76 protein-coding genes and 2 pseudogenes are annotated in these 94264 nt (G+C 68.5%); 48 read left to right on the top strand and 30 right to left on the bottom strand.

The features are described 5' to 3' along the window. Together ACFX59_RS14535 and ACFX59_RS14530 are read left to right on the top strand one after the other, a co-directional pair. A pseudogene (locus tag ACFX59_RS14535) lies at positions 1-213 on the top strand (transposase); the annotation flags it as partial. A gap of 190 nt (positions 214-403) precedes the next feature. Further along, entirely contained in the window at positions 404-1591 is a 1188-nt protein-coding gene (locus ACFX59_RS14530) for an alpha/beta hydrolase-fold protein (protein WP_387433076.1), read from the top strand. Between the two features lie 44 nt (positions 1592-1635). On the opposite strand, the gene ACFX59_RS14525 is transcribed toward ACFX59_RS14530, so the two are convergent. Then, a complete protein-coding gene (locus ACFX59_RS14525) occupies positions 1636-2052 on the bottom strand; it encodes a DUF3597 family protein (protein ID WP_387433073.1) in 417 nt (138 codons plus the stop codon). Between the two features lie 154 nt (positions 2053-2206). Between ACFX59_RS14525 and ACFX59_RS14520 the strand changes: the two genes are divergently transcribed. Beyond that, entirely contained in the window at positions 2207-2782 is a 576-nt protein-coding gene (locus ACFX59_RS14520) for a DUF4142 domain-containing protein (RefSeq protein WP_387433070.1), read from the top strand. A gap of 40 nt (positions 2783-2822) precedes the next feature. On the opposite strand, the gene ACFX59_RS14515 is transcribed toward ACFX59_RS14520, so the two are convergent. The 4 genes from ACFX59_RS14515 to ACFX59_RS14500 form a co-directional block, all read right to left on the bottom strand. Then, positions 2823-4976 carry a TonB-dependent siderophore receptor gene (locus ACFX59_RS14515; RefSeq protein ID WP_387433069.1) on the bottom strand — a complete coding sequence of 718 codons (2154 nt, stop codon included), beginning with the start codon at positions 4974-4976 and terminating at the stop codon, positions 2823-2825. Positions 4977-5029: 53 nt separating this feature from the next. Beyond that, on the bottom strand, positions 5030-5998 hold the full coding sequence (locus ACFX59_RS14510; protein WP_387433066.1) for a FecR family protein: 969 nt from the start codon (positions 5996-5998) through the stop codon (positions 5030-5032). Then, positions 5991-6506 carry an RNA polymerase sigma factor gene (locus ACFX59_RS14505; RefSeq protein WP_387433064.1) on the bottom strand — a complete coding sequence of 172 codons (516 nt, stop codon included), beginning with the start codon at positions 6504-6506 and terminating at the stop codon, positions 5991-5993. The genes ACFX59_RS14510 and ACFX59_RS14505 overlap by 8 nt, the downstream gene beginning before the upstream one ends. Before the next feature lie 140 nt (positions 6507-6646). Then, positions 6647-9361 carry a TonB-dependent receptor gene (locus ACFX59_RS14500; RefSeq protein WP_387433062.1) on the bottom strand — a complete coding sequence of 905 codons (2715 nt, stop codon included), beginning with the start codon at positions 9359-9361 and terminating at the stop codon, positions 6647-6649. 271 nt (positions 9362-9632) lie between these two features. Between ACFX59_RS14500 and ACFX59_RS14495 the strand changes: the two genes are divergently transcribed. Then, positions 9633-10349: a phosphatase PAP2 family protein gene (locus ACFX59_RS14495; protein WP_387433059.1), complete on the top strand. Its 717-nt coding sequence runs from the start codon at positions 9633-9635 to the stop codon at positions 10347-10349. Here the strand turns inward: ACFX59_RS14495 and ACFX59_RS14490 are convergent. Continuing rightward, a complete protein-coding gene (locus ACFX59_RS14490) occupies positions 10327-13170 on the bottom strand; it encodes a TonB-dependent receptor (protein WP_387433057.1) in 2844 nt (947 codons plus the stop codon). The two genes, ACFX59_RS14495 and ACFX59_RS14490, sit on opposite strands and share 23 nt — an antisense overlap. A gap of 96 nt (positions 13171-13266) precedes the next feature. Between ACFX59_RS14490 and ACFX59_RS14485 the strand changes: the two genes are divergently transcribed. From ACFX59_RS14485 to ACFX59_RS14465, 5 genes are read left to right on the top strand one after another with little or no spacing between them, the layout of a single operon-like run. After that, positions 13267-14034 (top strand): SDR family oxidoreductase, encoded by a 768-nt coding sequence (locus ACFX59_RS14485; RefSeq protein WP_387433054.1) that lies wholly within the window; start codon positions 13267-13269, stop codon positions 14032-14034. Next, positions 14031-14993: a glycosidase gene (locus tag ACFX59_RS14480; protein WP_387433052.1), complete on the top strand. Its 963-nt coding sequence runs from the start codon at positions 14031-14033 to the stop codon at positions 14991-14993. Before ACFX59_RS14485 ends, ACFX59_RS14480 begins: the two co-directional genes overlap by 4 nt. Before the next feature lie 36 nt (positions 14994-15029). Continuing rightward, on the top strand, positions 15030-19034 hold the full coding sequence (locus ACFX59_RS14475; protein WP_387433049.1) for a Pls/PosA family non-ribosomal peptide synthetase: 4005 nt from the start codon (positions 15030-15032) through the stop codon (positions 19032-19034). Further along, positions 19031-19600: a 4'-phosphopantetheinyl transferase family protein gene (locus ACFX59_RS14470; protein WP_387433047.1), complete on the top strand. Its 570-nt coding sequence runs from the start codon at positions 19031-19033 to the stop codon at positions 19598-19600. The genes ACFX59_RS14475 and ACFX59_RS14470 overlap by 4 nt, the downstream gene beginning before the upstream one ends. Next, positions 19597-20136, top strand: a complete 540-nt coding sequence (locus tag ACFX59_RS14465) for a GNAT family N-acetyltransferase (protein WP_387433045.1) — start codon at positions 19597-19599, stop codon at positions 20134-20136. Before ACFX59_RS14470 ends, ACFX59_RS14465 begins: the two co-directional genes overlap by 4 nt. A 495-nt stretch (positions 20137-20631) precedes the next feature. Here ACFX59_RS14465 and ACFX59_RS14460 read toward each other — a convergent pair whose 3' ends face one another. Continuing rightward, positions 20632-24129, bottom strand: a complete 3498-nt coding sequence (locus tag ACFX59_RS14460; protein ID WP_387433042.1) for a DUF3857 domain-containing protein — start codon at positions 24127-24129, stop codon at positions 20632-20634. A 158-nt stretch (positions 24130-24287) separates the two neighbouring features. Here ACFX59_RS14460 and ACFX59_RS14455 point away from each other — a divergent pair, with 158 nt between their 5' ends. From ACFX59_RS14455 to ACFX59_RS14445, 3 genes are all read left to right on the top strand, one after another. Then, positions 24288-25382 (top strand): Gfo/Idh/MocA family protein, encoded by a 1095-nt coding sequence (locus ACFX59_RS14455; RefSeq protein ID WP_387433040.1) that lies wholly within the window; start codon positions 24288-24290, stop codon positions 25380-25382. Positions 25383-25481: 99 nt separating this feature from the next. Continuing rightward, a complete protein-coding gene (locus ACFX59_RS14450) occupies positions 25482-26336 on the top strand; it encodes an MBL fold metallo-hydrolase (RefSeq protein WP_387433037.1) in 855 nt (284 codons plus the stop codon). A 72-nt stretch (positions 26337-26408) separates the two neighbouring features. Next, the gene (locus ACFX59_RS14445) at positions 26409-26759 is read left to right on the top strand and encodes a VOC family protein (RefSeq protein ID WP_387433035.1); all 351 of its coding nucleotides are present in this window, start codon (positions 26409-26411) and stop codon (positions 26757-26759) included. 15 nt (positions 26760-26774) lie between these two features. Here the strand turns inward: ACFX59_RS14445 and ACFX59_RS14440 are convergent, their stop codons facing one another. Then, positions 26775-26954 (bottom strand): hypothetical protein, encoded by a 180-nt coding sequence (locus ACFX59_RS14440; RefSeq protein ID WP_007403839.1) that lies wholly within the window; start codon positions 26952-26954, stop codon positions 26775-26777. Positions 26955-27111: 157 nt separating this feature from the next. Between ACFX59_RS14440 and ACFX59_RS14435 the strand changes: the two genes are divergently transcribed. After that, positions 27112-29244, top strand: coding sequence for a TonB-dependent receptor (locus ACFX59_RS14435; RefSeq protein ID WP_387433032.1), 2133 nt, complete (start codon positions 27112-27114; stop codon positions 29242-29244). A 40-nt stretch (positions 29245-29284) separates the two neighbouring features. On the opposite strand, the gene ACFX59_RS14430 is transcribed toward ACFX59_RS14435, so the two are convergent. Further along, positions 29285-31042 (bottom strand): aspartyl protease family protein, encoded by a 1758-nt coding sequence (locus ACFX59_RS14430; RefSeq protein ID WP_387433030.1) that lies wholly within the window; start codon positions 31040-31042, stop codon positions 29285-29287. Between the two features lie 337 nt (positions 31043-31379). Here ACFX59_RS14430 and ACFX59_RS14425 point away from each other — a divergent pair, with 337 nt between their 5' ends. Genes ACFX59_RS14425 through ACFX59_RS14415 form a run of 3 tightly spaced genes read left to right on the top strand, consistent with a single transcriptional unit; the run spans position 31380 to position 35028 of the window. Further along, entirely contained in the window at positions 31380-32663 is a 1284-nt protein-coding gene (locus ACFX59_RS14425) for an MFS transporter (protein ID WP_387433027.1), read from the top strand. After that, positions 32660-33781 carry a metallophosphoesterase gene (locus ACFX59_RS14420; protein ID WP_387433025.1) on the top strand — a complete coding sequence of 374 codons (1122 nt, stop codon included), beginning with the start codon at positions 32660-32662 and terminating at the stop codon, positions 33779-33781. Before ACFX59_RS14425 ends, ACFX59_RS14420 begins: the two co-directional genes overlap by 4 nt. Next, complete coding sequence (locus tag ACFX59_RS14415) at positions 33778-35028, top strand: arsenic transporter (protein WP_387433081.1); 1251 nt, start codon at positions 33778-33780, stop codon at positions 35026-35028. Before ACFX59_RS14420 ends, ACFX59_RS14415 begins: the two co-directional genes overlap by 4 nt. 109 nt (positions 35029-35137) lie before the next feature. Here the strand turns inward: ACFX59_RS14415 and ACFX59_RS14410 are convergent, their stop codons facing one another. The 3 genes and pseudogenes from ACFX59_RS14410 to ACFX59_RS14400 form a co-directional block, all read right to left on the bottom strand. Beyond that, positions 35138-36361 (bottom strand): threonine synthase, encoded by a 1224-nt coding sequence (locus ACFX59_RS14410; RefSeq protein ID WP_387433022.1) that lies wholly within the window; start codon positions 36359-36361, stop codon positions 35138-35140. 40 nt (positions 36362-36401) lie between these two features. Then, a pseudogene (locus ACFX59_RS14405) lies at positions 36402-36845 on the bottom strand (SDR family oxidoreductase); the annotation flags it as partial. Positions 36846-37209: 364 nt separating this feature from the next. Next, positions 37210-37839 (bottom strand): DUF2238 domain-containing protein, encoded by a 630-nt coding sequence (locus ACFX59_RS14400; RefSeq protein ID WP_387433020.1) that lies wholly within the window; start codon positions 37837-37839, stop codon positions 37210-37212. A gap of 103 nt (positions 37840-37942) precedes the next feature. Here ACFX59_RS14400 and ACFX59_RS14395 point away from each other — a divergent pair, with 103 nt between their 5' ends. The 4 genes from ACFX59_RS14395 (at position 37943) to ACFX59_RS14380 (ending at position 41216) form a co-directional block, all read left to right on the top strand. Next, positions 37943-38686 (top strand): dienelactone hydrolase family protein, encoded by a 744-nt coding sequence (locus ACFX59_RS14395; protein WP_387433018.1) that lies wholly within the window; start codon positions 37943-37945, stop codon positions 38684-38686. Between the two features lie 90 nt (positions 38687-38776). After that, entirely contained in the window at positions 38777-39352 is a 576-nt protein-coding gene (locus ACFX59_RS14390) for a TadE/TadG family type IV pilus assembly protein (protein ID WP_387433015.1), read from the top strand. Continuing rightward, positions 39349-39894, top strand: coding sequence for a TadE/TadG family type IV pilus assembly protein (locus ACFX59_RS14385; protein WP_387433012.1), 546 nt, complete (start codon positions 39349-39351; stop codon positions 39892-39894). Before ACFX59_RS14390 ends, ACFX59_RS14385 begins: the two co-directional genes overlap by 4 nt. Further along, entirely contained in the window at positions 39891-41216 is a 1326-nt protein-coding gene (locus ACFX59_RS14380) for a TadE/TadG family type IV pilus assembly protein (RefSeq protein WP_387433010.1), read from the top strand. Before ACFX59_RS14385 ends, ACFX59_RS14380 begins: the two co-directional genes overlap by 4 nt. Before the next feature lie 21 nt (positions 41217-41237). On the opposite strand, the gene ACFX59_RS14375 is transcribed toward ACFX59_RS14380, so the two are convergent. Next, positions 41238-43022, bottom strand: a complete 1785-nt coding sequence (locus ACFX59_RS14375; RefSeq protein WP_307102525.1) for an ABC-F family ATP-binding cassette domain-containing protein — start codon at positions 43020-43022, stop codon at positions 41238-41240. A 113-nt stretch (positions 43023-43135) separates the two neighbouring features. Here ACFX59_RS14375 and ACFX59_RS14370 point away from each other — a divergent pair, with 113 nt between their 5' ends. From ACFX59_RS14370 to ACFX59_RS14360, 3 genes are read left to right on the top strand one after another with little or no spacing between them, the layout of a single operon-like run. Continuing rightward, positions 43136-43441, top strand: coding sequence for a hypothetical protein (locus ACFX59_RS14370; RefSeq protein ID WP_307102527.1), 306 nt, complete (start codon positions 43136-43138; stop codon positions 43439-43441). A 43-nt stretch (positions 43442-43484) separates the two neighbouring features. Next, entirely contained in the window at positions 43485-44171 is a 687-nt protein-coding gene (locus ACFX59_RS14365; RefSeq protein ID WP_307102529.1) for a response regulator transcription factor, read from the top strand. 25 nt (positions 44172-44196) lie between these two features. Beyond that, a complete protein-coding gene (locus ACFX59_RS14360; RefSeq protein ID WP_309692236.1) occupies positions 44197-45561 on the top strand; it encodes an ATP-binding protein in 1365 nt (454 codons plus the stop codon). A 214-nt stretch (positions 45562-45775) separates the two neighbouring features. Here ACFX59_RS14360 and ACFX59_RS14355 read toward each other — a convergent pair whose 3' ends face one another. Continuing rightward, entirely contained in the window at positions 45776-46777 is a 1002-nt protein-coding gene (locus ACFX59_RS14355; protein WP_387433007.1) for an LLM class flavin-dependent oxidoreductase, read from the bottom strand. Between the two features lie 49 nt (positions 46778-46826). Next, on the bottom strand, positions 46827-49109 hold the full coding sequence (locus ACFX59_RS14350) for a S8 family serine peptidase (RefSeq protein WP_387433005.1): 2283 nt from the start codon (positions 49107-49109) through the stop codon (positions 46827-46829). A 105-nt stretch (positions 49110-49214) separates the two neighbouring features. Between ACFX59_RS14350 and ACFX59_RS14345 the strand changes: the two genes are divergently transcribed. Both ACFX59_RS14345 and dapD read left to right on the top strand, forming a co-directional pair. Beyond that, complete coding sequence (locus ACFX59_RS14345) at positions 49215-49877, top strand: pyrimidine 5'-nucleotidase (RefSeq protein ID WP_307102540.1); 663 nt, start codon at positions 49215-49217, stop codon at positions 49875-49877. A 2-nt stretch (positions 49878-49879) separates the two neighbouring features. Then, entirely contained in the window at positions 49880-50707 is an 828-nt protein-coding gene (gene dapD, locus ACFX59_RS14340) for a 2,3,4,5-tetrahydropyridine-2,6-dicarboxylate N-succinyltransferase (protein WP_307102542.1), read from the top strand. A gap of 340 nt (positions 50708-51047) precedes the next feature. On the opposite strand, the gene ACFX59_RS14335 is transcribed toward dapD, so the two are convergent. Together ACFX59_RS14335 and ACFX59_RS14330 are read right to left on the bottom strand one after the other, a co-directional pair. Next, a complete protein-coding gene (locus ACFX59_RS14335; protein ID WP_387433002.1) occupies positions 51048-52589 on the bottom strand; it encodes a glycine betaine ABC transporter substrate-binding protein in 1542 nt (513 codons plus the stop codon). Further along, entirely contained in the window at positions 52586-53356 is a 771-nt protein-coding gene (locus ACFX59_RS14330; protein ID WP_387433000.1) for an ATP-binding cassette domain-containing protein, read from the bottom strand. The genes ACFX59_RS14335 and ACFX59_RS14330 overlap by 4 nt, the downstream gene beginning before the upstream one ends. Positions 53357-53478: 122 nt before the next feature. Here ACFX59_RS14330 and glpX point away from each other — a divergent pair, with 122 nt between their 5' ends. Together glpX and ACFX59_RS14320 are read left to right on the top strand one after the other, a co-directional pair. Beyond that, complete coding sequence (gene glpX, locus ACFX59_RS14325; protein ID WP_387432997.1) at positions 53479-54450, top strand: class II fructose-bisphosphatase; 972 nt, start codon at positions 53479-53481, stop codon at positions 54448-54450. A 186-nt stretch (positions 54451-54636) separates the two neighbouring features. Then, complete coding sequence (locus ACFX59_RS14320; protein WP_387432995.1) at positions 54637-55362, top strand: CPBP family intramembrane glutamic endopeptidase; 726 nt, start codon at positions 54637-54639, stop codon at positions 55360-55362. A 136-nt stretch (positions 55363-55498) separates the two neighbouring features. Here ACFX59_RS14320 and ACFX59_RS14315 read toward each other — a convergent pair whose 3' ends face one another. Genes ACFX59_RS14315 through ACFX59_RS14300 form a run of 4 tightly spaced genes read right to left on the bottom strand, consistent with a single transcriptional unit; the run spans position 55499 to position 59289 of the window. Beyond that, a complete protein-coding gene (locus ACFX59_RS14315) occupies positions 55499-56260 on the bottom strand; it encodes an ABC transporter permease (RefSeq protein WP_307102552.1) in 762 nt (253 codons plus the stop codon). Next, a complete protein-coding gene (locus ACFX59_RS14310) occupies positions 56257-57189 on the bottom strand; it encodes an ABC transporter ATP-binding protein (protein ID WP_387432991.1) in 933 nt (310 codons plus the stop codon). The genes ACFX59_RS14315 and ACFX59_RS14310 overlap by 4 nt, the downstream gene beginning before the upstream one ends. A 46-nt stretch (positions 57190-57235) precedes the next feature. Then, entirely contained in the window at positions 57236-57943 is a 708-nt protein-coding gene (locus ACFX59_RS14305) for a DsbA family protein (RefSeq protein WP_387432988.1), read from the bottom strand. Next, complete coding sequence (locus ACFX59_RS14300) at positions 57940-59289, bottom strand: M48 family metalloprotease (RefSeq protein ID WP_309699462.1); 1350 nt, start codon at positions 59287-59289, stop codon at positions 57940-57942. Before ACFX59_RS14300 ends, ACFX59_RS14305 begins: the two co-directional genes overlap by 4 nt. A 116-nt stretch (positions 59290-59405) precedes the next feature. On the opposite strand from ACFX59_RS14300, the gene ACFX59_RS14295 reads away from it, so the two are divergent. Beyond that, a complete protein-coding gene (locus tag ACFX59_RS14295) occupies positions 59406-59816 on the top strand; it encodes a hypothetical protein (protein ID WP_387432985.1) in 411 nt (136 codons plus the stop codon). 215 nt (positions 59817-60031) lie between these two features. Here ACFX59_RS14295 and ACFX59_RS14290 read toward each other — a convergent pair whose 3' ends face one another. After that, positions 60032-62692 carry a ribonuclease E/G gene (locus ACFX59_RS14290; protein WP_387432983.1) on the bottom strand — a complete coding sequence of 887 codons (2661 nt, stop codon included), beginning with the start codon at positions 62690-62692 and terminating at the stop codon, positions 60032-60034. A 486-nt stretch (positions 62693-63178) separates the two neighbouring features. Between ACFX59_RS14290 and ACFX59_RS14285 the strand changes: the two genes are divergently transcribed. The 9 genes from ACFX59_RS14285 (at position 63179) to ACFX59_RS14245 (ending at position 72181) form a co-directional block, all read left to right on the top strand. After that, a complete protein-coding gene (locus tag ACFX59_RS14285) occupies positions 63179-64414 on the top strand; it encodes an N-acetylmuramoyl-L-alanine amidase (RefSeq protein WP_309692274.1) in 1236 nt (411 codons plus the stop codon). A gap of 70 nt (positions 64415-64484) precedes the next feature. After that, positions 64485-64913 (top strand): hypothetical protein, encoded by a 429-nt coding sequence (locus tag ACFX59_RS14280; RefSeq protein ID WP_387432981.1) that lies wholly within the window; start codon positions 64485-64487, stop codon positions 64911-64913. Positions 64914-64925: 12 nt separating this feature from the next. Next, positions 64926-65315 carry a hypothetical protein gene (locus ACFX59_RS14275; RefSeq protein ID WP_307102568.1) on the top strand — a complete coding sequence of 130 codons (390 nt, stop codon included), beginning with the start codon at positions 64926-64928 and terminating at the stop codon, positions 65313-65315. Between the two features lie 55 nt (positions 65316-65370). Beyond that, positions 65371-66345, top strand: coding sequence for a rhodanese-related sulfurtransferase (locus ACFX59_RS14270; protein WP_387432978.1), 975 nt, complete (start codon positions 65371-65373; stop codon positions 66343-66345). 65 nt (positions 66346-66410) lie between these two features. Next, positions 66411-68906 carry a penicillin-binding protein 1A gene (locus tag ACFX59_RS14265; RefSeq protein WP_387432976.1) on the top strand — a complete coding sequence of 832 codons (2496 nt, stop codon included), beginning with the start codon at positions 66411-66413 and terminating at the stop codon, positions 68904-68906. A 66-nt stretch (positions 68907-68972) separates the two neighbouring features. After that, complete coding sequence (gene prfB, locus ACFX59_RS14260; protein ID WP_307102574.1) at positions 68973-70100, top strand: peptide chain release factor 2; 1128 nt, start codon at positions 68973-68975, stop codon at positions 70098-70100. Position 70101: 1 nt separating this feature from the next. After that, entirely contained in the window at positions 70102-70848 is a 747-nt protein-coding gene (locus ACFX59_RS14255; RefSeq protein WP_307102576.1) for a class I SAM-dependent methyltransferase, read from the top strand. 137 nt (positions 70849-70985) lie between these two features. Continuing rightward, positions 70986-71432 carry a hypothetical protein gene (locus ACFX59_RS14250; protein WP_307102577.1) on the top strand — a complete coding sequence of 149 codons (447 nt, stop codon included), beginning with the start codon at positions 70986-70988 and terminating at the stop codon, positions 71430-71432. A gap of 2 nt (positions 71433-71434) precedes the next feature. Next, positions 71435-72181 (top strand): TorF family putative porin, encoded by a 747-nt coding sequence (locus ACFX59_RS14245; protein ID WP_387432973.1) that lies wholly within the window; start codon positions 71435-71437, stop codon positions 72179-72181. Positions 72182-72205: 24 nt separating this feature from the next. On the opposite strand, the gene ACFX59_RS14240 is transcribed toward ACFX59_RS14245, so the two are convergent. Then, entirely contained in the window at positions 72206-72598 is a 393-nt protein-coding gene (locus ACFX59_RS14240) for a JAB domain-containing protein (protein WP_309692294.1), read from the bottom strand. 96 nt (positions 72599-72694) lie between these two features. Between ACFX59_RS14240 and ACFX59_RS14235 the strand changes: the two genes are divergently transcribed. From ACFX59_RS14235 to ACFX59_RS14205, 7 genes are all read left to right on the top strand, one after another. Next, entirely contained in the window at positions 72695-73489 is a 795-nt protein-coding gene (locus tag ACFX59_RS14235; RefSeq protein ID WP_307102582.1) for a thymidylate synthase, read from the top strand. Then, positions 73486-73953 (top strand): dihydrofolate reductase, encoded by a 468-nt coding sequence (locus tag ACFX59_RS14230; RefSeq protein WP_387432970.1) that lies wholly within the window; start codon positions 73486-73488, stop codon positions 73951-73953. Before ACFX59_RS14235 ends, ACFX59_RS14230 begins: the two co-directional genes overlap by 4 nt. A 100-nt stretch (positions 73954-74053) precedes the next feature. Next, complete coding sequence (locus ACFX59_RS14225) at positions 74054-75079, top strand: GGDEF domain-containing protein (protein ID WP_387432968.1); 1026 nt, start codon at positions 74054-74056, stop codon at positions 75077-75079. A 33-nt stretch (positions 75080-75112) separates the two neighbouring features. After that, positions 75113-76042 carry a bifunctional riboflavin kinase/FAD synthetase gene (locus ACFX59_RS14220; protein WP_387432965.1) on the top strand — a complete coding sequence of 310 codons (930 nt, stop codon included), beginning with the start codon at positions 75113-75115 and terminating at the stop codon, positions 76040-76042. A 45-nt stretch (positions 76043-76087) separates the two neighbouring features. Continuing rightward, positions 76088-78919 carry an isoleucine--tRNA ligase gene (gene ileS / locus ACFX59_RS14215; protein WP_387432963.1) on the top strand — a complete coding sequence of 944 codons (2832 nt, stop codon included), beginning with the start codon at positions 76088-76090 and terminating at the stop codon, positions 78917-78919. After that, positions 78912-79418, top strand: coding sequence for a signal peptidase II (lspA, locus tag ACFX59_RS14210; RefSeq protein ID WP_307102592.1), 507 nt, complete (start codon positions 78912-78914; stop codon positions 79416-79418). Before ileS ends, lspA begins: the two co-directional genes overlap by 8 nt. Next, complete coding sequence (locus ACFX59_RS14205; protein ID WP_307102594.1) at positions 79411-79824, top strand: DUF3035 domain-containing protein; 414 nt, start codon at positions 79411-79413, stop codon at positions 79822-79824. The genes lspA and ACFX59_RS14205 overlap by 8 nt, the downstream gene beginning before the upstream one ends. A 71-nt stretch (positions 79825-79895) precedes the next feature. Here the strand turns inward: ACFX59_RS14205 and ACFX59_RS14200 are convergent, their stop codons facing one another. The 6 genes from ACFX59_RS14200 to ACFX59_RS14175 all read right to left on the bottom strand — a co-directional run bounded on the left by ACFX59_RS14200 (position 79896) and on the right by ACFX59_RS14175 (position 87343). Next, the gene (locus ACFX59_RS14200) at positions 79896-81047 is read right to left on the bottom strand and encodes an energy transducer TonB (RefSeq protein WP_387432960.1); all 1152 of its coding nucleotides are present in this window, start codon (positions 81045-81047) and stop codon (positions 79896-79898) included. Positions 81048-81192: 145 nt separating this feature from the next. Beyond that, positions 81193-82029, bottom strand: coding sequence for a TorF family putative porin (locus ACFX59_RS14195; protein WP_309692316.1), 837 nt, complete (start codon positions 82027-82029; stop codon positions 81193-81195). Positions 82030-82226: 197 nt separating this feature from the next. Continuing rightward, a complete protein-coding gene (locus ACFX59_RS14190) occupies positions 82227-83519 on the bottom strand; it encodes a mechanosensitive ion channel family protein (RefSeq protein WP_387432958.1) in 1293 nt (430 codons plus the stop codon). Further along, entirely contained in the window at positions 83516-84712 is a 1197-nt protein-coding gene (gene metC / locus ACFX59_RS14185; RefSeq protein WP_387433078.1) for a cystathionine beta-lyase, read from the bottom strand. Before metC ends, ACFX59_RS14190 begins: the two co-directional genes overlap by 4 nt. A 5-nt stretch (positions 84713-84717) precedes the next feature. Beyond that, entirely contained in the window at positions 84718-85563 is an 846-nt protein-coding gene (locus ACFX59_RS14180) for a sulfurtransferase (RefSeq protein ID WP_387432956.1), read from the bottom strand. A 211-nt stretch (positions 85564-85774) separates the two neighbouring features. Next, on the bottom strand, positions 85775-87343 hold the full coding sequence (locus ACFX59_RS14175; RefSeq protein ID WP_387432953.1) for a cryptochrome/photolyase family protein: 1569 nt from the start codon (positions 87341-87343) through the stop codon (positions 85775-85777). Between the two features lie 21 nt (positions 87344-87364). On the opposite strand from ACFX59_RS14175, the gene queF reads away from it, so the two are divergent. From queF to ACFX59_RS14155, 4 genes are all read left to right on the top strand, one after another. Then, positions 87365-87805 (top strand): preQ(1) synthase, encoded by a 441-nt coding sequence (gene queF / locus ACFX59_RS14170; protein ID WP_007403692.1) that lies wholly within the window; start codon positions 87365-87367, stop codon positions 87803-87805. 78 nt (positions 87806-87883) lie between these two features. After that, positions 87884-88144 carry a DUF333 domain-containing protein gene (locus ACFX59_RS14165; RefSeq protein ID WP_309692333.1) on the top strand — a complete coding sequence of 87 codons (261 nt, stop codon included), beginning with the start codon at positions 87884-87886 and terminating at the stop codon, positions 88142-88144. A gap of 203 nt (positions 88145-88347) precedes the next feature. Continuing rightward, a complete protein-coding gene (locus tag ACFX59_RS14160; protein WP_387432949.1) occupies positions 88348-90618 on the top strand; it encodes a glycosyltransferase in 2271 nt (756 codons plus the stop codon). Positions 90619-90677: 59 nt separating this feature from the next. Beyond that, positions 90678-91961: a glycoside hydrolase family 130 protein gene (locus tag ACFX59_RS14155; RefSeq protein WP_387432946.1), complete on the top strand. Its 1284-nt coding sequence runs from the start codon at positions 90678-90680 to the stop codon at positions 91959-91961. On the opposite strand, the gene ACFX59_RS14150 is transcribed toward ACFX59_RS14155, so the two are convergent. After that, positions 91936-93912 (bottom strand): OPT family oligopeptide transporter, encoded by a 1977-nt coding sequence (locus ACFX59_RS14150; protein WP_387432944.1) that lies wholly within the window; start codon positions 93910-93912, stop codon positions 91936-91938. The two genes, ACFX59_RS14155 and ACFX59_RS14150, sit on opposite strands and share 26 nt — an antisense overlap. Positions 93913-94264 lie beyond the last annotated feature (352 nt).

Below are 94264 nucleotides of genomic sequence, written 5' to 3'. Positions count from 1 at the left end.
GATGCAGCAGACAAGCATGGCATCGCGCTCGAAGTCGTCAAACTGCCGCAGGCCAAGCGCGGGTTTGTTCTCCTGCCGCGCCGCTGGGTCGTCGAGCGGTCATTCGCCTGGGCAACCCGCTTCCGCCGTCTCGTCAAGGACTATGAACGCTATGCCCAGACACTCGCCGGACTTCACGTCGTCGCTTTCGCCTGCATCATGATGAAGCAGGCTGCCGCGATCGCCGATCATGTTCGAAACGCCGTAAGGCCGAACCCTTCTTCGCCGCCCTGTCGAGCGGCTGGGACAGCATCTGATCCGTTTCCGGACCTGTGCCGATCGGCGCTTGTGTTGTCCTGTCCTTGCGATCACCCTCGCGGAAACGAACCGGCTTTCGGGACCGGGAGACGAGGGAGGATGAGCTATGAGGATCGCACTCGCGGCGCTGACGATGGGTATGGCGGGCGTGGCGGCGGCCGGGTCGGCCCAGACCCCGTCCGCGCCGACGCCCGCGCCGGTGAAGGAGGATTTCAGACCCTCCTCGCTCAACCAGCCGGGCCAGCTCTATCCGCAGGTCAATTCGCAAGGTTATGCCCGTTTCCGCATCCTCGCCCCCGATGCCAGGGCGGTGAAGGTCAGCCTGGGGCTGGGTGGGCGCGGCGGGACCGTGCTGACAAAAGAGCCCGACGGGTCATGGATGGGCACGTCCGAAGGGCCATTGGACGAGGGATTTCATTATTACCACCTGACCGTCGACGGCGGCACGTTCAACGATCCGGGCACGCTCAACTTCTACGGCTCGACGCGCTGGGAAAGCGGGATCGAGATTCCGGCGCATGACGCGGACTTCTATGCGCTGAAGGACGTGCCCCATGGCCGGGTCGAGCAGATCCTGTTCGCCTCGCCCAGCACGGGCACGCAGCGGCGCGCCTTCGTCTACACCCCGCCCGGCTATGATCGGAGCGCGGGCGAACGCTATCCGGTCCTCTATCTCCAGCATGGCTGGGGCGAGGACGAGACCGCCTGGTCCAACCAGGGCCATGCCAACCTCATCATGGACAATCTGATCGCCGCCGGAAAGACGCGGCCGTTCCTCATCGTCATGACCTATGGCATGACCAACGACCTGCGCCCCGGCGGTCCAGGCGGGCTGGCCGCGTTCGATATCCGGCCGTTCCAGACGGTGCTGCTGAACGAGCTGATTCCCTATGTCGACGGGCATTTCCGCACCCTGTCCGACCCGCGTCACCGCGCGATGGCGGGGCTGTCCATGGGCGGGTTCGAGACCAAGCTGATCGCCCCCAAACATCTCGACACCTTCGGCGCGATCGGGTTGCTGAGCGGCGGGACCGTGTCGATGGAGGATGTGAAGGCGACGCCGGGCTATCGCGACAAGGTGCGACTGACCTTTGTCAGCTTCGGCAGTCGCGAGCTGGAGGGCGGTCGCACCGGCCCGCCGGGCGGCCCGCGCCGCGATCCGCGCGCCAATGCCGAAGCGTTGAAGAAGGCCGGGCTCAACAGCGCCTTCTTCGTCTCGCCGGATACGGGGCACGAATTCCAGACATGGCGGCGCAGCCTGCATGCCATGGCGCCGCTGCTGTTCCGCGACTGAGGGGACGGGGTCGGCGGCGGTGATGCGCCGCCGACCTTGCGCGATCAGTTGCGCAGGCTGTCGGGCACGACGCCGCCATTTTCGGCGAGCTTGGCCATCACCGCCTTGTGCAGCGCGATATTCTGTTCGGCCGACCCGTCCTCGGCGGCGTGGACGCCCAGTTCGTCGGCCAGTTCCTTGCGCGCCGACAGGCTAGAATCCAGGTCGAGCAGCTTGAGCAGATCGACGATCGAGCTTTGGTAGTTACCCCCGCCGCCCTTCATCGACGCCATTTCGGACAGGACCGCACCGACATCGACCGCCTGGGGCGATGCGGGTTCGGGAGCAGGGGTAGGTGCGGCGGCCGGGGCGGGCTGGGTCGGTTCCGCCTGGATCGTGGCGGGCGCCGGGGTGGGAGCGGGGGCAGGCGTCTTGCTGCCATGGTGGAATATCTTGTTCAGGATATTGCCGAAAATGCTCATGACCAAGTTCCTTCGCTGATACGGATGACGGCGATGCCCGCCTCAACGACGAAAAGTGGCGTCCGGGTCCGTCACGGGCCGGTTCCCTGTTGGGAACGTCATCGCCCGACAGACGCTTACACCCCATCTCCCGACGCTTTTTCAGGGGTTTGCCATGACCATTCGTACGACGCTCATCGCCACGACCGCCCTTCTCGCGCTGGCGGGGTGCGGCAAGAAACAGGATGCGACGCCCGCCGACACGACGAACAGCGTCGCCGCCGCCAACCAGCTCGACGCCGCGACGCCGACCCCCGCCGCCGTCAGCGCGTCGCAGAGCTTCGTCAACACCGCCGCCGCCAGCGACGCGTTCGAGATCGAAAGCTCGAAGCTGGCGCTGACCAATGGTTCGTCCGCCTCGGTCAAGTCCTATGCCCGCAAGATGATCGACGCGCACACCGCCTCGACCGCCAAGCTGAAGGCGACCACTGCCACGCTGAGCCCCGCGCTCACCCCCGACCCGGCGCTCAATGCCGAGCAGCAGCAGACGATCGACCAGTTGAAGTCGCTCAACGGCGCGGCGTTCGACCAGGCCTATATCGCCGCGCAGGCGGCCGGGCACCAGCAGACGCTCGATGCGCTGAAGGCCTATGCCGCGACCGGCGACGTGCCCCAGTTGAAGACCTTCGCCAACGGGCTGATCCCGACCGTCGCCGCGCATCTGAACATGGCGAAGGGCCTGAAGGCCTGAGCTGAGGGACAGGGGCGGCGGGTATGCGCGCCGCCCCTTCTCAAAAAGCGAAGCTGACCGTGCCGATCGCGCGACGCGGGTCTCCGATCGCGACGCCATATTGGTTGACCGCCGAGGTGTAATAGGTGCGGTCGAAGATGTTCTTCAGGTTGAACTGGAACGTCACCCGCCGCCCCGCCAGTTGCGTGTCATAGGTCATGAAGGCGTCGGCCACGACATAGGATGCCAGCCAGAAGCTGTTGGCATCGTCCCCCGGCCGCCGCGCGACATAGCGTCCGCCCGCGCCCAGCCTCAACCGATCCTCGCCCGCGATCGCCCCGACATCATAGGCCGCTGACAGCGACGCGGTATGCGGCGCGACATTGGCGAGCTGGTTGCCCGAAAATGCGGGGTCCTCGACGGTGCGCGCATGGGTATAGGCATAGCTGCCGATCAGGCTGAGCGTGCGCGTCACCTGGCCCGCCACGTCCAGCTCCACCCCGCGCGAGATCGCACGGCCGGCGGTGCGGTAATCGGTCAGCGCGGTGGCCGGATTGAACTGCGACACCAGCACGTTGCGCTTGTCGATGTCGTACAGCGCCAGCGTCGCGGTGACGCGGTCGGGCACGTCCAGCTTGGCCCCGACCTCGAACGAGCGTCCCCGCTCCGGCGCGAAGGCCGAGGTGAGGGTGACGCCGCTGGCCAGCGGCGCGATGGTCGAGGTCGGCTTCAGCGAGCGGGTATAGCCGCCATAGAGCGACAGCGTGTCGGTCGCGCGCCAGACCAGCCCGGCCTGGGGCACGAACTCCCAGCGGTCCAGATCGGTGTTGGCGGTGAAGGGCCGTCCGCGCCCCGCCCGCTGGTCGAACCCGACTAGCCGCCCGCCCGCCGTGACGATCCAGCGCTCGCCCAGATGGATCGCGTCCTGGCCGAACAGCGAATAGTTGTAGAGCCGGTCGGTCTGGTCGCTGTCGGAGGGCGACACGGTGGTCGGAAAGGGCTCGCGCCCATAGACGGGACGCAGATAGCTGAAGGTCGTGGACGTCGCCTGGCGGATCAGGTCGCGGCGGTAATAGCGGCGATACTCGCCCTCCACGCCCAGGATGATCTGGTGCCGCATCCCCAGCGCCTCGACCTGGCCGTCGAGATAGGCCTGGACATAGGCATCGGTGCTGAGCGAGCCGACCGTGGCGTCGTTGCGGCGGGTCAGCGTGCCGCGCGTGGTGTTCACCGCCGTCACCCGCAACTGTCCGGCATCGTAACGCTCGCTGTTGAAGCTGGCCGCCAGATGCGCCGCCCAGGTGCCGCCGAGCCGGTGGTCGAGCGCCAGCTGGACCAGGTGGCTGTCGCCGACCATCCGGTTGTTGCGATCGTCCAGCCGCTCGCGACGCGGCACCGCCAGCGGGGTCATGGTGCGGGGATCGAGCACCGTCCCCCGGTCGAAGGGCGTGTCGAACCGGCGATATTCATACCACAGCACCGCCTGCGTATCGCCGCCATACCAGCCTAGCGAGGGCGCGATCAGCGTGTCGCGGCGCTCGCCGAAATTGCGCCAATAATCCTCGTCCTGATGGTCGAGCACCAGCCGCCCGGCCAGATTGCCCGCGATCGGGCCGGTCAGGTCGGCCATCGCCTCCAGCCCGGTGCGCGATGCGGCATAGGCCGATCCGGTCAGCGCGACCGCCAGATGCGGGTCGAGCAGCGGCTTCTTCGCGACGGTGTTGATGACCCCGCCGGGGTCCATGATGCCATAGAGCAGCGAGGCGGGGCCCTTCAGCACCTCGACGCTCTGGGTCGCGGCGTTGAAGGCGCGACCCTGCACCAGCGGCATGCCGTTGCGCATCACCGACCCGTCGCGATTGCCGCCGAAGCCGCGCTTGAGCACCGTGTCCTGCGTCGCGGCCAGCGTATTGCCCTGGGTGATGCCGCTGATATTGGCGAGTGCATCGTCCAGGAAGCGCGGGCGCTGGTCGCGGATCACCTGCGCGGGCACGATATTGACCGCCTGCGGCGTCTCCAGCGGTCCGGCCGAGGAGCGCAGGGTCGAGGCGTCGGGGGTCGGCTTGTAGCGGTCGTCGGCCGCCTTGGGCGCGGGCGAGGCGCGGCCGGTGACGACGATCTCCTGCCCGGTGGTGCCGTCGTCGTCGAGCGTGGCCGCCTGCGCGGAAGCGGCGGTCAGGCCCAGGACCAGCAACCCGCCGGTGATCGTTCGCATAGGATGTCCCCTTTGCGAGCGCCTCATATACTTTTGATAGGGACTCGCAATAGCTACCTGCGCGCGAGGGTGATCGCGTCCGGCCGCTCGCGCACCGACAGGTCGAACAGCGCGCCGATCAGCGTCAGGCTCTCGACCGGGCGGTCCAGCCGGAAGCGGCCGTTGAACGTCTCGTTCGCCAGCGCCGGATCGGCGAGCCGGATGGGGCGCGGGCTGTAGCGCCCGATCCGCGCCACCGCATCGCCCAGCCGGATGCGGTCGCCGGTCAACCAGCGATCCTGCCACCCCTGATAGCTGCCCGTGTCGAAGCGGTGGAGCGCGATCCGGTCGCGCCCGGCCTCGGCCCAATGGCCAGCGGTGACGACCACCGGCACCTGTCCCGGCACGGTCAGCCGCACCCGGCCGCGATAGACGCGCAACTCGCTACGCCCCGCGCCGCGATCGACGCTGAAATTGGTGCCCAGCGCGACCATCTGCCCCTCGGGTGTCGAGACGGCGAAGGGGCGGCTTGCATCGTGGCGCACCTCGAACCGTGCCGCGCCGCCTTGCAACGTCAGGTCGCGTGCGCCGTTCGAAAAGGCGATGACAACGCGCGAGGCGGCGTCGAGCGTCATGTCCGATCCGTCGGGCAGCGTGACCCGGCGCTGCTGCCCGACCGCGCTGGCATAGTCTGCGCGCACCGTTCCGCCGGGGGGCAGGGCGTGCCACAGCACCGGCGCGACCGCGACGGCGGTCAGCCCGGCGGCGATGCCGATGGTGAAGCGCCGGTTCGCGGGGCGCGCCAGCGCCTGCCAGCGGCGGGGACGGGGGCGGGGCGCCGGAACGGACGGGCTCGCCCGCTCCGCCTGCTCGACGACATGGAACAGCGCCGGGTCGCCCAGCAGCCGCACCATCCGCCCCAAGGCGTCGCGATGTGCGGGCGAGCGGTTCAGCCATGCGCCCAGTTCGGCGCGATCGTCCGGCGACAGCGCATCCAGCCGGTCGGCCCAGTCCGCCGCCTCTTCGATCAGCCCGTCAGTCATGCGCCCGGCTCCGGGGAAGGGGGCGGATGGGGCCGTCGTCCACGCATCCGGCGAGGTCGACCATGGCGCGGACCAGATGCTTCTTCACCGCCTCGACGCTGATGTTCATCTCCTCGGCGATCTGCTGGCGCGACTTGCCCTCCAGATGGCGTTCGACAAAGACCGCGCGGCGCTGCGGCGGCAGGGTGTCCAGCACGGCGCGGAACCGGTCGAAACGCTGGCGATAGTCCAGCACCTCGTCCGCCAGCGGCAGCGCGCAGGCCAGTTCGGTGTCGACCGGGCCATGGTTGGCGACGATGCGCCGGGCGCGGTTATGGATGACCGAGTCCGCGACGCGAAAGGCATAGGCGAGCGGCTGTTCGATCACCTGTCTGCGCTCCTGCTCGATGACGCGCATGATCGCCTCCTGCACGATGTCCTCGGCCTGTTCGGGCTCACGGATCCGCCTGCGGACATAGGTCAGCAGCCGGTCGCGCCCGTCCGCCACCCAGGCGAGCGGCCCGCTCACTCGGTCCCGTCCATGAAGAGCCGGTCGCACCGCATCCGGGGACATTCCCTCGCGAAAAACAGGATGCGTCGGCCTCGGGGAGAGGCCGACGCACCATGATCCGATATCCTGCGCGGGCAGGACATCAAGCGCCGTCAGGGTCAGAAGGTGACCCGCACACCGCCCAGCAGCGTCGTGCCCGAACGCGTCACGACATATAGCCGCTTGGTGCTGTTCGAATATTGCTTCTCGCGCTGGTTGGTCAGGTTGATGCCGTTCAGCGTCAGCTGGACGTTCTTGGTGACCGCATAATGTGCCGACATGTCGACATAGACGGTGCCCTCGAACCCGGTCACGTCCTGATCGGGACCGAGCGACGTCAGCACCGGCGAGGCGCTGAAGATATAGCCGCTGCGATAATTGGCCGAGACGCGCGCGTCGAACGCCTTGTCCTGGTAATAAAGCGTGGCGTTGGCGTTGTACTTGCTCAGCCCCTCCAGAGTCGTCGGGATGCTGCCCGCGTAGATTTTGGAATAGTCCAGCCGCGAGTCGACATAGGTGAAGTTCATCGCGGTCCCCAGCCGGTCGAACGGCGCGGGCAGGAACTTGAAGTCGGTCTGGCCCGACAGCTCGACCCCGAACAGGTTCGTCGCCAGCAGGTTCACGGGGCGCGAGAAGCTGTCGATGATCGTCTTGCCGGTGACGCCCGGATAGAGATTGTCGGGCAGCCCGGTCTGCGAATAGGGCACGTCGCTGACCGTCTGGGTCGAGATATAGCCGTCGAGATGCTTGTAGAACAGGGCGGCGGCGACATAGCCGACCGAGCCGAAATACTGCTCGGCCGAGATGTCGAAGTCGTTCGACTTGTAGGGGCGCAGGTTCGGGTTGCCGATCGACACGGTGATGTCGCCATTGTTGTTGCTGACCGACCCGTTGACCGCCAGCGCGCCCAGCGCCGGACGGTTGATGTTCTGCGACGCGGCGAAGCGCAGCATCAGCCCCGGATTCAGCTCGAAGATCAGGTTCGCGGCGGGCAGCACGCCCTGATATTCGCCGCGCACCGTGACCGGGCCGACGCTGGCCAGCCCGTCCGAGGTGACGGTGGTGCGATAGTAGCGCGCGCCGATATTGCCGCGGAAGGGCACGCCGCCCAGCACATGATTCCAGTCATATTGGACAAAGGCCGCGCCGGTGCGCTCCTCGACCGCGAAGACGCCCAGCTTGCTGGTCAGATATTGCGCGCGGTCGATGCCCAGCGTCTGGAGCATCCTGGGGAAGTCGACGATGGTCCAGTCCTGGCCGGTATAGCCGCCGTAAACCTGCGCATAGCCCGCGACATTGGCGCTGACCTTGCCCGACTGGAACTGGCTGGTCAGGATATTGTCCTGCTCGCCATAATAGCCGGTATTGGCAAAGCGCCGCCACTCCCCGCCTATGCTGATCGTGTCGTCGGGCGAGAATTTATAGTCGAACCGGCCCTTGATGTTGTCGAACGCCGTGTCCTGATAGGTGTTGTTCACGTACAGCCGCTTGGCATGCCAGAAATTGGCGTCGGCCGGGTTGAACTTGTAGGTGTTGACCAGCGAATAGGTGCCGCCGCGATAGTCGGAGGTGACGTCGCCGAACCCCTCGACGGTGAACTTGTCGTTGACCGGCATCGAATAGGCCGACCGCTCGACCCCGCCCAGCCAGGTGAAGGTCAGCCCCTCGGCCAACTCGGCGTCACCGCTCAGCACCAGCTGCTTGAAGATGTTCTTGGTGTTCTGGATGCGCGTTTCGGTCGATGCCTTGCCGCCCGACACGTCGAGATAGACGACCTCGTTACGGTCGTTCCACTGGAGCGCGTTGACCCGCGAATTGGGATAGACCACGCCCGCGAACGTCTCGCCGCCGCCCAGCCAGGTCGAGCTGCCGCCGCCGCGCGAGGCCAGGTGCGTCTCGAAACGGTCGCCCTTGAACTGGCCGTACAGCCCGTCGAGCGTCACATGCACCTTGTCGGTCGGCGCCCACTGGACCGAGGTGGTCAGCCCGATCCGCTCCTGCTTGCTGTCCCACACCGACAGGCGGTTGCCGCGCGCGAACAACAGGTCGCCCGAGTTGATCTTGGCCTGTTCGGCGGCGGTCAGGCCGCTGATGTTGCTGCCATTCGCCTTGTTGCGGCGCCAGCGATAGGTGTCGAACCCCTCCTCGCGGGTGTTGCGGCGGCTATAGGCGGCCGAGACGAGGATGCCGAAATCGCCCCAGTTCTTGGAGATCAGGCCGGTCAGGCGCGGCTGGAAATCGCGGGTCAGCGTATTGGTGCCGCCCTGCGCCGACATGGCGATCTTGGTGCCCTTGAAGTCGAACGGACGCGCGGTGTAGAGTCCGACCGTGCCCGCCAGGCCGCCCTCGGTCTGCTTGGCCTGGTACGACTTCTCGACATCGACATGGTTGAACAGTTCGGCGGCGAACAGGTTGAAGTCGAAGGCGCGGTCGCGCGTGGTCTGGCCGCGGCTGTCCTGCGGCGAGTCGACATTGCCCAGCACCTCCATCCCGTCGAGCTGGACGCGGGTGAAGTCGGGGCCCAGGCCGCGCAGCGAGATGCGGCGGCCCTCGCCCGCTTCACGATTGATCGCGACGCCGGGCAGGCGCTGGAGCGCTTCGGCCAGGTTCAGGTCGGGAAAGGCGGCGATGTCGCTGGCCGCGATCGAATCCTTGATGATCGACGCCTCGCGCTTGGAATCGCGGGCGGCGGCCAGGCTGGTGCGATAGCCGGTGACGACCACCTCGCCCTGCTGGTCCGCCGCCCCATCCTGCTTCGGCGCGTCCTGCGCGACCGCCGGCTGCACCGCGAACAGCGCGCTCGACGCCAGCAGCAGCGTTCTCTTCGTCCACATCTCGAATAACCCCCCAAGGAATGAAATCACGCGTCCGGCCAAACGGACGGTCGCGGGGAAGACGGGGGTTCGCGCAAAACGGGGACAAGGAAATTTGTAAAAGTTTTAAGACATTTATGGCGTTTTTGTTACGGTTTTTCTACGGATTTGAGAATGGTCTGAACAATCCGAGGGCAATGTCCCCGGTTGCCGGGGAAAAACGTCTTGGGATAGGCGAATGACAACTTCGGCAAGGGACGAGCGGATGCGGACGATGCGAACGGGCTGGGGAATGGCAGCGATCCTGATGCTTGCGCTGGCGATGCCGGGCGGCGCGGTCGCGCGGGAGACGGCGGGCTATCTGGCGGCGGGCGAGGGGCTGGACCTCGCCGCGATCCTTCCCGGCCCGCCCGCACCGGGCAGTCCGCGCGCGCTGGCCGATGCGCGGGTCTTTCGCGACAGCCGGACGCTCGCCGGCACCGCGCGCTGGCAACAGGCGACGGCGGACGTGTCGAGCGATCTGGGCGATCGCTTCGCCGGGGCGCTGGGCTTTCGGCCGGACTGGAGCAAGCTGCCCGTCACCCGCGCGCTGATCGCGCGGTTCGATGCCGACCGTTCGGCGGCGATCGGCGCGGCCAAGCGGCACTGGCAGTCGCCGCGCCCCTTCATCGGCACCGACCTGCCCATTTGCGAGCCGCGCACCCCCTCGCTGATCGCCAATGGCGACTATCCCTCGGGCCATACCGCACATGGCTGGGGCTTTGCGCTGCTGATGGCGGCGCTGATCCCCGACCGGGCGCAGGCGATTCTGGCGCGCGGGCGCGACTATGGCGACAGCCGCTGGATCTGCGGATCGCACAGCCAGAGCGCGGTCGAGGGCGGCTATCTGGCGGCCAGCGCGGTGTTCGCGCGCGAACAGGGCCAGCCCGCATTCCGCCGCGACCTGGCGGCGGCCGCCGAGGAGCTGGCGCGCTACCGCCGGGGCCTTACAGCCGCCAGTCGACGCTGAACGCCACGACGCGCCCCTGCTGCGCGCGGACGGTGATGACGCCGTCGCTGGCCCCGGCGCGGATCTCGCCGCCCAGCGCGTCGCCCTGCATCACCGCGATCCGGTCGAGGATGTTGGTCGCGCGCAGCCGTAGCGTCAGGACGGGTGTCGCCGCCCAGCTCGCGCCCAGATCGACCAGCGCGAAGCCGGGCAGCGCCAGCGTATTGGCATCGTCGGCAAAGCGCCGCCCCATCGCCGAGACATCGCCGTCCAGCGTCCAGCCGGTGCCGGGCAGGGTGGCGCTGGCCGACAGGCTGGCCATCAGACGTGGCACCCGGCGCGGCATCCGGCCGCTCAGGTCGGTGACGACGGGGGTGCCGCCGGTGGCGTCGGCGAAGCGATAATGGCGCAGCCTGGGGTCCTGCCAGGTCAGCGTGCCGCGCAGCGCCAGGCCCGGCCGGGGGCTGGCATGGCCGCTAAGCTCCAGCCCCAGCGTGCGTGCGGTTGCGTCATGCTGCCCCACCTGCACCGCGCCGGTCGCGGGATCGAGCGACAGGTCGGGCAGCGCAATGTCGGGAAAGCGGCTGGCGAACAATGTCGCGTCCAGCCCCGCACCGCCACGCCGCCAGATCAGCCCCAGCTCGGCCTGCTCGACCGACAGGGCGCGGACGGCATCGCCGCTGCCGATGCGGAATGCGCCGGGATCGGGCAGTCGCATCGCACGGGTCGCGCGGGTGAACAGCCCCAGCCGGTCGGACACCCGCCAGTGCAGCGCCAGCGTCGCCGCCGTCCGCGCGATGCGGGCCCGGCGCCGGTCCCATATCCCCGATCCGACCGCGATCCGGTCATCCGCCAGCGTCGACGGATCGCCGCCATTCACCGTCGTCGCGCGCTCGACCCGTGCGGACAGCGCGGCGCGCTCGTGCCGCAGGCCCCAGTCGAGCCGCCAGCCCGGCGCGAACCGCCATTCGTCGGCGGCATAGAGCGCGACCATGCGCTGCCGCCCGTCGACCGCCTCATAGGTCGATCCCCGGCTCGACAATCCGCCCTCGGTCGCGCGGCCCAGCACCCGTCCGGCGGCATCCAGCGCGACGAGATCGAGCAATCGGCCCTGTCCCCGCGCCTCGACCAGCGCGCGCGCGACCGCGCGGCGGAAGCGCCAGCCATAGCCGACGCCGTACAGCCCCAGCGTCAGTTCGTGATGCCCCGCCGCCTCCAGCGCGCGCGAATAGGACAGGTCGGCGATCGCTTCGGACAGGCGGACATCGGCGGCGACGGGGTTGAGCGTCACCACCCGGTCGTTGCCGGGCAGCGCGGCGAAGGGGCTGTCGTCGCCGACATGACGTAGCGCGGCCTGGGCGGTGCCCGGAAAGGCGGCGGCGAGGCGCGGGAGCGCCTCGGCGATGGCGCTCGCCGCCGGAACCGCGCTGCCCGAGGAGGACAGCGCATAGCGCGCGGTGCGCGACCGGCGGCCATGCGCGCGTAACGTCAGCGTGCCGCCGCCCATATCCTGGGTCAGCGCCAGCGAGGGCATGGTGAGCCGGTTGCGATTGTTCCGCCCCAGCGGCCGCTCGCCCAGCGCGGCGAAGCGCAGGGTCGCCAGCTCGGGGCCGAAGAAACTGTCCCGGCGCGGATCGAAACCGGGCAGCGGCTCCAGCCCGCCGCCGACATAGCGCATCGGAAAGGACGAGATATTGAGCGTGTCGTCGGCCAGCCCGCGCCACGCCAGCGTCAGCCGCCCGCCCCGCCAGTCGTGATCGACCCGCGCGCGAATCTGGCCGCCGCCCAGCGTCGCGGCGATGCGCCGCACCGTCGGATCGCGCGCCACCGACCCGCCGACGATCGCGCGCCAGCCGGGGGCGACGGGGCTGGTCGCATAGCCTTCCCAGCGGACCAGCCCGTAATCGGTCAGCGTCGCGCGCATCTCGCCACCGGGCCGCCCGGCGGGGGCGCGGGTACGCATGTTGAGCACGCCGCCCGGCGCATTGCTGGCAAAGATCGCGGAGGGGCCGCCGCGCACATAATCGACCGTCTCGACCAACAGGTCGGGGCGGACGAACTGGTCGATATCGGTCCAGGGCAGCGTGTCGTGCTGCACCGGCAGGCCGTCCTCCTGCACCGCGATCGCCTGATAGCCGTCGAGCGGGATGCCGCGCACCCGGACGGTGTTGGCCGCGGTTCCCGCCGAGGTGTCGACCCACAGGCCAGGCAGGCCCGACAGCATCTCGGCCAGGCTTTGCGGCGGCCGCCGCGCCAGTTCGACGGCGTCCAGATGCGAGGCGGAATAGCTGCGATCCAGTTCGCCCTGCACGTCGGTGCCGCGTCGTCCGGACACGATCACCTCCTCGCCGGTCACGGGCGGCGGCGGCGGCGGCGGCGGGGAGGGCGCGCGGCGGGGCGGCGTGACCTTGGGCGGCAGCGGTCGGTCGGCGCGCACCACGATCCCGCCCGGCATCCGGCGACAGGACAGCCCGGCCGGGCGACACCAGCGGTCGAGCGCGCGCGACAGCCGCAGCGTCCCCTTCAGCGCGGGCGCTTGGCGACCGGCCAGGTCGGCGGGCCGCGCGACCAGCGCCTGCCCCGCCTGCCGCGCCAGCCGGTCGAGCCCGGCCGCGACCGTCCCGGCGGGCAGGTCGATGCGCAGCATCGGGTCGTCCTGCCCGGCGGCCAGCACCAGCGCGGCGAGCAGCATCATCGCCGCCCCGCCGCGTCCCGCGCGCCCATCACTGTCCGACCGTCGCCACCCATTCCGCCACCACAGGAGCCGCGCCCTTGCGCGCCGCCGTCCCGGCATCGCCATCGACGGATGCGCGCCGATACCGCGCGAATATGTAGCGCGCATGTCAGTCGCCCCCGACATTCCACGGCTTCGCGAAGATGCCGCTGAACCGATCTGGATCAAGAATCGTTACGCCCGATCATCGATGGAGGACAGGACGTGGCGGGTCAGACAGTGATCGTGACGGGCGCGGAATCGGGCATCGGCGCGGCATGTGCGGAGGCGTTCGGCGCACGGCAGGCGCGGGTGGCGGTGCTCTATTATGCGGATGCCGCCGCCGCCGAAAAGACCGCCGGGGCGGTGCGCGCCGCCGGGGGCGAGGCGATCACCGTCCAGGCGCATGTCGATGACGAGGTCTCGGTCGACCACGCCTTCGCGACCGTCGAACGGCATTGGGGGCCCGCCGATGTGCTGGTCAATTCGGCCGGACTGAACATGTCGGGCGTGACGGTGCGCGACATGACGCTGGCCCAGTGGCGACGGCTGCTCGACACCGACCTGACGGGCGCGTTCCTGACGTCGCGCCGGTTCCTGACCGGGCGGGGCGAGGCGACGGGCGATGCCGCGATCCTGCACATCTCGTCGATCCACGCCTATGCGGTGCGCGCCGGGGGCGCCGATTACTGCGCGGCCAAGGGCGGGCTGTCCAACCTGGTCGAGACGCTGGCGATCGAGGAAGCGCCGCACGGCATCCGTGTGAACGCGATCGAGCCGGGCATGATCCTGACCCCGATGAACGCGCATGCCCAGGCCGATCCGGTCTATCGCCGGACACTCGAGCAGAATATTCCGATGGGGCGCGCGGGGAATGCCTCGGAGGTGGCCGACCTCGCCGTCTTCCTCGCCTCGGACAAGGCGCGCTACATCACCGGCGCGCGGATCGTCATCGATGGCGGCCTGTCGCTGATGCAGGCTCTCGGCGCATGATGGCCCCCGACGCGCAGGGCCCGGTCGCCGATCCGCACCGCAAGGACCGGGTGGTCGACGCCCCGCTGGACCTCGACTTCAACGTCAAGCGGATCGAGGATGTGACGCTGTCGGGGCCACCCGCGCTGATGGCCCGCGACCTGATGAGCCCCTATGTCTGGCGCGAGGCGGACGGGCGATGGGGCATGATGGTCCGCGCGGTGGTCCGTCCGGGTGAGACGCTGACCGATACCGGCGTGATCTGGTCGGGCTGGAGCGAGGACGGGCGGCATTTCACCATGCTCGACACCCCGTCAATCGCGCCGGGACCGGGCGACCATGACGCGGGCGGGGTCGAGGACCCGACCGTCGTGCGCCGCGAGGACGGCTATCTCGTCTATTATTCGGGCGTGCTGGCGGACCATTCGCATGGCGAGCTGTCCTATGCCACCGGCCCCGCGCTCGACCGGCTGGCAAAGAGCGGCGTCGCGCTGGCCTCCTCCAAGTCCGAGGGCAATACGAAGGAAGCGACGGTCGACCGCACCGCCGACGGACGCTGGCGGCTGTTCTACGAATATGCCGCCGACCAGGCATCGCGCATCGGCATGGCGATCGGCGCGGACGTCGCGGGCCCCTGGACCGAACAGCCCACCCCCTTCATGCCGCGCGAGAACAGCTGGGACGACTGGCATCTGTCGACCGGCCCGCTGTTGACCGACGACAAGGCGTGTCCGGTCATGTTCTACAACGGCGCGACGCGGGATGCGCGCTGGCGGATCGGCTGGGTCGCGTTCGACGAACATTATACCCGCGTCGTCGCGCGCGGGATCGAGCCGCTGATCCTGCCGCCGCCCGCCGATGATCGGGGCGCGACCGACATCGCCTTCGCCGCCTCGGTCGTGGTGGCCGAGGATGGCATCTGGCTTTACTATTCGCTGGAGGATCGGCGATTGTCACGGGCGCTCATCCGGCGCAGTTGAGCCGTCTCCGTCCTTGTTCCCCAGGAAAGCGTATCGATGTCCGCAGATACCGAAGCCTCCGTCGCGCCGAGCATCCATGCCTCGATCGCTCCGGCCCCGGCGCTGCGGCCCGACCGCCCCTATGCCCGTGACGAGCTGCTCCACGAGCTGTTCGACGCGACCTGCCGGGACCGGGGCTGGACGACCGCGCTGAAGCTGATCGGCGCGGACGAGGAATTCGGCCGCTCGACCGAATGGACCTATGACATGCTGGCGCAGCGTAGCCTGTCGCTGGCGCACCGGCTCCGCGCGCTGGGGGTGGGCAGGGGCGACCGCGTCGTCCTGTGCCTGCCGCGCGGGCTGGACCAGTATATGGCGATCCTGGGCGTGCTGCGCGCCGGGGCCGCCTATGTGCCCGTCGACTGGGGCTATCCGCAGGACCGCATCGCCTACATCATCGAGGATAGCGGCGCGGCGCTGACCATCACCACGAGCGCGCGGGCGGGGGAGATTCCGGGGCGGACTTTGTGCCTGGACGCCGAACTGGGCGATCTCGCCGCCGAGCCGCCGCTGCCGATGGGGCGCGAGGCCACCGGATCGGACCCGCACGACCTGGCCTATATCATCTATACCTCGGGCACGACGGGACGGCCCAAGGGGGTGATGATCACCCATGCCAATGCCTGCCACCTGGTCCGCTCCGAAAGCGCGATCCTGGCGCTGGAGCCCGGCGACATCGTGTTCGGCGGGTTCAGCCTGGCCTTCGACATGTCGGTCGAGACGATGTGGAGCGCCTTCTTCGTCGGCGCGAAGCTGCTCGTCGCGGCCGAGGCGCTGGCGTCGAGCGGGCCCGATGTCGCGGTCGCGCTGGCGGCGGAGAAGACGACCGTCTGGCACGTCGTCCCCTCGCTGATCGCGTTGGTCGAGCATCCGGTGCCGAGCTTGCGCCTGATCAACATGGGCGGCGAGGCGTGCCCGGCGGACCTGCCGCGTCGCCTGGCGCGACCCGGCCTGCGCCTGCTCAACACCTATGGCCCGACCGAGACCTCGGTGACCGCGACCTGGACCGAGGTGCAGCCGGGCAAGCGCATCACCATCGGCAAGCCGCTGCCCGGCTATACCGCCTGGATCGTCGACGAGGCGCTGCAACCCGTGGAGGCGGGGCAGGAGGGCGAGCTGGTGATCGGCGGCCCCGGCGTCGGCGTCGGCTATGTCAACCGTCCCGACCTGACCGCCGAGAAATTCACGATGACCCCGTTCGACACCGTGTCGGGCGGGCCGGAGCGCATCTATCGCTCGGGCGACCTGGTGCGGCTGGACGCGGCGGGCGACATCGATTTCGTCGGGCGCATCGACACCCAGGTCAAGATCCGCGGCTTCCGCGTCGAACTGGCCGAGATCGAGGCGGTGATCGGCGAGGCGCCGGGCGTGGCGCAGGCGGTCGTCCATCTGTTCACCGATGCCGATGGCGCCGAATTCCTGGCGGCCTTCCTCGTCGCGCGCGGCGGCGAGAGCATCGACATCCCCGCGATCAAGGCACGCGTCACCGAACGCCTGCCCAATTATATGCGCCCCGCCGCCTATCAGCTGCTCGCCGCGCTGCCGACGCTGCCGGCCTCGGGCAAGGTCGACCGCAAGGCGCTGGTCAAGCCCGAGATGACGGTCGACACCGGCCGCGCCGTCGAGGCCCCCGCCACCCCGATGGAGGAACAGCTCCATCGCATCTGGTCGGAAGCCTTCGCGCCGCAGCCGGTGTCGGTGACCGACGATCTGTTCGAGGATCTGGGCGGCCATTCGCTGAAGGCCGCGCGGCTCGTCTCGGCGGCGCGCAAGGTGCCGGGGCTGGCGGGGCTGTCGCTGGAGGATCTCTACGCCGCGCCGACCATCCGCGCGCTGGCGCTGCGCATCGGCGGGACCGCACCCGTGGCGGTGGCGACCGAGGCGAGTTTCCACCGCGTCCCCGAATGGCAGCGGATGCTGTGCGTCGCCGCGCAGACCGTCGCACTGCTGCCCATCTATACCATTGCCGGGCTGCAATGGTTCTTCCCTTATGTCGCCTATACCCATCTGGCGGGACGGATGAGCCGGATCGACGCGCTGATCCTCAGCGCCCTATTCTTCACCATCGTACCGGTCGCCTCGATGCTGTTCTCGATTGCGGCCAAGTGGCTGATCGCCGGGCGGTTCAAGGCAGGCGACTATCCGCTCTGGGGCTGGACCTATTTCCGCTGGTGGCTGGTGCGCCGGATCATCGCGGTGACGGCGACCCCCTATCTGGCGGGCACGCCGATGATCCGGGGATATTATCGGATGCTCGGCGCCCGCATCGGCAAGCGCGCCTATATCGGCACCGGCATCATCGACACCGCCGACCTGTTTGCGTGCGGCGACGATGCCATCGTCAGCGACCAGGCGGTGCTGGCGACCAGCTCGGTCGAGCGCGGGTTGCTGCGGTTGGGTACGGTCCATCTCGGCGCGCGGTCCTTTGTCGGGTCGCAGGCGGTGGTCGGGCGGAATGCGCGGCTGGAGGAGGATGCGATCCTCGACGACATGTCCGCGCTCCCGGCCGAGACGGTGATCCCGGCGCGGCAACGCTGGACCGGATCGCCCGCCGCCTTCGACCAGATGGTCGAACCCGGCACGGTGCGGACCGCGAAGAGCGGCACGGCGTCGCTGGGGCTGCTGATCGGCGCGCTGCTGCTGCCGATCCTCGCCATCCTGCCCATCGCACCGGGCCTGATCGCGCTGATCGAGCTCGACTGGGCGACGACCGGCTATGGCTATATGCTGGTCTCGCCGCTGCTCGCCGCGACCTATATCGTGATGATGTGCGTGCTGACCGTGCTGGCCAAGCGGCTGTTGCTCGGCCGGGTCGCGCCGGGCGTGTACGACCTGAACAGCGGCTTCTATGTCCGCTACTGGATGGTCAAGCAGATCAACGATCTGGCGCTGCGGCTGTTGCACCCGATCTTTGCGACGCTCTACGTCATCCCCTGGTACCGCGCGCTGGGCGTGAAGGTCGGGCGGCGCGCCGAGATTTCGACCGCCAGCGCGATCATCCCCGACCTGGTCGAGATTGGGCCGGAGAGCTTCATCGCCGACTCGGTGATCTTCGGCGCGGCCAAGATCGGGCACGGCACCATCGAACTCGCCCATACCCGGATCGGCCGCCGCAGCTTCATCGGCAATTCCGCGCTGCTGCCGACCGGCGCGCAGATCGGCGACGAGGTGCTGATCGGCGTCCTGTCCAAGCCCCCCGCCGACCCCGCGCTCGCGACCGAGGCGGGGAGCACCTGGTTCGGCTCGCCCGCCTTCAAGCTGCCGGTGCGCCAGGTCGCGACGATGTTCGACGAGGGGGCGCGCTTCAACCCGTCGCGCGGACTGATCGCCACGCGCTTGTCGATAGAGGCGATCCGCACCACCCTGTCGCTGACCGCCTTTCTGGTGTTCTTCAGCATGTTGTTGTCGGCGGTCGGCGATCTCGACGATCTGGAGCGCGGCGGGCTGGTCATCGTCTCGACCTTCCCCTTCCTCTATCTGGGCTTTTGCCTCGCCTGCGGGGCGTTCGTGCTGGCGCTGAAATGGCTGGTCGTCGGGCGGTACAAGGCGACCACCGCGCCACTGTGGAGCACCTTTGTCTGGCGGACCGAGCTGGTGACGGCGACCTACGAGAATCTGGCGGTCAGCAACCTGCTCGAACCGTTGCGCGGCACGCCGTGGATCGGGCTCTATCTGCGGCTGATGGGCGCGAAGGTCGGGCGGCGCTGCTATATCGACACCACCGACCTGACCGAGCATGATCTGGTGACGATCGGCGATGACGTCGCGCTGAACGATTATGCCGGGCTCCAGACGCATCTGTTCGAGGACCGGGTGATGAAGGTCGGCGCGATCACCGTCGGCGACCGCGCGACCATCGGCTCGCTGGCCATCGTGCTCTACGATGCCGAGATCGGGGCAGATGCGCAGCTGGGCGACCTGTCGGTGGTGATGAAGGGCGAGACGCTGCCCGACGGCACCAACTGGGAAGGCAGCCCCGCGCGCATCGTCACCGGGGGATGACGCCGCTCTGGCATGACGGCGCGCTGGACGCGTTGGACGCGGATGGCCCGGTGGTCTGGCGGACCGATGATCCGGGGACGGGGCGGCGAGGGGGGCTGGCCGCGCGGCTGCTCGCCCGGCTCGGTGGCCTCGATCCGCAGGCGGTCATGCTGGCGCGCAGCCCGGCGGGGCAGCCACAGGTCGTGGTCCCGCGCGGCTGGCATCTCGGCCTGTCGGGGCGCGGCGGCCAGTGCCTGATCGGTGCGGCGCGCCGGCCGATCGCCGTCGACCGCGAGCTGATCGAGGAGGCCCCGCCGCTCTGGGACATGCTGACCCCGCTGGAAGCACAGGCGCTGCGCGCCGCGCCGCCGGGGGACCGGTCGCGGCAATGGCTGCGCCGCTGGACGATCAAGGAAGCGCACGCCAAGCTGGTCGGCACGCCCCGGCGGCTGGCGGCGGAGGCGATCGAGACCCGGCTGCTCGATTCGGTCAAGGCGACCGCGACCTGCGAAGGCACGTCCCGCTGCTGGAGCCGCGAGGCGGGGGGCGCCATCGACACCGTGGCACTCTGGGACCGCACGCCATGACCGACATTCTCGTCCGCGCTTACGAACAGGGCGACCGCGCCGCCGTGCTGGCGATCTTCGACGACACCCGCGCGGACTATTTCGGCGCGGGCGACCGCGAATGGCTGGAGGAGACGCTGGACGATCCCGACGGCCCGGCCTTCGTCATCACGCTGGACGGAGGGGTGGTCGCGTTCGGCGGCTATGAACTCTGGGAGCATTACAACAAGGCGCTGCTCTATTGGGGCATGGCGGCGCGGCGTTGCCACGGCATGGGGCTGGGCCGGTTGCTGCTGTTCGAGCGGTTATTGCACGTCGCGACCCATGCCGATCCGCCGACCCGCTATGTCACCGTCGACACCTCGCCACGGGTTGCGCCCTTTTTCCAGCGCTGCGGATTCGAACAGACCGCCATCTGGCCCGAGGGCTATCGATCGGGCATGACGATGCACGAATTGCGCTTCGATCTGGCGGAGGTGTCGGTGGCGACGCTGAGGGCATGGCGCGACGCGGCGCTGGACAGCGCACGCCGCCGTCTGGGTGGCGCGGGAGGGTAGTCCGGTGAAGCCCCTCTCCCGGCAGGGGGAGGGGTTGGGGAGGGGCGATGGCCACGGGTTATGGGCTCGGTGAGACCCCATTCCCTCCCCCGACCCCTCCCGCCTGCGGGAGGGGAGGAGGTTCGGACGGGCGTCGGATCGTTCCACCAGCCCTGCGCCCATTCGTCATATCGGCGGGCCCGGCCCATAAAGCCCCTCTCCCGGCAGGGGGAGGGGTTGGGGAGGGGCGAGGGCCACGGGTTATGGGCTCGGTGAGACCCCATGCCCTCCCCCGACCCCTCCCGCCTGCGGGAGGGGAGAGGTCCGAACGGGCGTCGGATCGTTCTACCAGCCCTGCGCCCATTCGTCATAGCGGAGGGCTCGGCCGATAAAGCCCCTCTCCCGGCAGGGGGAGGGGTTGGGGAGGGGCGAGGGGCACAGGCTTTGGGCTCGGTGAGACCCCATTCCCTCCCCCGACCCCTCCCGCTTGCGGGAGGGGAGAGGTCCGAACCGGCGTCAGAACGTACCCCAACCCTCCGCCGTCCCGGCATAGCGGACCGCGCGGCCATATTTGGCGAGTTCGGCCTGCACCTCGGGCAGCGCGCGGGCCTTGTCCATCGTCTCGACCATTTCGGCCTCCAGCGACGTGCGGTGCGGGGAGGGCGGCTGGATCAGGAACAGGCCGATCGCCTGCTCCCGGCTGTCCTCGGCGCGCAGGCGGGCGATCAGATGCTCGCCGATCGCCTTCACGTCGCCCCGGCATGCCGCGGCGGCGGTCGTCGCGCTCCAGTTCTCGGCGGGCTTGGCGGCCAGCCGGTCCTCGTCGGCTTTCGCCTCCGCCGCATGGCCCAGCCGGTGCTGTGCACAGGCGCGGTTGGACCAGATCCACATCTTGCCATAGAGGCTGATCTTCGCGCCCTGCCCGGCCTCCAGCGCGGTCAGGCTGTCGATGCTCGCCTGATAGCGTCCGGCGGCGGTCAGCATCTCGGCGCGGTTGATCGCCAGCGAGACCAGCTCGGGATATTGCTCGATCCCCAGCGCCAGCATCCGGTCATATTGCGCCACCGCCTCGTCGGTCCGGCCCAGCGCTTGCAGATTCTCAGCATATTCGTTGGCCAGCCAGAAGCCGTCATGGCCGACCATCTCGATCCGCGGGGTGTCGGTGGCGAGCGCCTTGCCCGCCGCGATCGCCTCCTGATAGCGGCCGAGCGTGCGCAGCGTGCGCATCTGTTCGGTGACCGCCTTGTAATCGCGCGGCGCGGCCCGGGCGGCGGCCTCCGCGCTGGCGGCGGCGCTGGTCAGCGACTGGCGGAAGCCATCGGCGACCAGCCGCTCCATGTCGCCCCACAGCGGCTGGTGCCGCCTGTCGGTGGCCAGCGCCAGCAGCGCGGGCGTCGGCGGGGTCCTGGCCAGCCCGGCCCGCACGGCGGCGAGATCGCCCCGGCGGCTCTGCGCCACGATCGCGCAGCCCAGCATGCTGCCGCCGAAGGCGGTGCGCGGCGATTGCTGCCATTCGCTGTCGGACAGGACGATGCACAGATCCTCATGGGCCTTCGTCCGCGCCTCGGTGGGCAAGGCCTGGATCTTCTGGAGTGCGGCGCGAACCCATGCATCTTCGAGTCCGGTGACGATCGCGGGCTGGGCGGCACGGGTGCGCTGCAAGGCCTTCACGACCGAGTCCGGCGTTCCCAGGTCGAGCTCATAGGCGATCCACATGCGGAACACCTCGGGATTGCCGTCGAACTGCGCGGTCGCCGACTGGAATGCGGCGAGCGCCGCCTGCGGACGCCGCAGATCGGACAGCACCGCCGCCTTCAGCCCGTCGACCATCCCCGCCATCGGCGAGGGGTGCGGCAGCTTTTCGGACATCGCGGCGATCAGCGACAGCGCCTCGATCTTCGACGGCTGGTCCGGCTTCTGGATCAGCGCCATCAGCTTTTCCAGGTCGGGCCGGATCGTCGCCGCCAGGGCGGGGGCGAGCCCGGCGGGCATTCCCGAGGGGCGCGGGGACTTTTCCAGATAGAATTCGATGCCCGTCTCGTTCGAGACCTTCTCCGACACGGCATAGACCGCCTCCGCCTCGGCGGCGGGCACCATGTCGCGCGGGCCGGTGTCGAGTCGATAGACGATGTGCAGGCCTTCGGGCAGCTTGGTCGAGCGGCGCGAGAAGGCGACCGGCCCGCCCTTGGCCTCGACATCCTCCAGCGGCTCGAGCAGCCGGTCCTTGACCCGCAGGTCGATCGTCTGCTCGTTCACCACATGGTCGGGCAGCGCCAGCGGCTGGCGGCGCGGATCATCCTGCCGGTCGGGCAGGATATCCTGCGCGGCATAGGCGCGGGTGATCAGCTTGGCGGACAGCTTGGCCTTGTCGAACGCGGCGCGCGACATCGTATAGTCCTCGACCATCGTCACCACATTGGCGTCGCGATCGTCGGTCTGGACCAGCGGCTTGCCCTCGACCAGTTCGGGAAAGCGCTTGCGATAGAAAGCGAGATTGTTGTCCGCGATCTTGCGCGCGGAGGTCGAGGCCCAGCTGCCGCGCACCTGGTCGGCGCGGGCGTCGGTATAGCGGGTCACGACGTGCAGAGTCATCGCGACCTCGGCCTTTTCGTCGACCGCGAATTCCTCGACCACGGTCATGCGCCCGGCCCGCTCGCCATAGCCCGCCATCGGCTCGAGCGCCGCCTGGCCGTCGCGGATCGGCAGCGCATGGCCCAGATTGGAGGGGACGATCGCGGTCCCCCGGCCGCCGCGATGGGTGCCGGTCGGGTCGATCCACAGCACCCGCCCGTCGAGGACCGCACGGACGATGACATGGTCGAACACCAGCGGCGAGGGCAGGCGCTCGGTCAGACGGGGGCCGTCGGTCGTCGACACCAGCGCGGGCACCGCGTCGATGCCCAGCCGCCGCAGCGCCACCGCCAGCAACAGGCTCTTGTCCTTGCAGTCGCCGTAACCGCGCGCCAGCACCACGCCAGGCCGCCGCGGCACGAACGAGCCCTCGCCCAACTCCTCGCCGACATAGCGGATATTGTCCTGGATATAGCGGGTCGCGGCGGTCAGCCGGTCGGCGGGGGCGGGCGACGCCTTGGCGATGGCGTCCAGCCGCGCGGCGAAGTCGGCGGGCAGCGTGTCGTCGCCCCGGTAGAGCCCGGTCGCCCAGGCCGCGACCTCGCCCCAGTCGCGCATCGTCGAGATCTCGCCCAGTCCCCACTGGAACACGCCGCCGGGCACATTGTCCTCGCCCTTCATCGGCGCGGGATCGGTGACGCTCCATTCCCATTCGGTGCCGCGATCGGTCTTGCGCGGCGGAAAGGCGATGTCGCTGTTGATCGCCTTGAAACGCGGCGTCATCCCCTCGGGCCAGACGAACCGCAGGCTGCGCATCGCCAGCGGCTCGGAGAAACGCTGGGAGAAACCGTAAAAGGCGTGGCCCGCCCACAGGCTGGACCGGGCATGGACCGTGGTCGCGTAATCGACGATGTCGCCGACCCGCACGTCGCGCAGATTGGCGATGACCTTCATCGTGCCGCTGACGATCCCGTCCTCCAGATCGTCCTCGCGCTCGACCACGCGGAACTGCGTGTCGCGGGTCAGGTCGATGACCTTGCCGTCGCGGATCAGGTGGACGAAGTGGATGCCCAGCGTCTCGAAGGCCGGATTATAGGCCATGGTGATCTGACCGGCCGACTCCAGCCCGCTGCGGTTGATGACCTTGCTCGTCAGGCGGAACCAGTCGTCATGACCGTCCGGGCGCGAGCGATATTGCGCATCGTTGAGCAGATAGACGACGCCGTCCTGCGCCCGCTCGACGCGCGGCTTCGTCGCCTCGGGGATGGCAAGCGTGCGGACCCAGTCGGGCATCGGCTCGACCGCCGGGGCCTGCGCGGCGGCGGGGCCCGCGGTCTCCACCGCCACGGCGACCGGTCGGGCGGCGTGAAGCGGAAAGGCGGCGACGCCCGCCATCAGAAGCGCCAGCGCCAGCCGGTGCCGCGGCACGAATATGGTACGCACGTCTCTATTCCCCCCAGATCCCCGGCCGGGACGCTATGGCGCGGCGGGAATCCTGGCAAGGGGGGACGGGGGGCGGTGGGAAAGGCGCGTGGTGGTGCGGATCGGCGGATGATGCTAAGCCATTGACAGATATAGCCATAACCGATCGGGAGAGGATCATGCGCGACACCAGCCGTCGAACCGTCATCACAGGGCTGGGCGCCGGACTGGCCATGGCGGCCGGGGGTGCCTGCGCCGCGCCGGGCGGGCGCAGGATCGGCTATGCCATTGTCGGACTGGGCCGCTACGCCGAACTGATCATGTCCAAATTCGCCGAGTGCGACCATGCGCGCCTGACCGCGCTGGTCAGCGGCACGCCCGAGAAGCTGGCCCGCTTCGGCGAGACATATGGCGTGCCCGCCAGCCACCGCTACAGCTATGCGAATTTCGACACGATCCGCGACAATCCCGATGTCGACGTCGTCTATGTGATCCTGCCCAACGCCCTGCACGCCGAATATACGGTGCGCGCGGCGCGGGCGGGCAAGCATGTGATGTGCGAGAAGCCCATGGCGGTGTCGTCCTCGGACTGCCGGACGATGATCGAGGCCTGTCAGGCGGCGGGGCGCAAGCTGATGATCGGCTATCGCTCGCGGTTCGAGCCGTATAACCGGCTGGCGATCGATCTGGCGCGCAAGGGCTTTGTCGGGCCGACGCGGATCGTCACCTCCGACCATGGCTTCGATGCGCAGCCCAACCAGTGGCGGCTCGACCGTGCGCTGTCGGGGGGCGGGTCGCTGATGGACATCGGCATCTACAGCCTGAATGCGGTCCGTTACCTGACCGGCGAGGAACCGGTGGAGGTCAGCGCGGTGGAATCGACCGACCGCAACGACCCGCGCTTCCGCACCGTCGAGGACCGCATCACCTTCCTGCTGCGCTTCCCCTCCGGGATCGAGGCGACCTGCGTGTCGAGCTACAGCTCGGGGCACAATATCTACCGCGTGACGGGCACGAAGGGCTGGATCGGGCTGGAACCCGCCACCGCCTATGAGGGGCAGCGGATGTTCGTCCACCGCGACGGCCGGACCGAGGAGCGGCGCCTGCCGCCGAGCAAGGGGCAGCATGCCGGACAGCTCGACCATTTCGCCGAGTGCATCCTGAACGACTCCCGGCCGCTGGTCCCCGGCGAGGAAGGGTTGGCCGATCTGCGCGTCATCGAGGCGATCTATCGCTCCGCGCGGGAAGGGCGGCGGATCACCCTGACCGCCTGAGCCGTGATGGCGGGCTTCCTGATCCAGGTGATGCGATTTATCCTATTGTAAAATAGGGATAAGATGGAACGATCGCCCGATCGATCGGGTTGGAGCCCGATGCGGATCCATCATCTCAACTGCGGGACCGACTGCCCCCTGGGGGGTGCGTTGTTCGATGGGCGCAGCCATGGGCCGCTGGGGCATCTGGTCTGTCACTGCCTGTTGATCGAGACCGAGGCGAGCGGGCTGGCGCTGGTCGATACCGGCTATGGCCTGCGCGACGTGGCGCATCCGCATCGCCGCCCCGATCCCCGCATCACCCTGCCGTGGCGGGCCATGCTCAACATCCGGCTGCGCGAGTCGGAAACCGCGATCCGCCAGATCGAGGCGCTGGGCCACCGCGCCGGGGATGTCCGGCACATCGTGCTGACCCATCTCGACTTCGACCATGCGGGCGGGCTGGAGGATTTCCCCAACGCGACCGTGCATGTCATGCACCGCGAATATGACGATGCCGCCGGGCCGCATGCGGGGATCGTCGCGCGCAACCGCTGGCGCCCCCGGCAATGGGATCAGGTCGCGCGGTGGCAGTTCCACAGCGCCGGGGGCGAGGGCTGGTTCGGGTTCGATGCGGTCCGCGACCTGCCCGGCCTGCCGCCCGAAATCCTGCTGGTGCCGCTGCCCGGCCACACATGGGGCCATGCGGGCGTGGCGATCCGACAGCCCGGCGGGCGATGGCTGCTCCATGCCGGGGACGCCTATTTCTATCGCGGCGAGATGCGCGAGGCGAGACGCCGCTGCACGCCGGGCCTGCGCGCCTATCAGCGGCTGATGGAGGTCGATGCGCGTGCGCGTCTGGCCAACCAGGCCCGGCTGCGCGACCTGTCGATCGCACGCCGCGACACGGTCACGCTCGTCTGCGCGCATGATCCTGTCGAATGGGAGCGGTGCCGCGACGGCTATCCGCTATAGCGGCAAACGGCTTTCGCGAACGACGCCATGCGATAGGATGCGCCGGTCCCGCCAACGGGACGGAAGAGGGCCATGAATCATCATTGCGTCGCGATCGTGCCGGCTGGCGACATGGCGGCCAGCACCGCCTTCTACCGGCTGCTTGGCTTTACCGTCGCGGCCGATTTCGGCGGCTATCGGATTCTGGAGGACGGGCGCGGCTGGCATCTGCATTTGAACCACATGCCCGGTTGGCCACCCCGCGTGGAGGAGAATCCCTTCGGCCTCTATCTCTATGTCGAGGACGTCGATGCGGTCGCCGACCGGGTGCGCGACCGGATCATCGAGCCCGGCGCGCCGCACCTCAAGCCCTGGGGCACCTATGAGTTCGCGGTCAGCGACCCCAGCGGCGTGCTGGTGCGGATCGGGCGGGTCGCGGGATAGCGCCGCCCGTCCGGCTCAGTGCAGCTTGGCGATCGACAGCCCGTCTTCCTTGGCGCGCGCCTTGACCGACTCCTCGCTGCGGGTCAGCGCCTTGGCGATCGCCTTCAGCGCCATGCCCTTCTTGGCGAGCGTGTGGAGTTTCTGAATCTCGTCGGGCCGCCAAGGCTGGCGGTGTCTCTCAAAACGTTCGGCCATATCCGCATGATAGCGTGATCCGACCCCGCTGGCCATGGCGGGCGGGCGGATGATGACTGTCTTACAAATGCGTCATGGAGCGCGACGACGCTTGCCTTCGCACCGCAGCAAGGCGAAGCAGAATGTCCGGGAGACTATATATCATGCGAGTATCTCTATGCGCTTATACGCCCTGTTGTGTTGCGTAGCCACGGCCGCGATCGCCATGCCGGCGATGGCGCAGACGCGCGGCGTGCCCACGCCTGACGCGGACCAGACGCAGGGCGGCGACAGCAGCGACATCGTCGTGACCGCCAAGCGGCTGGACACGGCGCGCGCGCATATCCAGCCCAGCCTCGGCGCGTCGAATTACGAGATCACCAGCGCGACGATCAAGGCGCTGCCCGGCGGCGAGAACCAGCAGTTCAACCAGATCCTGCTCCAGGCGCCCGGCATCGTGCAGGATGGTTTCGGCCAGTTCCACGTCCGCGACGACCATAACGGCCTGCAATATCGCATCAACGGCACCATCCTGCCCGAAGGCCTGGCGGTGTTCGGCCAGACCCTGTCGCCGCGCCTGGTGGACAAGGTCAACATCCTGACCGGCGCGCTGCCGGCGCAATATGGCCTGCGCACCGCGGGCGTGATCGACATCACGACCAAGAGCGGGCTGTTCGACAATGGCGGCACCGCGTCCATCTATGGCGGCAGCCACAACACCATCCAGCCCAGCCTGACCTATGGCGGCTCTTCGGGAAGCACCAATTACTTCGTGTCGGGCGATTACCGGCACAGTGGCCTGGGCATCGAGAGCGTCGACGGCCGGTCCAACCCGGTGCATGACGATACCGACCAGTATCAGGGCTTCGCCTATGTCGACCATATCCTGGACGACCAGAACCGGGTGTCGTTCGTCGGCGGCTATTCCAACCAGTGGTTCCAGATCCCCAACCCGGTCGGCCAACAGCCGGGCGGCACCTGGAGCGTCGGCGGACAGAAGACGTTTCCCAGCGAGAAGCTGAACGAGACGCAGCTGGAGAAGACCGGCTTCGGCCAGCTGGCCTTCCTCCACGATGCCGAGCCGTTCACCGTGCAGGCGTCGCTGTTCGCGCGCTATTCCTCGCTGCGCTATCGTCCCGACGTGCTGGGCGAGCTGCTCTATAACGGGCAGGCGCAACAGGCGTACAAGCAGGATTTCGCGATCGGCGGGCAGGTCGATGCCGTCTATCATCTGGGCGATGCGCACACGCTGCGCGGCGGCCTGCTGCTGTCGCGCGACCGCTCGACCAGCGCGACCACGACCAGCGTCTTCCCGGTCGACGGCAACGGCGCCCAGGCGGGCGAGCCGATCCAGATCGCCGACAATAGCGGCAAGACCGCGACCAGCGTCAGCGCCTATCTGCAGGACGAATGGAAGCTGCTGCCCAGGCTGACGCTGAACTATGGCGCGCGCTACGACCTCTATAACGGCTATCGCCGCGAGGGGCAGCTGTCGCCGCGCGTCAACCTGGTGTGGCAGCCGGACGATGTCTATACGCTGCACGCGGGCTATTCGCGCTATTTCGTGCCGCCGCCCTTCGAGCTGGTCGGCAATACCAGCATCAACAAGTTCGTCGGCACCAGCGCCTATCCCTCGGTCACCGTCAACGACGTCCCCTATGCCGAGCGGCAGGATTATTTCGACGCCGGGTTTCAGGCGCGGCTCAGCCGCTACTTCACCTATGGCATCGACGCCTATTACCGCATCTCGAAGAACCTGATCGACGAGGGGCAGTTCGGCGCGCCGATCATCCTGACCCCGTTCAACTATCGGCAGGGGCGCATCGGCGGGATCGAGGCGAATATGAGCTATCAGCGCGGGCCGCTGCTCGCCTATGCCAATTTCGCCGCCGCCAAGGCCAAGGGCCGGGGCATCGTCTCCAGCCAGTTCAGCTTCGGCCAGGACGATCTCGACTATATCGCCCGGCACTATATCTATCTGGATCACGACCAGACCTTCACCGGATCGGCGGGTGTGTCCTATGCCTTTGCGGGGGGCACGAAGCTGGGCGGCAGCATGATCTATGGCTCGGGCCTGCGCCGCGACGACGATGTGCGGAGCATTCCCAACGGCGCCAAGATCGCGCCCTATGCGCAGTTCAACCTGACCGCGAGCCACCATCTGGCCGGGCCGAACATCGACATCCGCTTCGACGTCATCAACGCGCTCGACCACAAATACGAGATCCGCGACGGAACCGGCGTGGGTGTCGGCGCGCCGCAATATGGGCCGCGTCGCGGCTTCTTCGTCGGCGTGTCCAAGTCGTTCTGAGGAGGGGGGCGGCGGCGCGAACCGCCGCCCCGCCACCCGGTCAGGCGATGCCGAACGTCCTGATCCGGTCGGGCATGTGCCGGTCGAGCGCGATGGCGGCGGCGCGGTCGCGATCGGCCTCGGCTGTCCTGCCCAGCCGCTGCTCGACGATGGCGCGGCCATAAAGCGCCCAGGCGCGCTTCGGGTCGATGGCGAGCGCGGCGTCGAAATCGGCGAGCGCGGCCTGATCCTCGTGGCGCCGCAGCCGGACGAAGGCGCGGCTGTCGAGATAGCTGGGATTGCCCGGCACCGCATGGATGGCGGCGTTGCAGTCGCTCATCGCCTTGTCCAGCTCGACATTCGCGAGCATCCGGGCCCAGCATCGCCCATTGAGCGCCGCGCCGCGCCGGGCATCGTCGCGATGCGTGTCCAGCCACAGGCCATATTGCGCGATCGCCGGGGCCATCGCGTCCGCATCGGCATAGAGCCGCGCGATCTGCAGGCGCTGCATGTCCTCGCGGGGCAGGGCGGCGCTGATCTGGTCGAGATCGGCGACTGCGCCCGCCGGATTGCCCGCCCGCTGGCGAAGCTCGGCGCGCAGGAAACGGGCGCGGGTGTCGGCGGGGTCGAGCGTCAGCGTGGTGTTGAGGTCGTCGATCGCCAGCACCGGCCGCCGCTGCTCCAGATAGGCGAGCGCGCGCTGGCGGGGAAAGCGCGGGTCCTTGGGCGCGAGCGTCATGGCATGGGTGAAGGCGTCGATCGCGCCGGGCAGGTCGTGCTGGGTCTGCAGCATCGCGCCGCGACGGCTATAGCCCTCGGCATCGGTCGGTGCGGCGGCCTCGGCGACGACCTGCACCGCGCCCGACGCGGCGGGATCGACATGCGCGGCGGCGTCGAACAACCGTCCGCCATTATAGGTGAAATATAGCCGGTGCTGCGCATTTGAGACATAGAGGCGGTGCGACACGAAATAATCCGCGCCCAGCAGCATGTCGGTGTCCAGTCCGCCCAGATCGGCGATATGCAACCGGACATTGTGCAGTTCCTCATTGCCGATCCGCAGCAGCTTGAACCGCGCGACCCAGCCCTTGACGACATGATGCCCGATCCCGGTCGACCAGCCTGCGGGCTCCACCCCCGGATCGCCGGGATGCACCCCCGCCCGCGCGGCGGCGCGCAGGGTCAGCACGGTGCCGTCCGCGCCGGTGTCGAAGGTGGCGCGCAGCTTCGCGCCGTCCAACTCGACCGTGCCGACGGTGTGGTGCTGGCGGCTGTCGCGCGGCTCGATCGGCATTTCGAAGAAGGGCTGCCCTTTGGTCCAATAGGCCATGGCGGCCTTGGCGCAGTTGCTGGGCTTGAACAGCCGCACCATGCCGCCGGGCAGGTCATATTCGACATCGGCCAGCCCCAGCACATTCTGGCCGAGCAGCCCGGTCTCTCCGACATCGCTGCCGCTGACGATGAACTCGACATGGGCCAGGTCGAACCCGGCCAGCGTGAAGCGGCGGACGGTGGTGACGCGCGCCTCCGAACTGCCGCCGACCCCGTTCACGCGATACCCGTCGGGAAGCGGGCTCAGCGACAGCCCGAACTCGCGCGCGACGGGTGGCGCGATGTTGCTGTAAAAGGCCCCGCTATCGAGCAGGAAGGGGGCGGGCCTGCCGTTGATCTGCGTCTCGACCACCGGGCGAAGCCCCTGCATGGTGACGGGGATCGCGGCCATCATCCCCACCTGACACCCCGTGGCCGCCATGGCGGGCGTGGCGCTGCCCGCCAGCAAGCCTGCCACCACGGCATATCGCCCCATCGTCCCGATCATCGCGCCATCATCCCCATGCCGGCTGCCTTGGTGATGCAGCATAGCGGGACACCGAAGCAGCAAAGATGACGCGAGTCTGAAATCCCTGATATGTCACGCCCGAGCATAGCCAGAGTTTTCATGGCCGACGGATTTTGTTCCCGGTCGATCCGATCCTTTTCGTGATCGGGCCATTTCTTCGTGTCATGGGCCGGGGCGTCGGAAAAAGTGTAGGACTTCAGGATGGTTGATTTCGGCGGAGGCGCAGCAAGCGGTCCCCGGCAAACATAAATCAGCCTGACTGCGGATATTTCAAAACATTGCTGAGTTGGGGCCCCGCATCTTGCGGAGACGATCCATGGCGACAGCTGCCCTACCCGACGCCTCCGGCGCCCATGCGCCGGACGCCGACCGCCGCCGCGCGACGCGCTGGTTACAGGCGCTCAATTTCTTCATGGCCGACATGCAGGCGGGGATCGGTCCCTTTCTGGGCGTCTTCCTGCAACAGCGTGGGTGGCAGACCGGGCCGATCGGCACCGTCATGACGCTGGGCGGCGTGGCGGGGATGGTGATGACCGTGCCTGCGGGCGCCTTTATCGACCATACCGACAAGAAACGCTGGGTGGTGGTCATCACCGGCATCTGCACGGTGCTGGCGTCCTTCCTGATCCTCTGGTCGCAGACCGGGCTGGTCGTCGGGATCAGCCAAGTGGCGACCGCGATCGCGGGCGCGGCGATCGGTCCGGCGGTGACCGGCATGACGCTGGGCGTCGTCCGGCAAAAGGGCTTCAACGCGCAGAATGGCCGCAACCAGGCCTGGAACCATGCCGGGAATATGGTCGGCGCGGGGCTGTCGGGCTTTCTCGGCTGGAAGTTCGGGATGCCCGCCATCTTCTTCCTGGCCGCCGCCTTCGGGGTGCTGGCGGTCATCTCGGTCCTGTCGATCCCCGAGCGCGCCATCGACCACCGGGCCGCGCGCGGGCTGGAGGATGACAAGGGCGAGGATCAGGACGGCGGGCAGGCCGAGGGTTTCAAGGCGCTGCTGTCCAACAAGCCGATGCTGATCCTGGCGGCGGCGCTGGCGTGCTTCCATCTGGGCAATGGCGCGATGCTGCCGCTCTATGGCATGGCGGTGGTCGGCGCGGGCAAGGGCGATGCGGCGATGTTCACCGCGACGACGGTGATGGTCGCACAGGCGGTGATGATCGTCGCCAGCCTGGTCGCGATGAAGGTCGCCGCCGGGCGCGGTTACTGGCTGGTCCTGCTGATCTCCTTTGCAGCGCTTCCGCTGCGGGGGTTCCTGGCGGGGACCTTCATCGAGCATTGGGGCGTCTGGCCGGTCCAGGCGCTCGACGGGATCGGCGCGGGGCTTCAGAGCGTCGCGGTGCCGGGGCTCGTGGCCTGCCTGTTGAACGGCACCGGCCGGGTCAATGTCGGGCAGGGCGCGGTGATGACGATCCAGGGCGTCGGGGCCAGCCTGTCGCCCGCGATCGGCGGGTGGCTGGCGCAGGAACTCGGTTACAGCACGGCCTTCTACATATTGGGCGGCTTCGCGGTCGCCAGCCTGGCGCTGTGGATCGGCTTTGCGGGCACGCTGCGCCCGGCCTGCGGGGGCGACGCCGGAAAGGAGGCCACGGCATGAGCGGCGGTATCTGCTGGGTCCATATCGGCGACCTGCATCTGGACGCGGACGACGGTTGGGAAAGCCTGGACCGGCTGCGCGCCATCGTGGCGCAGGTGAATGCGCGGATCGGCGAGGCGGCGGACTTCGTCTTCCTGCCCGGCGACAACGCCAATCACGGCACGCCCGAACAATATGCCCGAATGCTGAACGCGCTGGCGCCGCTGTCGCGACCCTGGCGGATCATCCCCGGCGACCATGATTTCGAGCCGGGCGACCTCACCGCCTATGACGCCGCCATCCCCAGGGCCAACCGGCCCGAGACGGAGGTGATCGCCGGGCATCGCTGCCTGTTCCTCGACATCGTATCGGCTGGCGCGGGCGGGCCGGATTTCCGGCTGACCATGCACGACCGCAACCGGCTGGCCGAGGAACTCGCGCGGGCCAAGGCGGCGGGGCAGGTGCCGCTGGTCTTCATGCACGCCTATCCCGGCGATCTGGCCGCCGATGGCGAGACGATCGCCCGCCAGCTCATCGATGGCGAGGTCGCCTTCGTCGATACCGGCCATACCCATTATAACGAGCTGCTGAACGATGGCCGGGTCATCTATGGCGCGACCCGCTCGACCGGGCAGATCGAGGAGGATGGCGGCGCGGCGGGCTTTACCATCGTCCATGTCCGGGACCGGGTGGTCAGCTGGCGCTTCCGGCGGCTGGACGCGCCCTGGCCGCATGTCCAGATCGTGGCCCCCGGGGATGTCCGCCTGATCACCCGGCCGACCGACCCGCATCAGGTTCCCCGGCCAGGCCCGGTGACGATCACGGCCAGGCTGTTCGGCGCCGATGCCGATGCGGTGCCGATGGTTGCGGCCGATGGCGGCGCGGTGACGGTGATGACGCGCGGGGAGGATGGATCGTGGCACGCCGCGGTGATGCTCGACGCCGGGCTGCACGCGGTCGAGGTGGCGTGCGGCGAAGCGCGCGACCGCATCGACTGTCTGGTGCGGGGCATGGACGCGATCCCCAAGCGGCGCCAGCCCGTCGCGCCGGGCGAGGATTGCCATGCGATCGGCCCCTGGCCTATCGCCGGGATCGACGGGGCCCGGCTGGGGCCGAACAAGAATGGATGCGGATGGTGACTCTGGCGACGGGTGCGACCTGGGCGATTGCGGGTCTGTCGACCGCCGGAGTCATCGCGCGGCCGATGCGCTGGCCCGAATGGATCTGGGCGGTGGCGGGGGCGGCGCTGCTGATCCTGCTCGGCCTGATGCCGCTCGGCCAAGCGGGGCAGGCGGTGGCCAAGGGGGGCGACGTCTATCTGTTCCTGATCGGCATGATGCTGCTCAGCGAGACGGCGCGCGAACATGGCGCGTTCGACTGGATCGCCGCCACGGCGGTCAACGCGGCGAAGGGATCGCGCGCGCGGCTCTTCGCGCTGGTCTATGCGACCGGGGTGGTCGTCACGACCTTCATGTCCAATGACGCGACCGCCGTCGTGCTGACCCCGGCCGTCTTCGTCGCGGCGAAGAAGGCGAAGGCCGACCCGCTGCCGCTGCTGTTCGCCTGCGCGCTGATCGCCAATGCCGCCAGCTTCGTGCTGCCGATCTCCAACCCCGCCAATCTGGTCCTTTATGGCGGGCATATGCCGCCGCTGGGCGCGTGGATGGCGGCCTTCGCGCTGCCCTCGATCGGGTCGATCGTCATGACCTTCCTGGTGTTGCGCACCATCGAGCGGCAGCGGATCGCGGGCGGTTGCGAGCGCGACGTCGCGCGCGATCCGCTGACCAATGGCGGCAAGCTGGCGATTGCGGGCATCGTGCTGACCGCGCTGCTTCTCCTCACCATGTCGGCACTGGACGAGTCGCTGGGGTTGCCGACCGCGATTGCGGGGATCGCGACGGCGGTGATCGTGTCGCTGCTGGCGGGACGCTCGCCGCTGACGCTGGCGCGGTCGGTGAGCTGGGGCGTGCTGCCGCTGGTCGCCGGGCTGTTCGTGCTGGTCGAGGCGCTCGACCGGACGGGGGTGATCGCCTGGGTCGCGAACGGCCTGCGCGGCATGCTGGCCGATCCGACGCACGCGGCGGCGGTGTCGGGCACGGTGCTGGCGTTCGGCAGCAACCTGATGAACAACCTGCCCGCCGGGCTGATCGCGAGCAGCGCGATCGCCCAGGCGCAGCCGCCGCAGATCGTCACCGACGCGCTGCTGATCGGTGTCGATCTGGGGCCCAACCTGTCGGTGACGGGCTCGCTGGCGACGATCCTGTGGCTTCAGGCGATCCGGCGCGAGGGGGAGGATGTCGGCTTCCTCGCCTTCCTCAAGATCGGCGCGGTGGCGATGCCGTTGGCGTTGCTGGCGGCGCTGGGGATGCGGTTGCTGATCGGGTGAAAGTCCGTGGGTGAGGGGGGGCGTGCGCTTCGACTTCGCTCAGCGTGAACGGAGTGGGGGAAGGGATCCCAACCTCCGTTCAGCCTGAGCGAAGTCGAAGGCCAAGGGCCTAGAGCGCCGCCAGATCGATCGCCCCATTCTTGTCCAGCCACTGCCCCGCCTCCGACATCGGGTATTTCAGCCCGGTGGCGCAGTTGAACAGCACCACCCGCTCATCCTCGTCGACCAGATTGTCGCGCACCGCCTGCTTGTACGCCGCCAGTGTCGCCCCACCCTCGGGGCAGAGCAGCAACCCGTCCCGCTTCGCGCAGTCCTCCACCGCCTTCAGGATCGCGGGATCGCCGACCGCCAGCGCCGCGCCGCCGGACTCGCGCACCGCGCGCAGGATCAGGAAGTCGCCGACCGCCTTGGGCACCCGGATGCCCGCCGCCACCGTCGCGGCGTCTTCCCAACGTTCGGCATGCTCCTCGCCCGCCTCATAGGCGCGGACGATGGGCGCGCAGCCGCTGGCCTGGACCGCATACATGCGCGGTCGCCTGGGCCCGATCCAGCCCAGTCGCTCCATCTCGTCGAACGCCTTCCACATGCCGATCAGGCCGGTGCCGCCGCCGGTCGGATAGAAGATCGCATCGGGCAGTTCCCAGCCGAGCTGCGCGGCCAGTTCCAGCCCCATCGTCTTCTTGCCCTCGATCCGATAGGGCTCCTTCAGCGTCGAGAAGTCGAACCAGCGCCCCTCCGCCGCGCCGCGCCCGACGATCGCGCCGCATTCGTCGATCTGGCCGTTGACCCGCCATACGCGCGCGCCCTGCGCGGCGATCTCGCGGACATTCACTTCCGGTGTTTCCTCGGGGCACAGGATCACCGTCTCGATCCCGCACCGCGCGGCATAGGCGGCCAGCGCCGCGCCCGCATTGCCGTTGGTCGGCATCGCGATCCGGGTCACGCCCAGTTCGCGCGCCATCGCCACCGCCATGACCAGCCCGCGCGCCTTGAACGATCCGGTCGGCAGCCGCCCCTCGTCCTTGACCAGCACCTGTCCGCCGCCCGAGCGGGGAATCGGGATCAGCGGCGTCTCGATCTCGCCGAGCGACACGATGCTCTCCGTGCGCCGGACGGGCAGCAGCTCGCGCCAGCGCCACAGATCGGTGTCGCGTGCGGCGATCGCATCGCGCGACACCGCGCGGCCCATCGCCTCCAGATCGTACCGCACCAGCAGCGGACGGCCTGCGCGCGACAGGCCGTGGAGCCGGTCCGCCTCATAGCGTTCGCCGGTCAGCGAGCATTCCAGATGGGTGACGAAGGTCGGGCGGTCTTCGGTGAGGTTGCGGTTCATGGGGTCAGCCTATCGGCCGAAACCGCCCGACGCCATAGGCTTAGCCCGGGCTCGCCGCCGATCCCGCGAGCAGCCCGCCATCGATGTTGAACTCCGCGCCGGTGACATAGGTCGCCTCGTCCGAGGCCAGCATCACCGCGATCGCGGCCACCTCGTCCGGCTCGCCGAAGCGTTTCAGCGGGGTATCGGCGACCAGCGCCGCCATGCGCGCCGCGCGGTCGGGCCCGTCGCCCAGCATCGGTTCCCAGATCGGGGTCAGGATCGCGGCCGGGTGGATCGAATTGCAGCGGATCGTCCAGCCCTGCTGCGCGCAATAGAGCGCGACCGTCTTGCTGTGGTTGCGGATCGCCGCCTTGGACGAGGCATAGGCCGCCGCCGCCGGAATCCCGACCAGCCCGGAGCGCGACGAGATGTTGATGATCGATCCGCTGCCCTTCGCCTTCATCGCGCCGATGGCATAGCGACAGCCCAGGAAGGTGCCGTCCGGGAAGACCTGTGCCGCGTCAGCGGTGCCGCTGGATCATTTCAAAAACTCCCGTTCGATCGCGTCTTCTAGGGCGGATCGATATTCAGCATTGCTTCTTCTTCCCCTCTCCCCTGGACAGGGGAGAGGGTTAGCGAAGCTTGCCAGCCTGCTGGCTAGCGCAGCTTGGGTGAGGGGTTGAGCGAGCCCAAAGGCTCGCGCGCTCGCAGAGCGAGCGCGCACCCCTCACCCAGCTCCGACTAAGCCTTTGCTTTGGCAAAGGCCAAGTCTGCGCAACCCTCTCCCCTCTGCGAGGGGCGAGGGGCGGAAAGGCGTCGCTGAATGTCGATCGGCCCTTGCACGAATGGCGCGGATCATCACCCCTTCAGCGCTTCCATCGAATCAACTGCCGGTCGTGCAGCCGCGACAGGGTCAGCAGCGCGGTCGCCGCGCCGATCAGGCACATCAGCATGTCCCATTGCGTGTCCCAGACATCGCCCTGCGTGCCCAGAAACGCCTCCGCCCCCTGGCCCAGCATCGACGCGGCGGCGAATTCGATCAGTTCATAGGTGGCGCTGACCGCCAGGCAGCAGGCGAGGACGAGAAAGGTCGTCAGCCCGCCGCGCGGCAACCCGCCCCGCCGGATCAACGCCTCGCGAAACACGATGGCGGGCACGAAGCCCTGCGCGAAATGGCCCAGCCGGTCATAGGGATTGCGCGCCAGATGCAACCAGTCCTGCACCCAGGCCCCGGCGGGCACCCGCGCATAGCTATAGGCCCCGCCCAGCATCAGGATCAGCCCGTGCAACCCGACCAGCGCCAGCGCCAGCCCGGTCCAGGCAAAGCGCCGCCGCGTCGTCCAGAGGATCGGCAGCAGGATCAGCACCGGCGCGACCTCCATCGCCCAGGTCGCCCGGTCGAACGGCCGCCACCCCGACGCGACCAGCCCAGCCGCCCAGATCAGGGTCAGCAGCACCAGCCGCCGGTCGTCGCGCTTCCATCGGTCCCGTTGCATGCGCCGACGATAGCGGCGTGGCGACCCCATGCAACGCCCGCACCGGATTGCCGGGGGCGCTCGCGGGTGCCAAGGACGACGCGGAGAATGGAAGGGACCGGCGATGATCGTGCGCGGCGATGAGTTTCAGGATGTCGAGGTGCCGGGCAGCGGCGCGATGCGGGTCCACCTGATCCGCCCGGCGATCGAGGGGCGCTTTCCCGCCATCCTGCTGTTTTCCGAAATCTATCAGGTGACCGCACCGATCCGGCGGCTGGCGACGATGCTGGCGGGGCAGGGCTATGTCGTCGGCATCCCCGAGGTCTATCACGAATATGAGCCCGCCGGCACGGTGCTGGCCTATGACAAGCCGGGCACCGATCGCGGCAACGACCTGAAGTTCACCAAGCCGGTCGCGGCCTATGATGCCGATGCGACGGCGGCGCTGACCGCGCTGGCGGCGCATCCGGCGTGCAACGGGCGGCTCGGCACGTTCGGTGTGTGCCTGGGTGGGCATCTGGCCTATCGCGCCGCGCTCGACCCGCGCGTCTCGGCGGCGGCGTGCTTCTATGCCACCGACATCCATTCGGGCACGCTGGGCGAGGGGCGCAGCGACGACAGCCTGGCGCGGATGGACGAGCTGAAAGCCGAGGCGATGTTCGTCTGGGGACGGCAGGACCCGCATGTCCCCTATGCCGGACGCGAGGCGATCCGCGCCCGGCTGGAAGCGGTCGGCGCCCGCTATGAATGGCATGAGGTGAACGGCCAGCACGCCTTTCTTCGCGACGAGGGGCCGCGCTACGACCCCGCATTGTTCCTCCAGGCGATGCAATGGACCCTGGCGCTCTATGCGCGGGCGCTGCGTTGATCGTCCTTCGGTATCATCCCGAAATCGCGGCACATTTGCGGATGTTTAACCCTTTGTGACCGATATGGGCGGAAACGAGACCGCCCTTCCATGATCCTTCGTCCCCCCTCGCTTCGTCGCGCACGCGCCCGGCGCTCGATCCTGAGCGATCGGCGGGGGGCTGCGATCGTCGAATTCGCGCTGGTCGCGGCGCCGTTCCTGGCGCTGCTGCTGGCGATCCTGCAGACCAGCCTTGCCTATCTGGCGCAGGAATCGCTCGAAACCGCGGTCGAGGTCGCGGCGCGCGGCATCGTGACCGGGCAGACCCAGTCGGCGGACATCAAGTCCCTGGCGCAGGGGATGACCCAGGCACAGCTCGCCGAGCGGTTTCGCAAGTCGGGCTGTGCGCAACTGCCCATCTTCCTGTCCTGCTCGCGTCTCTATGTCGATGTGAAGAGCGCGCCCGGCGGCGGGCTGGCCATCGCGCCGCTCGATCTGCGTCTCGATGCCAATGGCAAATTGTCCGCGCCGCTGTCCTATAGCCTGGGCGAGCAGGGGGCGGTCGTGATCGTGCGGTTCGTCTATGTGTGGCCGATGCGGATCACGCCGCAGCCTGATCTGAGCGGCAATGCCGGTTCGTCGATCCTGATGGCGACATCGGTGTCCAAGTCGGAACCCTATACGTGAGGCGGCATGTCCTGGCGACGATGCGAGGCGACGCGCGCGGGGTCGCCCTCGTCGAATTCGCGTTGATCCTGCCGGTGATGCTGTTGCTCTATCTGGGCGGCGTCCAGCTCCAGGACGGGATCGCCTGCAATCGCAAGGTGACGATCGCCACCCGCGCGGCGGCCGACCTGATCGCGCAGAACACGACCGGCATCATGTCGGCCGCCGAGATCCAGGACAATCTGGTCGCGGCCGCGCAGGTGCTGCAACCCTATGCCGCCGACAAGGCGCGCTTCCGGATCACCGAGATCGCGACCGATGCCCGCGGCAACACGACCGTGCAGTGGAGCCGGGGACTGAACACCACCGGCTATGCCGTCGGCACCACCCTTGCGGTTCCGGCCGCGATGCGCGGTGCGGGCACCTATTTCCTGCTCGCCGAGGTCAGCTACGCCTATTCCCCTCCGGTATCGTTCGGCACCATCGGCCCGATGACCTTCCAGGATCGTCTGTTCATGGTGCCGCGCAATACCGACAAGATCGATTGTTCGAACTGCCAATGATCCGTCGCATCCTGTCCGTCCGCCTGCTTCGCGCGGCGCTTCGCCATCGTCGCGGCAACGTGATGATGCTGTTCGCCCTGGCCCTGCCGGTGCTGACCTTCGCCATCGGCATGGGGGTCGACTATGCGCGCGCGATGAAGGCCCAGACCAAGCTCAACGCGATCGCCGATGCGGCGGCGCTGTCGGCGGTCAGCAAGGCCAAGCTGGGCGTCAGCGACAGCGATGCGGCGGCCTATGCGGCCCAGGTCTTCCAGGCGCAGGCCAAGGGCCTCGGCGGGGAGGGGGCGATCCAGGTCACCGGGCTGACCGTGCAGGCGCCGACCGACGCCAACGGACGGCGCAACGCCACGGTGAAATACACCGCCACATCCTCGAACGCATTCGCCCAGATATTGGGGCTCAAGACCCTGCCCATATCGGGCCTGTCGGCCACCACCAACGCGGTCGCGCCCGATATCGACTTCTACATGGTGCTGGACGTCTCGGCCTCGATGGCCCTGCCGACGACATCGGCGGGGCTGGCCAAGGTGGCGCAGAGCAACAGCCAGGGCTGCAAATTCGCCTGTCACTCCCAGGCCGATCAGACCGGGCGCGATGCGAACGGCCGGATAACGGACCTGTACGGGGTCGCGACATCCTATGGCCTGACCCTGCGCATCGATGACGAGGGCACCGCCCTGTCGCGCCTGAGCACCAATATCCGCAGCGCGTCGAGCAAGAACGGCGCGGCGTACCGGGCGGCGGTGGTGACCTTTCGCGGCAAGGGCGGCATCACCGTTCTGACGAAGCGGACATCGGACATGACGATCGTGGCCAGCAAGGCCAAGACGCTGAAGGTGCCGTTATACTATACCAACGGCTGCCCAACCCGCGCCTGCGATCCGGACGAGGTCGGCTTTGGCGACAGGGACTCGGCGCATAGCGACATCCTGAGCTGGATGCGCGACAATATGGAAACGCCGGGCAGCGGCACCGACAACCAGGCTCCGCAGGGCGTGATGTTCATCGTCACCGACGGCATGCGGGACGAGGCCCGCACCAACGGCCGACCCGAGGTGGCGATCGACACGACGCTTTGCGATGCGATCAAGGCCCGCAATATCCGTATCGCGGTTCTCTATACCGAGTATCTGCGCGAAGCGATGGACAACCACAGCTGGTCCCAGAAGAATGTCGCGCCCTATCTGTACCAGCTCGAACCGGCGCTGCAGAAATGCGCATCCCCCGGCCTTTATACCAAGGTCACCACCGACCAGGACATCTTCGCCGCCATGGACGGCCTGTTTCAGAGCGCCGTGGCGACCGCGCGCATCACCCGGTAGGATGCGCGCGGGGGCGCGGGGTCAGCCCGCCAGCGCCTCGACCTGTTCGGCGAGTTCCAGCCAGCGCATCTCGGCCGCGTCCTTTTCCTCCCTCGCCTTTTCGATCGCCTTCATCAGCCGGTCGAACTGGGCGGGGTCCTTGGCATAGAGATCGGGGTCGGCCAGCTTCACCTCGTCGCGCGCGATGGCCGCTTCCAGCTCCTCGATCCGCTTGGGCAGCAGCTCGTAATCGCGCTGGTCCTTGTAGCTGAGCTTGGTCTTGGCCTGGACCGGCGCTGGGGATGCCGGGGCGGCGGCCTTGGCCGGAGCCTTCTTCTCCGCGACCGGCTTGCGCTTGGCGACCCAGTCGGCATAGCCGCCCGCCACCACATCGACCGTCCCCGATCCGTCCAGCCCCAGCGTCACCGTGACGGTGCGGTCGAGGAAGTCGCGGTCGTGGCTGACGATCAGGACGGTGCCGTCATAATCGCCGATCACCTCCTGCAACAGGTCGAGCGTCTCGAGGTCGAGGTCGTTGGTCGGCTCGTCGAGGACCAGCAGGTTGGATTCGCGCGCAAATTCGCGGGCGAGCAACAGGCGCGAGCGTTCGCCGCCCGACAGCGTCCCGATCTTCGCCTCGGCCAGCGAGGGGTCGAACAGGAACTCCTTGAGATAGCCATGGATATGCTTGCGGACCCCGCGCACGTCGATCCAGTCGCCGCCGTCGGCCAGCACCTCGCGCACCCGCTTTTCCGGGGCCATCAGCTTGCGTTGCTGGTCGATGATGACGCCGTCCAGCGTCTTGGCCAGGAAGACCGTGCCTTCGTCGGGCTCGATCTCGCCGGTCAGCAGCTTGAGCAGGGTGGTCTTGCCCGCGCCGTTCGCGCCGACCAGGCCGATCCGGTCGCCGCGCGTCACCTTCAGGCTCAGGTCCTTGATGATCGTGCGGTCGCCATAGCGCTTGGTGACATGCTCGGCCTTGATGACCTCCTTGGTCTTCACATCGTCCGACGCGATGCCCAGCTTGGCGGCGCCCTGCGGCCCGATCATCGCGGCGCGGGTGGCGCGCATCTGGTGCAGCTTTTCCAGGCGGCCCTGGTTGCGCTTGCGTCGGGCGGTGACGCCCCGGTGGAGCCAATGCTCCTCGATCTTCAGCTTGGCGTCGAGCTTCTCGGCGGCGCGCTGTTCCTCGGCATAGACCTGTTCGGTCCAGGCGTCGAAACCGCCGAAGCCGACCTCGTTGCGCCGCATCTGCCCGCGATCCAGCCACAGCGTCGACTTGGTCAGCCGGGTCAGGAAGGTGCGGTCATGGCTGATGACGACGAACGCGCCGGTGAAGCGCTTCAGCCAGTCCTCCAGCCATTCGATCGCGGCCAGGTCGAGATGGTTGGTCGGCTCGTCGAGCAGCAGCACGTCGGGGTTCATCGCCAGCGCGCGGACGATCGCGGCGCGCCGCTTCTCGCCGCCGCTGGCGGTCGCGGCCTCGCGGGTCAGGTCGATGCCCAGCTGTCCGGCGATCGCCTCCGCCTCATAGCTTTCCGGCGCGCCCTCGCCCGACAGGACATAGTCCATCAGCGTGGCGCAGCCGGTCAGGTCGGGGTCTTGCTCGAGATAAACGACATGGGTGCCCGGCACGATCATACGCCGCCCCTCGTCCGAATCGATGATCCCGGCGATCAGCTTGAGGAGCGTCGATTTGCCCGCCCCGTTACGCCCGATCAGCGCCAGCCGGTCGCGCGGACCGATATGGATGTCGAGATGCCGGAAGAGCCAGCCCGAGCCTTGCACAAGGCCCAGGTCTTCATAGGAAAGAACGGGTGCTGCCATGATGGATTGGCAGTTAGGCGCGAAGGGGGAACCCGGCAAGCGCTCCATGCGCTGTCGCACGGCTGCATGATCCATTCAGAGGCTGTTCAACGGTTTCCCGCTATGCCAGTTTCATGTCGATGACCGTCCTTCTGGCTCTGCTCGCCGCACCGATGGGTCCGCCGCCGATGATCGGGTCGCCCCCCGATCAACGTCGCGGCGACCAGATGCGCGCGGCCCAGGCCCGCCGGGAAGGCAATCTGTCGCTGCGCGAGATCGAGGCGCGGGTGGTGCCCACCATGCGCGATTCGCAATATATCGGCTTCGACTATGATGCGGGCGCGGCCATTTACACGCTGAAGTTCCTGCGCAATGGCACGGTCATCTGGGTGGAGGTCGACGGTCGCACCGGCCGCGTCATCGGCCGGACCGACGGGTGAGCGCGACCCCCGCCGGTTGCAATCGAACAACAGGAGTTTTGCGATGCGCGTTCTGATCGTCGAGGACGAGCCCAATCTCGGCCAGCAGCTGAAGTCCACGCTGGAGGGCGCGGGTTATGCCATCGACCTGGCCACCGATGGCGAGGAGGGGCATTTCCTGGGTTCGACCGAAAGCTATGACGCGATCGTGCTCGACCTGGGCCTGCCCGAGATTGACGGGCTGACCGTGCTCGACCGCTGGCGCAAGGAGGGCAAGACCATGCCCGTCCTCGTCCTGACCGCGCGGGACAGCTGGTCGGACAAGGTCGCCGGGCTCGACGCGGGCGCCGACGACTATGTCGCCAAGCCGTTCCAGACCGAGGAGCTGATCGCCCGTCTGCGTGCGCTGATCCGGCGGGCCAGCGGCAACGCCTCGTCCGAACTGACCGCCGGCGACGTCCGCCTCGACACCCGGTCGGGCAAGGTCACGCGCGCGGGCGAGCCGGTGAAGCTGACCGCGCAGGAATATAAGCTGCTGTCCTATCTGCTCCACCACAAGGGCAAGGTGGTCAGCCGCACCGAGCTGATCGAACATATCTACGACCAGGATTTCGATCGCGATTCGAACACGATCGAGGTGTTCGTGACGCGCATCCGCAAGAAGCTGGGCCAGGACGTGATCACCACCATTCGCGGCCTGGGCTACAGCCTGGACGATCCGGCGGCCGGGTCGGCGGGCGCGGCGGCCTGACCGGCGGCCGCACCGGGACATTGCCATGAAGGACGGTGCCACCCTGCGCCCGACACGGCGCACCGGATCGCTGTCGCGCCGCATGATCCTGATCGCGGCCGGGTGGATCACGGTCCTGCTGGCGGGCGGCGGCTTCGCGCTCGACCGGGTGCTGGTGTCGGCGGTTACGCAGAATTTCGACGACCGGCTGGCCTATGTGCTGCGCTCGCTGCTCGTCTCGGCGGAGATCCAGCAGGGCGAGGTGTGGTTCAGCCGCGAGCCCGCCGACCAGGCGTTTCTGGAGCCGGGCTCGGGCGTCTATTGGCAGGTGTCGGCACCGGGGCGCGAGGCGTTTCCCTCGCGATCCCTGTGGGACCGGCAACTGGCCTATGGCACGCCGCATAATGACGACAGCATCCATACCTATAACAGCGACCAGTTCCCCGAGGAAAAGCTGCGCATCGTCGAACGCGATGTGAAGCTGCCCGGATCGGAGGTGCGCTGGCGGTTCCAGGTCGCGCAGAGCCGCCAGGGGCTGGACGCGCAGATCGCCGCGCTCCGGCGGACGCTGGTGCGCAGCTTCGCGCTGCTGGCGGTCGGCCTCCTTCTGATGGCGGCGATCCAGACCTTCTACGGCCTTTATCCGCTACGCCGGGTGCGCGAGGATATCGCGGCGATGCGCGCCGGGCGGGCGGACCGGATTTCCGACGCCATGCCCGACGAGGTCGCGCCGCTCGTCGAGGAACTCAACGCGCTGGTCGAGCATAACGAGAAGCAGGCCGAGGAGGCGCGGCGGCATGCGGGCAATCTGGCGCATGCGCTCAAGACCCCGCTGACCGTCATCATGAACGCCGCCACCGCGCATGCCGACGATTTGGCCGAGACGGTGATCCGCGAGGCGCGGACGATGCGGCGGCAGGTCGACCACCATCTGGCGCGCGCCCGCGCGGTCGGGCGGCGCGGCTCGGCGCACAGCCGGGCGGAGGTCTGGCCCAGCCTGCAATCGGTCGAGCGTGCGGTCGGCCGCCTCTATCGCCACGCCCGTATCGATGTCGACGGGCCGAAGGACCTGGTCGTCCATGTCGAGCGCCAGGACCTGGACGAGATGCTGGGCAACCTGGTCGAAAACGCGGCCAAATATGGCGGCGGCAGCGTCTTCGTGACAGTGGCCGCGCAGGCGGGCTTCGTCGAGATACTGGTCGAGGACGACGGCACCGGCATCCCCGAAAGCGAACGCGTCCGCATCTTCGATCGCGGCGTCCGGCTGGACACGGGCAAGCCCGGCACGGGACTGGGCCTCGCCATCGTGCGCGACGTGGCGGAGATTTACGGCGGCACCGTATCGCTGGAGGAGAGCGAGGATCTGGGCGGCCTGCTGGTGCGGCTCAGGCTTCCGGCGGCGGTGGGCTGATTTCGATTCGCGCGAAGGCGCGATGCCGCGAAGAGAAGAAGATGGGTTCGCGCGGAGGCGCGGAGAACGCGGAGGTGGCCCGCCCGGGGCGAGTATATCCCTCATCCCTCGGCCAAGATGGGCTTGCATCCGGTTCGGCAAGCCAAGCACCTCTGCGCCCTCCGCGCCTCCGCGCGAACACAAAATCTTCGCGCCTTCGCGTGAAATCGACGGATCAGGCCGCCACCGACTCCAGCGCATCCATCGCCCGCGCGGCGATGCCGATGGACCGTTTGCGCGCCTCGTGGTCGAAGATCGAACTGACCACCATCACCTCGTCCACCTTGGTCCGCTCGACAAAGGCGGCGAGCTGCCGTTCCACGGTCGCGGGCGCGCCGATCGCCGAGCAGGACAGGACATGGTCGAGGATCGCCGCCCCCTGCGCGCCCAGGCTCTCGCGATAGCCGGGGACGGGCGGGGGCAGCTTGCCCGGATTGCCGGTGCGCAGCGCGACAAAGGCCTGTTGCTGCGAACTCGCCAGCAGCTCCGCCTCTTCGTCGGTGTCGGCGGCGAAGACGTTGAACCCCGCCATCGCATGGGGCTTGTCGAGCATCGCCGACGGCCGGAAGTCGCGGCGATAGATGGCCAGCGCGTCGTCCAGCGCGTCGGGCGCGAAGTGCGAGGCGAAGGCATAGGGCAGGCCGAGCGCGGCGGCGAGCTGCGCGCCATAGAGGCTCGATCCCAAAATCCACATTTGCGGCCGCGCGCCCGCGCCCGGCGTCGCGACGATGCCGGTCTGGCCGTCATCCGCGAAATAGCTTTGCAGCTCCATCACGTCGCGCGGGAAGCCATTGGGATCGCTGTCCAGCGTTCGGCGCAGCGCGCGCGCGACGCGCTGGTCCGATCCGGGCGCGCGGCCCAGCCCCAGGTCGATCCGGCCGGGGAACAGCGCATCGAGCGTCCCGAACTGCTCGGCGATGGTCAGCGGGGCATGGTTGGGCAGCATGATGCCGCCAGCACCGATGCGGATCGTCTTCGTCGCCTGCCCGACATGCGCCAGCACGACGGCGGTCGCGGCCGAGGCGATGCCCGCCATGCCGTGATGCTCGGCGGTCCAGTATCGGTGATAGCCGTTCGCCTCGGCATGAGCGGCCAGGTCGGCGGCATTGGCCAGCGCCTGCGCCACGGTGCCGCCCTGAATGACGGGCACCAGATCGAGCAAGGAATAACGTGTCATAAGAGCAAGATGGGGGTGACGCGCGCCCTTCGCCAGCCAAGACCGGGTATCAGAAGGTCAAGCCATACTTCACCGCCGCCCCGCGCTCGTCGGGCAGGGCGGCGATCTGTCCCGGATCGTGCCGCCAGAACAGATGGGTGGACAGTTCGCCCGCGCCCAGCGGCACGGCATGGCGCGCCTCGATCCGCGTCTCGCGGCCGGTCGGCGCCAGCGCCAGTCGCTGCGTGGTCCAGCCGTCGACCTGCCCGGCGGCATAATCCCAATGCGCCGGGAGCCGCAGGTCGAGCCCGCCGCCGGTGACGCGCAACGGTTGCGACAGCCGCACGTCCAGCCGGTCACCGCCGAACAGGCCGCGCTTGCCCGCCTCGACCGACCAGGACCGGCTGACCAGCAGCCCGCCGCCCATGCCGCCAAATGCGTCGGTCCATCCCCGGCGCCAATGCCCCGCCAGCGTCCAGCCGCCATCGCTGCGCCAGCGTGCGGCGGCATCGGCGAACCAGCTGGTCGCGCGCAGTTGCCCCAGCGCGCCGCCGAACCAGCCGCCCAGCACCGTCGACCGCTCGGCCAGCCGGGTCAGGCCCAGCGTCGTCGCGACCGGCCCGACGCGCCGGTCGAGCCCCAGCGCCATCTGGTCGTAGCGCGGCGGCGTCATCCCCGGCACGGCGGCGGCGAAGCGGCCATTCTCCGCCGACAGGCTGATGCCGAGCGCGCCCAGCCGCTGGCGCAGCGCCGCCGAGGCGCGCGGTGCCCGGTCGATGCCGAAGCCCGGATCGGTCAGCAGGAAGCCGGGCCCCGCCTGTCCGGTCCACCCGGCCACCAGCGCGTCGGCACCGCTGGCAAAGCCGAAGCCGATGGCGGTGTCGGGCGCCAGCGCCTGGGTCATCGTGCCCGCGACGATCCGGCGACCGGCGGCGGGCGCGTCGGAGGGGACGATGGCGCGCAGCCGCGCCTCGCCCGCCGTGGTGATCGCGCTGGTGACCGCGATCGTGCGGACGCCATCGGACAGGCTCGCGCCTTCGATCCGGCCGAGCAGGCTGGGGGCGAGCAGCGCGCGCGGCGCGGCGCGTGCCACCGTGTCCGACAGATCGAGCTGGTAAGCGCGCGCATAGCCGTCGAGCGCGACCATGCGCAGCCCCGCGACGACCGCGTCGCCCATGGCGGGGGACAGGCGCGCATTGACCGACAGCGAGACGGCGGCCCCGGCCGCTCCCGTGCCAGCCACGTTCAACGCGCCGACCGGCTGGAAGGCGTTGGTCAGGTCCAGCGTCCCCCGGCCATAGACGCCGTCGCTGCCCGCCGTTCCCGTGTCGCGCGCGGTGCGCAGCAACAGCTCGACGATCTGCGCGGCGGTCAGGTTGGGAAAGGCCTGGGCCAGCAGCGCGGCGGCGCCGCTGATCTGGGGCGCGGCGAAGGAGGTGCCCGACCACAGCTTGCGCGTGCCGGTCTGGTCGGGCGCCTCGACCATCTCGCCCAGCGCGGTCAGGTAATGCGCGGCGGACTGGCCCGCGCGGTTGCTGAAGCTGGAGATGACGCCGCTGGCGTTGACCGATCCGGCGATGATGACCTGGCCGCGCGCGACGCCGGCATCGTTGGCGATCTGGGCCAGCGCGGTGGGATCGGCCTCGCCGTCATTGCCCGCGGCGATCACCACGACCATTCCCGCCGCCGTCGCGCGGCCGATCGCGGCGGTCAGGCTGGCGGGCGGAGTCTCGTTGGCGCCCAGCGAGATGTTGACCACCTTCGCGCCCGATTGCCGCGCCACGTCCAGCCCGCGCGTGATCGCATCGAGCGGAAAGGCGCAACCGCTGCCCGCATCGCCCCCGGCAGTGCTGGAGCAGCTGCCGGGCCGGTCGGCGCGCAGGACCACCAGTGTCGCGTCGAACGCGACGCCCTGCGCCCGCACGCCGTCGCGCCCCCCTGCGGCGGTGAAGGCGACGGCGGTGCCGTGCCCGTCCTCGTCGGTGATGCCACGCGTTCCCGCGACATCCGAGGAAGCGCTGGCGATCCGTCCGGCGAACAGCGCGTTCGTCGTGTCGATCCCCGAATCGATGATGCCGAGCGCGACGCCCTTGCCGGTCGCCCCGCGCTGATAGGCGGCTAGCGCGTTCATCGCCACCACCCCCGTCGTCGCGCGATATCCGGCGGTGTCGTAATTGGGGATCGGGGTGGGCGTCGGAGTCGGAGTCGGTGTGGGGCTGGGCGTCGGCGTGACCATGGGCGGCGTCGGTGTCGGCTGGATGCCCGATCCGGCCCCGCCGCACGCGCCGAGCGTCAGGCTGGTCGCCAGCACCGTCGCAATGCCGGTCATGCCCCGCAGGCGCTCGATCCTCACATATCCCCCTTCGTCCGACCCCGTGTGCGATCCTTATCGCCGATCCTGCATCCTGACGAGCCCGGCGGCTTGCGGCGAGGCGACGGCCCGCCTACACGCCCGACCATGCTGCCCGCCCTTGCCCATATCGACGCATGGATCTTCGATCTGGACAATACGCTGTATCCGGCGAGCGCCAATCTGTTCGCGCATATCGACCGGCGGATGACCGCGTTCGTCGGCGAGCTGCTGGGCCTGGACCCCGCCGAGGCGTTCCGCGTGCAGAAGGAATATTTCCACGCGCACGGCACCACGCTGGCCGGGCTGATGGCCGAGCATGACGTCGATCCCGCCGCCTTCCTGGCCTATGTCCACGATATCGAGATGGACGTGCTGGAACAGGACGCGCCGCTCGCCGCCGCGCTGGCGAAGCTGCCGGGGCGCAAGCTGGTCTTCACCAATGGCGACAAGCCCTATGCGCTGAAGGTCCTCGACCGGCTGGGGCTGGGCGAGCATTTCGAGGCGGTGCACGACATCACCGCCATGGGCCTGGTCCCCAAGCCGCAGCCCTCCGCCTATGCGGGGCTGTGCGCGGCGTTCGACATCGATCCGACCCGCGCCATCTTCTTCGAGGACATGGCGCGCAACCTGATCCCCGCCAAGGCGATCGGGATGACGACCGTGTGGGTCGACAACGGCTCCGAACAGGGGCCCGAGGCCGCCCGCGACCATATCGACTATACCGTCCACGCGCTGACGCCGTGGCTGACGAGCATATTGGAGGACTGACGATGGCTCACGAACTGGCCGCCACCATCGATGCCGCCTGGGAAAACCGGGCCGAGCTGGGTTTCGCCACGCAAGGCGAGGCGCGGATCGCCGTCGACCGCGCGCTGGCGCTGCTCGACCGGGGCGAGGCGCGCGTCGCCGAGCCCGACGGCAATGGCGGCTGGACGGTCAACCAGTGGCTGAAAAAGGCGGTGCTGCTGTCGTTCCGCCTCAACGACAATGTCCTGATCGACAACGGCCCGGGTGCGGGCCACTGGTTCGACAAGGTGCCGTCGAAGTTCAGCGGCTGGTCGGAGGCCGAATTCCGCGCCGCCGGTTTCCGCGCGGTGCCCGGCTCGGTCGTGCGGCGCGGCGCGCATGTCGCCAAGGGCGCCATCCTGATGCCCAGCTTCGTCAATATCGGCGCCTATGTCGGTGAGGGCACGATGGTCGACACCTGGGCGACGGTGGGCAGCTGCGCGCAGATCGGCAAGAACGTCCATCTGTCGGGCGGGGCGGGCATCGGCGGCGTGCTCGAGCCGCTGCAGGCGGGGCCCGTCATCATCGAGGACGGCGCGTTCATCGGCGCGCGCGCCGAAGTCGCTGAGGGCGTTCGCGTCGGCGAGGGCGCGGTGCTGTCGATGGGCGTCTATCTCGGCGCCTCGACCAAGATCATCGACCGCGAGACGGGCGAAGTCTTCCGCGGCCATGTGCCGCCCTATTCGGTCGTCGTTCCGGGCACGACCCCCTCGGTCGACGGCAAGCCGGGCCTGTACTGCGCGGTGATCGTCAAGCGCGTCGATGCGCAGACGCGCTCCAAGACCAGCATCAACGACCTGCTGCGGGATTGATGATCTGGGCACGCCCCTCCCGTTTACGGGAGGGGATGGGGGAGGGCCTGGCCATAGGCGATGGTCTCTGTGAGACGCGATGTCCTCTCCAAACCCCTCCCGCCTGCGGGAGGGGCTTATCGTTCACGCGAAGCCGCGAAGTCGCGAAGAAGAATGGGTTTCGCGCGGAGGCGCGGAGGACGCAGAGGTGTCGTACCGGACGGCAACCTTCATCCGGCCTCACCGGCTTGAGGCGAAAAGAGGACGGTCGCCCGAAGCGATACCCCTCCGCGTTCTCCGCGCCTCTGCGCGAACACAATCTTCCCTGCTTCGCGGCATCGCGGCTTCGCGTGAACCCAAACTACAAACCGACCCGGTCCGCCAGCCACCGCGCCGCAGCCTCCGGGCTTTCCTTGACCGCGTCATCCCGATCGACCCGGTAGTTCGCCTCGCGCATCGCCTCGACCGGAATCCGGTTCAGCATGGGCCGCAGCGCCTCCACGAAGGTCGCATCCGCCGCCCGGTCCTTCGCCACCAGCAGCACCGCATCATACCCCGGTATCGCGCGCTTCAGATCGCCCAGCACCACCAGCCGGTCCGCCGCGATCCGCCCGTCCGAAGAGAAAGCGGAGATCACATCCGCCCGCCCGCTCTCCAGCGCGCGGTACATGAAGGTCGGGCTGTACGGCGTCTGCCCCTCGAAGCGCAGGCCATAGGCATCGCGCACCGCCGCCCACTCGGGGCGGTCGAGAAACTCCAGGTCGCTGCCCAGCTTCAGTCGGGGCGCCACACGGCCCAGATCGGCTAGCGACCGCACGCCCAGCCGCTGCGCGACGGGCGCCTTCATCGCAAAGGCATAGGCATTCTCGAACCCCAGCGGCCCCAGCATCGCCACGTCGCGTGTCGCGGCCCATTGCTGGAGCGTGCGCAGCATCGCGGCGCGGGGCGGCGAATCCTGCCGGTGCATCGCGGTCGTCCATAGCGTGCCCGCATAATCGACATAGACGTCCACCCGGCCGCCCGCCGTCGCCTCGAACGCCACCGCCGAGCCCAGCCCGTCGCGATAGCTGACCGAATAGCCCGCACGGGTCAGCTGGTCGCCGATCAGGCGCGCCAGGATATATTGCTCGGAAAAATTCTTCGCGCCGATCACCACCGCGCGCCGCTGTTGCGAGCCGCGCGGCCATAGCGGCTGCGTCGCCAGCGCACAGCCCAGCGCCAGCGCGACCAGCCCGCCGATCCACAGGCCCTTCCGCCGCGTCGCCAGCCCGCGCTCGATCACCCCGATCAGCGCGTCCACCCCCAGCGCCAGCGCGGCGGCGGCGACGCAGCCCGCCAGCACCAGCGCCCAGGCCTGGGTCTGGAGCCCGGCAAAGATCATGTCGCCCAGCGAGGGCTGGCCGACCGTCGTCGACAGGGTCGCCGCGCCGATCGTCCAGACCGCCGCCGTCCGGATTCCGGCCGCCAGCACCGGCGCGACCAGCGGCGCCTCGACCAGCCGCAGCTTCTGCGCGCGGGTCATCCCGACCGCATCGGCCGCCTGCAACACCGCCGGATCGAGCCCGGTCAGCCCCGTCACGCCGTTGCGCAGGATCGGCAGCAGCGCATAGAGCGTCAGCGCCAGCAGCGAGGGCAGGAAGCCCAGCGCCGGTATGCCACCGCCGACCAGCCCCGAGAGGCTGAGCAGCAGCGGATAGAAGAGCGCGAGCAGCGCCAGCGCCGGAATGGTCTGGACCAGGCTCGCCAGCCCCAGCGCGACCCGCGACAGCCCCGGCCGCCGCGCACAGGCAAAGGCGAGCGGCACCGCGATGACGATCCCGAGCAGCAGCGCGGCCATGCTGACCGTGACATGATGCGCGAGCAGCGGCGGCACGCGGGCCAGCGCGTCGAGAAAGGCGCTCATCGGGCGAGTGCCGCCAGCCGTTCGGCCTGGTGCCGGGGAACCGCCATCAGCGCCTGCGCGACCGTGCCGCCCTGACCCGCGACCAGTTGCGCCGGGGTGGCGTCGGCGACGATCCGCCCCTGGTCCATCACCAATATGCGGTCGGCGGTCAGCAGCGCCTCGGCCATGTCATGGGTGACGAGCAGGGTCGTCAGCCCCAGCCGCGCAGGCAGTTCCCCCAGCCGCCCGGCCAGCGCATCGCGTGTCACCGGGTCGAGCGCGCCCAGCGCCTCGTCGAGCAGTAGGATCGGCGGCTCGGTCGCCAGCGCGCGGGCGATCGCCACCCGCTGGCGCTGGCCGCCCGACAGCGCGTCGGGCATCCGCCCGGCCAGCTCGCGGGGCAGGTCGACCAGATCGAGCAGTTCGCCCACGCGATCCCCTACCGGCCGCCCGGCGATGCGCAGCCCGATCGCGATATTGGCGGCGACCGTCATGTGCGGGAACAGGCCGTGCTGCTGGAAGACATAGCCGATCCGCCGCCGCCATTCGGGCGCGGGCCGCGCGCCGGCATCCTCTCCGTCGATGGTGACGCGGCCCGTATCGGGCGTCTCCAGCCGGTTGATCATCCGCAACAGCGTCGACTTGCCCGATCCCGACGCCCCGACCAGCGCGACGAAGCTGCCCCGCGCGACGGTCAGCGAAACCCGGTCCACCGCCGCGACCGATCCGTAGCGGCGGCTGACATCGGTCAGGGTGATCATGGCGGGGATGGGGGATGGCATCGGCATGTCCAACGCAGGGTCGACCGTTTCCGCCCCACCGTCCATCGCCTTTCGCTCTGTTCGCGGGGAACGAGACGCGGTATGGCATGTAAAACATGTTCAACAAAATGCCGCGTCAGGAGAGCCCCATGAACACTATCCCGCAGCCCGCCAGCCATGTGCTGGACCGTGTCCTCGTCCTCGAAATGGTCCGCGTGACCGAGGCGGCGGCGATCGCCGCCTCGACGCTGGTCGGGCGCGGTGACGAGAAGGCGGCGGACGCGGCGGCGGTCGAGGCGATGCGCGCCGCGCTCAACGAGCTGGAGATGGACGGCACCGTCGTCATCGGCGAGGGCGAGCGCGACGAGGCCCCGATGCTGTTCATCGGCGAAAAGGTTGGCACCGGCCATGGTCCGGAGATCGACATCGCGCTCGATCCGCTGGAGGGAACGACCATCTGCGCCAAGGCGGGGCCCAACAGCCTGGCGGTGCTGGCGATCGCCGAGAAGGGCCATCTGCTCAACGCGCCCGACGTCTATATGGACAAGATCGCGGTTGGCCCCGGCTATCCGGCGGGCATCATCGACCTGGACCGCAGCCCCAGCGAGAATATCCGTGCCATCGCCGAGGCCAAGGGGGTGAAGCCCGGCGACATCGTGGTCTGCGTGCTGGACCGGCCGCGTCACGAGACGCTGATCGCCGAGCTGCGTTCGCTGGGCTGCGGCGTCGTGCTGATCGGCGACGGCGACGTGGCGGGGGTGATCGCGACGACCGATCCGGACACGACGATCGACGTCTATATGGGCTCTGGCGGCGCGCCGGAGGGGGTGCTGGCCTGCGCCGCGCTGCGTTGCGTCGGCGGGCAGTTCAAGGGGCGGCTGCTGTTCCGCAACGATGCCGAGCGGGCACGGGCGTATAAATGGGGCGTGACCGATCTCGACAAGCAATATGACCTGACCGAACTGGCGCAGGGCGACTGCATCTTCGCGGCGACCGGCGTGACCGACGGCTCGCTGCTGGCGGGGGTCAAGCGGCGGCCCAAGGTGATGACGACCGAAAGCGTCGTCATGCGCGCCTCGTCGGGCACGGTGCGCTGGGTCAAGGGGCAGCACCGGTTGTGATTTGCCAGGTTGATCGTCTTTCCGACGACGTAGCGCCGTGACCTTCACACCCGCGCCGTTCAGCCTGAGCGAAGTCGAAGGCCATGGGATAAGCGTCGCCAAGCCGCGAACGCGGGGCGTGCGCTTCGACTTCGCTCAGCGCGAACGGATGGGTGAGGCGCGATCGGCTATGGAAGGGCAATGGTCATGATGTCGCCCATTCTAGCCGCCCTTCTACTGCTCGCCGCGCTGGGTGGCGTCTGGTGGTTCCAGAAGGGCGATCTGGGCGAATATCGGCGGTTCAAGGCGCTGAACGACGGTCATTCGCGGCGGATGCGCTTCCGGTTGTGGCTGGTGCGGGCGGCGCTGGTCTTCCTGTTGCCGGTGGGGATCGGGCTGGCGCTGCTCGGGCGGCTGGTGGCGCTGGTCACCATGCCGGGCGAGTTCGCACCCGCGGCGGCCATGCTGCCGTCCGTCCTTGCCAGCGACGACGGGGCGTTGGGGTTGTTGCTGGGCGGCGCGGTGGGTGGGCTCGTCGTCGGCGCGGTGATGGCGCGCGTGTTGAAGCGCAGGCCGCTGGGCGATGTCTCCGCGCTGCTGCCGCGTGACCGGCGCGAGCTGAAATATGCCGCCGCGCTCAGCGTCATGGCCGGGGTGAGCGAGGAGGCGTTCTTCCGCCTCTATCTGCCGCTGCTGGTCGCGGTGTTGACCGGACAGGCCTGGATCGGCTTCGCCGCCTCGCTGATCCTGTTCGGGGCGATGCACCGCTATCAGGGCTGGGCAGGCGTCCTGGCCACCACCGCGCTGGGAGCGGTGATGACGGGGCTGTACCTGATGACCGGCAGCCTGTGGGTCGTGATGCTGGTCCACGCGCTGGTCGATCTGAACGGTCTGGTGGTGACGCCGCTGCTGGGCGGGGGACTCAAAAGATAACCTGCTCCCCGGCAAAGGTCGGGGCTACTGCAACGTTCATGGTGCGTCGAAACGGCGAGGGGGGAGGCCCATGTCCCGCATCCTCGACAACTGGACCCCGGCCTTCGCCGGGGAACAGGTGGGTTTCAGGCCGCGCTCAGTTCTTCAGCCGCCAGCCGGTGCGGAAGATCCAGCCGATCCACGCCAGGCACGCCAGCAGGAACAGCCCCGTCACCCCCAGGCTGACCGTCGGGGCCACGTCCGACGTGCCGAAAAAGGTCCAGCGGAAGCCGTTGATCAGATACACGACCGGATTGAACAGCGTCACGGTCCGCCACGGCTCGGGCAGGATCGTCACCGAGTAGAAGGCGCCGCCCAGAAAGGTCAGCGGCGTGACGATCAGCAGCGGGATGACCTGCAACTGCTCGAACCCGCGCGCCCAGATGCCGATCGCGAAGCCGAACAGCGAGAAGGTCGTCGCGACCAGCAACAGGTAAAAGATCATCGCCACCGGATGCAGGATCGACAGGTCGACGAACAGATAGGCGGTCGCCAGGATCACCAGCCCGATCACCATCGACTTGCTCGCCGCCGCGCCGACATAGCCCAGCACCGTCTCGATCGGCGACAAGGGCGCGGACAGGATCTCGTACATCGTCCCCGTGAATTTGGGCATGTAGATGCCCAGACTGGCGTTCAGGATGCTTTCCGAAAAGATCGACAGCAGCATCAGCCCCGGCACGATGAATGCGCCGTAAGGCACGCCCGAAACCTGATTCATCGCAGAGCCGATCGCGGTACCGAACACCACGAAGTACAGCGTCGTGGTGATGACCGGCACCATCAGGCTGGTCCACACGGTCCGCCGGAACCGCGCCATTTCGAAGCGATAGATCGCCCATATGCCATGCAGGTTCATGCGCGCCCCCCCTCGACCAGATCGACGAAAATATCCTCCAGCGAGGATTTGTAGGTTTCCAGATCGACAAACCCGATCCCCATCTCGCCCAGCATTCGCAGGAGCGAGGGGATGCCGGTATGCTCGGCGCGCGCGTCGAAGATGTAGCGAAGGCGGCGCCCTTCATCCTCCAGCGTCAATTCCCATTCCGCCAGCGCGGCGGGGATCGCCGCCATCGGCTCGGCCAGCGTCAGCACCATCTCGCGCTTGCCGAGCTTCTTCATCATCTCGGCCTTTTCCTCGACCAGAAGAAGCTGGCCCTTGGCGATCACGCCCACCCGGTCGGCCATCTCCTCGGCCTCCTCGATATAATGGGTGGTCAGGATGATGGTGACGCCGCGTTCCCGCAGGCGGTGGACCAGCTTCCACATATCGCGGCGCAGTTCGACATCGACGCCTGCGGTGGGTTCGTCGAGGAACAGCAGGTCGGGTTCGTGGGCGAGCGCCTTTGCGATCAGCACCCGGCGCTTCATGCCGCCCGACAATTCCATCAGCTTGGCGTGGCGCTTGTCCCAGAGCGACAGGTCGCGGAGCACCTGCTCGACATAAGCAGGATTAGGCGCGCGGCCGAACAGGCCCCGGCTGAAATTCACCGTGTCGATGACCCGCTCGAACATGTCGACCGACAATTCCTGCGGCACCAACCCGACTTTCCGCCGTGCGCCCTTGTAATCGCGCAGCGCGTCATGCCCGTCGACCCGGATCGTACCCGCAGATGGCGTGACGATGCCGCAGACGATCGAGATCAGCGTGGTCTTGCCCGCGCCATTGGGGCCGAGCAGCGCGAAGATCTCGCCGCGCCGGATGGTCAGGTCGACCGGATGCAGCGCGGTGACGCCGCTCTTATAGGTCTTCGTCACCCCCTGGATGGACAGGATCGGGTCGGTCATGCGGCAGTCCCCCGTATTTGGCCCCCGTTGGAAGACTGCCGCTTTATCAACCGTTTCGCGCGTCGGCGATGGCCTTTTGCAATTGTTCGATCGGCAGCGCGCCCGACAGGACGCGGTTGCCGACGATCCAGCTGGGCGTGCCGTTCAGGCCCAGGCGACTCGCCGCCTCCATGTTGCGCGCGATCTCGGCATCGGCCTGGGGCTGGAAGGCGGCGAGCTTGGTCGTGTCGACCCCGGCCGCCCTGGCCGCTGCCGCGATCGTCGCGTCGCTGACCGGCCCTCCGGCATAGAGCGCGTCGTGGAACGCCTGGAACTTGCCCTGCGACGCGGCGAGCAGGCTCATCCGCGCCGCCGCCCGGCTGGACGGCGCCAGGATCGGCAGCTCGCGATAGACGATGCGCAGTTTCGGATCGGCCTCGACCAACCGCTTGAGCAGCGGCAGGCTGGCCCGGCAATAGCCGCAATTATAGTCGTAGAATTCGACCAGCGTGACGTCACCCTTGGGGTTGCCCGAATAGGCGTTGCCGAACGGCTTGGTCAGGTCGCCGCCGATCGCCGCCACCGCCTTGCCCTGTTCGCGGTCCTGAAGCCGCTGCATCGCCTCCGGGATCACCTCCGGATGGTCGAGCAGATAGGCGCGCACCGCCTCGCCCGAGGCGCCGTGCGGCGCGGCCAGTTGCTGGATGCCGATCGCGGCGCCGCCACCGATCAGGCCGCCGATCACCGCGACGGCGGCCAAGGCCTTCATGCTCATTTGCGGCGCTTCTTCTTGGAACTGGCGGCGGCGTCGGCAGAGGTCATTGCGATATCCTGCGCCCGAATCCATTCGGACGTATTGGGGGTGAGATTGGCCATCGCATAGCGGGCGCTCTGGATGGCGGTGCGGGTGTCGCCCATCATGCTGGCCCGCTCGGCGGTGGCGAGCGCGGCGCGCGGCTCGTCGCCCAGCTGTTCATAGGCGGTGCCGAGCTGGATCCAGGCAAAGGGATTGTCGTCGTCGCGCTGCACCGCGACCTTCAGCACCTTCACCGCCTCGGCCAGATGGCGCTTGTCCTCGGTCGCGATCAGCGCATGGCCGAAGGTCGTGGCGATCAGCGCATTCTGCCCCGACCCCATGGTCGCGGCGCGAAGCGGGGCCAGCGCCTCTTCGGGCTTGCCCGATTCGAGCAGGATCTGGCCCTGGATTTCCTCGAAATAGGGATCGTGCGGGTCGCGCGCGATCAGCGCGGCGGCCTCCGCCTCGGCTTTGTCAGGGTATCCCGCCTTGTGATAGGCATAGGCGCGCGCATAATGCGCATAGACCGACTGGTCGCTGACCGGATATTTGATCAGCGTCGCCTCGGGCGTGGCGACATAGCCCAGCAGCTTGGCCTTCACCCGCAGGAAGCGTTCCTGCAATTTCGCATCGACCGGCTTGTTCCAGGCGGGTGCGGCCTGGAGATCGGCGGTGAGCGCCTGGATGCGGTCGGCCGATAGCGGGTGGGTCTGCGCGAAGGGATCGATATTGGTGTAGCCGTACCGATATTGCTGGTTCTGCAACTTCTTGAAGAAGCTCAGCATCCCCTTGCCGGTGATCCCGGCGGTGGTCAGGTATCGCGCGCCCGCCGCGTCGGCGCTGGATTCCTGCGTGCGGCTGAACGCCAGCACCTTGCCCATCGCGGCCTGCTGTCCCGCCGCCATGATCCCCGCGCCCGCCTCGCCGCCGCCCGCCGCCATCGCGGCCAGCCCCAGCACCATCGAGAGCAGGTACATGCCCATGGCGGGCTTCATCGCGGCATCGCCCAGCACGACATGGCCGTCGGCGATATGGCCCAGCTCGTGCGCGACGACGCCCTGCACCTCGTTCACATTGTCCGCCGCCTGGATCAGCCCCGAATGGACATAGACGATCTGCCCGCCCGCCACGAAGGCGTTGATCGAATCGTCGTTGATCAGGACGATCTTCACGTCGCGCGGCGACAGCCCCGCCGCCTTGATCAGCGGCGCGGACATGTCGGCGAACAGAGTCTCGGTCTCGGCATCGCGCAGGATCGACTGCGCGGCGGCCGGTTGGGCCCAGAGCAGGGCGGTGGCGGCGAAGGCGGCGATCAGGCGCTTCATGATATCCTCTATCGTCGGGTCGGGCCCCGCGCACAACCGGCTTTGCAGGCGCGGGTGCGATGGATAGCCTCTGGCAGCGCATGGCTGAACGCCGGGCGAACGAAAGGGGAGACGGAATGGTGGCGATGACGATCGACGAACGACCCGCGCCGGTGACGGTGCGACAGGGCCTGCCACCCTGCCGGATTCGGGCCAGCGGTGCGGAAATCCGGCGGATCGCCGACTTGCCCGCCTCCGTCGCCGCTGCGATGGCCGCGGCGGCCGGTGGTGTCGTGGCCGAGGCGGGCCAGCCCTTCCATGCCACCGACGTCGCGCACCGCGATGCGCCGCCGGGGGTCCGCTTCCTGCGCGCCTATCGGGTGCGCGACCTGTGGCTGGTCTGGGTCGAGCGCGGCGGGATCGCGCATCGTTACGATGTGTTGGGGTTCCGGAACCCGCCGAATGGCATGGTGGCGGCGGTTCCGCCGAATCCGGGCCGGATGGGGCTATGCGCCGCGTCGCGCAGGCTGGCGGCGGCGCGGGGATAGGGTGGGGCGGCATGGCTTCCGGTGTCGTCGCGCTACCCTCACCCTTCCCACCCGCTGACGCGGGCGGGCCCCTTCCCTCTCCCGGTGGGAGAGGGAGGGAGGCGCGGAGCGCCGGAAGGGTGAGGGTGGCGCCCGAACCGTAGCGTCCACCCCCCAACAAAAACGCCCTCCTTCCGCCGGGGAAGGAGGGCGTCTTCGCGTTCAGGGTTCGGCGATCAGGCGCCGAAGGTCCGCTGCCACCAGCCGCGACGCGGGGTTTCGCCCGTGGCGGCGTCCGGCTCGGCGGTCGGGGCCGGTTCCTCGGCGGTCACGGCTTCGGCCTCGACGGGAGCTTCCTCGGCGACCGGCTCGGCGGCTGCCTTGGGGGCGGCCTTCTTGCGGGTGCGCTTGGGCTTGGCCGGGGCTTCCGCCTCGGCGGCGGGGGCTTCCTCGGCGACCGGCTCGGCGGCTGCCTTGGGGGCAGCCTTCTTGCGGGTGCGCTTGGGCTTGGCGGGGGCTTCCGCCTCGACCTCGGCGACCGGGGCGTCCGCCGCCGGAGCCTCTTCGACCACCGGCGCCTCGACCGTTTCGCTCACCACCGGCGCGGCCTTGCGGGCGCGCGGGCGACGACGGGTCTTGGGCGCGGTTTCCGCCTCGGCCTCGGCCACCGCCAGCGGGGTGGTCACGGGGGCGGCATCGCCCGCCTCGATCGGCTCCTCGATGGTCAGCGGCGTTTCGGCCGCGTCGTCATCGCCCTCGGCAACCGTTTCGGCACCGGCGTCGGCCGCAACCTCGGTCGCGCCGCCGTCCTGGCGACGGCCACCGCGACGGCCGCGACGGCCCCGGCGGCGGCGGCCGCCTTCGCGCGGTTCACCGGACTCGGTCTCGGCCTCGGTCGCCTCGACGGCTTCGGCGGCGTTCTCCTCGCCGTCCTCGGCCTCATCGGATTCGGCTTCCTCGGTCGCCTCGGCACCTTCGCGCTGCTCGCCCTCGCCACGGTTGCGGCGACCACGACGGCGACGGCGACGCTTGCGACCGCCTTCGCCTTCCTCGCGGGGTTCGCGCGGCGCGGCGGCTTCGGTGGCCTCCTCCTCGACCTCGTCCTCTTCTTCCTCCTCGATCTCGTCGATCAGATCGTCCTCATCCTCCTCGACGGGCAGGAGCGTGTCGATCTTGGGGGCATAGGCGGGCGGCGGGCCGGAGGCCTCGACCGTCATGCGCGCACCCTCTTCCTCGCGGTCCGGGATGATCTCGACGGTGACGCCGTAGCGATCCTCGATCTCGGCGATGTCCGCGCGCTTGCGGTTCAGCACATAGATGGCGGCTTCCTGGCTGGCGCGCAGCGTCAGGATCGAGCCGCGACCGCGCGCGGCCTCGTCCTCGATCAGACGCAGCGCCGACAGACCCGACGACGAAGCGGTGCGGACCAGGCCGGTGCCCTCGCAATGCGGGCACGGACGGGTGGACGCTTCCAGAACGCCGGTGCGCAGCCGCTGGCGGCTCATTTCCATCAGCCCGAAGGACGAGATGCGGCCGACCTGGATACGGGCGCGATCGTTCTTCAGCGCCTCCTTCATCGCCTTCTCGACCTTCCGGACATTAGAGTTGTTGTCCATGTCGATGAAGTCGATGACGACGAGGCCCGCCATGTCGCGCAGACGCAGCTGGCGCGCGATTTCCTGCGCGGCTTCCAGGTTGGTCGCGGTCGCGGTCTGCTCGATATTATGCTCGCGGGTCGAACGGCCGGAGTTGATGTCGATCGACACCAGCGCCTCGGTCGGGTTGATGACCAGATAGCCGCCCGACTTCAGCTGGACGACCGGATTGTACATCGCGGCCAGCTGATCCTCGACATGCGCGCGCTGGAACAGCGGTACGGCGTCGGCATATTGCTTCACCCGGCGCGCATGGGCGGGCATTAGCAAGCGCATGAAGTCCTTCGCCTGGCGATAGCCTTCCTCGCCCTCGACGATCACTTCCTCGATCTCGCGATTGTAGATGTCGCGGATCGCGCGCTTGATCAGGTCGCTGTCGCCATAGATCAGCGCGGGCGCCGACGAATGCAGCGTCTTTTCGCGAATGCCGTCCCACAGGCGCGCCAGATAGTCGAAGTCGCGCTTGATCTCGGTCTTGGTCCGCTGGAGCCCGGCGGTGCGGACGATACAGCCCATGGTCGAGGGCAGCGCCATGTCGGCCATGATGGTCTTCAGGCGCTTGCGGTCGGCCGCGTTCGAGATCTTCCGGCTGATGCCGCCGCCATGCGACGTGTTGGGCATCAGCACGCAGTAACGACCTGCCAGCGACAAATAGGTGGTCAGCGCCGCGCCCTTGTTGCCGCGCTCTTCCTTGACGATCTGGACCAGCAGCACCTGGCGGCGATGGATGACGTCCTGGATCTTGTAGCGGCGGCGCAGATTCTGGCGACGCTGGCGCAGCGCCTCGACCTGGTCGTCATTGACGGTCGACTTGCGGGCGCGCGGGGCGGCGCCATTCTCTTCACCGTCTTCGTCGTCGTGATGGTCGTCGGCGTGATCGTCATGATCCTCGCCGTCATGATCCTCATCATCCTCGGCGTCGAGTTCGGCGCGCAGCGCGGCCTCTTCGGCGGCATGCTCGGCCTCTTCGCGCAGCAGGGCTTCGCGATCTTCCTTGGGGATCTGGTAATAATCGGGATGGATTTCCGAAAAGGCCAGGAAGCCGTGACGGTTGCCACCGTAATCGACGAAGGCCGCCTGCAGCGACGGTTCGACGCGGGTCACCTTGGCGAGGTAGATATTGCCCTTGAGCTGCTTGCGCTCGGCCGACTCGAAGTCGAATTCCTCGATCCGGTTACCCTTGACGACCGCCACGCGGGTTTCTTCCCGGTGGCGTGCGTCGATCAGCATACGCGTGGTCATTATGAAGTCTCCACGCGCGCGTCGGGCCCGGTGGCAGCCGTCGCGCGCGGTAAATAAGGTGGGCGGCGGCGCGGGGCGCCGGTCCGCTGGAAAAAACGGAATGCGTGTCGGCCGCAGCCGCAGCGCCGGCAACGGGGCCGGTGCGGATCCACGACACCGCGTTCCCGCCGGCATGGGCCGGTCGGACTGCGGGGTGGATCATATGCGTCATGCGAGCGTCAACCTGGTTGGCCCTGGCGCGAAAGCCTTCGCGTTCCCGGCCCTTGATGGATGGCCCCGCCCCGATCGTGGGAGAGGTGATCGGGGTCGGGGTCCACCGGATTGCTAGCATCATCGGAACGTTTGCGCAACAGGCGGAAAACTGCCGATTCTCCCGGCCAGAAAATGCCGAATTGCCGGTTAACCATGCGTGGAAAGGCTGGATACAGCTGCGCGGCGTTACCCCCGAATGTCGATCGACCGATCGCCGAAAAGGGTTTTGGGGTGATGGCTTTTCGCTGGACCAGCGGCCGGCGGGCGCGGCATGTACGCCGCGTCGTGTTGATGCTGATCGCTTTTCTGATGGGGGTGTTCGCGCCGGCGGGTGCGTGGGCCGCCACGATTCGCAAGGTCGTGGTGCGCGGCGCGCAGGTGATCATCCGGTTCGATACACCCGTCAAACGCGCACGCAGCGTCATGCTGGACGAGCCGCGGCGCGTGTCGATCGACGTGACCGGCGCCTCGCCCAATGCACTGGCGGTGCGCGAAGGGGTGGTGCGCGGCCTGACCCAGCGGCGAATCAAGCCCGACGTCACCCGCCTGGATTTCGACCTGGCGGAGAATGCGACGATCTTCGACGGCGGCTTCGACGATGACGGGCGGCAATTGTCGCTGACCCTGAAGCCGGTGCGCCAGGGCTATACCCAGGCGAGCTTCGCCGGCGCGCTCGACTTCTTTCCCTTCCATTTCCAGCGCAAGCCCACCTATGCGCTGTCGGTGCCGGTCCCGGCGGCGACGCGCACTTTGCCGCTGCCACGGGTCAAGGGCGCCGACGACCGCCCGCTGGTGGTGATCGATGCGGGCCATGGCGGGGTCGATCCCGGCGCGATCAATCCGCAGACGGGCCTGCGCGAAAAGGATGTGACGCTCGCCATCGCCAAGGCGATTCGCGATACGCTGGTGGCATCGGGCCGCGTGCGCGCGGCGCTGACCCGCGAGGACGACCGCTATATCCTGCACCGCGAACGCTATAATATCGCGCGGCGGCTGCATGCCGACCTGTTCATCTCTATCCATTGCGACAGCGCGGGCGCGGGCGAGGCGCGCGGGGCCACCGCCTATACCCTGTCCGACGTCGCCTCCGACAAGGAGGCCGCGCGGCTGGCGGCGCGCGAGAACAAGGCGGACGTGATCGCGGGCGTCGATCTGGGCGGGAACAGCGACGTATCCTCGATCCTGATCGACCTGACCCAGCGCGAGACGATGAACGCCTCGGCCAGCTTCGCACGCCTGCTGGGCCGCGAGGCGCAGCCGCTGATCCCGGTCAAGCCGGTCTTCCACCGCATGGCCTCGCTGATGGTGCTCAAGGCGCCCGACATGCCCTCGATCCTGTTCGAGACGGGCTATATCTCGAACATGCAGGATGCGGCTTTCCTGGCCAGCAAGGACGGGCAGAAGCGGATCGCGCAGGCCGTGCTCCAGGCGGTCGAGGTGCATTTCGCGCGGCGGATGGCGTCGCGCTGAGCCCGCCGTAGATCGGGGCGAACCCGTCCGGCAACACTCGTTAAACTTTTGCGGTTAGGGTCATTTTCCAATGACCGAATATGTAGAACAGCTTGAGGGGCAGTATCGGCGCACGACGGAGCAGCTGGCCCTGTATCGCCGCGCCTGCGCGTCGCCGGTGCTGGACCTGGCCGCGCTGTGCGCCGCCCGGCACGGCCTGCTTTCCGCCAGCACCGCGCGCGCCAAATTCCTCCAGACGGAAATCTATCCGCTGATCCTGCGCGGCCAGGGCGATGCCTTCGCGGCCCGCATCGCGGAACTCGACAGGGACCTCGCCGTCAAGCGGCGGCTGTCGAGCGGACATATCGCCCAGTGGTCGACGGCGGCGGTGCAGGCGGATTGGCCGGGCTATAAGGTAGCTTCGGCGCAAATCGTTCGTCTGGTCGAGACGCGCCTGGTGCTCGAGAAAGCGGTCATCCTGCCCGCGCTCCGCACGCTGGCGATGCGGCGCGTGGCGTAACGGGCGCGACCGATGAAGGACTATTACGACATCGCGTTCGACGAGCGCGCCCGGATTCTGCACATCACGACCAACGGCTTCTGGTCGCTGGCGGTGACGACGATGTTCTCGGCCGATCTGCTGGCGCGCGGGACCGCGATCCGGATCCGGCACGGGACGTTCTGCACGCTGGCCGATCTGCGCAAGGCGCCCATCCAGCCGCTGCCGGTGATCGACGCGCTCGCGGCGATGATGCCCAAGGCGCTGAAGCTGACCTCCGCCCCGATCGCGGCGGTCGCGGGGTCCAGTCTCGCCAAGTTGCAGACCGAGCGCTATCTGGTCGGCCCCAATTGCCGGACCTTCCTCAGCCATGACGAGGCCGTGGCGTGGCTGGCGGAGGCGTCGCTGCCCGTGCGGGCGTGATGCCGCGGGGCGCCATGTCTGGCCCCCATCGCCGGATCGGCGTAAGGGGCGGGCGATGATCCGCGTCTGTGCCCTTTACCGTTTCGCCCCTTTCCCCGACCCCGCCGCGCTGCGCGAACCGCTGCTCGCCGTTGCGGAGGCGAACGGGATTCGCGGCACGCTGCTGCTGGCGGCCGAGGGGATCAACGGCACCATTGCGGGCAGCCATGACGGGATCGCGGCGGTGCTGGACCATATCCGCACGCTGCCCGGCTGCGCCGATCTGGACTATAAGGACTCGACCGCCGAGACGATGCCGTTCCATCGGATGAAGGTGCGGCTGAAGCGCGAGATCGTGTCGATGGGCGTGGACGGCATCGACCCGACCCGCGAGGTCGGGACCTATGTCGCGGGGGCGGAATGGAACGCGCTGATCGCCGATCCGCAGACCGTGCTGATCGACACGCGCAACGATTACGAGGTCGCGATCGGCAGCTTCGACGGCGCGGTCGACCCGAAGACGAAGAGCTTCCGCGACTTTCCCGCCTGGTTCCGCGATCACCGTGACGAACTGATGGCGGGCAAGAGCCGGGTCGCGATGTTCTGCACCGGCGGGATACGCTGCGAAAAGGCGACCGCCTTCCTCAAGGCCGAAGGGGTGGAGGATGTCTTCCACCTGGACGGCGGCATCCTGAAATATCTGGAGACGATGCCCGAGGAGGAGAGCCGCTGGCAGGGCGAATGCTTCGTCTTCGATGCGCGCGTGGCGGTGGGGCATGGACTGGCACAGGGCTCGCATGCGCTATGCCATGGCTGCCGGATGCCGGTCAGCCCCGAGGATCGATCGTCGCCGCTCTATGTCGAGGGGGTCAGCTGCCCCGCCTGTCACGGCACCCGCGACCCCGAGCGGCTGGCCGCCTATGCCGAGCGGCACCGGCAGGAGCGGCTGGCGGCGGCGCGGGGGCAGGCGCATGTCGGTGCGCGCCATATGCCCTCGGCCGGTCCCGACCCCGCCCTCGGCCCGGATCGCGACGAGCCGCCCGCCGCCTGACGCGGGCGTGACGGCTGGCAGGTGGCAAGCCGGAGCGAACCTGCTACACGGACCGTCGCAAAATCATGGCCGTCACCTTCTCCCATCCGTCCGAAGCCCCCGAAACGCCGCGTCGCCCGCCATGGCGCCGCTGGTGGGTTAGGCTGTCGGCCGCGCTCGCCCTGCTGGCCGTGATCGGCGCGGGCCTGTTCTGGTTCCTGTTCATGCGCGACCTGCCCTCGGTCGATGCGCTCAAGGCCTATGAGCCGCCGCTGCCCACCCATGTCCGCGGTATCGACGGCACCCCGATCCAGTCCTATGCGCGCGAACGCCGGGTCGAGCTGTCCTATAACGAATATCCGCCGCTGCTCGTGCGCGCGTTCCTGGCGGCGGAGGACAAGACCTTCTTCGAACATGGCGGCGTCGACTATCCGGGTCTGGCGGGCGCGGTGCTCGACTATGCGCAGAAATGGGGCACCGGGCGACGCGCGCGCGGCGGTTCGACCATCACCCAGCAGGTCGCCAAGAACCTGCTGATCGGCAACGCCTATTCCCCGACGCGCAAGGTGCGCGAGGCGATCCTGGCGTACAAGATCGAGAATGCGCTGACCAAGCCGCAGATCCTGGAGCTGTATCTCAACCAGATCGCGCTGGGGCGGAACGCCTTTGGCGTCGAGGCGGCGTCGCATGCCTATTTCGACAAGGAACTGAACGAGCTGACGCTCGGCCAGATGGCCTATCTGGCGGTGCTGCCCAAGGGGCCGTCCAATTACGATCCCATCCGCCATCCCGACCGCGCGCTGGAGCGGCGCGGCTATGTGCTGGGCGAGATGCTGCGCAACAATTTCATCACCCGCGCGCAATATGACGCGGCGATGGCGGAGCCGCTGGGTACGGTGCTGCGCCGCACCCCCAAATATGCGCAGGTCGGCGGCTATTTCGTCGAGGAGGTCCGGCGCCAGCTGATCAAGCAGTTCGGCGAGAACGCCAAGAGCGGGCCGCACAGCGTCTATGACGGTGGGCTGTGGGTGCGCACCTCGCTCGACACCCGGCTCCAGGATCTGGCGACCCAGGCGCTGCGCGACGGGCTGGTCCGGTTCGAGGGCGGGCGCGGCTGGTCCGGGCCGATCCGGCATGAGGAGATCGACGACAGCAACTGGCAACAGGTGCTGCTCAACACCAATATCGCGCTCGACTATCGCGACTGGCGCGCCGGGATCGTCACCGGCAAGGGCGGCAGCGAGGCGACGATCGGCTTCGCCAACGGCCGCACCGGCACGCTGCCGCGCAGCCTGGCGCAGATGCCGCGCCGGGGGACGGCCGCGACCGCGTTCAGCGCGCTGAAGGTCGGCGACATCGTCGCGGTCGCGCCGGAGGGCAGCGTGTTCGGCCTGCGCTCGGTCCCGCGCATCTCGGGCGGCTTCGTGGTCGAGGAACCCGCCAGCGGCCGCGTGCTGGCGATGCAGGGCGGCTTCGACGCCCGGCTCCAGGCGTTCAACCGCGCCACCCAGGCCCAGCGCCAGCCGGGCTCGACGATCAAGCCGATCGTCTATTCCGCCGCGCTCGACCATGGCATGACGCCCGCCTCGATCATCGTCGACGGGCCGTTCTGCGTCGACCAGGGTGCCAATCTGGGCACGAAATGCTTCCGCAACTTCGGCAATTCGGCGGGCGCCGGGCCGCACACCATGCGCTGGGGCATCGAGCAGTCGCGCAACCTGATGACGGTGCGCACCGCCGCGACGGTGGGCATGAAGAACGTCGTCGCCACCATCAAGCAGATGGGGATCGGCGACTTCCCGCCCTATCTCGCCTATGCGCTGGGCGCGGGCGAGACGACGGTGGGGCAGATGGTCAACGCCTATGCGATCCTTGCCAATAACGGGCGCGGCGGCGATCCCTCGCTGATCGACTTCGTGCAGGACCGGCACGGCAAGGTGATCTGGCCGGAGAATTGGCGCGCCTGCGACCGCTGCAACATGGCCGATTATGACGGCAAGCCGATGCCGCGCCCGGTTTCGCACCAGCGGCAGGTGCTGGACGCGATGACCGCCTATCAGATGGTCCATATCACCGAGGGCGTGATCCAGCGCGGCACCGCGACCGGCTTGCGCGACCTCGACCGTCCGATGTTCGGCAAGACCGGCACCAATAACGGCCCGACCGATGTGTGGTTCGTTGGCGGCACGCCGCAATTCGTCGGTGGCCTCTATATCGGCTATGACCATCCGCGTTCGCTGGGCGGCTATGCGCAGGGCGGGACGGTCGCGGTGCCGATCTTCCGCGAATTCGCCGAAAAGGCCTATGAGGGGCTGGACAAGCTGCCCTTCCGCGCGCCGCCGGGCATCCGCATGGTGCGGATCGACCGGGCGAGCGGACGGCCTGTCTATGGCACCTTCCCGACCGGCGACGATCCCAAGCCCGCGGTGATCTGGGAGGCGTTCAAGCCCGAGAGCGAGCCGCGCCGTCGCGCCCGCCGCGCAGGGCCCGCGACCGAGGCCCCCGCGACGCCGACCGGCCCCGCCACCCCGGCGGCGCCCCGCGACAGCGATTTCTTGCAAAGAGAAGGCGGAATCTACTAGCCCGCTTCCCATATTCGTTTTGCCGTCCCCGTTCGGACGGCCGCACGACCGATTCGGAGAATTTTCATGCGCGCTGAAGCGCAGGCTCATGTCGACACGATCAAGGATGCCCTGGAGCTGCTGCGCCGCTTCCTCGACTGGGACCGCGCGCTGCGCCGCCTGGACGAGCTGAACGCGCGCGTCGAGGATCAGGCGCTGTGGAACGACCCCAAGCAGGCCCAGGCCGTGATGCGCGAGCGTCGTCGCCTGGACGAGGCGATCACCGCCACCCGCGCCATCGAGAACGAGCTGTCGGGCACGGTCGAGCTGATCGAGCTGGCCGAGATGGAGGGCGACGAGGAACTGGAGAAGGAAGCCGTCACCAGCCTGGGCGAACTCGCCAAGCGCGCCGAGGCCGACAAGGTCAAGGCGCTGCTGGCCGGCGAGGCGGACGCCAACGACACGTATCTGGAAATCAACGCGGGCGCGGGCGGCACCGAGAGCCAGGACTGGGCCGGGATGCTCCAGCGCATGTATACGCGCTGGGCCGAGCGGCACGGCATGAAGGTCGAGCTGATCGACTTCCATGCGGGCGAGCAGGCCGGGATCAAGTCGGCGACGCTGCTGGTCAAGGGCGAGAATGCCTATGGCTATGCCAAGACCGAGTCGGGCGTGCACCGGCTGGTGCGGATCAGCCCGTACGACTCCGCCGCGCGCCGCCACACCAGCTTTTCGAGCGTCTGGGTCTATCCGGTGATCGACGACAATATCGAGGTCGAGATCAACGAGAGCGAGCTGCGCATCGACACCTACCGCGCGTCGGGCGCGGGTGGTCAGCACATCAACACCACCGACTCGGCGGTCCGCATCACCCACTTGCCGACCGGCATCGTGGTGCAGTGCCAGAACCAGCGGTCGCAGCACAAGAACAAGGCCGAGGCCTATAACCAGCTCCGCGCCCGCCTGTACGAGCGCGAACTGGCCGAGCGCGAGGCGGCGGCCAATGCGCAGAACGCGACCAAGACCGATATCGGCTGGGGCCACCAGATCCGCTCCTATGTCCTCCAGCCCTATCAGCTGGTGAAGGATCTGCGGACCGGCGTCACCTCGACCGCGCCCGGCGACGTGCTGGACGGCGATCTCGACTCGTTCATGGCGGCGGCGCTGTCGCAGCGCGTGACCGGCGAGGCGGTCGCGGTGGAGGATGTCGACTAAGATGCGTATCCAGGGGGCGGGATCGATCCTGGCGGCGGCACTCGTCATCGCGCTGGGGGGCGCGGTGGCGGCGTGCGACGGCTCCAAGCCGCTGATCCAGCGCGACGAGGACAAGCCCGGACCCTTTCCGGCGGCGGACCGCCCGGTCGCCGACGTGGTGTCGGCGCGCTGGTCGAGCGAGGACGCGCGGGACCGGCTGCGCGAGGCGGACCAGGTGATGGACCGCGCCAAGATCCGCCCCGGCATGACCGTCGCCGATATCGGCGCGGGCGAGGGCTATTACACCGTCCGCCTGGCGCAGCGCGTCGGCAAGCAGGGGCGGGTGCTGGCCGAGGACATCGTCGCGGCCTGGCGCGACCGGCTGGCCGACCGCGTCGCGCGCGAGCGGCTGGACAATGTCAGCGTCCGGCTGGGCGAGCCCGCCGATCCCAAGCTGCCGCCGAACAGCTTCGACCGGGTGCTGATGGTCCATATGTATCATGAGATCGACCAGCCCTATGAGTTTCTCTGGCGGCTGTTCCCCGCGCTGAAGCCCGACGGGCTGGTCGTGGTGGTCGACGCCAATCGTCGCACCCGCGCGCACGGCACCCCGCCCGAACTGTTGAAATGCGAGTTCGAGGCGGTCGGCTTCACCCAGGTCTCGATCGAGAACATGCCCTCGGCGGGTGGTTATCTGGCCACTTTCCGCGCGACCGGGCCGCGCCCCGAACCCGACACGATCCGGCCCTGTCGGATGCCGGGCAACTGAGCCGGGACCCTTACGTCATCATTGCGCCGACAGACTTGGAACATGACATATTTGTCATGTATTGATCGGTCATCGGTCCCGCACGGGGCCGATACGCCACCGGCCAGCATGGGCCGGGGCACGCCAAGGAGAAGACCATGACCATGTTGTTGATCGCCGGGCTGGTGCTCGGCACCGCCGCCGCATCCGATGGAGCGATCGAGCACCGGATGCAGCTGGACCATCATTCCGGGCCGGTCGCGGTCCGTTACAGCGCCGATGTCGGCGTGACCCATAAACAGATCGGCGCGGTCGCCACCGGCGGCCGCCCCTCGACGCTGCGGTGCCTGTGGAGCGCCAATGTGACCGTCCATCGCGAGGCGCGGGCGACCACCGGCACGACCCTGAGCCGCAGCGCGGCGCGCGACGGCGTGATCGAGGGCAGCCGTCCGGGCTGGTGCAGCACCCAGCGCGCGGCGATCGCGCGCGAGGTGGCGCAGCGCCAGGACGCGGTGCGCGATCATGTCCAGGCGGTGGCGCAGGAGGATCATCCCACGCTGCGCGCCGAGATGGATCGTCTCCATGCCGAGACGCGCGCCGGATGACCATGACGCACAAGGCCCTGTGGGCGGCGGCGTCGATGCTCGCCCCGATCGTCGCGGCGCATCCCGCCACCGCGCAGGATCGCCCCGCCATCGGGGTCGAGCTGGACAGCGACGAGAATCGCCGTGGCCTGAGCTGGAGCGGGGGGCGGGTGTCGCCCTCCGCCGACATCTTCGCGACCCGTGGCGCGCTGGAGGCGAGCGGCCGGATCGTGGCGTTGCGCGAATCGGACCGTCATGGCGGCGCGGGCCTGGTCGGCGACCTGACGCTCGGCGCCAGCACGCTGGTCGGGCCGGTGACGCTGCGCGGCCGGGTGACGGGGCACCTGTTCGGCGGCGCGGGCTTCGACGCCGATTATGTCGAACTGGGCGGCGGCGCATCCTATACGCTGGGGCCGGTCCAGCTGGACGCCGGTGCGGATTACGCCCCGTCGCAGGACGCGATCGGCGGCGACAATCTCTATCTCCATGCGGGTGCGCAGGCGGGTGTGCCGGGCACGCCCTGGACCGTGCTGGCCGGGGTCGGCCATTCGACCGGCCAGACCGACAATGCCGCGCGCGCCGCCCGGTTGCGGCCCGGCGGCGACTATAGCGACTGGCGGATCGGCGTGGAGCATGTTGCGGGGCCGGTGACGCTGGGGCTGGATTATGTCGGCACCGACGTGTCGGAACGGGCGGCATCGGCCTTCCCGCTGGCCGATGCGCGGCATTCGGGCGACCGGCTGGTCGGGCGCGTGCGATTCTCCTTCTGAACGGATCGCGGCGCCGATCGGCCTTCATAACATCCCCTGATCGCGCAGGCTGACCACCGCGCCCCGCGACAGGATCAGATGGTCGAGCAGCATCACGTCCAGCGCCGCCAGCCCCTGCGCCAGCCGCCGGGTCAGCGTCAGGTCGGCGGCGCTGGGGCGGGGATCGCCGTCCGGATGGTTGTGCGCCATCACCACCGCCTTTGCCGCCAGCAGGATCGCGTCGCGCGCCACCCGCGCCAGGGGGACGCCGACCGAATCGGCATGACCCGCGACATGGCGCAATCCCAACAAGGTCCGTTCCGAACCCAGAAAGGCGATCCCCAGCGCCTCACCGCCGGTCCGGTCCAGCCCGGCGAACAGCCGACACGCATCCTGTCGCGTGCGGATTCGCAAGGGAGGGCGGAGAAGGGCGGGCATTCCCGGACCTGCTTCACCCCGGCGTCGAAAGCATCTTCAGCCCGCACCGATCCGGTCGCGCTTGGCGCGGGGCGTGCGCGGCGCTAGGCCCGGGCCATGCGGCAATATCTCGACCTCATGGACCGGGTTCTGACCCACGGCGTGCAACAGATGGACCGGACCGGTACCGGCACCCTGTCGGTGTTCGGCCATCAGATGCGATTCGATCTGGCCCAGGGCTTTCCCGCCCTGACCACCAAGAAGCTCCACCTGCGCTCGATCATCGTCGAGCTTTTGTGGTTCCTGCGCGGCGACACCAATGTCCGCTGGCTTCAGGAGCGGAAGGTCAGCATCTGGGACGAATGGGCCGATGCGCAGGGCGATCTCGGCCCCGTCTATGGCAAGCAGTGGCGCGACTGGGCGACGGCGGACGGCCGCCACATCGACCAGATCGCCGAGCTGGTGGAACAGATCCGTACCCAGCCCGCCTCGCGTCGCCAGATCGTGTCCGCCTGGAACCCCGGCGACCTGCACGCCATGGCGCTGGCGCCCTGCCATTGCCTGTTCCAGACGCATGTCGCGAACGGGCGGCTGTCGCTGCAACTCTATCAGCGCTCGGCCGACATCTTCCTGGGCGTTCCGTTCAATATCGCCTCCTATGCCCTCCTGACCCATATGCTGGCGCAGCAATGCGATCTGGAGGTGGGCGAGTTCATCTGGACCGGCGGCGACTGCCATCTGTACCTGAACCATCTCGACCAGGCACGCACCCAGCTGGGCCGCGAGCCCGGCGCGCTGCCCCGGCTGGAGATCGTGCGCAAACCCGATGCGATCGACGGCTATGAGCCCGAGGATTTCGTCCTGCACGATTATGTCGCACAGCCGCATATCAAGGCGGCGGTGGCGATATGATCGTCTTCGTGCTGGCGCGGGCGCGCAACGGCGTGATCGGGCGCGACGGCCAGCTCCCCTGGCACCTCCCCGCCGACCTGAAGCATTTCAAGGCGCAGACCATCGGCAAGCCGATGATCATGGGCCGCAAGACCTTCGAGAGCTTTCCGGCGCCCTTGCCCGGACGGCGGCACATCGTCCTGACCCGCGATCCGCACTGGAGCGCCGAGGGGGCCGAGGTCGCGCATGACGTCGAGTCCGCCTTGGCGGTGGCGGGATCGGGCGATGTTGCGGTGATCGGCGGCGCGGAGATCTTCGCGCTCTTCCTGCCCCGCGCCGACCGGATCGAACTGACCGAGATCGACGCCGAGCCCGAGGGCGATGCGGTGGTCCCGGCCTTTACCGGATGGTATGAGACCCGGCGCGAGACCCATCCGGCCGAAGAGGGGCGTCCCGCTTATGCCTTTGTCTCACTGGTGAGGTGATGATCGGCTGACCGGGATTTCCGCTGTCCGTTGCGCGATGGGCATCGGCAAGCGCGACAAAGCCTTCTATGACGGGCAGGCGCGTCGATCATGAGGCGCGATGATCCTATCGGACGGGCAAGATCGCATGATCTGGGAAGCGCAGCGGCAGGCGGAGGAACGATGGGATGCCGAGCGGGAGGCCATGCTGTTCCTGGAAGCGCACCGGCTGGCGCATACGCCCGACAGCCATGCGGTGGCGCTTCACGCCCTGCGCCATCCCGGCAGCGTGCTGGGCCGCGAAGTCGCGCGGCGGACCGATGGCGGCGTCCGCCTCACGCCCGACGATGTCGATTCGCTCCGCCCGCTGCTGCGCGTGCATGAGGAGGCGGGGCACAGCCATGAGGCCTGGCAACGCGACCTGGGCGTCCAGGCCGAACGGCTCGAGTCGCTGACCACCGACGCGCGGCAGATCACCCGCGACTTCACCAGCGACATGGCCGCGCTGTCCGGCGTGGACCGGGATGCGGAGGCGAGGAGCGCGGGCGACGTGGCCGGCCTGCTCGAACAGTTGATCGCGCGGATCGCGAAGACCGAGCGCGAGCTGGCCGAGCTGTCGGGCCATATCGCGGCGCTGCGCGACCGGATCGACACGGTGCCGCGCAACGAGGATGTCGACCCGCTGACCGGCGTGATGACCCCGACCGGCGCCCGCCAGATGATCGCGGAGCTGCCCGACCTTGCGCATGGCTATGTCCTGGCGAGCTGCGGGCTGGACGATCTGGACGCGATCGAGGCGCGATATGGCCGGTCGGTGGCGGACAATGTCGTGCGCGCCTTCGTCGCGACGCTGCGCCAGAGCTGTGTCGGTGCCGACATCATCCGCTGGCAGGACAATCTGTTCGTCCTGCTGTTGCGCGGCCGCCCGCTGTCGCATCTGGCGATGATGATGGAGGAGGCGCGCGGAGCGATGCTGGCGCGCACGCTGCGGCTGCGCGGATCGGGCGAGCCGATCGGGGTCGTCACCCTGTCGGCGGGCGTCGCCATGGGGCAGGGCGCGGAGCTGCCGGAGGTGCTCGACCGGGCCGAGGTCTTTCGCGCGGTGGCCAGCGCGGGGCAGGGCAATCGCGTCGTGTCGCGCGCCTAGCCAATTCGCGCGGGCCTGTTATAGCGCGCGCCCATGCAGCGTCTTGATGGCGTGAGCCCCGTTCCGGCCCATCTGGCCGGCGGGATCGTCGCGCTGGGCAATTTCGACGGATTCCATCTCGGCCACCAGGCGGTGGTCGGGGCCGCCGTTTCGCGTGCCCGCGCCGAGGGGCGTCCGGCGCTGGTCGCGACCTTCGATCCGCATCCGATTCGCCTGTTCAAGCCCGACGCCGCGCCGTTCCGCCTGACCACGCTCGACCAGCGCGAGCGGTTGTTCGCCGAGGCCGGGGTGGATGCGATGGTCGTGTTCGGCTTCGACACCGCGCTGGCGGCGCTGAGCGCGCAGGAATTCGTCGAGCAGCGGCTGCTGGGCGCGCTGCGGGTCGGCGGCGTCGTGACCGGCGAGGACTTCACCTTCGGCCGGGGGCGCAGCGGCACGGTCGCGACCCTGCGTGAATGGGGGCGGCGGCAGGGCTTCTCGGCCGAGACGGTCGCGCCGGTGACGCTGGACGGCGAGCCGGTCTCGTCGAGCCGGATCCGCGCCGCGCTGATCGCCGGAAACCCGCGCGAGGCGGCCCGGCTGCTGACCCGGCCGTTCGCGATAGAGGGCGTGGTCCAGCATGGCGACAAGCTGGGCCGCACCATCGGCTATCCCACCGCCAATCTCGACATGAGCCATTATCTGCGCCCGGCTTACGGCATCTATGCGGTGCGCGGGACGCTGGACGACGGGCGGGTGTTGGACGGCGCGGCCAATCTGGGCATCCGGCCCAGCTTCGACCCGCCCAAGGAATTGCTGGAGCCGCATTTCTTCGACTTTGCGGGCGATCTGTACGGGCGGACGCTGTCGGTCGCGCTGATCGAGTATCTGCGGCCCGAGGCCAAGTTCGACACGCTCGACGCGCTGATCGCGCAGATGGACGGCGATTGCGCCCGCGCGCGCGACATTCTCGCCCGTGCATAATCCGGCATGACGTGTTAACCTAAAGTCGTTAAGGGCGTGTCCCCTATGACCGACGCGCCCGATTATCGCGACACCGTCTTCCTGCCGAAGACCGATTTCCCCATGAAGGCGGGGCTTGCCGCCAAGGAACCGGCGATTCTGGATCGCTGGGCCAAGATGGGGCTGTACGACCGCCTCCGCCGCGAGCGGGCCGGGCGCGAGCGGTTCATCCTGCATGACGGCCCGCCTTATGCGAATGGCGACATCCATATGGGCCATGCGCTCAACAAGGTGCTGAAGGACATCATCGTCCGGTCGCAGACCCTGTTGGGCAAGGACGCGCCTTATGTCCCCGGCTGGGACTGTCACGGCCTGCCGATCGAATGGAAGGTCGAAGAGGCGTATCGCGCCAAGAAGCTGAACAAGGACGAGGTGCCCGTCGCGCAGTTCCGCGCCGAGTGCCGCGCCTATGCCGATACCTGGGTCGGCACGCAAAAGGCGCAGTTCGAGCGGTTGGGCATCATGGGCGACTGGGCGAACCCCTATCTGACCATGACCTATGACGCCGAGGCGGTGATCGCGGGCGAGCTGTTGAAGTTCGCCGAATCGGGCCAGCTCTATCGCGGCGCCAAGCCGGTCATGTGGTCGCCGGTCGAAAAGACCGCGCTGGCCGAGGCCGAGGTCGAATATGAGGACATCGTCTCGACCCAGATCGATGTCGGGTTCGAGGTCGCATCCTGCCCCGAATATCCCGATCTGGTCGGCGCACTGGCGGTCATCTGGACGACGACCCCCTGGACGATTCCGGTCAACCAGGCGCTGAGCTATGGCGAGGCGATCGACTATCTGCATTTCGAATGCGATGGCCGCCGCTACCTCGTCGCCGAGCCGCTGCTGCCCGCCTTCACCAAGCGCACCGGCATCACGATGAAGGGCTTTATCGGTCTGGTGAAGGGGCCGGTGCTGGAAGGCGCGACGGCCAAGCACCCGATGCACGCGCTGGGCGGTTTCTTCGCCAGGCCGCGTCCGTTCCTGGCGGGCGCGTTCGTCACCACCGACGCGGGTACGGGCCTGGTCCACATGGCCCCCGATCACGGCGAGGACGACTTCCTGCTGTGCAAGGCGCATGGGATCGATCCGGTCTTCGCGGTGCAGGGCGACGGCACCTACCGCGCCGACTGGGCCTGGCTGGGCGGCCAGGGCAGCGTCATCAACAAGAAGTTCGTCTCCGCCGATGGGCCGATCTGTTCGGACCTGCGCGAAGTCGGCGCGCTGCTGTCCGCGTCGGACGATTTCCAGCACAGCTATCCGCATAGCTGGCGCTCGAAGGCCAAGGTCATCTTCCGCGCCACGCCGCAATGGTTCATCCCGATGGACCGCGCCGAGGCACCGGTCGATCCGACGCTCGCCATGGCGAATGTCGATCCGATCTCGGGCGTGACGCCGCTCCTCACCGTGCCGCTGGGCAATGGCGCGACGCTGCGCCAGACCGCGCTCGACGCGATCGAGCGGACCCGCTGGGTGCCCGAGCGCAGCCGCAACCGCATCCGTTCGATGGTCGAGGGGCGCCCCGACTGGGTCATCAGCCGCCAGCGCGCCTGGGGCGTGCCGATCGCGCTCTATGTGAACCGCCAGACCGGCGAGTATCTGGCTGACAAGGCGGTCAATGCGCGTATCCTCGACGCCTTCCGCGAAGGCGGGGCGGATGCGTGGTTCACCGCCGACCACCAGGCGCTGCTCGGCGCCGATTACGACCTCGCCGATTTCGAGCCGGTCAACGACATTCTCGACGTGTGGTTCGACTCGGGCTCGACCCATGCCTTCGTGATCGAGGCGCGGTACGGCGAGGGCACGCGCGCGAACCTGTATCTCGAAGGGTCGGACCAGCATCGTGGCTGGTTCCAGTCGTCGCTGCTGGAGTCGTGCGGCACGCGTGGGCGCGCACCCTATGACGCGGTGCTGACCCATGGCTTCGCGCTCGACGGGCAGGGACGCAAAATGTCCAAGTCGCTGGGCAACGTCGTCGATCCGCTGAAGATCATCGGCGAGTCGGGCGCCGACATCCTGCGCATCTGGACCGCCTCGACCGATTATTTCGAGGATGTGCGTATCGGCAAGGAGGTGCTCGCCACCGCCTCGGACAGCTATCGCAAGCTGCGCAACACCTTCCGCTACATGCTGGGCGCGCTCGACGGGTTCAGCGAGGAAGAGCGCATCTCGTTCGACGCGATGCCCGAGCTGGAGCGTTACGTCCTGGCCCGCCTGACCGCGCTCGATACCGAGCTGCGCCGGGCGGCGGACGCTTATGAGTTCAACCGTTACCTGCGCGCGCTGACCGATTTCGCGAATGAGGACCTGTCGGCCTTCTTCTTCGATATCCGCAAGGACTCGCTCTATTGCGACGCCGCGACCGATCCCAAGCGGCGCAGCTATCGCACCGTGCTCGACATCCTGTTCCATGCACTGGTCCGCTATGCCGCGCCGATCCTGTGCTTCACCGCCGAGGAAGTGTGGCAGTCGCGCTTCCCGTCGGAAGACGGTTCGGTCCACCTGCTCGAATGGCCGGTGCTGCCGCAGCTGGGCGAGGACGAGGCGCTGATGGCGCGCTGGGCCGAGATCCGCGGGCTGCGCGCGCAGGTGACCGAGGCGATCGAGCCGCTGCGCCGCGAAAAGACCGTGCGCTCGTCCAACGAGGCCGAGGTGACGGTGCCGTCGCTGCCGCTCGAGCCGCATGCGCTGGCCGAGGCGTTCATCGTCGCCGATGTGGCGCTGGCCGATGCGGTGACGGTGACGCGCACCACGAAGCACAAATGCGGTCGCTGCTGGCGGCATCTGCCCGATGTGGCGGTGGACGGCGAGCTGTGCGGACGTTGTGCCGAGGTGGTCGCACATGGCTAAGTTCCCCCGGCTGGGGCTGGTGACGGCGGTCGCGCTGTTCCTGCTCGATCAGGTCATCAAATGGGCGATCACCGGGCCGATGGGCCTGCGGTCGCTCGGCGACGTGCGCGAGATCGCGCCGATCTTCAACCTGCGCTTCGTCCCCAATTTCGGCATTTCGCTGGGGTTGCTGACCGCCGACAGCAACGCCTCGCGCTGGGCGCTGGTCGCGATGACCGGGGCGATCGCGCTGGCGGTCGGTTATTGGATGACGCGCGAGCGCAACCCGGTCGACCAGATCGCGCTCGGCTGCGTGCTGGGCGGGGCGCTGGGCAATATCCTGGACCGGGTGCGGTTCGGTTATGTCGTCGATTTCGCCGATCTGCACTTCGGCGAGTGGCGGCCCTTTTTGGTCTTCAATGTCGCCGATGCAGCGATTACGATAGGCGTTCTGGTTCTGCTGGCGCGCGCGCTTCTCGTGCGCGATCGGCCTGCTCCCGTGGAGAAGAGCAATGCGTAAGTTGGTGCCCGTCATCGCAGGTCTGTCCTGCGCCGCGTTGCTGACGGGATGTGGGGCCGGGCGCGGCCTGGATCGGGCGCGTCCCGACGAGTTCGCCGTCGCGCGTCAGCCCTCGCTGATTATCCCGCCCGATTTCGCGCTGGTCCCGCCCCAGCCGGGCGCTGCGCCCGTCCAGGCGCGTAGCAACCAGCAGCAGACGCTCGACGCGCTGTTCGGCGGCCAGGCGGCACGCAGCCAGTCCGAATATGGCCTCGTCCAGAATGCTGGCGGCGACAGCGCCGATGCGGGCATCCGCTCCTCGGTCGGCGATCCCGGCACGAACGTCGTCGACAAGGGTGCGACCACCCGCGACATCGTGGCGGCGCCCGAGGGTGACGGCCAGGACGCGCGCGCCGCGACCAAGTAAGGGGTTTCCCCAAAAGGATCGGGGCCGGGACGCTTGCGCGTTTCCCGGCCCTTTTTCATGGGGAAAGCGCGTCAGGCTGGCGGTGCGCCCTCCGACCCCGACAGGCCGGGATCGGTCTGTGGCCCCATGTCGAATCGTACCCGGTCGACACAGCCGACATAGCCCTGCCTCTGCGCGGGCAGGCGCGCGCTGCGCAGGACGGTGATCGCTTGTCGCCCGAAATCGGCGGTCGGCTCGCTGGCGATCACGGTCAAATTGCCGAGTTCGCCCCAGGGCGCGACATCGTAGCGGATGACCGCCCAGCCTTCGATCCGGCGCCGTCGATAGGGTTCGGGAAAGCGCAGCTGCGGCGGGGTGGCCCAGCCATGCTCGTCGGGGCAATTGCCGTCGGCCACTCTGGTCGCGCGGATCGCCTCGGGCATGTCGGGGGCGGGCAACGTCCCGGCCTCGCGCCAATAGGGGGCGAGACACCCTGTCCTCGCGCCCCTGGTAAAGCGCGACGCCCGCATGGCGGTCAGCCCGGCGGCGTTCAGCGCGGCGTTGCCGGTGCCGGTCAGGATGGCGGCATGGACCGGCTTGCCCGCCGCATTCAGGTCATAGCGGATCATGCTCCAGTCGCGCACCCCCGGCGTCGCGGGGATTTTGACGAAGTCGGGGATGTGGCGGATCAGGGCGCGGGGGAGCGGCGTGTCGAGACAGGGGCCGCCGCTCGCCCGGATCGGCTTCCAGCCCTCTTCGGGCAGGCGGCCGGAAAGGGGATTGATCGTATAGGACATCAGCTCGGGGGCCGCCGCCTGGTCCAGCGGCACGGCCTGCATGGTGAAGGTCACGCCGCACCCCTCGTGCGGCTTGCCCGCCGGAAAGCGGCTGGCGGCCATCGCGGGCAGGATGTCGTCGCCGAACGGCAGATAGTCCGGACCGTCGCGGCTGATCGAGACGGGCCTGCCGCGCTCGTCGATGGCGAAGCGCAACGTCGTGCTGCGCGGTGCCGCCTCGACGGTCCAGCCCAGCATGTTCCAGGGTCGCCGGATCGCCTGTCCCGATACCATGGCGCCGCGACAGCGGACCTCGCCCGGCATCCATTGGATCAGCATCTGGCGAGGGCCGCCGGGACTGGCGGGAGGCGCCGGCTGGGATGGGAGCGCGGCGGCGGCGGGAAGCCCTAGCAGGGCGGTGGCAAGGCAGATCGAGCGGGCGGCGCGGGGCATGGGCAGGCTCTCCATGGACGCGATCCGTCGACCGGGCGGCCGCGACCGGGGGCAGCTTAGGCGGTGCCCGGCGGGGAAGCGAGGGGCCATCGCATCCCCGCCATGCGGAAAGGGCGGCCCCGTCGCCGGCGCCGCCCTTCACCCCCCGATTATCCGTCGATCAGAAGGCGGCCGTCACCGAGAACACCACCGTCGCCCCCGCGATGGTGTCGCCGCCCGGAACCTGCCCCTTGGAGAAATTGGGCTGGAGATAGGCCGACTTGGCGCGGGTGATGTCGGTGTCGATATAGGACACGTTGAAGGTGAAGTTCTTGTACGCCGCGACATCGGCGCCCAGCGACCAGTCCCAATATTGCCCCGTCGGCGACAGGCTGGTGCCGTTCGGGCCCAGGCCCGGATTGCCCTTGGAATAGCCGATATGCGCCTTGGCGGTGATCGGGGTGTTGGGAATGCCGACCGCGCCGTCGCCGGTCAGGTACAGATTGTCCCAACGTTGGCCCCGGCTGTACGAGGTGTTGGAGAAGTTGCCGAGCGAGGTCTGCTTGGGCGCGTAATAGACGCCGGCGGTCAGCGTGGCGGGACCGGCGGTCCCCGACAGGCGGCCGAAGAATTCGACCACGTCCGATTCGGACGCGCCGCCCGGATAGGTGTACCAGGTCACGCCCGCATCGACGGTCGCGGTGCCATAGCTGTGCTTGTACCCGGCAATGCCGTCCAGCTCCATATTGGCGCCGCCGAACGTGCCCCAGCCCGCCAGGTTGGAGGCGAAGGTGCCGATATAGAAGCCGCTTTCGTGGCTGACCGTCAGCGCGGCCTGGACCGCGGCGTTCTTGTTGGTCTGCGAGATGCCGCGCAGGCGGTAGTCGGTCAGGATCGCCGCGCTGCCGCTGACCGTGATCGGCGAGGGCGGTGCGGTTTCGGTGCCGCTGTCCTGCGCGAAGGCGGGCGTCGCGGCGACCAGCGAGAGGCCGCCGAGGAGGATCGTGGAGAAGCGCATCGTTTCCCTTTCAAACGGAAATTCGATGTTCTCACCTGCAACCCCGCATGGGTGCGGCCTCTATCGTGTCGGGTCAAACCCGGCGGACCGTCTGCCGTAGCGAGGTAGCAAGAATTGGCAGGACGTGGTGCGCCGCACAAGTATAATCTAACGCAAGTTGGCTTTCATGTGACGCGATGTTGCGCAAACAGCACAGGTCATGCCCCCAGATTTTCGTGACGCGCCCCGCCCGGCAGCGAACGGATGTGAATGTCGCGCTGGGGATAGGGCAGGCCGATGCCATGCTCCTTGAACAGGAACCACAGCCGGTTGAGCACGTCCGAGCGGACATTGCCGACCCCGCTTTCGGGATCGCTGATCCAGGCCAGTATCTCGTGCTGGAGCGCATGGTCGCCAAAGCTCATCAGCCAGACGGTCGGCTTGGGGCTTTTGAGCACGCGCGGCGATTCGCGCGCGGCGCGCAACATCAACTCCTGTGCGAGTTTGAGGTCGTTGTCATAGGCGATCGAGACGGGAATGCGGACGCGGACGTTGCGGTCGGAATAGGACCAGTTCTCCACCTCCTGGGTCATCAGATTCTCGTTGGGGATCAGATGCTCCTTGCCGTCGCGGGTGATGATCGAGACGGCGCGCACCCCGATCTTGTTGACCCAGCCGATCTCGTTCTGGAGCGCGATGACGTCGCCCGGCTTGATCGAGCGATCCATCAGCAGGATGATGCCCGCGATCAGATTGCCGATCGTCTTCTGCAACCCAAAGCCGATCGCCAGGCCGAAGCCGCCCGAGAACAGCGCCAGGCTGGTCAGGTCGATCTCCAGCAGGTCGATGGCGAAGAAGAAGGCGATGACGACGATGCCGATGCTGGCGAGCTTCTGGGCCAGCAGCTTCTGGGTCGGGTCCAGCCCGCGCGCATGGCCGATCCACTGCTCGGTGATCCGCGTCACCGCGCGGGTCAGCGCCAGGATGGCGACGACCGTGACCAGCATCGTCACCAGCAGCATCACCGAAAATCGCCGCGATCCCACGGTAAAGCCGATCTGCTCGGCCAGCCGGGTGACCGGCTCCAGCCCGCCGATCTCGCGGCTGAACAGCGCGACGAAACAGACGATGGCGAAGACCCAGGCCAGCCAGCGCGGCAGGTTCAGCCCGCGCAGCAGCTGGAACCCCGCCCGCGCCACCGAACTGCCCAGCGCCAACCCGATGGGCACGCCCGCCAGCGACTCCCACGGCCAGATCGCACCCAGCGTCATCAGCAGGAGGGCGGCGGCCAGATGGCGGGTGATCGCACAGATGCGCGCTTGCAGCGCCTCGCCATGGGTCGCGGCGAAACGCTGGACCAGCGCCGCGACATGCGGGCCGAGCTTGCGCCCCGCGACCACGCCGCCCGCCAGCATGGCGAGCGTCAGGACGGAGGCGACCCCGGCCTCGATGGCCTCGACGCGGGTCGGCAGTTCGATCCCGCTCGCCTGAAGCCATTCGACCAGCGTCACCCGCGCGCCGCCCGGAAGCGGGCCAGCCCCCGGTCGAGATCGGCGATCAGGTCGTCCGTGTCCTCCAGCCCGATCTGGAGCCGGATCAACGGCCCGGCGAATTCGCGTTTGGTGACGCTGCGATAGCGGTGCGGATCGGCGGGGATGGCGAGACTCTCATAGCCGCCCCAGCTGAACCCCAGCCCGAAATGCGCCAGCCCGTCGAGCATCGCGGTGCGCGCCGCATCGTTGCCGCCGTCGAGGACGAAGGCGAACAGCCCGCTCGACCCCAGGAAATCGCGCGCGAATATCGCATGGCCGGGGCAGGAGGGGAGCGCGGGATGGAGCACCTGCGCGACCCCCGGCTGTTCGGCGAGCCATTTCGCGATGGTCAGCGCGCTTTGCTGATGCTGGGCCAGCCGCACGCCCATGGTGCGCAAGCCCCGGCTGCCCAGATAGGCGTCGTCGGGACTGGCGACCTGCCCCAGCTGAAAGCTGGTGTCGCGAAGCGCCGCCCAATGCGACGGTGCGGCCGTCACCGATCCCAGCATCGCGTCCGAATGGCCGACGACATATTTGGTGCAGGCCAGCACCGTCAGGTCGATGCCCTTCTCGATCGCCGGGAAGAACAGCGGCGTCGCCCAGGTATTGTCGAGGATCGTGGTGATCCCGCGTTCCTTGGCGACGGCGACGATGGCGGGAATGTCCTGCACCTCGAAGCTGAGCGAGCCGGGGCTTTCGAGGAAGATCGCGCGGGTGGCCGGACCAATCAGCTCGGCGATGCCCGCCCCCACCAGCGGGTCGTAGAAGCGCGTGGTGATCCCCATCCGCGCCAGCAATCCGGTGGCGAGCCCACGCGTCGGGTCATAGGCGCTGTCGACCAGCAGCAGCTCGTCGCCCGGCGACAGCACCGACAGCAACGCCGCCGCGATCGCCGCCACGCCCGAGGGATAGAGGAATGTCGCCTCCGCCCCCGGCTCCAGGCTGGTCAGCGCATCGGCCAGCGACCACTGCGTCGGCAGGCCCTTGCGGCCATAGAACAGCTTCTCGTGCAAATTGCCCGCACCGGTGGCGCGCATATGCGCGACATTGTCGTAGAGGACCGTGGAGCCGCGCCAGACGGGGACGTTGACCACCCCCTTCGTCCATTCCGCGCGGCGGCCCGCCTGGACGAGACGGGTGGCGGGCTTGATGGGCAGGTCGTCGTCGGTCATCGGCGTCACGCGTCTTTCGCTTTGGGGGTGCTGGGGTCGGAGCCCCATTCGGTCCAGCTGCCGTCATAGACCGGCATCATCCCGCCGATCCGCTCGGCCCCGAAGGCCAGCACGCAGGCGGTGATGCCGGAGCCGCAGGTGGCGACCATCGGCCTGGTCGGGTCCACCCCGGCGGCGGCAAAGGCCTCGGCAATGGCGGTGGGGGATTTCCACCGGCCATCGGCTTCGAACAGCCGGGAATAGGGCAGGTTCACTGCGCCGGGGATATGACCGGGCTCGACGCCGGGGCGCGGTTCGGGCTCGGACCCGGCGAAGCGGCCGGGCGAGCGGGCATCGACCAGTTGCGCATCCCCCGCCTCGACATGGGCATGGACTTCGCGGAGCGTGCGCAGCCGGGCCAGATCGGCATGGGCGACGAACAGGCCGGGCGTATCGACCGCGTCTGCCGGGCCCGTCATGACCGGATGCCCCGCGGCGGTCCAAGCCTCCAGCCCGCCGTCGAGCAGGGCGACCGACTTCGCGCCGAACAGCGTCAGCATCCACCAGGCCCGCGCCGCGCTGTGCAGCGGGGAGCGGTCGTAGAGGACGATCCGGTCGGCATGGCCGACGCCTGCCTCGCTCATCGCATGGGCGAAATGCTCGGCCATGGGCAGGGTCATGGGCAGGTCGCTGTCGGGATCGGCCAGCCCTCCCAGCGCCAGGAAGCGCGCGCCGGGAATATGCCCGTCCTCGAACCCGCGCCGTGCCTTCGCGTCGCCGGAATCGTCGAGGAAATAGGTGACGTCGAGGATGCGCACATCCGCCTCGCCTGCGATGGCGGCGAGTTCGTCCGGGTTGATGAGTGGCGGCATCCTGGGGTCCCCTTGGTCGAGTGCCGTACCTAGGCGTGTTCGGGGCGGGGTCGCAAGCCAAGCTAAAGCCCCTCTCCCGGCAGGGGGAGGGGTTGGGGAGGGGCAAGGGCCACGGGGGCTGGTCTCGGTGAGACTCCAGACCCTCCCCCATCCCCTCCCGCTTGCGGGAGGGGAGCAGCCAGAGGCGAGTATAGGTTATTCCTCGCTCCGTTCACTCTGAGCGAAGACGAAGGCCACGAGAATCTCGATATTCCAACCCCTCCAGGAATCCCGCCGCCTGCGCCCGGATCGCCTTGCGGTCTTCCTCCGCCATCCGGTTCCAGTTGCGATAGGGCATCGCCATGCGCGGATTCTCGCCGAAACGCTCCTCGTGCCGCGCCAGGAAATCCCAATAGAGCGCGTTGAACGGGCAGGCGTCCTCGCCCACCCGCTGCTTCACGTCATAGCGGCAATGCCCGCAATAATCCGACATGCGGTTGATATAGGCCCCCGACGAGACATAGGGCTTGGAGGCGATGATGCCGCCATCGGCAAACTGGCTCATGCCCACGACATTGGGCAGCTCGACCCATTCATAGGCGTCGATATAGATTTCCAGATACCAGCGGTGGACCTCCGCCGGGTCCGCGCCGATCAGGATGGCGAAATTGCCCGTCACCATCAGCCGCTGGATGTGATGGGCATGCGCGGTGTCGAGCGTCTGGCCCAGCGCCTCGGCCATGCAGTGCATGTCGGTCTCGCCCGTCCAGTAGAAGCCGGGCAAGGGCCGGGTCGCGCGCAGGGCGTTGCGGTTCACATAGTCCGGCCCGACATGCCAGTAGAGCCCGCGCACATATTCGCGCCAACCGATGATCTGGCGGATATAGCCCTCGACCGAATTGAGGCTAACACGCCCGTCCTCATATTCCCCTTCCGCCATCCGGCAGAGGGTGAGCGGGTCGAGCAGCCCCGAATTGATATAGGGCGACAGGACCGAGTGCCAGAGCTGGTGCTGCCCGGTCAGCATCGCATCCTGATAGTCGCCGAATTTGGGCAGGCCGTTCGCCATGAACGCCTCGGCCTGTTTCTGCGCGTCCTCCGCCGTGGTCGCATAGGCGAAGCCGTCGAGCGAGCCGGGATGGTTGTCGAACCGCGCGGCGACCAGCGTCAGCACCTCGCGCGTGATCGCATCGGGGGCGAAGGCGAGCGGTTCGGGCGGCCTGTCCTTCCTGGGGGCGGGCTTGCGGTTGTCGGCGTCGTAATTCCACTTGCCGCCCTCGGGCTTGTCGCCCTTCATCAACAGGCCGGTCTTGCGCCGCATCAGCCGATAGAAATACTCCATGCGCAGTTCCTGGCGATCCTCCGCCCAAGCCTCGAACTCGGCCTGGCTGGCGACGAAGCGGGTGTCGGGGCGGATGTCGACGGGGATGCCGAACATCGTCTCCCACGCCTCCAGCATCGCGGCGACGCGCCATTCGCCCGCCTGGGTGACGACGATCCGCGCGGGGTCGTGGCGTCCGACCGCGCGCGCGACCTCGCCGGTGAAGCTGCCCGCATTGTCGGGGTCGTCCAGCCGGACGTAATCGACCGTCCAGCCCGCCTGGCGCAACGCCTCGGCATGATGGCGCATCGCGGACAGGATATAGGCGATCTTGGCCTTGTGATGGCGGACATAGGCCGTCTCGTCCGCCACCTCCATCATCAGCAGGACCGCGCTTTCGGGATCGGCACCCTCCAGCGACGACAGGTTCATCGACAATTGATCGCCCAATATCGGGATCAGCGTTGGCGATTCGGGCATGGTTGTCCTACATGGCCTTTCATGAAGCATCTCGGCCAGACCAGCGCGCTGCCCGCTTCCCCGGAAGAGGCGGTGCTCGATTATGTTCCCAACCCCCGACCGGGGCGCACCTATCTGATCCGGTTCGCGGCACCCGAGTTCACCTCGCTCTGCCCGGTGACCGGCCAGCCCGACTTCGCGCATCTGGTGATCGACTATGTGCCCGGCGAGACGATCGTCGAGTCCAAGTCCTTGAAATTGTTCCTGGGCAGCTTCCGCAACCATGCCGGTTTCCATGAGGATTGCACCGTCGGCATCGGCGAGCGCCTGTTCGAGGAGATGAAGCCGGTCTGGCTGCGCATCGGCGGATATTGGTATCCGCGCGGCGGCATTCCGATCGACGTGTTCTGGCAGTCTTCGGCCCCGCCCGCCGATCTGTGGCTGCCCGACCAGGGCGTCGCGGGCTATCGCGGCCGGGGCTGAGGGCTCCCGGCCGGGCCGGTCAGCGGGGGTTCAGCGGGCCATGCTAGACGGGGCGCCTCACAGAATGGAGGTTCCGTCGTGAAGACCAGGTTGATGATCGCCGCTTCCCTTCCCCTCTGTCTTGCCGCCGCCGTCCTGCCGACCGCGGCGCAGGCCATGCCCAACCCGGCATCGGTCTTCTGCCAGAAGATGGGCGGCCGCTCGGTCAACGCCACGCTGCCGGACCGGTCGCAGCTCGGCCTGTGCTATCTGCCCGGCAAGAAGATCGTCGAGGAATGGACGCTGTACCGGATGTTCGACGGCAAGAAGCCCTCGCCCCGGCACAATCCCTTCCGGTAGGATATTCCGCTTCGCAACAGGGGCCTGAGGGACCCTTTTCGTCGGCAGACCGGGCCCTTGCAGCGCCCGGTTGCCTGACACGGTTGCGGTGCAGCAAATATGTAATACGGTCTGCAACCTTCCTGCCAAATGCGGGTTAACCTTGAAACGATGTGTCCGGTGGGAAACCCGCCCCGACATGTCGTGCTTCAAGGACTGGCAATATGGCGGATGCGAACGGAACCGTGATCGAACGACTGGCGCTGATCGGAAACTTCCTGCCCCGGCAATGCGGGCTCGCGACATTCACCACCGACGTCTATTCGGCCCTTCGCGACCGCTTTCCCAATCTGGCGGTCGACGTCTATGCTATGGACGATCATCCTGGCCGCTACGCCTATCCCCCGGCCGTGACCGCCGCCATTCCGCAGAATGAGCGTTCCGCCTATATCGACATGGCTCGCCGGATCGAGGCGAGCGGCGCGCAGGCCATCTGGGTCCAGCACGAATATGGCATCTATGGCGGCGCGGCGGGCGAGCATCTGCTCGCGCTGCTCGACCGTACCACGCTGCCCGTCATCGCGACGCTCCACACGGTTCTCGAAAAGCCCTCGGCCGACGAACGCCGGGTGATGGAGGGGCTGCTCCGCCGCTGCGCGAAGATCATCGTCATGGCGGACAAGGGCTGCGACATCCTCAAGCGCGTCTATGGCGCCGATCCGCGCCAGGTCGCGATGATCCCGCACGGCGTGCCCGACCGCGAGCTGATCTCGCCCGACTCGTTGAAGGCCAAGTTCGGCTGGGAAGGCCGCAAGGTCGTCTTCACCTTCGGGTTGCTGGCGCCCAACAAGGGGATCGAGACGATCATCGAGGCGCTGCCCGCCGTCGCCGCGCATCATCCCGAGCTGCTCTATGTCGTGCTGGGCGCGACCCATCCCAATCTGATCGCGCATGAGGGCGAAGCCTATCGCGACCGGCTGAAGGCGCTGGCCGAGGCGCGCGGCGTGGCCGACAATGTCGCCTTCGTCGATGCGTTCGTCGACCATGACGACCTGATCGAATATCTCCAGGCCGCCGATATCTACGCCACCCCCTATACCAACCCCGCCCAGATCACGAGCGGGACGCTGTCCTATGCGGTGGGTGTCGGCAAGGCGGTGATCTCCACCCCCTATGTCCATGCCGCCGAGATACTGGACGACGATCACGGCGTGCTCGTCCCCTTCGGCGACGTCGAGGGGTTCGCGCGCGAGATCGACCGGCTGTTGGGCGACGACACGGCGCGCGAGCGGCTGTCGCAGCGCGCCTATGCGCGGGGCCGCACGATGATCTGGCCGCGTCTGGCCGAGGCGGCGATCAAGCAGATCGGCACCGCGATCACCACCCGCCCGCGCCGCATCGCCACCGGCCATACGCCGACGATCAAGCCGCTGGCCCCCGATCTGGCCGCGGTCGAGCGGATGAGCGATTCGACCGGCATGTTGCAGCATGCCATCTATTCGGTGCCCGATCGCCGCCACGGCTATTGCATCGACGACAATGCCCGCGCGCTGATCTTCATGACCCAGGCACCCGACATCGATCCCGTCACGCGCGACAAATGGACCACCATCTACGCTTCGTTCCTGCAATATGCCTGGAATCCCGAGGCACGTCGCTATCGCAACTTCATGCGGTTCGACCGCAGCTGGTGCGAGGATGTGGGGTCGGAGGACTCCAACGGTCGCACTCTTTGGGCGCTGGGCGTCGCCGCGCGCGATGCGCAACTCGCCAAGCACCGCGACTGGGCGCAGATGTGGTTCGACGCAACCGCCTCGCTGGCGCTCGACCTCGGTTCGCTGCGGGCCCAGGCCTTTGCGATGCTGGGCGCTGCCGCCATGCTGGAGGCGCGGCCGGGGCATCAGCTGGCCCGCACCATCCTGGAAAAGCTGCCCCCGCTGCATCTGGCGCTGCTGGAAGAAGCGCGGCGGCCCGAATGGCAGTGGTTCGAGATCGTGCTCGCCTATGACAATGCCCGCGTACCGCAGGCGCTGATCGAGGCAGGTCGTGCGCTGGGGCGTCAGGACCTGATCGACTGCGGCATTTCCACGCTGGACTGGATCGTCGCCAAGCAGACCTCGCCGGAAGGCCGTTTCCGCGCGGTCGGCAGCGAGAGCTTCGGTCGCCCCTATGCCGAGCCGTTGCAGTTCGACCAGCAGCCGCTGGAGGCACAGGCGACGGTCGAGGCCTGCCAGTCCGCCTATGCCGCGACTCGCGACCCGCGCTGGATCGCCGAGGGCGAGCGCGCTTATGGCTGGTTCCTGGGCCTGAACGACCTCGACCTGCCGCTGGCGACGGCGCAGGACGGCGGCTGTTTCGACGGATTGATGCCGACCGGTCTCAACCGCAACCAGGGCGCGGAGTCGATCCTGGCCCTGCAACTCGCCAATTGCGCGATCGCCAGCCTTTGCCATTCCGCATCATCCATGGCAGGAGCCGATCGTCACATCGCCTGATGCGTTCAGCATGGGGGATGGGATGAGCGTTTTGGGTAAAGTGGCGAGACGGTAGCGCGATGGATCTTTTCAACCACCGGCTGCGGCTTCATGCCGATCCTTCCCGCGTCGTGGTGCGGCCGTTTCACATCGCCTGGGGCGGTGGCAATGGCGCGCCGCCCAGCCGGACCGAACGGCTGGTGGGCGAGGTGCTGGCGATGACGCCGCAGGAAGCGCGCGACCAGCTGGAAACCGTGCTGAAGGATTTCGAGGCGCGGCACTGGCAGACGCGGCGCGTCTTCATGACCCGCTACGACCAGATCGAGGATCTGCTGAAGCTGGACGGCGCGGCGATCAGCGACGAGAAGCGGCAGCTGATCGGCGCCTATTTCTGCCACGAATACAGCTATGCGGCGGCGGCGCTGATGAACCCGTCGGCGGTGCCGCACTTCGACCAGACCGGCATCCAGCCGGGGTCGCAGCGTATCCTGATGTCGATGCGCGCGGTGGGCGAGGGGCATATCTCGTCGGTCGCCTTTCGCGAAGGCATCATCAACGACCAGAACCAGCTTCGCCTCGCGCCCGAGCCGCCTTTCGCGACCGCGACCGACGTGCATGGCTGGGGCGACGACGATGTGCCGGGCGGCCCCGTCACGGTGCATCGCCACCGCGACTCGACGCTGTCGGGCACGGTCATCTTCCCGATCACCCAGGCCCAGTCCAAGGGGCTGGAGGACATGCGCATCGTCCAGTTCACGCATGACGATGGCGCGCTCGAGTGGATCGGCACCTATACCGCCTATGACGGCTCGGGCATCCAGTCCGAACTGATGCGCACCCGCGACTTCCGCGCGTTCGACCTCGTGCCGATGACCGGCTCGGCGGCGCGTAACAAGGGCATGGCGCTGTTCCCGCGCAAGGTCGCCGGGCAATATATGATGATCGGGCGGCAGGACGGCGAGAATCTGTTCCTGCTCAAGTCCGACTCGCTGACCCATTGGGACGAGGGCGAGAAGATCCTGACCCCCGTCTATCCATGGGAGCTGGTGCAGATCGGCAATTGCGGCCCGCCCATCGAGACGGACGAGGGCTGGCTGCTGCTGACGCACGGCGTCGGCGCGATGCGCAAATATTCGATCGGCGCCGCGCTGCTCGACAAGGACGACCCCTCCAAGGTGCTGGGTCGGACGAAGCAGCCGATCCTGGCCGCCAAGGACCAGGACCGCGAAGGCTATGTGCCCAACGTCGTCTATTCGTGCGGCGCGATCCGGCACGGCGACTCGCTGTTTCTGCCTTACGGCATCGCGGACAGCTCGATCGGCTTCGCCTTCGTGAAGATCAGCGAGTTGCTGGCGGCAATGTAACGACCTGGCGGCGCGTATAGCGATACAGCGCTGCCAACAGCCCCAGGAACACCAGCGTCCCCCCGACCAGCGCGGGGGTGGCGAAGCCGTCGCCGACCAGCGCCAGCGGCGCGTCCGAATTGGTCAGATAGACGATTCCGGCAAAGCCCACGCCCCACAGGCTCTCGCCCACGATCAGCCCGGTCGCCGCCAGCACGCCCAGCCGCTCCGCCGTCTCCGGATTGGCGCTGCGCCGCGCCCAGCGGTCATAGCCATGGCCGATGACCGCGCCCAGCACGACGGGCAGCGTCGCGGTCATCGGCAGATAGATGCCCAGCCCGACACCCAGAGGCGGCAGGCGCAACCAGCCGAGCTTGCCCAGCACTTCGTCGGCGATGATGACGCCGATGCCGATCAGCGCCCCGACGCCGATCATCGTCCAGTTGAGATCGCCGCCCAGCACCCCCTTGGCCAGGGCCGAAATCAGCGCGGCCTGCGGTGCGGACAGCGCATTGGGGCCCGCGCCCGGCGTGCCCGCGAACCCCAGCGTCGCGTTGAGCAGGTCGAGCACCGGCGGGATCACCAGACTGCCGAAGACGACGCCGATGACCAGCGCCACCTGCTGCTTCCACGGCGTCGCCCCGACCAGCTCGCCGGTCTTCAGGTCCTGGAGATTGTCGTTGGAGATGGTCGCCACGCCGAACACGACGCCGGTGACGATCAGCGCATAGGCGACCAGCGCCTGGGTCGTCTCGGGCGGGGTGCCGCGCCCGAACAGCCCGACCAGCAGCAGCGCGGCGGCCAGGACCGACAGGATGCCGATCCCCGACACGGGGCTGTTGGACGCGCCGATCAGCCCCGCCATATAGCCGCACACGGCCGCGATCACGAGGCCGATCAGCAGGATGAAGAGCAACGCCCCGCCGATCAGCGCGACGCCCGACGCCGCCAGCGGCCCGCCCGCAATCACCGACCAGAGCAGCCCGGCGATCGGCACCAGCGTCGCCAGCGCGACCGCCGCGACGATCCCGATCGGCAGGTCGCGCTCGCCCACCGCCAGCACCGCCCCGTCGCGCCTGGCCGAGGCGGCGGCGAGCGAAGAACGGATGCCGCCGATGACCGGCCCGATGATCTTGAGGAGCGTCCAGATCGCCGCCACCCCGATCACGCCCGCGCCCAGGAAGCGCACGTCGCGGGAAAAGATGCTGCCCGCCCATTCGGCGACGGGCCCGGTCGAGGGGGCCATGGCGGTCAGGATCGGCAGCGCCCCCCACCATCCGATCGCGATCCCGGCCAGCATCGCCATGCCGACCGACAGACCGACCAGATGCCCGACCCCGATCAGCGCGAAGGACAGCCCGCCCGCGATCCCGGTCGCGCCCGCGCCGGTGCGGAAGAAGACCGCCGCCTCCGCCACCGCCAGCTTGGTCTGGGTCAGGATCGCGAACGCGGCCGAGGCGAGCGCGTTGACGACGATCAGCCGCAGTCCGACCGCGCTCTCCACCTCGCCCTCGCGGCTGCCCGCGCCGACCTTCAATACTTCGGCGGCGGCGCGGCCCTCGGGATAGGGCAGGTCGGTGTCGACCACCAGCGCACGGCGCAGCGGCACCGAGAACATCACCCCCAATATGCCGCCCGTCGCGGTGATCCCGGCGGTCAGCAGATAGGGGAAACCCTGCCACCAGCCGATCATGACCAGGCCGGGCAGCACGAAGATGATCGCCGCCAGCGTCCCCGCCGCCGAGGCGACGGTCTGGACGATATTGTTCTCCAGCACCGAACTGTTCGGCAGATAGCGCAGGATCGCCATCGAGATGACCGCTGCCGGGATCGAGGTGGCGAAGGTCAGCCCGACCTTGAGCCCCAGATAGACATTGGCGGCGGTGAACAGCAGGGTGATGATCCCGCCCAGCGCGATCCCGCGAAGGGTCAGCTCGGCGACGGGGGCGGCGGTGGCAGAGGTACGGCTCATGCGCGCAGATGTGGCAGATGGCGGGGCGCGCGACTAGGGTTTCGTGGCGGGGGGCGGGGCGTGCGCTTCGACTTCGCCCGGCGCGAACGGGCGGGGGATGGATCACCTATTCCCGGTCGGTGGGCGGGGCATCCCCCAACATCCGTTCAGCCTGAGCGAAGTCGAAGGCCAAGGGAAACCGGTTATCTCAAGCCCTCATCCCGGCGGAGGCCGGGGTCCAGGCACTACCAAGGCAGATCGACATTCACCGATGCCTTCCCCTCCCTCGCCCCTCACAGAGGGGAGAGGGTTGCGCAGACTTGGCCTTTGCGAGAGCAAAGGCTTAGTCGGAGCTGGGTGAGGGGTGGGCGCT

Origin of the sequence: Sphingomonas sp. NCPPB 2930, assembly GCF_042867205.1 — a bacterium.
Lineage (GTDB): Bacteria > Pseudomonadota > Alphaproteobacteria > Sphingomonadales > Sphingomonadaceae > Sphingomonas.
This window is presented reverse-complemented; position numbering and strand designations above follow the sequence as displayed.

Coding starts and splice junctions, on each gene's coding strand:
- ACFX59_RS14395 (WP_387433018.1), top strand. CDS start 37,943: ATGATCGTGCGCGGCGATGAGTTTCAGGATGTCGAGGTGCCGGGCAGC.
- ACFX59_RS14480 (WP_387433052.1), top strand. CDS start 14,031: ATGATGGCCCCCGACGCGCAGGGCCCGGTCGCCGATCCGCACCGCAAG.
- glpX (WP_387432997.1), top strand. CDS start 53,479: ATGAACACTATCCCGCAGCCCGCCAGCCATGTGCTGGACCGTGTCCTC.
- ACFX59_RS14520 (WP_387433070.1), top strand. CDS start 2,207: ATGACCATTCGTACGACGCTCATCGCCACGACCGCCCTTCTCGCGCTG.
- ACFX59_RS14310 (WP_387432991.1), bottom strand. CDS start 57,189: ATGACCGACCCGATCCTGTCCATCCAGGGGGTGACGAAGACCTATAAG.
- ACFX59_RS14355 (WP_387433007.1), bottom strand. CDS start 46,777: ATGACACGTTATTCCTTGCTCGATCTGGTGCCCGTCATTCAGGGCGGC.
- ACFX59_RS14315 (WP_307102552.1), bottom strand. CDS start 56,260: ATGAACCTGCATGGCATATGGGCGATCTATCGCTTCGAAATGGCGCGG.
- ACFX59_RS14150 (WP_387432944.1), bottom strand. CDS start 93,912: ATGAGCCGTACCTCTGCCACCGCCGCCCCCGTCGCCGAGCTGACCCTT.
- ACFX59_RS14530 (WP_387433076.1), top strand. CDS start 404: ATGAGGATCGCACTCGCGGCGCTGACGATGGGTATGGCGGGCGTGGCG.
- ACFX59_RS14490 (WP_387433057.1), bottom strand. CDS start 13,170: ATGCGCGCTACATATTCGCGCGGTATCGGCGCGCATCCGTCGATGGCG.
- ACFX59_RS14290 (WP_387432983.1), bottom strand. CDS start 62,692: ATGACCACGCGTATGCTGATCGACGCACGCCACCGGGAAGAAACCCGC.
- ACFX59_RS14285 (WP_309692274.1), top strand. CDS start 63,179: ATGGCTTTTCGCTGGACCAGCGGCCGGCGGGCGCGGCATGTACGCCGC.
- ACFX59_RS14330 (WP_387433000.1), bottom strand. CDS start 53,356: ATGCCGATGCCATCCCCCATCCCCGCCATGATCACCCTGACCGATGTC.
- ACFX59_RS14440 (WP_007403839.1), bottom strand. CDS start 26,954: ATGGCCGAACGTTTTGAGAGACACCGCCAGCCTTGGCGGCCCGACGAG.
- ACFX59_RS14200 (WP_387432960.1), bottom strand. CDS start 81,047: ATGGAGAGCCTGCCCATGCCCCGCGCCGCCCGCTCGATCTGCCTTGCC.
- ACFX59_RS14245 (WP_387432973.1), top strand. CDS start 71,435: ATGACGCACAAGGCCCTGTGGGCGGCGGCGTCGATGCTCGCCCCGATC.
- ACFX59_RS14265 (WP_387432976.1), top strand. CDS start 66,411: ATGGCCGTCACCTTCTCCCATCCGTCCGAAGCCCCCGAAACGCCGCGT.
- ACFX59_RS14270 (WP_387432978.1), top strand. CDS start 65,371: ATGATCCGCGTCTGTGCCCTTTACCGTTTCGCCCCTTTCCCCGACCCC.
- ACFX59_RS14525 (WP_387433073.1), bottom strand. CDS start 2,052: ATGAGCATTTTCGGCAATATCCTGAACAAGATATTCCACCATGGCAGC.
- ACFX59_RS14255 (WP_307102576.1), top strand. CDS start 70,102: ATGCGTATCCAGGGGGCGGGATCGATCCTGGCGGCGGCACTCGTCATC.
- ACFX59_RS14380 (WP_387433010.1), top strand. CDS start 39,891: ATGATCCGTCGCATCCTGTCCGTCCGCCTGCTTCGCGCGGCGCTTCGC.
- queF (WP_007403692.1), top strand. CDS start 87,365: ATGAAGCATCTCGGCCAGACCAGCGCGCTGCCCGCTTCCCCGGAAGAG.
- ileS (WP_387432963.1), top strand. CDS start 76,088: ATGACCGACGCGCCCGATTATCGCGACACCGTCTTCCTGCCGAAGACC.
- ACFX59_RS14345 (WP_307102540.1), top strand. CDS start 49,215: ATGCTGCCCGCCCTTGCCCATATCGACGCATGGATCTTCGATCTGGAC.
- ACFX59_RS14515 (WP_387433069.1), bottom strand. CDS start 4,976: ATGCGAACGATCACCGGCGGGTTGCTGGTCCTGGGCCTGACCGCCGCT.
- ACFX59_RS14195 (WP_309692316.1), bottom strand. CDS start 82,029: ATGCGCTTCTCCACGATCCTCCTCGGCGGCCTCTCGCTGGTCGCCGCG.
- ACFX59_RS14360 (WP_309692236.1), top strand. CDS start 44,197: ATGAAGGACGGTGCCACCCTGCGCCCGACACGGCGCACCGGATCGCTG.
- dapD (WP_307102542.1), top strand. CDS start 49,880: ATGGCTCACGAACTGGCCGCCACCATCGATGCCGCCTGGGAAAACCGG.
- ACFX59_RS14400 (WP_387433020.1), bottom strand. CDS start 37,839: ATGCAACGGGACCGATGGAAGCGCGACGACCGGCGGCTGGTGCTGCTG.
- ACFX59_RS14180 (WP_387432956.1), bottom strand. CDS start 85,563: ATGCCGCCACTCATCAACCCGGACGAACTCGCCGCCATCGCAGGCGAG.
- ACFX59_RS14370 (WP_307102527.1), top strand. CDS start 43,136: ATGTCGATGACCGTCCTTCTGGCTCTGCTCGCCGCACCGATGGGTCCG.
- ACFX59_RS14435 (WP_387433032.1), top strand. CDS start 27,112: ATGCGCTTATACGCCCTGTTGTGTTGCGTAGCCACGGCCGCGATCGCC.
- ACFX59_RS14470 (WP_387433047.1), top strand. CDS start 19,031: ATGACGCCGCTCTGGCATGACGGCGCGCTGGACGCGTTGGACGCGGAT.
- ACFX59_RS14250 (WP_307102577.1), top strand. CDS start 70,986: ATGACCATGTTGTTGATCGCCGGGCTGGTGCTCGGCACCGCCGCCGCA.
- ACFX59_RS14500 (WP_387433062.1), bottom strand. CDS start 9,361: ATGTGGACGAAGAGAACGCTGCTGCTGGCGTCGAGCGCGCTGTTCGCG.
- ACFX59_RS14425 (WP_387433027.1), top strand. CDS start 31,380: ATGGCGACAGCTGCCCTACCCGACGCCTCCGGCGCCCATGCGCCGGAC.
- ACFX59_RS14375 (WP_307102525.1), bottom strand. CDS start 43,022: ATGGCAGCACCCGTTCTTTCCTATGAAGACCTGGGCCTTGTGCAAGGC.
- ACFX59_RS14295 (WP_387432985.1), top strand. CDS start 59,406: ATGGTGGCGATGACGATCGACGAACGACCCGCGCCGGTGACGGTGCGA.
- ACFX59_RS14160 (WP_387432949.1), top strand. CDS start 88,348: ATGGCGGATGCGAACGGAACCGTGATCGAACGACTGGCGCTGATCGGA.
- ACFX59_RS14450 (WP_387433037.1), top strand. CDS start 25,482: ATGCGGATCCATCATCTCAACTGCGGGACCGACTGCCCCCTGGGGGGT.
- ACFX59_RS14305 (WP_387432988.1), bottom strand. CDS start 57,943: ATGAGCATGAAGGCCTTGGCCGCCGTCGCGGTGATCGGCGGCCTGATC.
- ACFX59_RS14390 (WP_387433015.1), top strand. CDS start 38,777: ATGATCCTTCGTCCCCCCTCGCTTCGTCGCGCACGCGCCCGGCGCTCG.
- ACFX59_RS14455 (WP_387433040.1), top strand. CDS start 24,288: ATGCGCGACACCAGCCGTCGAACCGTCATCACAGGGCTGGGCGCCGGA.
- ACFX59_RS14335 (WP_387433002.1), bottom strand. CDS start 52,589: ATGAGCGCCTTTCTCGACGCGCTGGCCCGCGTGCCGCCGCTGCTCGCG.
- ACFX59_RS14205 (WP_307102594.1), top strand. CDS start 79,411: ATGCGTAAGTTGGTGCCCGTCATCGCAGGTCTGTCCTGCGCCGCGTTG.
- ACFX59_RS14430 (WP_387433030.1), bottom strand. CDS start 31,042: ATGATCGGGACGATGGGGCGATATGCCGTGGTGGCAGGCTTGCTGGCG.
- metC (WP_387433078.1), bottom strand. CDS start 84,712: ATGACCGACGACGACCTGCCCATCAAGCCCGCCACCCGTCTCGTCCAG.
- ACFX59_RS14275 (WP_307102568.1), top strand. CDS start 64,926: ATGAAGGACTATTACGACATCGCGTTCGACGAGCGCGCCCGGATTCTG.
- ACFX59_RS14280 (WP_387432981.1), top strand. CDS start 64,485: ATGACCGAATATGTAGAACAGCTTGAGGGGCAGTATCGGCGCACGACG.
- ACFX59_RS14410 (WP_387433022.1), bottom strand. CDS start 36,361: ATGAACCGCAACCTCACCGAAGACCGCCCGACCTTCGTCACCCATCTG.
- ACFX59_RS14495 (WP_387433059.1), top strand. CDS start 9,633: ATGGCAGCGATCCTGATGCTTGCGCTGGCGATGCCGGGCGGCGCGGTC.
- ACFX59_RS14475 (WP_387433049.1), top strand. CDS start 15,030: ATGTCCGCAGATACCGAAGCCTCCGTCGCGCCGAGCATCCATGCCTCG.
- prfB (WP_307102574.1), top strand. CDS start 68,973: ATGCGCGCTGAAGCGCAGGCTCATGTCGACACGATCAAGGATGCCCTG.
- ACFX59_RS14300 (WP_309699462.1), bottom strand. CDS start 59,289: ATGAAGCGCCTGATCGCCGCCTTCGCCGCCACCGCCCTGCTCTGGGCC.
- ACFX59_RS14240 (WP_309692294.1), bottom strand. CDS start 72,598: ATGCCCGCCCTTCTCCGCCCTCCCTTGCGAATCCGCACGCGACAGGAT.
- ACFX59_RS14155 (WP_387432946.1), top strand. CDS start 90,678: ATGGATCTTTTCAACCACCGGCTGCGGCTTCATGCCGATCCTTCCCGC.
- ACFX59_RS14320 (WP_387432995.1), top strand. CDS start 54,637: ATGATGTCGCCCATTCTAGCCGCCCTTCTACTGCTCGCCGCGCTGGGT.
- ACFX59_RS14510 (WP_387433066.1), bottom strand. CDS start 5,998: ATGACTGACGGGCTGATCGAAGAGGCGGCGGACTGGGCCGACCGGCTG.
- ACFX59_RS14420 (WP_387433025.1), top strand. CDS start 32,660: ATGAGCGGCGGTATCTGCTGGGTCCATATCGGCGACCTGCATCTGGAC.
- ACFX59_RS14230 (WP_387432970.1), top strand. CDS start 73,486: ATGATCGTCTTCGTGCTGGCGCGGGCGCGCAACGGCGTGATCGGGCGC.
- ACFX59_RS14220 (WP_387432965.1), top strand. CDS start 75,113: ATGCAGCGTCTTGATGGCGTGAGCCCCGTTCCGGCCCATCTGGCCGGC.
- ACFX59_RS14365 (WP_307102529.1), top strand. CDS start 43,485: ATGCGCGTTCTGATCGTCGAGGACGAGCCCAATCTCGGCCAGCAGCTG.
- ACFX59_RS14235 (WP_307102582.1), top strand. CDS start 72,695: ATGCGGCAATATCTCGACCTCATGGACCGGGTTCTGACCCACGGCGTG.
- ACFX59_RS14465 (WP_387433045.1), top strand. CDS start 19,597: ATGACCGACATTCTCGTCCGCGCTTACGAACAGGGCGACCGCGCCGCC.
- ACFX59_RS14225 (WP_387432968.1), top strand. CDS start 74,054: ATGATCCTATCGGACGGGCAAGATCGCATGATCTGGGAAGCGCAGCGG.
- ACFX59_RS14175 (WP_387432953.1), bottom strand. CDS start 87,343: ATGCCCGAATCGCCAACGCTGATCCCGATATTGGGCGATCAATTGTCG.
- ACFX59_RS14445 (WP_387433035.1), top strand. CDS start 26,409: ATGAATCATCATTGCGTCGCGATCGTGCCGGCTGGCGACATGGCGGCC.
- lspA (WP_307102592.1), top strand. CDS start 78,912: ATGGCTAAGTTCCCCCGGCTGGGGCTGGTGACGGCGGTCGCGCTGTTC.